Here is a 115343-nt window from a genome sequence, read left to right as displayed (position 1 = left end):
GCCGCCCGTGCGGTCGACAGCTTAAGCCGTGACCGTCTTGAAGTAGCGGTACACTTTGTCGAGCTTCTTGGCTTGCGCGCCGTCCTTGACCTCCATCCGGCCGAATTCGAAGAACTTCACCTTCTTGATGCCGACGAAACGGAACAAGGCTTTGCGCATCAGCGTCTTGTGCGCGTCGTGCAGCCAGAACAGCGGATAGAGCGACGGGCCTTTCATCGTCGAGATGCAGACGACGGATTTGTTCTTCAGCAGCCCCTCCGGCAGGAGGCCGCCTTTGTCCCGGTACGCGAAGCCGGAAGCGAACAGCCGGTCGATGTAGCCGAGGAGCATCGCCGGCGGGCGTCCCCACCAGATGGGATAGACGAAGACGATCTTGTCGGCCCACAGCAGCTGTTCCCGGTAGACCGCGAGCGCCGGATCGACGTGCATGTCGCGTCTGCGCTTCTCCCGGTTGAAGACGAGCACGGGATCGAATCCGGCCTCGTACAGATCGAGCACCTTCACGTCCTCGACGGCCGCGTTTTCACCGCTGCCCTGGACGACCTGCCGCAGAAACGCATAGCTTAAGCTCTCGTGGGAAGGATGGGTATAGACGACGAGCAATTTCATGTTTGCACCTCTTTAGTTATCATTTGATAATCAAACAATAACATCGGCGCTAAATGTTGTCAATTGATAATTATTAAATGATAATTGTTTTTTGATAAACGATTTGTTATCGTTACGGGTAAGAGGTGAGGTCGGCATGGATCGGAAAGCGTTGTTTGACCAGGCGGTCGCGTTCATCACGTCGGTGCACCAAGTGACCTACGAGATGACGAAGGATTTTGCCCTGGGAGACATTACGCCCGTTCAATACGGGATATTGGAATACATCGCGGTCGCGCAGCCGGTGACGCTCAGCCAGGTCAGCGACTGCAAGCATATCTCGATGCCCAACACGAGCCGGGAGCTGAAGAAGCTGACCGATCGCGGGCTCTGCGAGAAGTTCGACGCCCCGGACGACAAGCGCAAGCAATACATCCGGCTGTCCCCGGACGGGCAGGCGTTCATGAACGCGGCCTTCGGGCATATGGAAGGGCAGTTTCGGATGCGGCTCGCGACGGCGACGGAAGAGCAGCTGGAGCAGCTGTCGGCGGCCATGGGCGTCCTGCAGGCGAGCTTGTTCAGCGAGAAATCTTAGCTGGTTGTTAACGGAGCCGCAAGTTATCGACAAGGCGATTCTTTCCTTAGCGGACAACGCTTTCGACACGGGAACCGTGCGCGGAGAGGACGGGGCTTGCGCTTGATATAGCGGAACGCAGGTAAAGGAATGCCCGGCGTAGAATAACGGTAGAGAATGAACCGGCGGCCCTGCCGTCGGCGAAGAGGAGGCTGACCCTAGCATGAATCAAGCCCATGATCGCAATCGACCGTTCGTGACCTCGATCGCCCCGTGGTTGTCGGTCCGCGATGCGGCGGCGGCACTGGATTTCTACAAAGCGGCGTTCGGCGCGGAAGAACTGTATCGCCTGGCCGACGACGACGGCAAGCCGGCAATCGCCGAGCTCGCCATCGGCGAAGCGGGCTTCTGGCTGCAAGAGGATCCGGATTCGAGCCCCGGTCCGGAGGACAAGGGTTCGGTCCACATGATTCTGACCGTAGGCGATCCGGACGCCGTATTCCGGCAAGCCGTTGCCGCCGGCGCGACCGAGCTCGCGCCCGTCGGCGAAGGCCACGGCTGGCGCATCGGGCGCATCGCCGATCCGTTCGGCCACCACTGGGAGATCGGCCGGCGGCTTGTTTGAATGCGCAAACGAAAAAACCGGGCTTCTCCCTTATGGAGATAGCCCGGTTTTTCGAATCGGGGCGCCGCTGCATGGAGGTTCGGTTATTTCGCGTTAGCTCGCAGGAAACGGACGATCTGATCGCGATGATGATCGTCGTGATTCGCGAACTCGGGAATGAGCATGTCCAGCGAATAGTTCAGCTTCCTTGCATACCATTCCTCCGGCATTTCCAACAGCTCGGCGACCAGCCGCTCCCGCGTCCGAATCGTCTCCGCGAGCAGGGCCGACTGCGTGATGCCGGATTTCGCATAGTCCGACGCTTGCCGGTTGTACGCGTCCTCGTCCGGGAACCGTATCGCCCCGCCTTGCCGCGCGGCGGGCAGAATCGACGAGAGGATATGGCGATCCCAGTTCGCGAGATGCGCGACGATCTCGGCGGTCGACCATTTCCCCGCCGCGATCGGCTTGAGCCACAGCCCGGGATCCAGGTCGTTCAATGTCTTGACCCATGCGGTAAAATCCCGCAAGCGTCGAATCGCAGAATGATCGGCCATCGTAATCGCTCCATTCCTATTCCCTGTGGGCAGGGGTCTCATGCAAGACTATATCAGGCATAATTGGACATCAGTACGTCATATTAGAGTGCGTGCCTCAAATATAAAACAGCCTTCATCCGGATCGTTCTCCGGATCAAGGCTGTTTGACGTGCGCGCGGACGGTCGAACGGTCGGAGGCCTGGCTTGGCGTCTCCATGCAGGACGTCGCCGGACCGGCGCTTCGGCGCCTTCAGCGCGACCCGCAGAGCCGGAGGATCTCTTCCCAGGCGATGGCGAAGCGTTCGCTATCCTCTTCCAGCAATTCGGTGCCCAGCTGGATGTCGATATAGACCAGCGGCGTGATCGCCTTCACGGCGTGCTTGGCGCCGGCGGGGATGCTCAGCACGTCTCCCGCTTGAATCCGGGCATGCACGGTTTCGAGGATGAATTCCCCGGTCCCGGAGAGCACCGTCCAGGTTTCGTCCCGCTTCCGGTGCCGATGATAGCTTGTATTCTTCCCGGGCAGCATGGCGATCTTCTTCGTGAGGGCCTCGGTGCCCATGCCCGTCTTCGCATGGTCCAGCAGGCGGTAGCTTCCCCAGCGCTTCTCCCCGCTGGCGGGCTTGCCGCCGCCCGGCAGCTGCTGCTTGATTCGGTTTGCGCCGTCTTTGTCGGCGACCAATATGCCGTCCGGGCTCGCGGCCACGATAACGTTCGAGAGGCCGATGACGTGAACGGGGGAATCCAGCTCATTGACCACATGCGTATGAAGGGAATCGCCCGATATCTCTCCGCGTCCGACGATGCTGCTTCCCAGATACTCCGTCAGCACGCGCCAATCGCCCAGATCCCTCCAACCCCTGTCGTAGGGAATGACAACGCATCGCCGCGTTTTCTCCGCGATCTCCACGTCGAAGCTGGCTTCGGGAAGCCGTTCGTAGCAGGCAAGCAGGCTTTCGTATTCGGCGGGCAGCCCCTTGCGCCGCAAATGGGCAAGCATGACATGCAACGGGAACGCAAACACGCCGCAATTCCACAGCGCCTGCTGCTTCATCAGGACGAGCGCGTCCGCCTCGCCCGGCTTCTCCACGAAGCGGGCGACGGGACGATAATCCTTCGCCTCGCCGCCGCTCGCATCCGGCGGCTGCGGCACGATGTAGCCGTATTGGCTGGAGGGATGCGCGGGCGTCGTGCCGAGCAGGGCCAGCTCCGCGCCCGACCGGGCCAGGATGCCGGGGAATTCGCGCAGCAGGCGGAAAAATCCCGCTTCCACGAACAGATCGGCCGGCATCACGCATATCGTCTCGTCGGCGGCGGCCAGCCGTTCGGCATGCAGGTAGCTCGCGGCCAGCGCCGCGGCCGTGAAGGTCCCTCTGCGATAAGGCTCCGCCAGGAACGCGATGCGATCGCCGACTTGATGCTGCGTCAGCTCCGCTTGGCTCTCGTGCGCGACGATGGAGGCGAGCGGAAGCAAGCCCGCCTCATCCAATTGCCGGCAGATCCGCTGCAGCATGGATTCCTTGCCGCCGTCCTCCGAGGGCAGGAGCTTTAAAAACAGCTTCGAGCGAATCTCATTGGATAACGGCCACAGCCTCTTGCCGGAACCGCCGCTCAATAGGACAATCCGCACGTACATCCCTCCTCACTCAAGGTTGGAGCGGCCTGGCGGGCGCTTATTTTCGCGTATACCCTTTGCGTTTATGGAACGAGATCGAGCGGTATTTTTTGGCGAGCGTCTTGATCCGCTTCGGCGTGACGCGCGCGATGTCCGTCGACAAGCTCTTGTTGAGCGCCTTCCGGAGCGCGAGGCCGCCCGGATTTTGGGCGTAGAGGAAGTTGCCGTACGTTTCGAATTCGGAGAAGGCGAATTGCTTCGTGCGGTCCATTTTTTTGAGAATCGCCGCATGCCAGCTCATCCCGTGCTTCGAGGCGATGGTCCGCTTGAGCTGCCGGAGCTTCGCGTTCTCGAACAGCATGTAATGGGTGACGAAGGACGAAGGGGAGGCCGCCTTCTTGCCCAGCAGCTTCTTGTAGGTTTTGAAGTATTCGGGCTGGCTCCAGTTCCGGCAATAGAAGAGCGTACGGCCGCCGGTTCTGAACGCATGCGGGCGAATGAGCACGGTGTCGGCGTCGATCGCCAGGAAATACTTCGCGGAAGACAACGTATCGCCGCTCATCTTCAATAACTGCTGGAACAGCCAGCCGGACCGCTCCCATTTCTTCGAACGGTAACGGATGTTTTTCTTCGTGATCGGAAGAACCGTGTTTTCGTTGACGAACGAACAGCCTTTTCGCCTGCACAGCTTCCGCATCCTTGGCCGGTTCGGGGCGACGATCATGATCTTGCCGAGGGGATGCTTCACTTGCTTGCGGACGGCGTCGATGACATGGGGGAGCGTGGACAAATCCTTCTCGATCGCGGGGATCAGGACATCTATCGTGGTCTTGCTGCTGATTGTGCTCTTGATGGGGACCGGCATCGCTTCATCTCCATTTGGTCAAGTAATGGGATCATGATATGCGGCCGCGGGATAAAAGGACATCGGGGGAAAGCGGAAGGATACGGGAGAAATCGTGCCGTCCGCGCAGAAAAACGGCGGAAACCGGGAAAGCGGGGGAGGCGCCATCCGGAAAAGTTAGGCATCCGTGGCGGCCCTATTTTCCGAAATGACGAAGCGGTGTTCGCCGCAGCCAACATTTCCGATTGACGTTGATAATCATTATCAATTACAATCTTTAGAAAAGGATCGTCTCGCGCGGGATGTTCCTATTCGACACAGACTGGAGATTCAATATCGTGAAATCCATCGCGCAACACCACCCTCAGCACGATCCGGCGGAGGCTTCGCGGGAGGACCCCGCCGAGGCGCTGAACCAGATCTATTCCCGTCCGCGGACGGCCATGCTGGTCATCTTTTTCGGCCTGCTCCTGCTCGCGGCGGGCGTCGGCATCTCCGTCTCGTTCGGCGCCGCCGATATCGGCTTCCTGACGGTATGGGAGGCGGTTTTCCGCTATAACCCGGACCTGACCTCGCATCAGATCATTCAGGAGCTGCGCCTGCCGCGGGTGCTCGGCTGCGTCATGGTCGGCGCAAGCTTCGGCGTATCCGGGGCCATCATGCAGGGCATGACGCGCAATCCGCTGGCGGACTCGGGCTTGCTCGGCTTGAATGCCGGCGCCGGCTTCGCGCTCGCGATCTGCTTCGCGTTCTTCCCGGGACTGCCGTATACATACCTCATTCTGTTCTCCTTCGTCGGCGCCGCGCTAAGCGCCGTGATCGTCTTCGCGCTCGGCTCCGTCGCCAAGGGCGGGCTCACGCCCGTCCGGCTCGTGCTGGCCGGGGTCACGCTGTCCGCGCTGTTCACGGCGTTCAGCGAAGGACTGCAGCTGTATTTCCGCATCGGCCAGGACATGGCGTTCTGGTTCGCCGGCGGGGTCGCGGGCACGAGATGGATGCATCTCAAGATCATGTCTCCCTGGATCGGCCTCGCCCTGGCCGGCGCGATCGCGCTCTCGCGTTCCGTGACGCTGCTCAGCCTGGGCGAGGACATCGCCAAGGGGCTCGGGCTGCGCTCCGGTCCCGTGAAGGCCGCCTGCACCGTCATCGTCGTCGTCCTCGCGGGTTCGGCCGTCTCGGTCGTCGGCGCGGTCTCCTTCGTCGGCCTGCTGGCGCCGCACGTGGCCCGCAAGCTCGTCGGCATCGATTACCGGTGGATCATCCCGGCATCCGGCGTGCTGGGCGCGGTGCTCGTCACCTTCGCGGATCTCGCCGCGCGAACCGTCCATCCGCCGTACGAGACGCCCATCGGGGCGCTCATCGCGCTGATCGGCGTTCCGTTCTTCCTGTATCTCGCGAACAAGGAAAGGAGGGAGCTGTAGCCGATGCGCACGATCGAATTCACGCCCGCCGAGCTGCGCAGGCGCAAACGCAACGCCGTTACCGTGGCGTCGCTGCTCGCGCTCATCGTCTTGGCTTTCATTCTCAGCATGAACACCGGGTTCATCCGGTTGTCGCCGCTCGACCTGCTGCGCACGCTGTTCGGCTCCGGCACGGATCAGCAGCATCTGATCCTGTTCGACTTCCGCCTGCCGCGAATCGTCATCTCGCTCCTGATCGGCGCGGGGCTCGCCGTCTCCGGCAGCGTGCTGCAGGCGATCTCGCGCAACGCGCTCGCCGATCCCGGCATTCTCGGCATCAACGCCGGCGCGGGCTTGGCCGTGCTGGTATTCGTCGCCTTCTATTCGTCCGCGGCATCCGCGCCCGCCTACCTGCTGCCGATCCTCGCCTGGGCCGGCGCCGGCGTCGCGGCGCTGCTCGTGTTCATGATCTCGTACCGCAAGCATACGGGCCTGTCCTCGAACCGGCTGCTGATGAACGGCATCGCCATCAACTCCGGCATCTCCGCGCTGACGATCGTCATCTCGCTGCGGCTCAATCCGGACCAGTTCCAGTTCGTCTCGACCTGGATGGCCGGCAGCATCTGGGGCAAGGACTGGAGCTTCGTGACGGCGCTGCTGCCCTTCATCGTCGTGCTGCTGCCGTACGTATTCTACAAGGCGCATACGGTCAACGTGCTGAGCCTGGGCAATTCCATGGCGACGGGACTCGGCGCCTTCGTCAACCGGGAACAGGTGCTGCTGCTTGCGGCGGCGGTCGGCCTCGCGGGCTCCTGCGTCGCGGTGAGCGGAAGCATCGGCTTCGTCGGGCTCATCACGCCGCATCTCGCGCGCCGTCTGGTCGGCTCGCGCTTCCAGATTCTGCTGCCGGCGACCGCGCTCGCGGGCGCGCTGCTCGTGCTGGTGGCCGACACGCTCGGCAGGTGGGTGCTCCAGCCGTCGGAGATTCCGGCCGGCCTCGTCGTCGCCGTCATCGGCGCGCCGTATTTCCTGTACCTGCTCGTTCGCTCCAGAAGCTGAGACCTGAAGAATCCGGACATGCGGCCGCGTCCGTTTTGTCCGGATTCTGACCCGGAATCCGTCAAGGAAGTTGACGAGAGCAGCCTGTGGAGGAACCTCCCCGCCAAGGCGTACGCGGTCGACGGCGACCTGCGGTTCTCCTATGACGTCATGTCGTTCGACCCCCAGCGTGACCCACGACCGACCTGCTCGGCAAATAAAACGATTCAAAGGACCAAGTCCTTCGGCCGCGGCCGGAGGACTTCTTTCTTCATTGCGATGCCAACGAGGCGATGGAAACCGGTAATCCAGGAGCTCGCATGCATGCTGTTGTCGACGGTGCGGAACGGGCGGGCATACCGTCTCACCGACGACTGGGCGCGGGAGGATCCGCTCTCGCTGACGGCGCAGCTCGCGGGCGCGGTGGACCGGATGACGCGGCGGAACGGAGTTCGATCGTTGCAGTCGTTGAAAATCCGTTATCGTCCCTGATTCGTTCATTCCCCGTTCATATTGAAGGGGTATCTTGTTCACGAATCGCGAGAAAGGGGACGAACGAACATGACTTCCGAACGGACGGCCTTAGCGGCCTGACGGGCAGCGAACGCCATGCGCCGACGAGCGCGGGCGCGCAGGACAGGAATCGTTCGCGGCTTCCGCGGCGCAGCGGCTGAGAGCGGGCTTCGGACTTAATAATTTTGACACAATGTTTAAATTGACAGTCACTATTATTTTATATAAACTCTCACTATGGAAAAGCAAGCGAAAGAGGAGGCTGCGGTTTTGACCAGAACGAACAATAAGGCGCTTATCATCATCGGTTTGATTATCGGAATTATATTCTCGGAGCTCGACGAGACGGTCGTCAGCACGGCCATGCCCACGATCATCCGCGATCTGAACGGATTGTCGCTGTACGGATGGGTGGCCGGCATTTACATGCTGACGATGACGTCCTTCATGCCGATTCTCGGCAAGCTGGCCGATCTGTACGGCCGCAAGAAAATTTATATCCTCAGCATGAGCTTGTTCATCGCGGGCTCCATCGTGAGCGGGTTCGCGGAGAACATGCCGGTGCTGCTGCTGGGACGCGGCATCCAAGGGATCGGGGCAGGCGGGCTGATGCCGCTCGCGATGGTGATCTTCGGGGATACGTTCACCGTGGAGCAAAGGGCCAAGATGCAAGGGATTTTCGGGGCGATCATGTTCGTGCCGCAGCTGCTGGGACCGCTGATCGGCGGGTATTTGACCCAACATATCTCATGGCATTGGATCTTCTGGGTCAACATTCCGGTGGGTATCGTGGCCGCGATCGTGCTGTCCGCAGGCCTGCGGGAGTCCACGGGCAACAAAAACGCGAGCATCGACTGGGCTGGCGCGTTCCTGCTCGTCTGCTCGATCGTATCGCTGCTGCTGACGCCGGTGCTGCACGAGACGGAGGGCTACGCCTGGAGCTCGCCGACGCTGATCGGCCTGTGGGCGCTCGGCGCCGTGCTGTTGACCGTCTTCGTCTTCGTCGAGCGGAAGGCCAAGGAGCCGATCCTGCCGATGCATCTCTTCAAGAACCGGACGTTCGTCGTCCTGTCGCTCATCGTGTTCATGCTCGTGCTCGGAGTCATGGGCTCGTTCGCTTCGTTCCCGTTCTTCGCGCAGAACGTGCTCGGCCTGACGCCGATCGCGTCCGGCTACCTGACGCTGCCGCTCATGATCGGCGCGGTCTTGGCCAGCGTCGTCTCGGGACGGCTCATGACGAAGGTGCCGTACCGCAACATTTTCGCCGTCTCCATGCTGCTGCCGGCGCTGGCTTTCTTCCTGATGACCAGCATCGACATGCACACGAAGATTATCGCGCTCGTCGGGTACTTCGTTATTCTGGGGCTCGGCTTCGGGGTTTTATTCAACAATAACCTGATCGTGCAGGAATCGGTCGCCAAAGAAAACAGCGGCGTCGCACTGACGTCGGTCACGCTGTTCCAATCGTTCGGCATGACGATCGGGGTCAGCATCTTCGGCAGCCTGCTCGCCGCCAATATCACGTCGGGCATCGGCAAGCTGGCGGGCGATCTGCCGGCCGATACCGCGCAGCAGCTCGGCGGCGCCGCGCAGGGCGGCATTCCGCAAGGGCTCAACGCCGGCTTGGTGGAGCAGATCAAGGGCGTCTTCTCCAACGCGTTCCAGCATCTCTACTGGGTATCGTTCGTATTCGCGCTCGTCGTCGTCGTCATCTGCCTGTTCCTGAAGCGGGAAGTGCTGACCGTCACGTCCGACAAGGATCAGGAGAAAGACAAGGGCAGCGACGTCGACAACCACTCCGCGGGCCCCGTGCTGGATGCGCAAAGCTAAAGTTCGTACAATGGGAGCAAAGAGGTGATTCGGCCATGTCCGAGGATATTCCGGAACCGGCGAAGATGGGGCTTCGCGAGAAGAAGAAGCTGAAGACCCGCCGGACGCTCCAGCAGCAAGGCATGCGCTTGTTCCGCGAGCAGGGCTACGACGCGACGACGATCGAACAGATCGCCGAGGCGAGCGAGATCTCGCCGAGCACGTTCTTCCGTTACTTTCCGACGAAGGAAGCGCTGGTGCTGGAGGACGACGACGACGAGCTGCTGATCGAATCGTTCATGAAACAGCCGGCCGACAAGAGCCTGATTCAGGCGTTCCGGGCGGCGGTCAAGGAAGGCTTCGCGGAGATGACGCGCGAGGAGCAAGAATCGCTCGGCGAGCGGGTGGCGCTCATGATGTCCGTCCCGGAGCTGCGCGCCGCCTCGCTCATCCAAATGAACGAAACGCTGCTCATGATCGCCCGTCTGGTGGCGGACCGGTTGGATCGTCCCCGGGACGACTTCGAGGTGATGATGTTCGCCGGCTCCGTCATGGGGGCGATGATGGCGGTGCAGCTGTATTGCTCCGAGCACCCGGAAGCGGATTTCACCGCGGTCGTCGACCAGGCGCTGGCGCTGTACGAGGCGGGCTTGCCGCTCGGGGCGCTGGGAAGCCGGCAGGTTTGATAGGGAGGATGTCGTCATGGCGGTGGCGGCATCCTTTTTTGCCGTGCCGAGGATCTCAACCGAGCGCGGCGCCGCCGAAGCGGTCGCGGTATTGGGACGGCGTCAGCCCGGTCAGCTTCTTGAAGATTTGGCAGAAGTACTTCTCGTTCGCGTAGCCGACCTTGGCCGCGATCTCGTACGTTTTGTACGGGTGAGCCGAGAGGCCCTCGCAGGCCTTCCCGATACGGACCTTGTGCACGTAGTCGATGAAGTTGACGCCCATCGCCTGCTTGAACAGCAGGCAAAAATAGTTCGGGTTCACGTATACCCGGTTGGCGACGATGTCGAGCGTCAGCTCGCCCGCGTAGTTGGCCTCGATGAAGGCGACGGCCTGCTCGACCGTTTTGTGGCCGGATTTGCGGCTGTTGATCTTGCGGCAGACCTCGTCCGCCGTGCGAAGCGCGTTCTCCTTCAGCTGCCGCAGGGTGGGCGCGCCGAGCAGCGCGTCGATCGAGGCGAGTCCGCGCCCGAAGACGTCGTCGGGATTGGAGCGGGTCTCCAGGCACAAGTGATACAGCGACAGCAGGAGCGCCATGCAGCAGCGGACGGCATGGTCCTTGGAGGGGGAGCCCGGCGCCGCCAACGCCTCGAAGAAGGCGTCGACCTGACGCTCCAGGGCGGCGTGATGGCCGTTCTTCACGCTGTGCAGGATCTGCTTCTCCTCGGTAAACGGATAATTCGGCGCGGCCTGCTCCGGTTCTTCGCCGGAGAGTTCCTCGTAACGGACGAGGCAGCCGTCCCCGCGCGCGAAGCGCGCCTCCATGGCCTGCCGCGCCTCCGCGTAGGAACGGCGGAGCCGGCCGGTGCCCGGATACGCGCGGCCGATGCCGACCGAAGCCGTGAATCCGAGCTGGGCGCGCAGCGCTTCCTGCATGCGGGATAAGCCCTCCGCGAACGCGGCCTCGTCCTCTTCGGAGGCCAGATGCGCCATGAGGGCGAAATCGTCCTGGTCGTCGACGATCGCGACGGCCAAGCGGGCGTCCAAGCTCCGCTCCGCCGCGCTTCGCACGGAGAAGCGCAAGTACGCGATATCCGGATCCTTGGCACCGCCGCACAGCGCGCCGTAATCGTCGATGCGGACGATCGCGGCCGCTGCCTCCAGGGGCGGAAGCGCCATGCCGTAGAGGGCGAAGCCCTCCCGAGGGTCTTCCGCCGGCGAAAGCTCGCCGCGCAGGCACTTGAGCAGGAAGCGCTCCCGGAGAAACGGCATCTGCGAGTCGAGCATCGTCTGCAGGCCCGCGTACTTGTCCCGCTGCGCCCGCTCCTCCCGGATGAGTTCGGCGGTCTTCAGCACCGCGGCCAGAATCTCCTCGGGCATGCAGGGCTTCAGCAAATATTCCGAGACGCCGAATTTGAGCGCCTGCTGCGCGAAGGCGAAGTCGTCGTAGCCGCTCAGGAGAATCGCCTTGGACCCGTGGCCCTCCGCCCGCATCGCTTCGGCGACCTGCAGCCCGTTCAGCTCGGGCATCCGGATGTCCATGAGCAGGATGTCCGGCAGCGCCGCGCGAACGAGGGCGAGCGCCTGCAGGCCGTCCTCCGCTTCGCCGCACACCTCGATGCCGTTGCCTTCCCAATCGATCATCCCCCGAATCCCGTTCCGTACATCCTCTTCGTCGTCGACGATCAACAGCTTCATGCTCATGCCGTAATGCCTCCCTTGGTCGCCGGCGCTTCGGCCGGCACGATGATTTCCGCCCGCGTGCCTTGCCCCGGCGTGCTGGAGAACGCCACCGAATAACGGTCTCCGTAAATCAGCTTCAAGCGCTCCGCGACATTGTGCACGGCATAGCCGCCGGGCAGCTCCGGCATCGCCGCGGCGGCGGGGCGTTCCGCCGGCGGCGACAGCAGCGCCCGCAGCTGCTCCTCGTCCATGCCGACTCCGTCGTCCTCGACGACGAAGCGAAGCTCGTCGCCGTCGCGCGCGGCCGTCACGACGATATGTCCGCCGTTCTTCTTTTTCTCCAGCCCGTGCAGCAGGGCGTTCTCCACGAGCGGCTGCAGGATCAGCTTCGGGATGATGCACGGCAGCACGTCTTCCTCGAAGCGGATGTCGTAGGACAGCTTGTGCTTGTGCCGCTTCTGATGAAGCAGCAGGTAATGCTCGATGAGCTCCTTCTCCCTCGCCGCGACGGTCATGCCCTCCCCGCGGTTCAGGCTGATCCGGAAGAAACGGGACAGCGAGTAGATCATGGTGGCGATTTCCTTGTCCCCGGAGGCCTGCGCCTTCCAGAAGATGAGATCGAGCGTGTTATAGAGGAAGTGCGGGTTGATCTGCGCCTGCAGCGCACTCAGCTCGGCTTCCCGCTCGCGGATTTGCAGGACGTACATTTTATTGACCAGATCTTTAATGCTGGCGACCATCGTGTTGTAGCCTACGGCGAGCTGGCCGATCTCGTCGTTGTTCGCGATCTTCACGCGCTCGTCGAAGTGCCCGTCCTGGAAGCGGCGCATCGACCGCAGCAGCCGCTTGATGGGCAGCGTGAGCAGGGAGGACAGCAGCAGCATGACGGGCAGCAGGACGACAAGGCAGCCGGCGACGATGTAGAACGTGAATTTCTTGATGGCGTTCAATTCCTTGGTCAAGGAGACCATCGGCACCGCGTAATAAATCTTCCAGCCGACCTCGTTCAGGCTGCTGTAGGCGATCAGCATCGATTGTCCGCCGACCTTCTCCACCAGCGTGCCTTCCCGATGCCGGGCCGAATCGGCGACGAACCGGGCAGACCGCCCCTCGACCGGGTAGAAGTCCGGTCCCCCGTGCGAGATCACGGTGCCTCCGCCGTCGACGATCGCGATGCTGCCGCCGTTCGTCTGCAGATTGTCCGCGTACAGGTTCCGGATGTATTTCTCGTTCACGAACATGATGAGCAGGCCGATGTTGTGGTAATCGTTCAGGTCGCGAACCATGCGCCCCATGGCGATTTTGGGGTATTTGTTGTTCTGGATCAGCGGCTCGTCGTCCGAACGGAACCAATAGGGCTTCCCCTGCTGCGCGTCGATCTTCCGGTAGGTGTCGCTGCGGGAGAACACCGAGAACGGGTAGATGCCGTTGCTGCCGTCGTTGCTCATATGGAACGGAATGTGATCGTCCGACAGGTTGTACAGGATCGTGAGGTTGATGTAGCTCTTGGCCGCGATCAGGCTCATGGTGAACAGCAGCGATTTGTCGGCGTAGAGCGGGCTGGATGTGCCCTTCAGAAAGGATTGGACGAGATCGTGCAGCTCGAGCTGCATGGAGATGTCGTCGATCTCCCGCTGCAGGAAATTCAGGTTGGCGTCGATCTGCTTGACGGTGGCCTGATTGGCGATGCTCACCTTGTTGACGACGCTGTCCGCGGAGTATTGATAGGAGAAGTAGCCCAGCACGGACGAGATGAAGATGATCGTGCCGTAGATCGAGAGAATGAGCTTGGCGCGGATACTCAGCCCGGGAGAGGGGATCTTCATCGGCATTCGCTCCGTCGTTCGGATTTGGAAGCGGCCGTCCGCAGCCGGGACGGGCGTCTGTCCGCTTTATGTAACCAAATATAACATGATTTGGACTCGCCGTTAGGTACATGTCGTAATTTTCTGAAAATATTAAACCCAATGTGAATTTTACTGCCTTAAAAGGCGGAAAAGCATGTGCTATATTCTCTCTAGGCTAATCAAAAAGGGGGATGGAACCATGGTTTCAGTGAAAAAAGCATGCTCGGCCGCCTTGGCGGTCTCGCTGCTCGCGGTGCCGCTGTACGGCTGCGGGGCAGACGACAACGGCGTGAATTCCGGCACGGCGAACGCCCCGAACGCGGCGTCCGGTTCGGCGAACGGCGCTTCGGACGGCGCGTCGAACGCAGGGGCCGCGGAGCCGGCCGCGGACGAGAACGTCACGCTCACGGTCTCGATGATGAGCTCGGACTGGGTGGACGCCGCGCAGGAGATCGTGGATCAGTTCACGGCGAAGTACCCGAACATCAAGGTCGACTTCTCCCAGGTGCCGAACGACACGAACGCCGAGTACCTGCAGCCGAAGGCGGCGGCCAACTCGCTGCCGGATTTCATGACGATCGACGGCGGCGCGTTCGGCGCCCAGCTGGCCGATACCGGACTGATCGCCGACCTGAAGGACAGCGACGCGGGCAAGAACACGATCGACGGCCTGAAGCCGGTGTTCACCTCGGGCGCCGGCAAGCTGTTCGGCATCGCCGGCGGATTGTCCACGACCTTGATCTACTACAACAAGAAGCTGTTCGACCAAGCCGGCATCAAGGACCTGCCGCAGAACTGGGAGGACTTCCTCGCGGCATGCGAGCAGCTCAAGAGCAGCGGCATCACGCCGCTCATCGTGGCGGGGGCGGACGGCACGGTCAACAACACCGTGTGGAGCAACGGCTTCTCGAACAACGTCGTGGCGAAGGATCCCGACGCGGTCAAGAAAATCGCGGACGGGACGTTCGACTTCAACACGCCGGAGTACGCCGATATTTTCGCCAAGTTCAAGACGCTGTTCGATAAAGGCTACCTCATCAAAGGCGTCACGAGCCTGCAGTACAGCCAAGCGAACGACGAGTTCCTGCAAGGCAAGGCGGCGATGTCCTTCAGCGGCATCTGGCTGGCGGGCACGATGATGCAGGCCGGCTTCGGCACCGGCGTCATGATGCCGCCGTGGAACGTCAAAGGGCAGGACCGCGTGCCGGTCGTGGCCACCGAGACGGGCTTCGCGGTCGCGGAGGGCAAGCACAAGGACGCGGCGCTCAAGTTCCTGGACTTTATCGTCAACGGCGACGGTTATTATATCTATCAGAACAAGCGCGGCAATATTCCGATGACGAAGGCGCCCGACGCGGGCAAGCTCAAGATCGATCCCGCCGTCTCCGCTTACGTGGACGACCTCAAGACGTACGCGAAGACCGGTCCGCTCTGGTTCGAAGTGCTGCCTTCGGAGGTGCAGGCCTCGCTGGTGCAGACGTTCCAGCGGGTGCTGACGGGCGAGCTGACGCCGGAAGGCGCGGCCAAGTTCACGCAGGAGACGTACCTGCAAGCGATCAAGAAGTAATCCGATTCCGGAGACGGCGCGCGGCACGGGCGTTCGGCATGATCCTTCCCGCGCCTCCGGCTCCTTCCGTCAGAGAGGTGGCACAGCATGAGGGTTTGGTACCGCAACAACCGTTCCGCCGTCGCGGGCGCCGCGTTCGTCCTGCCGGCGCTCGCCGTCATCGGCGTCTTCTTCCTCTACCCGGCCTTGATGTCCTTCCGCTACAGCTTCACGAATTGGAACGGCATCAGCCCCGACTTCGATTACGTCGGCTGGGATAATTTTCGCTATGTCCTGCAGTCCCCGCAATTCAAGCAGCTCATCTGGAACACGCTCTTCCTGATCGGCTTGTACGTGCCCGTCCTGAATCTGATCGCGATGCTGCTCGCCGTCCTGATCTACGACGTCCGGCGGTTCGCGAGCGCGTATAAAGCGATCATCTACCTGCCGAACATCTTCTCCATGGTCGTCGTCGGGATTATCTGGAAGGTCATCTACAATCCGGTGTTCGGCCCCGTCGCCCTCGTGCTCGAGAAGCTCGGCAAGGAAAGCTGGGCGCAGGATTGGCTCGGCCAGACGTCGACCGTCATGCCGGCGCTGAGCCTCAGCATCGTCTGGTATTCCATCGGATTCTACTTGATGATCTACCTCGGCGGGCTGAGCACGATTCCGCACGATATCTACGAATCCGCGAGCATCGACGGCATTACGTGGTTCCGGCGGCTGCGCCATCTCACGTTCCCGCTGCTGTCGCACGCGATCACGATCAACGTCGTCGTCTCCGCGATCGGCATCCTGACGATCTTCGACCTGCCGTTCGTGCTGACGGGCGGAGGCCCCGGCTTCGCGTCCCAGACGATGGCGATCTCGATCTACATCTACGCGTTCAAAAGCATGCAGCAGGGCAGCGCGATGGCGCTCGCCGTGATCCTGACGCTCGTCACGACCGCGATCACGCTCGGTCTGCTGCGGCTGCTGAACCGAAGGGAAGCCGCCCATGAATAAGGCGCGCGGCGGAAGCCGCCTGCAGAAGCCCCAAGCCGCGACCCATCTCTTATTGGCGCTCGTGGCGCTGGTTTACCTGCTGCCATTATGGTATGCGCTCAATAACGCGTTTAAGTTCGCGGAAGCGATCTCGGTGCAGCCCTTCTGGCTGACGAGGCATTCCTTCACGTTCGACAATATCGCCAGGGCTTACGGGCAGCTGCACTTCAAGACGGCGTTCTTCAACAGCGCGCTGATCCTGGCGCTGTCCTTGCTGCTGCTCGTGACGCTCGGTTCGCTCGCCGCTTACGGCGTCATTCTGCCGAACAACCGCGCGGTCAGAAGGCTGTACACGTTCTTCGTCGCGCTCATCTCCGTGCCGCCCCAGATTACGATCGTGCCCCTGCTGCTGCTGCTCAAACGGCTCGATCTGATCAACAGCTTCCTCGGCGTGGCGTTCGTGTACGCGGGGATGTATCTACCCTTCGTGATTTTCCTGTACGCGGGCTTCATGCGTTCGATTCCGAAGGAGATCGTCGAGTCTGCTTCGATCGACGGCTGCGGTCCCTTCAGGACGTATGTTCATATCTACATGCCCTTGCTCAAGACGATCACCGGCATCGTGCTCGTCATCCGGGGGGTGAGCATCTGGAACGACCTGCTGGTGCCGCTGATCGTGCTGAACAAGAACGCGATGTTCACGCTGCCGCTTCAGCTGTATATTTTCAGCACCTCGAAGGTCGGGCAGTGGGATCTCGTATTCGGCGGAACGGTGCTCGTCTGCCTGCCGATCACGGTGTTCTTTCTCGCATTCCAGAAGTCGTTCGTGAAGGGCGTCATGGCGGGCAGTCTCAAAGGGTAATGCAAGCAGCACTTATTCGGGAGGGAAATCGGGATGGATGTTACGCGAAAAACGCAGTTGTCCGCGCTGTCGCTGATCGTCTTGCTCATGTCGTTCTTCTGGCTGTTCGCCCTGCCGGGCAGGGCCAGCGCGATGGACGTCAGCGTCCTCGGCTACGGCGCCGTCGGCAACGGCACGACGAACGACAGGGCGGCGATCCAGGCGGCGATCGACGCGGTGAACGCGGCGGGGGGCGGGACGGTCAATTTCCCCGGCGGCTATACGTTCCTGACGGGGGATTTGACGCTGAAGAGCAACGTGACGCTGAACCTGAACGCGAACGCGGTGCTCAAGGAAAGCCAGAACACGGCGCATTACGCGCATGCGCAGACGTTCGGCCGGCTCAAGTCCGGCTCCATTCCATGGAACGCGTGGGCCGACAACAACTATCCGCTGATCTTCGCCGGTCCGGGCACGACGAACGTCGCGATCACGGGAGCCGGCAAAATCCAGATGACGTATACCGGCAACGACGCCACCAGCATTATCATCCACGCGATCGGCTTTTACCAAGTCAACAATTTCACGATCTCGAACATTACGATCGACGGCTCGACGATGTACAACATCGCGCTCCGCCAGTCCACGAACGGCGTCGTGACCGGCGTGACGACGAGCAATCCGGCGACGCTCAACAGCGACGGCGTGAGCCTCGCGAATTGCCAGAACATCCATGTCTACAACAACAACCTGACGACGGGGGACGACGGCATCTACGTCTGGGCGTCGTACAACGATCCGCGGGGCGGCACCTGGTGGTCCACGGCGAGCCCGATTCCGACGAAGAACATCGAGGTGGACCACAACAACGTCGACGTGCAGTGCGCCGGGGGCTGCCATGGCTTCCTGTTCATCAACTGGACCGGAGGCAACCCGGACCAATCGACATCGGAGGTATCCCGGGTCAACGTGCATGACAACACGCTGAAGGCGACGTACCCGATCGGAGCGCTGCTCGACGATCCGTACACCTCGGGACCGCGGACGCCGACGGAGTCCGTGACGTTCAAGAACAATACGCTCATTCCGGTCAACGGCGGCACGAAGCTCGACGGCAACGTCGCGGGGATGCCGAAGACGGATTTCTCCGGCGATGCGGATTTCGCGGGCATCACGAGCTCGACGACGCTGCTGAACACGAATTTCGACGGCGCGGGCGCGTCAAGTTCGACGTATAAGCAGACGTCCTTCTGGACGGTCGAAGGCGGCGGCGGAGCGAGCAACGCCGCGGTCGGGCAGCCGGGCGGCTATTACGGCCTCATCCAGAATTTCAACGCGGGCTATGCCGGCATCTATCAGGGCGTTCATCTGACGCCGGGGACGTACACCTTCTCCGCCAGCGTGCAAAGCAGCGGCGCTTCGCTCCGCATGTTCGCGATCAAGGCGTCGGACGGCACGGTCCTGCAGAGCTCCGCGTTCAGCGGCACGACGTGGACGGCGAAGTCGATCTCGTTCACGGTAACGACCGCCGGCACGTACCGGCTCGGCATCGACAGCAACGGCAGCGCGAGCGCCGCGGCGTGGGGCCGGATCGATTCCGCGGCGCTGACGACGGGGGGCGGCGGCGCGAGCGGCTCGATCTTCACGACGCAGACGCCGGCGGCCTACGACAACGATACGCAATACGAGCTGGGCACGAAGTTTTATTCCACGGTGGCCGGGACGATCACGAAGGCCCGCATCTATGCCAACGCGACCGAGGGCGGCGCCCATACGGTGCGCATCTGGAAGGTCTCGACGGGCACGACAGTGGCGGGACCGTATACGTGGAACATCACGGCCGGCACGGCGGGCTGGAAGGAATTCACGCTGCCGACGGCGCTCGCCATCGCGGCCAACACGGACTATATCGTGTCGGTATCGACGAGTTCCGATCATTGGTACCCGGCGACGAGCCACGGCTTCGACGGCCCGGTCAACAACGGCAATCTCATTACCTATACGGGCAGCGGCGTCTTCACGACGACGGCCGGGGCGATGCCGACCGCGACGTTCAATAACGCGAATTACTTCAGAGACGTGTACTTCGTACCGTGAATCGTGACCAAGGAGGTTCGGGCAGATGGAAATCGGCAATGACAAGACGTTGTTCGACCGGATGCAGCGGGAGCTGTACACGGCGGTGATCTGCGACAGCCTGGATGAGCTGGGCTACCGCAACCAGGCGATGAACGAGCGCATCCGGCCGCTTGAAGAAGGGAATGCGTGCATGGCCGGGCGCGCCAAAACGATACTATCCGTGGATGTGTATCATATCCAGGAGAATCCGTACGAGAAGGAGATCGCGTCGATCGACAGCATCCTGCCGGACGAGGTCGTCGTCGCGGCGACCAATCAATCGGTCCGCAACGGCATGTGGGGCGAGCTGCTCTCGACGGCCTCCAAGATGCGGGGCGCGCGGGGGGCGATCATCGACGGCCTCGTGCGGGATACGGGGAAGATCGTCGAGCTCGGCTTTCCGCTTCACTGCGCGGGGTATAAGCCCGTGGATTCAAGGGGCAGAGGGCTCGTGATCGATTACGACTGTCCCGTCGAGGCGGGCGGCGTGCTCGTCCATCCCGGGGATGTCGTCTTCGCGGATCGCGACGGCGTCGTCGTCATCCCGCAGGCCGTGCTGGAGGAGACGATCGCCCTCGCTTCGCGGAAGGTGAACGGCGAGAATCATACGCGCCGCGAATTGCTCGAGGGCAAGCTGCTGCGCGACGTGTACGAGAAATACGGGGTGCTCTAGATGCGGGCCATCGTATGGCAGCCGGACGGCAAGCTGGAAGAAGTCGCCGACTGGCCGGCTCCGGCGCCCGCCGACGATGAAGTGCTGGTCCGCGTGCGCGCGGCGGGCATCTGCTCGACGGATCTGCATATGGTGTCCGGCCGGTTGGATTTCGCGAAGCCGCCATGGGTGCTGGGCCACGAGATCGCGGGCACGGTCGAGCGGGTCGGCACGCGGGTATCCGGCTGGCAGGCGGGAGACCGGGTCGTCGTCGACCCGGTCGTCGGCTGCGGCCGCTGCCGGAGCTGCCAGTCCGGCCGCAAATACCTGTGTCCGGCCGGCGGCGAGCTCGGCACGACGATCGGCAGCGGCGGGTATGGCGCGTACGTCGCCGCGAAGCCGGGCAATCTCTACCGGCTGCCCGAGGCGCTGACGTTCGAGGAAGGCGCGATGATGGAGCCGCTGAACTGCACGCTCGGCGCCATCGACAGGGCGAGGAACGTGGCGGGCGCGCGCGTCGCCGTGTTCGGGGCCGGGCCGGCCGGGCAGCTGTTCGCGCAGCTCGCCCGCGTATACGGCGCGGCGTCCGTCACGCTGTTCGACAAGCGCGAGGAGCCGCTGGCGCTCGGGCTTCGGCTCGGCGCCGACGAGGCGGTCGATATCCGGCAGGGATCGCCGTCGCGTTACGGCGCGGCGTCCGTCTTCGACGTGGCCGTGGAGGCATCGGGCAGCGTGGAGGCGGTCCGTTCCTGCCTGGAGCTGGTCGCCCCGGGCGGAACGATCGTGCTGTACGGGCTGAACGGCGCGGAAGCGCCTTCCATTCCGTCGGATCGGATCGTCGCGAAGGACCTTGGCGTCGTGACCTGCATCTCGGCGCCGCTGCTTTGGGACCGCGGCATCCGACTGGCGGAGAGCGGCCGGATCAACGTCGGGGCGATCGTCACGGACAGGGTGCCGTTCGGCGCAGGCGCGGCGTTTCTGAACGAGCTGGCCGGCGGGAAGCGATCGGTCATCAAGGCGATCCTGACGGAGAAGGAGGACGGCGAGCGATGAGAATACTGGCGATCGGCGCCCATCCGGACGATATCGAGCTGCAATGCGCGGGCACGCTGGCGCTGTATAAGCGGCAGGGGCACGAGGTCTTCATGGCGGTCGCGACGAACGGCGACATGGGCAATTTCGACGTGCCGCCGGCCGAGCTGGCCGCGATCCGCGAGGCGGAATTCAAGGCCGCGTGCGCCGTGATCGGGGCGGAGCCGATCTGGATGGGCTTTCCCGACGAGAAGCTGGAGAATACGCTGGCGAACCGTCTCGCCTTCGTCGACCTGATCCGGTCCGCCGACCCGGATCTCGTCATCACGCACGGGCCGGACGATTACCACCCCGACCACCGCTATACGCACCAGCTCGTCTGGGACGCGCTGCCCTTGGCGGGCGTCGGCAGCTTGGCGACGGCGCATCCGGCGACCGCCCGGCAGGTGACGCTTTACTTCATGGACAATGTCGGGGGCATCGGCTTTCAGCCGACGGAGTTCGTGGACATCACGGAGACGATCGAAGCGAAGAAAGCGGCGCTCGCCAAGCACGCGAGCCAGCTGCGGATCTTCCGGCAGCTCATGGACGTCGACCTGCTCGACGTCGTGGACACGGTCGGCAAGTTCCGCGGCTACCAGGCGGGGAGCCGTTACGCGGAAGGCTTCGCGAAGGTGGAAGCCTGGTACAGGGGCTTGTCCCGCAGGCTGCTGCCCGAGGGTTCGGGCGCTTCGCGATTCGATTACCTGAAGGGGGACGCGCAATGAAAATCACCTCCATCGAGCTGGCCATCCTGGAAAGCCCGTACGATTACGGCATGGCCGACGACGCCTCCGATTCCCGCGGGCCGAAGTACGCCTTGATCGTGAAGGTAAGCACGGACGAAGGCATCGTCGGCATCGCCGATTGCGATTCGCATCCGCATGTCATGAAGGCGCTCATCGACGCGCCCCGGTATTTGAAGTCGTTCTCGGAAGGCTTGAAGTACGCGGTCATCGGGGAAAATCCGTTCGAATACGACAAGATCTGGACGAACATGTACGCGTCCTCGTATTACCAGGGCCGGCGCGGCGCGGCCATCCATGCGATGAGCGCCATCGACATCGCGATCTGGGATATTATCGGCAAGGCGTCCGGCCAACCGGTCGGCGTCATGCTCGGCGCCCGCAACCATGAGCGCATCAAGGCTTATGCCAGCACGCTGTTCCGGCGCACGCCGGAGGCGATGAAGGAAGCCGTCCGCAAGTACCGCGCGCTCGGCTACCGGGCGATGAAGTTCGGTTGGGGCGCCGTGGCCGAGGATCCCCGCCGGGTCGTAGCGCTCGTCGCGGCGGCGCGGGAGGAAGCGGGCGACGGCATGGACATCATGGTCGACGGCATGTGGACGCCCGACGTCAAGCTGGCGATCCGGCTCGTGAAGGAGCTGGAGCAGTACGGGGTCTTCTTCGTCGAGGAGCCGCTTCACGCGGACAATCTCGAGGGCTACCGCAAGCTGGCGAACGCCGTCGACGTCCGCATCGCCTGCGGCGAGCAGCTCGGCGGCTTGTACGAATACAAGCAGCTCATCGCGGAGGGGGACATCGACATCATTCAGCCCGACGTCTCCCGCGCCGGCGGGCTGACGGAGACGCGCAGGCTGGTGGCGATGGCGGAGCAGGCGGGCAAATTGATCGTGCCGCACGCGTGGACGTCGGATATTCTGACCGCGGCGTCGCTGCATTTGAACGCGTACCAGAAGCATCCGCTGTTCCAGGAATTCTGCACGAACGATACGCCGCTCAGCCGCGATCTCGTCGCGGAGCCGCTCAAGCTTGACGGCGAAGGGTACGTCGCGGTGCCCGCCGGGCCCGGGCTCGGGGTCGAGCTGGACGACGAGGCCGTTCGCAAATACACGGTCGACGCCTTGAAGGTGACGTTATGATCTTCGACGGGCACACGCATTTGTTCGGGCCGGGTCATGTGGGCGGAAGCTTCTTGTCGGACGCGAAGAAAGCATGGGGAGACGGCTACGAGCTGCAGACGACGCCGGAGGATCACTGGAACGTCTACCGTCATGCGGACGGGGCGATCGTTCTGGCGTTCAACTGCCCGCAGACCGGCGTCGTCGTGCCGAACGAATACGTCGCGGCATACGTGGAAGGCCATCGCGGCCGGCTGTTCGGCTTCGCCAGCGTCGATCCGCATGCGCCGGACGCGCCGGCGCAGCTGGAGTTTGCGGTGAGGGAATACGGCCTCGTCGGGCTGAAGCTCGCGCCGATCTACCAGAATTTCTACCCGGGCGACCGCGCGTACTTCCCGCTTTACGCCAAGGCAGACGAACTCGGCATTCCGATCCTGTGGCATCAGGGCACGTCGTTCGTGTCCCAAGGGTTCCTGGACGCTTCGCGCCCGGAGCTGCTCGATCCGATCGCGCGGACATTCCCTTCGCTCAAGATGATCGTCGCGCATCTCGGCCATCCGTGGCATGCGGAGTGCGTGTCGCTCATCCGCAAGAATCCGAACGTCTACGCCGATCTGTCCGCGCTCGTCCCGCGGCCGTGGCAGTTCTACAACGCCATGATGAACGTGACGGAATACCGCGTGGCGCATAAAGTGCTGTTCGGCTCCGATTTTCCGTTCTTCACGCCGCAGCAGACGATCGACGGCGCGCGCGCGATCAACGGAATTCTGGAAGGAACGAAGCTGCCGCGCGTGCCGGAAGAGGAGATCGAAGCGATCCTTCGCCGGGACACGGTCGGGCTGCTGGGCTTGGCCGAGCTCGCCGCGAGACGCGGGCAGGCGTGAGACGCATCCGTAACCGCTCGAAGCCGGATACCTGCCTGTCGGGCGGGTTCCGGTTTTTTCGCGTTGCCCGGAAGAGAGAGAAGCCGCTCTGCCGCGCGAGATGCGACTGTCCGAAAAAGGCTGCGGCGGCTTCAAACGGTCGTTCTCGCAAGTTAGGGGGAGCAGAATCATGACGGAATCGCCGAGAGTCTCCTATTCGATGCCGAAAGCGAAAATTTAATTCCGACAAAATCGATAGGAAAAATATTGACAAGGCGGTGTCAGGTATTTAAGATATGGATATGTAAACCAACGACGGTTTTGTCGGATGACTTGGAACGATCTATCTACTGGACCAACCAGAGATTCAATGAGCGCTTGAACCGCAGCGCGCTCGTTGGATCTTCTTTTTTTATCCGGAACTATCCTAACGGGAGGGACGACCGAGAGTTTGACCGCAAGATGCAAGGCAACTGTCGTTACGTTGAACTGAACCATCGAACAAGCATGCCAAATCCGAACTAGAGGGGCTGTCGTACCAAATGAAAAAGCTGACCAAAACGACCTTATCTTTCGTTATCGCGAGCGCGGTCTTCCTGGCGCTGACGTTCGCCGCCGTCAACGCGAACAAAAAAACGCAAAACGATCCGTCCGGCGCGCCGACTGCGGCCGAAACGAACCAAACGACCGCTCCGCAAACCGCGGCTGCGGAATCCGAGCAGCCTGCTGCGGCCGAAACGGCCGTCGTCGCCGAATCGGCTGCCGTCACGGAAATCGCGGCGCAGGACGCGTCCTCGACCGACGCGGCGCAGCCTGCAGCGGCAGAACAAACGGCTGAGACTGCGAAGCAGCCTGCAGCGCAAGACGAGCCGTCGCAGCCGGCGGACACGAAGACAGCTGCGCAAGACGCGCCGTCGCAGCCATCCGGCAATGCAAGCTCCGCCTCGAACCAAGCCAAGGTGAAGACGGCCGTGCTGACGCAGCCTTCCGCTTCCAAGGAAGAAGCGCCGAAAACGACGGAAGCACAGCCGAAAGCGCCTGCCAAACCGGCGGCATCGAATGCGGCTCAGCCGAAAGCTTCCGCGCCGGCATCCAAACCGTCAGCATCCAAACCGGCGGCTGCGGTGTCCGCGCCTGCTTCCAATTCGGCGGAGAATACGGTACCGGTATCCGCTCCCGTAGAGAAAGCGCCGAAGAAAGTCGGCTCCATCGTAGCGGCCAAGGAAGAAAAAGCGCCGGAGACGGCGGTCGAAGCCGCGCCAACGCAATCGTCCCCTTCGCCTTCGTCGAATTCCGGCTCGTCGTCGCCTAGCGCTTCCAATCCCGATCCGGCACCCGCGCCGACAGATCCCGGTTCTTCGGACGACGAAGATTGCGGCATCGAAGATTGCGGTTAATCCGGCCATTCCATTCCCACTCAATCTAAACTAGGAGCTATAGCCATATGAGGAAACCTACTTTCGCGGCAAGGATCGTTGCCTTGCTGCTTGCCTTGCTCATCTCGGTGCCGGCGTTTTCCGCAAACGCCGACGCCGGCGATTCTTCGGCCGTCGTCTCGACGGGCAGCGGCACCGGCGCAACGAGCCATTACGATTATTTCAGCGACGTCTATCCAAGCTTGAACGACGCGAGCCATGTGTTCAAGACGGTTACCTACGAGGATCTCGCGCATATCCTCGGCAGCGAGGGCAAATATGCGATCCTGTTCGGCGGAGCATCGCTGCCGAGCACGCAGGCCGAGATCGGCTACATCGATCAGGTGGCCAAAGCCTACGGCATCTCCACGATCTACAATTTCGACACCAAGCTGGACGGACTCACCTTGGACATCGCGGACAGCGGCAACGCATTCGCCAGCGTGTACACCGATCTCGTCAACAAATATTTGACGGAGAAGAATGCGGCGGGCGCGGCGGTCGGGGCAAGCCCGGCGGCCGACGTGAAGGACAAGACGTTCCTGTTCGTCTACGACAAGGACCACAAGAACGGCGACAACAGCCAGCCGATCGTGGCTTCCTTGAAGAACGACGGCAGCGCGGCGGACTTCCTGACGGACGGCGCGGTGGACGCATCCAAAGTAGACGCGTTCAAGACGCAGGTTCAGAACGTGTTGGGCGCTGCGCCGGCGGTGGACTACGCGACCGTCGCCAACAACGATTTCTTCGAGCCGGCGTTCAACCAGAACGTGAAGCACAACTCGCCGAACGTCGGCCGTGACATCTTCGGAGCGGAGGACGGACAGCTCGTGTTCGAGCATGTGACGTACCACGAGCTGACGAGGCTGCTCGACAGCCACGGCAACTACGCGATCCTCTTCGGCGGATCCTGGTGCCCGAACACGCAGGCGGCCATCAAGTTCATCAACGAGTACGCGAAGAAATACAACATCGACAAAGTCTACATGTGGGATCCGCGGCTGGATGCGGGCGTGGACGTCACGCAGACCGATTCGCCCGATTTCGATTCCCATGACATCGATCGTCTGATGGTGCGGGGAACCGGCCATCCGTACGCGAACCTGTACGTGGATCTGGTCAACAAGTACCTGACGAACATCCAGACGCAATACGTCAAAGGCACGACGAACGTGACGTACAAGGACGCGAACGGCCAGGACGTCGTCGCGAACAAGCTGCAGGTGCCGTATCTGTACATCTACAATAAGGACAATAAAGACGCATCCGGCGTCAGCGCGCCGATTCTCGGTCACGTGGAGCTGATGTACTCGTGGACGAACATTCAGCCCGACTACCAATCGAACGGCGTATTGCCGAACACGGCGTACAAGACGGCGCTGGACGCGCTGTTCTCCCGTCTGGAATCCGTGCCGACGCAGGCAGCGGGCGTAGCGCCGACGACGTCGGCGAACAACGACGGCCGAATCACGGGCGTAACCGCGGCGCTGGAATACAAGGCTGCGGGAGCGGCGAATTACACGCCGGTCACGGGCACGAGCATCACTGGGTTGGCGGCGGGCACGTACAATGTCCGCTATGCGGCGAAGCCGGGCTATAACGGTCCGGTCAGTTCGAGATCGAACGGCGTCACCACGCTGATCGCGCCGACGCAAGTACCGTACGCGGCAGGCGAATCTGTGGACGTTATCGTTCCGGCCGGACCGACCGGCGGCGGCAATACCGGCGGCGGCACTACGGGCGGAAGCACGACTCCGGTCAAGGATGACGGCGTAACGACGACGACGTCCGGATCGACGACGACTTCTTCCATCGACGTTCCGGCCAAGACCGACGCCGACGGAAACACGACGGCCGTCGTAACCAAGGAAGCCGCGGCCGCGTTGGTCGACAGCGCCAAGAAGACGGAATCGGCCGGCAACGTCGCGGTCGCCGAGCTTAAAGTGGCGTCCGCCGCGGACACGCAGACGGCCCGAATCAGCATTCCGCGCGCCGTGATCGACGATGTGGCGGCGAACACGAAAGCGCAAGTGAAAATCAACTATGCCGCCGTCGGTACCGTTCAATTCGATACGCAAGCGTTGAAAACCATCAGCGCCGCCGGAACGGGCGACGTAACGATCGAGATCGCCAAGCGCGAATTGACCGCCGAAGGCAAAGAAGTCTTGGGTGACAGACCCGTGTACGACCTGTCGGTTAAAGCAGGCGATACGTTGGTTTCCGACTTCGGCGGAGGCAGCGTCAAGGTCAGCGTGCCTTACGCGCCGAAAACCGGCGAGGATCCGAACGCCATCATCGTGTATTACATTACGGAAGACGGGTATCTGGAGCCGGTAAGGGGCAAGTACAACCCGGCGACGGGCACGGTGGATTTCGTGACGGCGCATTTCTCGCAATACATCGTGGCGTACAACAAAGTCGCTTTCGACGACGTTTCCGACGCGGCTTGGTACGGCAAGGCCGTTACCTTCCTGGCAGCGCGGGAGATCGCGACCGGCACCGACGACACGCATTACAGCCCGCTGGCGAACGTGACTCGCGGCCAGTTCCTCGTGCTGCTGCTGAAGGCGTACGGCATCGAGCCGAACGAAGCCGAAGCGAATAATTTCGCAGATGCGGGCAATGCGTACTACACGCCATACCTCGGAGCGGCGAAACGTCTCGGCATTACGACGGGACTCGGCGACAACCTGTTCGCGCCGGATAAGGCGATTACCCGCCAAGACTTGTTCACCCTGCTCTACCGCGCGCTCGACGTGCTCGGCAAGCTGCCTTCGGGCGATGCAGGTTCGGCCGTATCGAGCTTCGCCGATGCGGGCAAGATCGCCGGCTACGCGCAGGATGCGTTCCAAGCGCTCGTGAAAGGCGGCGTCGTAACCGGGAGCGGCGGCAAGCTGAACCCCGCGGGATTGACGACGAGGGCCGAAGTGGCGCAAGTGCTGTACAAGCTGCTTTCGAACGAATAGCATCTTGAATTTTCTCAAGGAACGGGCATCCAACCGGATACCCGTTCCTTCCTTGCGTTTTAGTTTGACGAGGCTCGTTAAAGGAAGAATAGCTGGGGAATTTAATTCCGACTAAGTTTATAGGAAAAATAGTTGACAAGGTAAGTCATGGTAATTAATATAAGACTAAGCAAACCGAACGAAAGCGTTGTCGGATAATAGGGAACGATCGATTCTACTGGACCGCCAGAGATTCAATGAGCGTACGCGACTTTGTCGCGTCCTCGTTGGATCTTCTTTTTTTATCCGAAAGCTTGTCATCCTACTATTGCGCGAGGGGTTGAAGTCAGAATGAAAAAGAAACTCGTAACCAAATCCACGTTGTCTTTTATTATCGGAACTGCCGTATTCCTGGTCCTGACCTATGCGGCGGTCTATGCGAATAAGCAGCCGCAGAACGAACCGGCAGCGGCGCCGGCGACGGCCGGGAATACGCAGTCGGCCGTTACGCAAGATCAAGCCGCTTCCTTGCAAAGCGAACCGGCGGCGACCGAATCGGCGGCAGTGGACGTCGCGCCTTCCGACGCCGCGGTTTCCGCGGCGGCAGACGGCCAGCCGTCCGCGCCGGAAGCAACCAACGACGCGCAGACCGCAAGTACGCCGGCAGCGCAAGACAAACCGTCCGCCCCGGTTGTCGATGCAGGCTCTTCGGCCAGCCAAGCGAAAGTGAAGACGGCCGTCCTGACGGACACGTCCAAGCAGGCCGAGCAGAAGCCGGCGGCGTCGACGACGGAACAGCCGAAAGCCGAACAGCCGAAAACCGAACAACCGAAAACAAATAAGCCTGCTGCGGCGGCGTCCCAGCCGAAAGCATCGACGCCGTCGGCAAACAACCAGCCTTCCAAATCGTCGGCAGCGTCCGCGGCTCCCGTGACTACGGCAGCCGATACGGCTACTGTATCCGCGCCCGTCGAGAAAGGCCCGAAGAAGGTCGGATCGATCGTCGCTTCCAAAGAAGAGAAAGCGCCGGAGACCGTATCCGCGCCTTCGCAGTCTTCCTCCGGCTCGTCTTCGTCGGAGCCGTCTTCGTCCAATGACTCCTCGGACCCGGTCTCCGCGCCGTCCGACACGCAGCCGTCCTCCGGTTCGTCCGAAGAAGAAGTTTGCCCTTAAGGACCTTCCGACGACTGCAGCACATCATAAGCCATCCCACTACTAACATGACTAGGAGATTCAGCCCTTATGAGAACATCCGTATCCGCGGCAAGGCTCGTTGCCTTGCTTCTGGCCCTTATCCTTTCCATTCCGGTTCTATCCGCGAACGCCGCCGCGACTAATGCGACAGCCGTTCCGGATTCCGTAAGCCCGGTCAGCCATTTCGATTATTTCAGCGACGTTTATCCGAATCTGAAGGATGCCGGCCATGTGTTCAAGACGGCAACCTACGAGGATATCGCGCATATCTTCGAAAGCGCGGGCACCTATGCCGTCTTGTTCGGCGGCGCTTCCGTGCCGAGCACCCAAGCCGAGATCGGCTACATCGATCAAGCGGCGAAAGCCTACGGCATCTCCACGATCTACAACTTCGACACGAAGCTCGACGGCGTCAGCCTGGATTTGGCGGACAGCGCCAGTCCGTTCGCCAGCCTGTACACCGATCTCGTCGCCAAATACCTGACGGAGAAGGACGCGAGCGGCAATGCGGTCGCGACGAGCCCGGCAGCGGACGTGAAGAACCAGACGTTCCTGTTTATCTACAATAAAGACCATAAGAACGACGCCAACAGCCAGCCGATCGTCAAATTCATCAAGAACGGCAGCTCCGCCGCCGATTTCCAAACCGGCGGCACCGAAGACGCAGCCAAAGCCGGCGCCTTCAAGGCGCAAGTGAAGGACGTGTTCGGCGCCGCGCCCGCCGCGGACTACAAGACGATCGCGAGCAACGACTTTATCGAACCCGCGTTCAACAAGAACGTTAAATTCAACTCCCCGAACGTCGGCCGCGATATCTTCGACGGCACGGACGGCCAGCTCGTATTCGAGCATGTCACGTACCACGAGCTGACGAAGCTGCTCGGCAGCGAAGGCAACTACGTGATCCTCTTCGGCGGATCCTGGTGCCCGAATACGCAGGCGGCCATCAAATTCATCAACGAATACGCGCATAAATACAAGGTCGACAAGGTCTACATGTGGGATCCGCGGTTGGATGCCGGCGTCGACGTGACGAAGACGGACTTGCCGACGTTCGATTCCCATGAGAACGACCGTCTGATGGTTCGGGGTACCGGCCATCCGTACGCCAACTTGTACGTGGATCTGGTCAATACCTATTTGACGAATATCCAGACACAATACGTGAAAGATACGACGAACGTGACCTACAAGGACGCGAACGGCAAGGACGTCGTAGCCAACAAGCTGCAGGTCCCTTATCTGTATGTCTATAACAAAGACAATAAAGACGCGGCAGGCAAGAGCGCGCCGATTCTGGGCCACGTGGAGCTGATGTACTCGTGGACCAACATTCAGCCGGATTACAAATCGAACGGCGTATCGCCTAACGCGACCTACAAGACGGCGTTGGACAAATTATTTTCCCGCCTGGAGTCGGTACCTTCCGGATTGACGGGCGTCGCGCCGACGACGGGCAACAACGGCCAAATCACGGGCGCGAACGCGGCGCTGGAGTACAAAGCCGCAAGCGCGACCGACTACGCGCCGGTTACGGGAACGGCCATTACAGGCCTTGCGCCGGGCACGTACAATGTCCGTTACGCGGCCAAACCGGGCTTCAACGGCCCGATCAGCAGCAAAGCGGACGGGGTCACGACGTTGATCGCGCCGGCGCAGGTGCCATACGCGGCCGGCCAATCGGTGAACGTAACGGTACCGGAGGCGGCTCCTGCGAATGCGTCCTTCGCGGACGTTCCGTCTTCGGCTTGGTATAGCGAAGCTGTCGGCTACCTGGCCGCGAACGGCATTGCGTCCGGTACCGACGCCACGCATTACAGCCCGTCGGCCAACGTGACGCGCGGCCAATTCCTCGTGCTGCTGCTGAAGGCCTACGGCATCGAGCCGAATGAAACCGAAGCGAGCAACTTCGCCGACGCTGGCGATACGTATTACACGAACTACCTCGGAGCGGCGAAACGTCTCGGCATCACGACGGGGCTGGGCGACAATCTCTATGCGCCGTCCAAAGCAATCACGCGCCAAGATTTGTTCACGCTGCTGTACCGCGCGCTTGACGTGCTCGGCAAGCTGCCTGCGGGCGATGCCGGTCCGGCATTGTCGAGCTTCGCCGATGCGGGCCAAATTCCCGGCTATGCGGGGGATGCGTTCCGGGCGCTCGTGAAAAGCGGCGTCGTAACCGGTAGCGACGGCAAGCTGAACCCTGCGGGATTGTCGACGAGAGCGGAAGTCGCGCAAGTGCTGTACAACCTGCTTTCGAACAAATAGAGCGCCGTATTTCATCAAAATGGGCATCCACTCGGCTGCCCATTTTGCCCATTTCCGCAAAAGGCGATGCTTCGCCCGCAACGAGGAGAAGAAAGCATGGATATCCTACTCGCGTTTTCGGCCGGGCTGCTCTCGTTCTTATCGCCCTGCGTCCTGCCGCTCATCCCGGTCTATCTCAGCCATCTCGTCGGCGCGTCGCTGCCCGAGCTGCAGAGCAGCCAAGCGAAGCTGAACGTGTTGATCAAGGCCGGCTTCTTCGTGCTCGGCTTCTCGGCCGTGTTCATGCTGCTCGGCGTGTCCGTCAGCTCCGTCGGCAGGCTGCTCGCGACGAACTCGACGCTCGTGAAGCAGATCGGCGGGGGCCTGATCATCGTATTCGGGCTGCACACGACGGGGATTTTCAAAATCAAAGCATTCTACGCCGAGAAGAGACTGTTCCAAACCGGCGCCAGAAGAGAGAGGACGGCCATCGGCTCGCTGCTGCTCGGCATGGCCTTCGCGGCCGGCTGGACGCCGTGCGTCGGTCCGATTCTCTCGTCCATCCTGATCTACGCGGGCAGCATGTCCACGATCGGGAAGGGCGTCCTGCTCCTCGCGGCGTATTCGTTGGGCTTGGCGCTGCCGCTGCTGCTGGCCGCGTTCCTGGTGGGCAATTTAACGAACTATTTGAAAAAAATCACAAGGCATCTCCCGGCGATATCCGTCGCGAGCGGCATCGTCATGATCGCGATGGGGCTGCTCGTCTTTACCGATAAGCTCGCGTTCATCAGTCAAAGCGCCGGATTGTTCAATCTATGAGGAGAGTCGGAACGATGAAGAGAAAAGGGGTACTGTGGGGCGCGGCGTCGCTTGCCGCAGCCGCCGTCGTGGCAGGCGCGGTGTACGTGACCAGCCACTACGACGTGAGCGAGGCATCCAGCCTCGGGTCGGAAGCGGCTTCCGCCGCGGAACCGGCCCGCGCGCTGGATTTTACGCTGACGGATCTGGAAGGGAACCATGTATCCATGCGCGAGCTGAGAGGGCGTACGGTGTATCTCAATTTCTGGACGACCTGGTGCAAATACTGCAAGAAAGAAATGCCCGCCCTGCAGAAGGTAAGCGAGGCGTACAAGGATCGGAACGTCGTGGTCGTGACCGTGAATGTCGGCGAGGACCGGCAGACGGCCCTGGATTACATCCAATCGCACGGCTATCCGTTCCGCGTCCTGCTCGACGAGAAGAAGAAGTTGACGGAAGCGTACGGCATCACCTCGATTCCCGTCTCGATCATCGTGGATCCGCTCGGCAACGTCAAGCATAAACGCGTCGGAGCGATGACGGAGGCGCAGATGCGCGAGGCATTGGATCCGGTCGCGCAGGCGCAATGATTTTCTCCGGCGACCGCCCGCGATCCGGATGCATCGCTTGCCGTTCCGAAGAGTGCTGCCGCCGCGGCTAGGCCGCGGCGGCGCTTTTTGTCCGCCCTGCGGTCCGTTCCGCGGCAGAAAGCCCTCCGTCATCCCGGGCGGGAAACGGAGGGCTTTCATCATGCCGCCTTGCGGGCAGCGGATCAGTGCGCGGGTTGGAGCGAGATTTCCTCGTCGTCGTCCTGGTTGTTGAACGCTTCGCGGTCGAACTCGCCTTCGGAGTTGGCCACGAGCAGGGAGGTGACGGTCGTGCCCGTTGCATTGACGGCCGTGCGGCCCATGTCGATCAAGGCTTCGACGCCCGCCACGATCGCGATGCCTTCCAGCGGGAGGCCGAGCGCGGTCAGCACGACGGTGGTCGAGATGACGGCCGGACCCGGTACGCCGGCAACGCCGATGGACGAAATAATGCTGACGAACACGAGTACGATGTAGTCCGTAAACGCCAGATCGATGTTATACACATGCGCGGTGAAGACGGTCACGATGGCCGGCCAGATCCCGCCGCAGGCGTTGAAGTTGACGGAAGCGCCGAGCGGAGCCACGAAGCTCGCGATCCGCGGCGAGACGTGCAGCCGCTTGGTGATGACCTCCAGATTCACGGGAAGCGTGGCATAGCTGCTCCGGGTCGTGAACGCGACGGTGATCGTCGGATAGATCTTGCGGAAGAATTTGATCGGATTCACTTTGGCAACGAGCAGCACCAGACCGCCGAATACCAAGACGAAATGAATGATGAGCGCGATATACGACGTGATGATGACCCTGCCTAGCTCTTGCAGCGTATCCCAGCCGTAATGCGACGTAACGGCGGCGATCAGGGCGAAGACGCCGTAAGGGGTCAACCGGATGATGAATTTGACGACTTGGTGCAGCACTTGCGTGATCGAGCCGATCAGATCGCGAACGGGCTTGACGGCCTCTGCGTTGCGCGAGCCGATCTTGATGATGGCCACGGCCAGGAAAATCGCGAAGATGAGCAGCGGCACCACTTTGCCTTCGGCAGCCTCGTTAATGGGGTTGGACGGCACCATGTCCAGGATGACCTCGGAGAAGGTCGGAATCTCGCGCGCCTGAAAATCCGCCGGAGCCGCTTGCTGGATGCCGCTCCCCGGGTTCATCAGCAGGGCGACGAGCAGGCCGATGATAGAGCCGACCCCGGTCGTTCCGAGGAACCAGGCGAACGTCTTGAGACCGATCTTGCGCAGGTATTCCAGATTGGTGAGCGACGAGATGCTGTTCAAGACGAGAATGAACACGAGCGGCACGACGAGCATGCGGATCAAGCTGACGTAGATGCTGCCGAACGTCGAGATGGCCTTCGTGTCGAAGTCGAGATTTTGGAACAGAATCCCGGTGACCACTCCGATGCCGAGTCCGATCAGGACCCGTTTGCCGAAGCTGACCCGTTTGCGGGCAAGCAAAAATAAAATCCAAAAGACGAAAATCGAAGTGACGAAGCTGTACCAGTTCGATTCAATGGCGGACAGGAAATTGTTGTCTATTTGCCCCATTGTTGTTATACCCTCCTAAACCGATAAGAATAATTGGAATAATAGATTAACTGTACTCATATCCCCGTTTATTGTCAATACGCGTTGGAAATATTTATTCCATTAACCATTCGGCACGTTAAGGGTTCGAACGCGAATGCGGGCCGCTCCGGACGCGACCCGGCAGGATTTAATTCGAATCGGCGTTTCGGTTGACATTACGTAAACAGTTCGCGGTTACAATTGAAGGATGATTTCTACCGAGCCCGAGAGGTGGTGAAGAGGTGGCAGTGATGCGAAGAGTGGCGCCGCCGGTACTCAAGCTCGCGCTTGTCGGAATCATTGTCTTCTTCGTCGTGCGGAACGTGCCGCTGAAATTGGCGGATATCGAGTCCTTCCTGGTGCATGCGAACGTGCAATTTTATTCCTCCATGCTGGTTTTTGCTTTCTTCCTCATGCTTCAAGCCGCCATCTGGGTGCTGATCGTCAATGCGGCCGGGGCGGAAGCCGTCAAGCGGCAGGCCGGCGTCAAGCTGCGGCTGCTCGACGGATTGCGAATGTTCATCGACTCGCAGTTCGCCAAATATCTCCCCGGAGGGTTCTGGAATTACGCGGGCCGGGTCGTGCTCGCCACGCGCGCGGGCGTCCCGCTGGATGCGCAGCTCGCGTCCATCGTCTACGAGAACATCCTGCTTGTCTCCGCGGCGCTCAGCTATGCGCTGATTCTCCTGGTAAGCCTGAACATTGCTCCGCTGGTCTGCATTGCTGCCGTTCTCGCGGTCTTCGCGCTGGCCTACTTCTATTACGATAAAGGCACGGCCCGCATTCGCACGCTGTTCGTCCGCGCTTCGCGCTGGAAGGCGCTGCAGCGAATCGTCGGCAAGCTGATGGCTTCGATCGGAAACGGGAACGCCGCGGCCGAATCGGGACTGGACGCAGGCTTGACCCGCAATCAGTTTTTCGGGTACCTCGTTTGTTTTCTCGGCAGTCATTTCGTGATGGGGATCGCCTTTTGGATGCTGACGAACAGCTTCGGCAGGGGCGATATCGGTTTGTTATATGCCGCGGGGACGTTCGCGACCTCCTGGCTGCTCGGTTTATTCAGTCCGCTTCCGGGCGGGCTCGGGGTACGGGAAGGCTTTCTGGTTTATTTCCTGTCCTTGAAATTAGGCACGGAGACCGCGATTTATATTTCCGTGATCGCGCGTTTGTGGAATATGATGGCGGAAATCATGTTTTGGGCGATCGTGCGAGCGGTCAGCTACTCGGCGAGAAGGGTGAAGTCCTATGATGAAACGTAGAAAGATCGTTCTCGTGGCAGGCGTGTTTCCGCCTGGCATCGGCGGCATGCAAAATTATTACTACAATTTGTCCAAACATACGAAGCATGACATGACGATCGTCGCGCCGGAGTACCCGGGAAGCGACGCGTTCGACGAGCAGGAGCGGCTTCGGATCGTGCGGGGCGCCTTCATGCGGGGCGAACGGGCGGATATCTCGAGCTGGGGGAGGTTGTTCCGGCAGGTGCGGCGGACGCTGCGCGGCGAGGAGCCGGACGTTACGCTTTACGGCTACGTGCTGATCGGATTCATCGGGCTGCTGTTCCGGGTGTTCGGGGGACGCCGGTACGTGATTTCGACCCACGGGATGGATATGCTCATGTTCCGGCGGTTCATCGGGCTGAACGCGGTCGTGAAGCTGATCCTGCGCAAAGCCGACGGCGTGCTGACGAACAGCAAATTCACCAAACGGCTGGTTGAGGATTACGGGGTCGATCCGCGCCGGATCGGCATCGTCAATCCCGGCGTCGAGCGGGTGTACGACCGGAAGCCGGCCGACGAAGAGCTGCTGGAGCAGCTCGGACTGGAAGGTAAATACGTCTTGTTGTCCGTCGGACGGCTGGTCACCCGCAAAGGGCATGACCGGGTGATCGAGGCGATGCCGGCGATCTTGAAGCAAATCCCGCATGCCGTCTACGTGATCGTCGGGGACGGTCCCGCGCGCGAACGGTTGGAACAGCTCGCGCGCGCGACGGGCGTCGCGGATGCCGTGATATTCGTGGGCAGCGTGAGCGGAAGCGAACGGTTGAACGACTATTACAGCCTGTCGCAGCAATTCATCATGGTGTGCCGGGAGTTGGAGCAAGGGGACGCGGAAGGCTTCGGCATCGTGTATTTGGAGGCGGCCTCGGCCGGCGTGCCGGTGATCGCCGGACGCTCGGGCGGCGCTTCGGAAGCGGTGCTTGACGGCGTGACGGGCCTGCTCGTCGATCCGGAATCCGCGAACCAAATCGCGGACAGCGTCGTCCGCCTCGCGCGCGACGAGGTCCTGCGGGAACGGCTCGTGCGCGACGGGTATCATCGCGCGAAAACGGAGTTCCAGCATGACGTGCTCGCGGACAGGTTCGATCAGTACATCGGGCGGATCTGCGCCCTGCCGTCGGTCCGCGTCGCGCGCCGGCTGGCCCGCGAATCCGCCAGGCAGAACGCCCGCTAGGCGATTGCGCGGCCGACCGCGGAACGAAGAAAAGAGCAGCATTCCTGTGCCAAGGCGGGAAGGCTGCTCTTTTTTGCATTTTTGCTTGCGCATGCTTTCGATCTCGCAATGGTTGCGCGTATCCGCAGGGGAGTTTACCGTCGGCCTCGGACGAAGGCCTGCGCGCTGCGTTATGGATTCGTCGGACGGGCTTGCGCGCCGATACCTTCGCGGCGAAGCCTGCGGAGAGCCCAGACGATGACGCCGAACAGCACGGTCGCGCCGCCGGCCAGGCATACGCCCCGCCAGCCCCAATGCCGCCACGCGAAGCTGCCGAGCGACGAGCCGATCGCGCCGCCGAGGAACGTCGTCACCATCTGCACGGTATTCAAGCGGCTTCGCGCCGGAGGTTCGAGCGCATAGATGCGCGCCATGTTGGCGACCTGCGTGCCCTGCACGCCCAGATCGAGCAGGATGACGCCCGCGATAAGCGCCCACAGATACCCGCCCCATAAGCCGAAGAGCAGGTAGGAGAGCAGGTTGAGCAGAAGCAGGACACCGATGATCCATTCCGTGCGGAGCCGGTCCGCCATTCTTCCGACGATCGGCGCGCCCAGCGCGCCGGCCGCGCCGACCAGGCCGAACAAGCCGGCGATCTGGCTGCTGTACCGATACGGCTCGCCTTCCAGGTAGAAGGAGAGCGCCGTCCAGAAAATGCTGAACGCGGCGAAATTCGCGCCTCCGATGAGCGCCGATTCGCGCAGCGTGGCATACCGCTTGATCAGGCTGCCCATGGAACCGAGCAATTGTCCGTAACGGAGCTCGGTCGTCGGGCGGTTGGACGGCAGCTTGATGCGCAGCAGCACGAGCAGCGCCAGCATGGCGGCGGCCGCCAGCGCATACATCAGGCGCCAGCCCCAGGTTCCGCCGATCAGGCCGGACACGGTCCGCGTGAGCAGGATGCCGAGCAGCAGGCCGCTCATGACGGTGCCGACGGCCTTGCCCTGTTCGCCGGGGGCGGCGAGCGTCGCGGCCAGCGGCACGAGGATTTGCGGCACGATCGTCGTGATGCCGACCGCGAAGCTGGCCGCGTAGATCCAAGGGAGATTTTGCGCGGTCGCGACGCCGATCAGCGATACGCAGACAAGCGCCAGGAGAATCGTGATCAGGCCTTTGCGTTCCTTGATGTCGCCGAGCGGGACGAACAGGAACATGCCGAGCGCATAGCCGATCTGGGTGAACGTGGAGATGAAGCCGACGGCATCGGGGCCGACGCCGAACGTGCGTCCGATATCGGCCAGCAGCGGCTGGTTGTAGTACAAATTGGCGACGGTCATGCCGGCGGACAAAGCCATCATCAGCAGCAGACCTTTGGACAGCGGGGTCGTGGCGGCGGATGGCCGCGATGCTTGTTGGGACATGGGATGCAGGATTCCTTTCTTCTTCGCGCGTTCTTCGCCGGCGGCTCGGGAAAACGGACCGGATCCGGGCGGGCCGCCGCGGAAGAACGCGAATGCTATAGTGTCATGATACCAGATTGCGGCGATCGGGCAAGCCGGAAAGCCGATCCGGAGGGCGGGCATGCGGTTCGCTCCGTTTAACAAGGCGCTTGTTGAACGCGGGCCAATGCATTAAGATAACCAACAACAAGATCAGACGGCTTACTCATTCGGAGGGAGAGGATGACCCCCATGCTCATGCGGCTGTTCCGCCGGCTGACGCCGGGTACGTTCAAGAACCGGATCCTGTTCGCCTTCCTGCTGTTCGTGCTGCTGCCGATCGCGCTGCTCGTGGTGTACAACTTCAAGGGCACCGAACGGGTGCTCCAGGACAACGCCGCGAAGAAAAACACCGAGCAGCTCGAGGGCTTCAAGAACGGCTTCGTCGATCTGATGGCCCTCGTCATGAAGACGGGGCTGCTGCTGGAACAGGACACGTCGCTCCGGCAAGCGATGGAGGACCCGGGCTCGGCCGACGACATCACCCGGAAGAAGCTCGTGGAGAATAAATTCGCGGGCATCGAGAATACGTTCTTCATGACGGGCGCGACGGTTTACTACACGCTGATCGACCTTCATGGACACGCTTACACGTCCTTCATGCCGAAGAACGCGCTCGATTACGACGAGATCCGAGCCGAGCCGTGGGTGAAGCAGCTGCAGGAACAAGGCGGCGAACGCTACTTCTGGAACCCGAACGACGAGAGCGTCGTCATCCGCGAAAGCACGGCGAGCGACCGCATGCTGAGCCTGTACCTGCTGCTTCGCGACGACAACCTGAAGCCGTTCGCGTATGGGCGCCTGAGCATCGATTACGAGGAATGGTTCAGTCGGACGACGAAGGACGGCGGACAGGAGGGCGCTTATTTCCTGGCGGACGGCTCGGGGGCGGAATTGTTGGCATCCGTGCCCGGCGAGGGGATTTCCCCCGCGGTGGCGGCGGCGATCGCGCGCTCCGCGGAGAGCGGAGACGCCGCGGCGCCGGCGTCGTCCGTCGTCGACGGCAAGGAGGAGGCGCTTTACACGTACAGCCGGATCCAGGAGCTGAACGGGTATTTCGTGAAGAAGGTGCCGCTCGCGCTCCTGTTCAAGGAAGTGGACCGGCAAAAGCAGCGGTTTTTCATCGGGTTCGGGGCGATTCTGCTCGCGTTCGTCCTGCTCACGTATTTCATATCCTCGACGATCACCGTGCCGCTCAAGCTGTTCCAGAAGAAGATGGACTCCTCCGTCAAAGCCAACCTCAAGGTCAAGCTGCCCGAGCACGGACGCGGCGAGATTCTATCGCTGACCCACAGCTTCAACGCGATGATCGACGACATCAACGGCCTGCTGGAGCGGCTGCGGCTGGAGGAGCGGCAGAAGCAGTACGTGCGGTTTCAGGTGCTGCTGTCGCAGATGAACCCGCATTTTCTGCTGAACACGCTCAATACGATCAAGAGCATCGCGCTGGAGAAGGACGAGGACGACATCTACGACATCTGCGTGGCGCTGGGCACGATCCTCGAGACGACGCTCAATACCGAGGTCGACCTCATCCGGCTCAAGGACGAACTCGTGCTGATCGAATCGTACATGGCCATTCAGCGCCGGCGCTTCGGGCACGGCATCGAGCTGCGCTGCGACATCGGCGACGAGCTGGGGGACGCGCTCATCCCGAAGTTCTGCTTGCAGCCGCTCGTCGAGAACGCGCTGCTGCACGGCTTCGGCCAATCGCTGAAGGAGGGCCATATCGACATCAGGGCGACGGCGCGCGGGCCGCATCTGTACCTGGAGGTCGCCGACGACGGCATGGGCGTCGAGCGGGCGAAGGCGAAGAAGGTCGCGCGGAAGCGCAAGAGCATCGGCGTGCAGAACATCCGGGAGAGCCTGGAGCTGCTGTTTAAGTACCAGAGCACGGGACTGAGCATGGATTCGACGGACGAAGGCACGCGGGTCGTCATGCATATGCCCCTGCTGTTATCGAAGCCGTACTTGAGGGAGGAGGACGACCATGACGACGACAGGGACGACGGGAACGGGAGCGGCGCGCTGGCGGACGCTGCTCGTCGAGGATGAGCGGCCTGCCCGGGCGAGCATCCGCAAGCTCATGCAGAAGGCCGATCTGCCGTTCGAGATCGTGGGCGAGGCGGAGGACGGGGAAGAAGGGCTGCGGCTGATTCGCGAGCTGCGGCCGGACGTCGTGATCTCCGACATCGACATGCCCGCGATGGACGGCGTGCGCCTGCTCCAGGCGGCGCGGGAGGAGGGCTACGAGTGCCGCTTCGTCATGCTGACGGCGATGAGCGAATTCGAATACGCGCGGCAGGCGGTCGAGCACGGCGCGTCGGGGTACCTGCTGAAGCTGTCGCTGGACCTGAAGGGCATCAAGAGCGCGATGGACAAGGTGGCCGTGGAGCTCGAGCGGATGGCGAAGCTGCGCAAAGCGGACAAATGGTTCCCCGACAAAGGACGGACGGGCCCGACCGACCATCCCGAGATGAATCGGATCATCGGCTATATCGAGGAGCATTACGCCGAGGAGATCACGCTCAAGGGACTGGCGGAATTCATCCGCATGGACGCCAGCTACGTGAGCGACCTGTTCAAGAAGAAGACCGGCACGACGCTGACCCACTACATCCAGCAGCGCCGGGTCCGAGCGGCGAAGATGCTGCTGGCGGAGACGGACGGCACGGTGAGCGACATCGGGCGGCGGGTCGGCTTCGAGAACGACAACTATTTCATCAAAATCTTCAAGCGCTGGTGCGAGGTGACGCCCAATGAATATCGCAAGCAGGGATCGGAACCGTCCCCGTAACGCGGGTTCAAATACAAAAAATCGTTCTATGAATGCCCAAACGCCGTTCATCCCCCCAGGGCGCGCCCGATGATAAAGTTATAGACGTAGCGCACGGCACGATGATTCCTAAGGGGGAATGCGGAATGAAGAAAAAATGGCTGCTCGGCGCGGCAAGCGTCATGATGGTCGCAGGGCTGCTCGCCGGATGCGGAAGCGATAACGGCGGCAATAACGGCGGCAACGGCAACGCGAACGGCGGCGCGACGGAAGGCAACGGCGCGCAATCCGCCGGCGGCTCGGACGCCGGGTCGGGCACGGGCGAGAAGATCAAGCTGACGCTGTGGGGCGCGGTTCCCGAAGAAGCCGGCGCGCAGGCGGTCCTCGACGACTGGAACAAGGCGAACCCCGATATCCAGGTCGAATACGTCCGCTACGTCAACGACGACCCGGGCAACCTGAAGCTGGACACGGCGCTCTTGACCGGGCAGGACGCGGACCTCTACATGAATTACACGCTCAACCGGCTGCAGAAGCGCGTCGATGCCGGCACGGCGGTCGACCTGAGCGGCTCCGGCTACGACATCGACGGACAGATGGGACCGGATGCGGCGCAGTGGAAGATCGGCGGCAAGTATTACGGCATCCCGACGAAGAAGAACATGGGCTTCATCTGGCTGAACAAGAAGATGCTCGACGACGCCGGGCTGCCGGTTCCGCCGATCGATTGGACCTGGTCCGATCTGCGGGACTACGCGAAGAAGCTGACGAAGGACGGCGTCTACGGCCTGCTGCAGCATGACGCGATGTTCACGGCGACGATCGACGGCACGGTCGCCGGTCTCGGGCTGACGAAGCCGGACGGCTCTTCGAACTTCGACAACGACCTGTGGAAGCAGCAGTTCCAGATCCTGCACGACATGATGTTCGTCGACAAGTCCACGCCCGAATACGGCGAGCAGCTGACGAGCAAGATGCCGGTCGACACGATGTTCCTGCAGGGCGAGGCGGCGATGCTAAGCGCGGGCGAGTTTATTTTCCGCAACGCCAACAACCTGAAGGATTATCCGCATGACTTCCAGATCGCGTTCGCCACGATACCGAAGGTGACCGCGGACCAGAAGGATTACAAATACGCCGGCGGCCTCGGCGACGTCTTGTCGGTCAACGCGAAATCCAAGCACCAGGAAGCGGCGCTCAAATTCGCCGAATGGTACGCGGACGGCGGCATGCTGCCGATGGCGAGCGGCGGGCGGATCCCGTCCTCGAAGAGCGTGGACAACAAACAGGCGATGGATCTGATGCTGAAGGGCGTGGAAGACAAGTACGACGCCGACTCCATGAACAAAGTCGTCTTCGGCTCGTTCCCTTCGTTCCAGCTGGCCGTGCCGCAGCAGGTGCTGGACGCCCGCAAGGAGGAATACGAGAAGTATTTCCTGAACAAGCAGGACCTCGACACGACGCTGGCCAACATGGCGAAGGAACACGAGGAGCTCACCAAGAAGTAAAGGCATTCCATAGCAGCGCGACGCCAAAGAGAAGAAGGGACCCCCGCTTCCTTCTTCTCTTTGCTGCTGTCATCCGGCGTCCTACGTTAGCAGAAAGGCGGCGATCCCGTGAAACGGCGAGGCTGGGTTCAAAGGCAAGGCTGGGTAGGGTACGCGTTCGTCCTGCCGAACATGCTCGGCATTCTGATTTTTCTGATTCTACCGGCGCTCTTCTCGTTCGGTCTGATGTTCACCGACTATCAATTCTCCAATCCGCGCTGGTCGTTCACCGGGCTGGACAACCTGAGGCGCCTGTTCGGCGACGACAATTTCTACGATTCGCTCAAGCATACCGGGATCTTCCTGCTGTCCGTGCCGGCGGCGCTCGTGCTGGCGTTCCTCGTCGCGCTCGTGCTGAACCGCAGCGTCTATCTGAAGGGACTGCTGCGCGGGATGTTCTTCCTGCCGTACATCTCGAGCGGCGTCGCGGTCGCCTTCGTCTGGATGCTGCTTTTCCAGCCGTCGCACGGGCCGATCAACGAGGCGCTGCGCTGGCTCGGCGTCGTCTCGCCTCCGGGCTGGTTCGCCGATTCCGGTTCGGCGATGTACGCGATCGACGTCGTGCAGGTCTGGTTCATGCTCGGCTACAACATGATCATCTACCTGGCGGCCCTGCAGGAGGTGTCGGCGGAGCAGCTGGAGGCCGCCCGCATCGACGGCGCGAGCACCCGGACGATCACCTGGCGGATTCTGTGGCCGCTCGTCAGTCCGACGACGTTTCTGCTGCTCATCACCGGCCTCATCATGACGATGAAGTCGTTCGCGCTCATTCAGGCCATCACGCAGGGCGGACCGAGCGGAAGCACGACGATCCTGTCGCTGTTCGTGTACAAGACGGCGTTCAGCTATTACGAGATGGGCTATGCGTCGACGATCTCCTGGTTCCTGTTCGCCTGCATCTTCGCCATTACCCTGATCCAGTGGATCGGCCAGAAGCGCTGGGTTCACTACTAGAGAGGAGCGCGTCCCATGAATGAAGGCACGATGAAGTCCAAGCTGCCGATCACGGTCGTCATGCTCGTCGCCGGCGCGTTCATGATCGTTCCTTTCTTGTGGATGATCAGCACGTCGCTGCAAACCCCGGCCGAAGTGTTCAAGCAGTGGCTCCCGTCGAAGCTCGATTGGAGCAGCCACCGGCGGATCTGGACCGGCAATTATAATTTCCTGCCCTATTATCTGAACTCGCTCAAGATCGCCGTCATCGGCACGGCCGGCGCCTTGTTCCTGTCGGCGCTCGCGGCGTACGGCTTCGCCAGGACCGAATTCAAAGGGCGCAACGCGATGTTCCTCGTCTATCTGTCGATGATGATGATTCCGCCGCAGGTCATCTTCGTGCCGAAGTTCATCCTGTTCAACTGGCTGCACATCTACAACACGCATTGGGCGCTTATCCTGCCCGCCATGTTCTCGATCTTCGGCGTGTTCATGCTTCGCCAGTTCTTCATGGGCATTCCGAGGGAGATCACGGAATCGGCGTTCCTGGACGGGGCGGGGCATTTCACGATCTTCTTCCGGCTCGTGCTGCCGCTCGCGAAGCCGGCGCTCGCGACGTTCGCGATCATCGATTTCTCCTGGCAGTGGAACGATTACGAGAACGCGCTCGTGTTCCTGCAAAGCCCGAAGCTGTATACGATCCCGCTCGGCCTGCAAAACTTCATTCTCGAGAACAACGTCGACTACAACGGCATGATGGCGGCTTCGTCGGCGGCGATCATCCCGATGATCGTCATTTTCCTCCTCGGCCAGAAATACATCATCCAAGGCATCTCCAGCTCTGCCGTCAAGGGCTGAGTGCTGAGGGCGAGGGCCAGGCGCCGGGTTCCGGCAAGCGCGCGGAATGGTCCGAGCCATGGGGCGCGGGTTAGCGGCAGGCGGCGCATGGACGAATCGGCATCGCATATATAATGAAAAAAACGCATTGGCCCTTGCGGGGCGGATGCGTTTTGTCGTTCGTCGAGCCTGGTTGGATGGGCGGCTCTGCCGGCGCGAGGACCGTTGTCTCCGATTCGCGCAGCGCGTCGGAACGGAACGCGTCAGCAGCGCTTCCTACGCGGGCGTCATGTCGGTTCGACCTGCGTCAACAGCTCCACGAACAGCCGCCCGACGGCGGGCAGCGACATGCCGCGGCGGGTCGCCAGGCCGACGCGGCGCTCCGGGATCGCTTCCGCGGCGCGGAGCTCGAACAGCTCGCCCTCCGCCAGCTGCTGCCGGACGAACGCGCGCGTCACGAAGGCGGCGCCGTAGCCGCGCCGGGCGAATTCGACGAGCATGTCGGAGCTGTTCAGCTCGAAGGCCGCGTCGACGGCGAGTCCATGCGAGGCGAACCAACGCTCGGCGAACACGCGCGTGCTGCTGCCGGCGGACAGCAGCAACAGCGGCAGCTTGGCCAATGCCGCGGCGGCGATCGGACGATCCGCCAAATGCCGGTAGCGCGGCCCGACGACGAAGCAGTCCTGTATGGCGGCGAGCGGGCGAATGTCGAGCTCGGGGTCGTCGGCCGGCAGATGCACGATCCCGATATCGATGCGGCTATCCTTCAGCCATGCGCGGATCTGGTCGGTTCTCCCTTGGTAGAGCCGGATCTCGATGTTCGAATGCGCATCGCGGAGCCGGTCGAGCGGAGGCAGCAGCAGATGCTTGATCATCGGTCCGCTGGACCCGATCCGCAGCTCGCCGGACGCATGGTTGCGCAGCGAGGCCATCTTGCGTTCGCCGGCGTCGAGCAGCGACAGCGACTGCTCCACGAAGCTCAGCAGGTCCTTGCCCTCCGGGGTAAGCGCGACGCCTTTGGACAGCCGGTCGAACAGCTTGACGCCCAAGCCTTCCTCCAGCTGCTTGATGGCATAACTGACGGAAGGCTGCGTGATATGCAGCTCCTGGGCGGCTCGCGTCAGGTTGCCGCTTAGCGCGGTATGCAGGAAGATGCGGTACCATTCCAAATGCAGTTTTGCACTGATATCGATCACCTCTATGACAGGCTGGGGAAATCGCGATTTCATTTATCGTTATCCGTTCATTATAATCAACCTTAACGGCAATGAACAATCGCGGAGGTGTCTCATCATGGCAGGCAGCACATTTGGGGAAGCATTCAAAATCACGACGTTCGGGGAGTCGCACGGCGTATCGGTCGGCGTTATCGTCGAGGGAGTCACGCCCGGGGTCGAGCTCGACGAGGCTTATATTCAGGTTCAGATGGACCGCCGCAAGCCGGGGCAATCGGCGGTGACGTCCCCGCGCAAGGAATACGACGTCATCCGCATCGTATCCGGCATGTTCGAGGGGCGGACGACGGGCACGCCGCTGTGCATCCTGCTCGACAACAAGGACATGCGGCCGAGCGCGTACGACGGGATGGACGAGACGTTCCGTCCGGGGCACGCCGATTATACGTACCTGAAGAAATACGGAATTCGCGATCATCGCGGCAGCGGACGGGCATCGGGCCGGGAGACGGCGGCGCGGGTGGCCGCGGGCGCGGTCGCGCGCAAGCTGCTGGAGGACAGGGGCGTCCGCGTCGTCGCGTATACGAAGGAAATCGGCGGTATCGCCTGCCGGACGTACCAGCCGGACGAGATCGAGAAGAACAGCGTCCGGGCGTGCGATCCCGAGGCGGCGGGCTGGATGGAGGATTACGTCAAGACGCTCGTCGCGCGGGGCGACAGCGCGGGCGGCATCGTGGAATGCCGGATCAGCGGCGCGGCCGCGGGCCTCGGCGAGCCGGTGTTCGACAAGCTCGACGCGGATCTCGCGAAGGCCATGCTGTCGGTCGGCGCCGTGAAGGGCATCGAATTCGGCGCGGGCTTCGCGGCGGCCGGCATGCTGGGCAGCGAGCATAACGACGGCATGAACGCCGACGGATTCTTGAGCAATCATGCCGGCGGCATCCTGGGCGGCATCAGCACCGGCGCCGATATCGTGTTCCGCGTGGCGGTCAAGCCGACCTCGTCGATCTCGTCGCCGCAGCAGACGGTGACCACGCAGGGCGAGGAGCGGACGATCCGCACCGAAGGGCGCCACGATCCGTGCATTTGCCCGCGCGTCGTGCCGGTGATCGAAGCGATGGCCTGCCTCGTGCTGGAGGACCACTACAAACGGCAGGCGGCGCTGCACGGTTAACCGGCCCGGATAGGAAGGACGCGGCGGTGGCATCCTAACCGGCATCCGGCTGCAAAGGAAGGATTGCCGTGCAAAGGTTGATTTTGCCACTACTGGCCCCGCTGCTGACCCTGCTGCTTGTCCTGTCGGTCCGTTCGCCGCTCGCGGCGGCGGCGCCGGCCAAGTATGATCCCGATGACGGCTACCACCACTACGTACAATGGAGCGATTTCGCGCGCAAAGCCGCGGCCGCGCGCTACCCCGGGGCGTCCTTGACGGACATGCGCTATGTCGGATGCGAAGCCGTATCGTCCTCGTCCAAACGGTTCGTCTACCGATTCTGGCTGCGGGAAGGGGCCGCGGAATTCGGCGCGTACGTCACCGTCGAAGCCGCGAACGGGACGGGCAAAGCCCGGGTCAAGCGAATCGAGAAGTCGGAAGGGCCCGTTCCGTCCTACGGAAAATGGGAGCGTTACGCGGCCGAAGCGGTGCGAAGGAAATATCCCGGCGCCGAAATCGTCGGCGCCAAGCCCTTCGGATGCGATTGCGCGGACGGCCGTGCCGCCAGCCAAACCTTCCGGTTCTGGATCAGGCAAGAGGGCCGCAGCCGACTTATCCGCGTCACGGTCGCGTACCGCATCCGCACGGATCAAGTCGTTGCCGTACGGTTCGAGAACCTGAGCGGCTTCGAGCCGACCTGGCGCGCCGCGCCAATGCACGGATCAACCGATTAAGCGGAGCGGAGCCTCCGCTCCGGACGTTCGCACGGCCCACAAGCACGCTGCTTCTCATCGTATTCCGCATGGCGACAGGCGGACGTCGACGAGGAGGGCGTGCTTTTGTTTTTCGCGGCGTCCCCCGGCTCAGGAGTCGTGAATCGCGTTCTCCACGAACTTCATGAGGGCCGGCCGCACGGCAAGCGTTTGATAGAGGCTGACGATCTCGTTGGAGGCGACGACCGATCGGCCGGGCATCGTAATCGCCGACGCTTTGCTTTTATCCAGTACTCCCGACCTGCGGACCGACCTCAGATATCCAAGATCGGCCGTCACATGGGCGCTGTCGTAGACGACGCACCAGTCGGATTTCGTTTTGGCCAGCGCTTTGCGCAGCGCGTTAACGTCCCGGTGGTAAGAATAATAGAGCACGCGGATCCGCGGATCCGTATACGGCTCGAGCACGGCTTCGACCTCGCGCTGCGTCGTCAGGCCGACGATGATCAGCTCGAAGTTCGTTTCGTACTGGTCGACGATTTTCGCCAGCGCTTGCTGCGCCTGCTGCACTTCGCCCGGCCGGATCAGGAACAGCGCGCTGATGTCGGCCTTGATCCCCCTGCGCTGCCGGGTCTCGTAATGCGATTGATGGACCTCGTTCCAGCAGACGCGATGCTTGGCGGGATCCTCGCTGATATGCGTCGACAAGCTGAACGGCGAATTGATCCGGTAGTCCATGAGCTCGACCGCAATGTATTGGATGTCGCAGTAATCCGTCAGCCGGATCCAATAATCGTAATCCTGGATGTACTTGAACCGGTAGCCGTCGAGCATCCGGCAGTATTTCGTGCGCTGCAGGAAACTGGGGCCGATGATGCACCCTTCGAGCAGCGCTTCCTTGGGGCGGTGTTGAAATTCCCGGACCTCCCGAATCACTTCCGCCGGATGCGCCGCGAGGCCGTTCTCCAAGACATGCCGGAAAGCGCTGTAAACAATGCCGACGTTCGGATGGGAGCGGTCCATCTCGCGCACGAGCGCATCGAGGAAATTCGGATAATAGACGTTGTCCGTCGAGACCCAGGTCAAATATTCGCAGCCCTGGTCCATCACGATTTCGAAGCCGTAATTCAGCGCGAAGGCCACGCCTTGATTTTCCGGATACGCGACGATGCTGACCCGGGGATCCCCTTGCGTCAATTCGTCGAAGAGCGGCACCAGGTCAGGCGCGCCGTCCACGACGATGACGAAATTAAAATCCCGCCAGGTCTGGTTCAGCACGGATTGCACCGCCAGCCTGATCAAGGCTTCTTGCTGATAGTAAGCGGGCATGACGACACCTACTTTTGCCACGTTCCATCCACCTTCCCTTTCAAGCAGTCTATGAGTCTCGTTGGACGGGAGCGCTAGGCCGAGCGTCTATTTTTGGCCGCCCCGAAAAAGATCAGCTTCTGCATACTATATTGACAGTCGATATATCTAATGTTAATGTATCAACATACGATATATCGTTAGTCATAATAGTCGGGGAGGGCAGATCCGTCGTGGCCAATTTGAAAGGCATGCTTCCGCTTACGGAGGCGTTCTATTACATTTTGATCGCGCTGTATGCGCAGCCTTCGCATGGGTACGGCATCATGCAGGAAGTCGAGGGCATGAGCGGCGGCAGGGTGAAGCTCGGCGCGGGCACGCTGTACACCGCGTTGAACGCGTTGCTCGGCAAAGGGCTCATCGATCATTATCCGGGCCCGGAAGGTACGGATGCGAGGCGCAAGATGTACAGCATTACGCAGGACGGCAGAGATACGGTTGCGTCCGAGATGAGCCGGCTGGAGGAGCTGCTCGTTGCCGGGCGGCGAATCGTGCATTCGGAGGAGGCGTAGGGGATGGGGAATCACGCGCGGATGGAGCGCAAGTATCATCTGTGGTTCAGCTGGCAGTACGAGCAGGAGGAGCGCTGGATCAACGAAATGTCCCGGCAGGGGCTGCATTGGAAGCGCGGCGGCGTCATACGCAGCGAATTCGAGCGGGATGCATCGGTTCGGTACACGTATCGGTTGGATTATCAGCTCGGATTGGGGAAGGAGAAGCTCCAAGAATACCTGGAGCTTTATCGCGATGCCGGCTGGGAGTTTGCGGGAAACTGCACCCAAGCCTGGTATTACTTCCGCAGGGAATGGCGGCCGGACGAGGACCCGCAGCTCTATACGGACCGGGAGTCGCTCGTCGCGCATTACATGCGACTGCGGCGCATGATAACCGTCATGCTGCTGCTCAACCTGATCATCATGTGTTTGAACGGCATCGGCTTACTGCCGAGAGCGAACGGTCACTTATGGGGAATCTACGTGCCCGTCCTTGCGATCTATGCGCTCCTCTTCCTGCTGCTCGGGATCGGGATCGTGCAGATCAACCGCAAGCTCAAGACGATTTCCTCGTGACGGGCAGCCGACGCCCCGTCAGGAACCGGACGGCGAGGCCGTCCAACAAGCGGTCAGGCTCGGGGAAGGTCTCTTCGAATAAACACGGTTTGACCATGACATGACTGACGAATTCCCTTTATGCAATTCGCATCCGGGCAACGCGGCGCGACGATTCGTTAGAGCGCCGATTGCCGGGCAGCTTGCAGAAGAGCGCGGCCCGCCGCGGGCCGCGCTCTCGCAATGTTTATTCCTTCGTTGCCCGACTTGCCTTGCCCGCGGCATAGATAGCAGCCGCATTGGCCACGCGCGTGCCGAGGGTTTCTCCCAGCACGAGACCTTTCGCGAATAACGATTGGCTCAGCGTGTCGTTCGCATCTTCGACGGGAGACGTTACCCCTACGCCGTAGTAGCTGCCGTACAGCGCATTCTCCGGAATATTGGCCGGCAAGCCGACGATCATCATGCCTTGATGGAGCATCGGCGTAATCAGGTTCAGCAAGGTGGCTTCGCTCCCGCCGTGGATGGTTGCCGTGGTGCAGAATACGGCGCCGACTTTATCGACCAGTTTTCCGTTCGCCCATAAATAACCGAGTTTGTCGATCCATTCCTTCAGGCCGGAGCTGATGGTGCCGAAGTGTCCGGGACATCCCCAGATGATCGCATCCATCTCTTTGAGATCGTTTACGTTCGCCTTCTTGACGTGATTAATGAAGACCTCGGCTCCTTCTACGCGTTCGGCCCCTTTGGCGACGGACCTTGCCAGTTGTTCCGTATGGCCTGCTTCGCTATCGAAAACAATATAAATTTTCATCGTTCGATCTCCTCTCGTTGTCGGAAAACCAACCTTGCTGCCTCACTTGTTGTCTTTGACGGGTTCAGTCAGTTTCTTAAGCGTTTCCCGGTAGGCTTTATCATTCATTTCTTCCGGATGTTCCTCTTCTTTGGGGTTGCCCCTCAGCTGCAGAAGCGCCTTCCGATATTCGTTATCGTTAAAATGCTCGTTGCCTTTCGCCGGCTCAGGCTTGAGAAACCCTCGGATGGCATCGCGGAATTCGCTGTCCGCGCTTTGTCGGTTCGAGCGGTCCCGATCCTCGGCGATTTCCGCCAAGGGCGGCGCCTGCATCTCTTCTGCCACCATGACCGGCACTTCCACCGCATCCTCGCGCGGCGACACCTTGCGTATGAAGAACGCCAGCACGAGCGCGGCGACGGTCAGCCAAGTGGCGACGACGAAGGAATGGTTAATGCCGTAAATCGTGGCTTGCTGCATGATTTCGCCCATTTTCGTTTGATCGGACGGATCGACGTTGCCCGAGACCGCCAATTCTTTCGCGCGCGAAGTCGCTTTGTTCGTCATCAGCGTCACGAGAATGGCGGTGCCGAGCGCGCCGGAAACGTTCCGCAGCGTCTGGGACATGGCCGAACCGTGCGCGTTCAAGCGGCGCGGCAGCTGATTGAGTCCGGCCGTTTGGATCGGCATCAGCAGCATGGACATCCCGAACATCCGAAGCGTATAGAACAGCATCATATGATTATACGACGTATCGATCTCCAGGCGGCTGAACTCGAACGTCGTGACGGTCGTGATGATCAGGCCGACGACGGCCAGCCAGCGCGCGCCGATCTTATCGAACACCATGCCGGTGATCGGCGACATGATGCCCATCAGGATGGCGCCAGGAAGCAGCAGCAAGCCGGATTCGAGCGGCGTGAAGTGGCGAATGGTCTGCAAGAAGATCGGAAGCAGGATCATGCCGGAATACATCGCCATCGTGATAATGGCATTGATCAGAGCCGTGAGCGAGAACATCGGATATTTGAAGACGCGCATCTCGAGCAGCGGAATCTTCACGAGGATCGAGCGGACGATGAACAAGAGAAGCGCCACCGCTCCGACGGCCGAGCATACGATGACTTCGGTCGAGTCCCAACCTGCCGTTCCCGCTTCGCTGAAGCCGTAGAGCAGCCCCCCTAAACCGAGCGTGGACAGAATGACGCTGAGCACGTCGAGCTTCGGCCGCGATGTCTTGATGACGTCCTTCATCGAGAAGGCGCCGAACACGACAGCCAAGATCGCCAGCGGCAATATGATGTAGAACAAGACATGCCAATCGTAGTTTTCGACGATCCAGCCGGAAAGCGTCGGTCCGACGGCCGGCGCGAAGATCATCGCGACGCCCATCAGGCCCATCGCCTTGCCGCGTTCTTCGACGGGGAAGATGGTCATGATCACGATCATCATCAGCGGCATTAGGATGCCTGCGCCGCCCGCTTGTATGAGACGGCCGGCCAGCAGCCAAGTAAAATCGCCCGATACGGCGCAGACCGTGGTGCCGATCGCGAACGTGACGGAAGCGACCAAGAACAGCTTGCGGGTCGTAAACCTATTAATGAAGTAAGCGCTGATCGGCACGAGTACGCCGTTGACCAGCATGTAGCCGTTGGACAGCCACTGGATCGTGCTCTCGCCGACGTCGAGATCCACCATCATTTGCGGCAGCGCGACGTTAAGCACCGTTTGGGCTAGCAGCGCGACGAAAGCGGCGATGAGCAAGGAAGCCATGATCGGCCCTTTGCGCAATTGATTGGATACCATAGTAGTCATTACGTGATGCTTCCTCCCTTGATTGTCTTAACAAGCGCAGCACTTCTTGCTGTATGCGTTCCAGCTCGCGCCGGTCGTCTTCGGAGAGCTCGAGCCGCGACCGCCTCATGCTCAGCCGGTTATATTATGTCATTACGTACATATAAAAGGGCGAGGGGCTTGGCATTCGTCCGCTTCCATAGTGAGGATTAGTATCCTCAAACTTCCCTCCGTTCATCCCGGATCCCGATCGGCAGGTTCGCTTTCCGCGCAAAAAAGCCGGGAGCCTCGCATAGAGGTTCCCGGCTTTCGGTATCGGATAGGCCAGCGCCGAGACGACCGGCAAAGACGAGCTGATCGAAAGCAGCGTGGACGTGCCGCTCGGCGGCATCGCCGTCGTGAATCAAGGTCCGAAGCACGGCCAAGTGACGGTGAAGCCCGACGGCAGCTGGACGTATAAGCCGGGCAAAGGCTATACGGGCAAAGACAATTTCTCCATTATCGTGAAGGACAAGGACGGCAATGCCGAGGAAACCTTGATCACGATCACGGTCGGAGACGTGCCGCTCGGCACGATCGACCCCGGAACGGGAGCGACGCTTCCGAAGACGGGCGAAAGCAGTCATATGGGCGTAAGGCTGGCCGGCTTGGCGGTCATCCTTCTGGGCGTGTTCCTGCTCCGGAAACGCTTGTTCCGCAGCATGAGATAGGTCGTATTCGGCCAAGTAAAAGGCTCCCTTTTCCGGGGAGTCTTTTTCGGTTGCAAGCCGGCGTTGTCATGCCTTCCAATAAATGTGAAATAATGCTATCATGGCGACACGGGAGAGTGATGGAGATGCCGCCGGAGGCAAAAGCGATTTCGGTGCTGTTCACGATTTTCATCGCGCTTTGGACGACGGCAGCGCTGTTTGCCGCGATCTGGCCATATCGCACGTGGAAGATCGCGCAAGGATGGAAGGCGAGGCATGAGCCGTCCGCGGCCTATTTTGTTTTCCAGCGCATCCTGGCAAGCCTGTTCGCATTCGTTGGACTGGGGCTGCTGCTGCTTCCTTTCTTTCGCTAAGCTAAGATAACGATGAATCGGAGGGTGACGCGACATGTGCAGAAACATCAAAACCTTGTTCAACTTCGACCCGCCGGCAACGGAGGACGAGATTCAGGCGGCTTCCCTGCAATTCGTGCGGAAGCTGTCGGGCTTCAACCAGCCTTCCAAATCGAACGAGGCGGCCTTCCAATTGGCCGTTCAAGAGGTGACAGCGGCCGCGGAGAAGCTGCTGTCGACGCTCGTGACCAACAGTCCGCAGCGCAACCGCCAGATCGAGATCGAACGCGCGCGCATCCGTTCCGTGAAGCGTTTCGGGCCGAGGGAGAGCTGATTCTTGTATTGCTTCCGCTTACGATTTTCGCCGCATAGGCCTTGTTCCGGATCCGGTCGCATGTCGATGGCCGTGCGTCGGAAAGAGGCCATTTTGCCGTTACGGGGTGTTGTCGCTGCCAGCGCCTCAATCCGGGGCAGCGCCTAAGCCTGGCGATCGGCGCGAATCCGCAGCGTGCGGCCTTAGGATATGAAAAGGCTCCGTGAACGTTTGGTTACGAGCCCTTGGACCGCTTTCTTAATCGCGGTTTGGGCGGTATACTTGGATTTCAGGGTCGCTTTGACGCCGCTCAGGCGACGATCGCGGCTATTTTATCCTAACGAACGAGGTCAATCGACCGATGCCCAAATCCAAACTGACGTATGTGCTCCTGCTGTTCGCGGCTGCCGCTTTCGTCGTCTATGCGCTGTACAAAAACGTTCTCCAGGATCCCGAAGCCTCGGGCTTCCTGCGTCATAAAGGCAATGCCGCCCATCCGATCCGTTTGCCGGTTTGGTTGTCCGTCATGCGGGTGCATCTCGGCTTCGCCTGCCTCGCCACGCTGTCGGGGGCGGTGAACTTCTCGTCCCGGGTTCGGCGTCGTTATCGGCGCTTTCATCGGCGAAACGGATATGCCTACCTGATCGCCGTGCTCATCGTGTCCTTGACGTCCGGCTACATGGCGCCGTATGCGACGGGAGGCGAGGCGGTCAGCTTCGCGTTCAATATGCTGAACATCATCTGGCCGGCCTTCACGGTGCTGGCGATTCTCGACATCCGCCGAAAACGCATCGAGCGTCACCGGCAATGGATGGCGCGCAGCTACGCGTTTTGTTTCACCAATCTGGCGGTTCATTCGCTCGCTTTTGCGTTGGATCGCGCGACGGGCTTGTCGTATCCGGAGGCCTACGGAGCCGCTGTATATGGGGCTATCGTGCTGCTGCTGATCGCGGGGGAGGCCGCGATTCGGCTATTTCTGAAGCAGTCGGCCGCGTCTGCCCCGTGACGGTGAGAGCGGCCGCCCGCTCCAGAACCGCGACGTACCACTCCGCTCGACCGGAATGCCGTCCACCCGACCGACATCGCCGCGAAAAAGGCTGCGTCCGACTGCTTGCAGGCAGTCGAACGCAGCCTTTTCCATTGTCTAGGCCTCCGCGGACGAGGGCAGGTCGAGCTCCCGGCTGTACGCTTCCGGCGACTTGCCAATCATGGCTTTGAAGCTCTTGATGAAATGCGCCTGGTCGTAGAATCCGAGATCCTGCGAGAGGCGGGTCCAGTCGGGAATGCCCCGGTCCTGCTCGATCAGCTCCGCGGCCTCTTGGAGGCGGAAGCGCTGGATGACCCATTTGGGGCTGACGCCGACGTACCGGCTGAACAAGCGCTGCAGCGATCGTTTGCTCAGCCCGAACCGATCGACCAGCTCCTCGACCTTCGTTAGCGTCCGATCGTCGATGACCTGCCGCACGAGGTCGCCGATCAGCCTGATCTGGTCATCCGGTTCGGGCTGCCGCGAGCGGAGGAACGCTTCCGCCAGCCGGATGCGAGCTTCATCCGTCTCCGCCGCGAATATCCGCGCCGCCGGCTCTCCCGCTTCCTCGCCGAAAATTTCCTTCGCGTCCAGGATTCGTCCGGTCAACAGGGCCGCCGGCCGCCTCCAGAACGGATGGAACCCGCCGGGGCGGAATTTTATGCCGAGGACTTCGCCCTCGTCCTGCAGATAACGGGTGTAGGTGCTTCTCGGAACGCCGTATACGCCCGCGAAAGGGCCGTTATGGTCGCGTTCGAACGATAGATTGATGTTGGGGTAGGAGAGAATCACTTGCGAGAAGGGGGCTTGTCCGCTCAAATCCCAACGAACGGTCCAATAATGCTCGATATAGGGGGCGAGGTCGGGCGAAGGCTCGATGCGCCGCAGCGCGAACTTTCGCCGGGCCAACTCCGCTTTCAGTATGCCGCGATCGGATTGCTGGATAGGCTTGTCGCTCATCGTGTGCCTCCTTGGGCGAACGGTTGTCGCGTATTTACAATACCTGCCTTGCGGGAACCCTTATAATCGAGACTAGCACTTCGGTCCATGCAGCGCAATGGCAATCCGCAGTATCTCATCCCCAGTTCGAATGGAGGGCAACAAAATGGAAGCGCTCAAGTACGAGATTTATATCGGGGCCAAGCCAGAGGACGTGTGGAACATCTTCGTGACGCCGGAAGGAACCAAAGCGATCTTCTTCGGCAGCGTGCTGGAATCCACGTTCGAGATCGGCTCTCCCTACGAGTACGTCGGACCCGGCAACGAAGGCGAGCGTACGGTCCATGTCTACGGCAAGGTGCTGGAATACGAACCTGGCAAACGCATGAGCTACACGGAGCATCCCGGTCCGTCCTACCGGGACAACCACGCGGAGCTGGAGACGCGCGTCTCGCTGACGCTCGAGGTCGTCGGCGCCACCACGAAGCTGACGCTCGTCAACGACCGATGGCCGGACAACCATCCGTCGTACGAGAGCACGCAGCAAAGCTGGCCGATCATCGTCAGCAACATCAAGACGTACGCGGAGACGGGGAAAACGCTGGATTTCGGCTTCTGACGAAGCGGAGTCGGGCGGCTGAAAAAGCTGCGGAAGCGCTGCTAACTGGCAGCAGCCGCGGCTTTTTTGTCGTGCATGGCTGGCGTTCGCGCCGCATGCCCGGCCTTATGCGCAAGAAGACATGCCTGCACGGGTGCGAGCCACGACCGCTCCGTTGCATGGGTAAACGCCCCGCGGCAACGGGCATGCGTAACGCATGCCTCCGAGAGCCGAACGTTGCGAAAGATTTAGTTTACGCGCCTTGCTCGGACCTCGTATACTAATCTGGACATCGGGGTCGATGAAACGTGCCGGCTAACGTGCGGAAGGCCGCATGGGACCCGTAAGAGCACGAGCCGAGTTAAGGAGCGACGAAAATGGATCATTACGTATTTAATCAATTGGAATTCGTGCGTTCGCAAACGCTGAAGCTGGCGGAGGGCGTGTCGGAGGAAGCGGCCGATCTCGTCCCGGACGGTTTCCGCAACAATATTCGCTGGCATCTGGGACATATCTATGTCGTCCTGGAGCGGCTTGCTTTCAAATACGATGCCATGCCGCTCGACATGCCGTCAGGCTGGACGGAGCGGTTCGAGTCCGGCAGCTCGCCGCTCGAGGCGCCGGCGGACATCGCTTTGCCGACGTTGGATGAACTAAGGGATCGTCTCGGCAGTCAGATCGCGCGCCTCCGCCGCGCGCTCGAGGGCAATCTGCAGAAGCCCGTCGCTTCGCCGTATACCACCTCGGCGGGGATGTATCTGGAGACGCCGCAGCATTTTCTCAGCTTTAACCTGTATCACGAGGCCATGCATTTGAGCACGATCCGGGCCTTTAAAAGACTGCTGTCCCTATAGGACGGCAGTTTTTTCGTTCATAGGGCTGGACGTGAGGTTCGGCGATTGCACGGCGTCCTTGATACTGCCGCGCGAGGATACTGTCTGCGCCAAGCGCCCGTTGCGGCAATCATATGGGGAACGAGATTTTGCGCGATACGCCGGCGTGCCTGTTTAAAGTCCGTTCGACGCGGGGTAATAGAAGAGGACAGCAAGGATAGAAGGAGGGGTAACGATGAGTTTCTCTAATATTTTGGTTGCGTACGACGGAGGCATGCCTTCCGTGAAGGCGCTTGATAAAGCGATCGACATGGTTCGGCATTATCCCGAAGCCAAATTGACGGTAATCTACGTATACAGCGTGGCGGCGGTCGCCGTCGCCGACTCGGTCGTATCCGTGCCGGTCTCCATCCAGCGGGAGCAGTTTTTGGAGGCGCAGGAGCAGCTTAAGGAAGTGGAAGCGCGGCTAGCCCCGATCCCGAACGCCGCGACGGCGCTTCTCGAAGGCAGTCCGGGGGAAGCGATCGTCGATTACGCCGACCGGCATCGGTGCGATTTGATCATCGTGGGCAACCGGGGGTTCGGCGCGATCCGGGAGTTCGTCATGGGCAGCGTGAGCCATTACGTGCTGCAGCATACGGAAGTGCCGCTGCTCGTCATCAAATAAATGCCCGATGCCCGGACGCGAGACGTCCGGCTCATAAATGGCGACCCGCAAGCAGTGATGCCTTCCGGCATAGGCTTGCGGGTCGTTTGCGTCTGGAAGGCACGGCACCGTGGATATTACTGGAAATTTGAAGAGTGATATGATAATGTAATTTTGTAATTAAAAATACAAAAAATGCATGCAAACAGGAGAACGGCGATGTCACCCAAGAAGAAAAGCATGGTCCTGTCCATTCGGTTGGACGAGACGGCGCTTGCGGCCGTCGATCTGCTCGTGGAATCCGGGCTGGAATCGAACCGGTCCAGGGCGGCGACCCATCTGCTGAACGCCGGCATCGGCGCATCGGAAGAACTGCTTCGCAAGGCGCGGTCGCTTGCGAACCAGGTGACGCAGCTGCGAAGCGAGATGGTCGAAGCGGTCAAGGCGGGCCAAGCGGAGAAGGTATCCGCGCTGCTGGACCGGGATCCCGGGCTTGCGAACGCGCGCAACGACAGCGGCGAGACGGCGGTGCTGATGGCCGCTTACTTCCGCTCGACGGCCATCAAGGAAATGCTGCTCGACCATGGCGCGGAGCTCAGCGTCTACGAGGCCGCCGCCGTCGGCAGCACGGCGCGCGTCGCGGAATGGCTGGCGCGATCTCCCGAATTGCTCGGGAGCCTCAGCGGCGACGGCTATACGCTGCTTGGGTTGGCCGCGCATTTCGGCAGCGAAGAGACGGCGCGGTATCTGCTCGATCAGGGCGCGGACGTGAACGCGCGGAGCCGCGACGGAAAGTTGGACAACCTGGCGATCCATGCGGCGATCGCGGGGAACTACGAGCCTATCGTCAAGCTGCTTCTCGCGCGGGGAGCGGACGTGAGCGCGGCGTGCGAAGGAACGTGGCGGCGGGGCTTCACGGCGCTGCATGTCGCGGCGTACTTCGGCCGGAGCGGGATGATCCCGCTCCTGCTGGAAGCGGGAGCGGACCGCGCCGCGCGCACCGACGCCGGGCAGACCGCCGCCGAGCTGGCCGTCACGCGGGAACATCCGGAGACGGCCGCGTTATTGCAAGCTTAATCCATCGTTAAGGGAGAAGATGCACATGGAACCGAAACAAAGCATCGCGCCGGAGCTGGTCAAGGAGTTCGTCGGCAATGCGCACGGGGATTTGAACCGCGTGCGTGAGCTGTTGGAGCAGGAGCCGGGTTTGTTGAACGCGGCATGGGATTGGGGCGGCGGCGATTGGGAGACCGCGCTTGGCGCCGCGGCGCATATGGGCCGGCGGGATATTGCGCTGTTCCTGCTCGAGCGGGGAGCGCGCCTCGATCTGTTCGCGGCCGCCATGCTCGGCAAGCTGGAGGTCGTGAAGGCGATGATCGCGGATAACTCGTCGCTCAAGGACGCGCCCGGTCCGCACGGCATCCCGCTCGTCGCGCACGCGCAGGCAGGCGGCGAAGAGGCTTCGGCCGTGATCGCGTTCCTGCAGTGAGCAAGCGCAGACATCGTATCGGCGATGATCGTGTTCCTGCGGTAGCAGCGCATGGCGCGGACAAGTTCGGCGTATCGTGGCAGCTGAGTTTGCCCGAGCAATAAACCGGTCCCCTCAGTAGTAGCCCGGAATGGCCGGAATGCCGGCCACGCGCAAACCGGGAGACCCCGTCAAGAGGGTCTCCCGGTTTATTTGCACAGGTATTCAATGGCTCGCGCGGCGTTCGTCCCGAATCGGTCGGAACCGCGTGTCGCCGCGATCAGTCTTCCCCGCCCGCGGGCTCGCCGACCAGCCGGGCGACGTTCGTCTTCTGCAGCGCTTCGTCCAGCACGCTGCGGTACATCGGAACCTCGGGCTGCTGCTGGGTCATCTGTTCGTAGAACTGGGCGACTTTGCCGAAGTAGTACGGATACGCGTCGACCGCCGGCACCAAGCCGTTCGCGTCCGCTTCCCAGCGATAGGCCTCGATCCGGTACGACTGCTCCGAATCCTGCAGCCACAACGCCAGCTCGCACTTGCCGTCCGGTCCGTCGATGCCCGGCATATCCTCGATCTCCAGCCAGTCGTACGCGATGCCGTCCGGCACGATGCGCGTCAGACCCGCTCCCGTCCATTGCAGGATGTCGAGTTCGACCCGGCCGTCCTCGTGCTGCCAGCCGACCAGCAGGCTGTTCTGGCCGGCCCGGGCAACGGGCGCCGCCGACAAATCCGCCACGTACACGCCTTTGCCGCTGGCATGCGCGAACATGTGCCAGGCGCCGTCGTTGTTCTTGAGCACGATCAGGTTCTGCTCGCCCTGGTAGCGGTAAAGCGCGACCAGCTCCACGTTGAAGTCGTAATCGAGATCGGCGAAGAGCACCGCCGGCATGCTTCCGTGCCGCGTCAGCACGGCAAGCTCCGCGCCGTACGGAATGAAGTGCCGGACAACCGATACCGCATAGTTCACATTCTGGTTCATCCTCATCCCCCGTTTTCAGAATCATTCAAGAAAGCATATGCCGGCCGAAAGGGGTACATGTCACCGGAAACGCCGATAAGGCTCCGGACCGCGCCGCCTGCGTCGCCCGGGTGATTGATTGCGGTACCCGCCTCGGTGTTATAATAGATGAAGTCTAAATTGGGCAAAGGGGTCATGCAGCATGGGGTTGGAGATCGAACGGAAGTTTCTGCCGGCGGAATATCCGGATCGGCAAATCAAGGAAGGCCTGCTCAAGGTGGTGTCCGAGCAACGCATCCAGCAGACGTACCTGGCGATCGACGAGACGCAGGAGCTGCGCGTACGCCGGATCACGGACGCCTCGTCGGGAGAAGTTTTTTACACGCAGACGTTCAAAGCCGGAAACGGGTTATCCCGCGAAGAGATCGAATACGGGATTACGCAAGGCATTTACGAGCAGCTCACCGACGGCCGCGGACTCGTGCCGCTGACGAAGGATCGCGTCACGGCGCAGTGGAACGGCCGGAAGGTGGAGATCGATCGCTACGATCAGATCCGATTGACCGTGCTGGAAGTGGAATTCGACTCCGTCGAGGAGGCCGAAGGCTTCATGCCGCCGGATTGGTTCGGGCGGGATATCAGCTCCGAGCGGCAGTACAGCAATAAGAGAGTGTGGCGGGAGCTCCAGAGCGGCAGCTTATAACGGGCCTTCATCGATAAGCAAACGGCGGACAACCGCCGGGATAAAAGCGCAAGTCGCTTGGATCGGCGACGAAAGCAGACAGGAAGTGACCAGGATGACAACGACCGCAAACGACCGCGTGCTCGCGGCGGCGGAGGCATTTGCCCGGGAGGAGCTTGGCGGGGACGTCACCGGGCATGATTGGTGGCATATTCACCGCGTCGTCCGCATGGCGCGGCATTTGGCGGAGCGGGAGGGGGCGGACGTCTTCATCTGCTCGCTCGCGGCGCTGCTCCATGACGTGGCCGACGAGAAATTGAACGATTCCAAGGAGAGCGGGCTGCGCAAGGTGGAGGACTGGCTCGCGAACCAGCCCGTCGCCGAAGCCGATCGGGCGCATGTCGTCGAGATTATCGCGAACATGTCCTATAACGGCGGCGCCAACCCGCCGATGCGGACGCCGGAGGGCCGGGTCGTGCAGGATGCCGACCGCCTCGACGCCATCGGCGCGATCGCGATCGCGCGGGCGTTCCTGTACGCCGGCTGGAAGGGCGATCCCATCTACGATCCGGCGCTGCGGCCGCGCGATGCGATGACGGCCGCGGAATACCGCACGGGCAAGAGCACGGCGATCAATCATTTTCATGAGAAGCTGCTGAGGCTGAAGGATCGCATCAACACGCCGAGCGCCAAGGCGATCGCCGAGGAGCGGCATGCATATATGAAGGCTTACGTGGAGCGATTCATGGACGAGTGGGACGGGATCGGGGACTAAGGCGCGATGCGGCCGGCGATCGTTGCCGTGTATTGCACGGGAAGCGGGCTTGCTCATGGCAACGGCGCACGCACGCGCAGTCGCAGGAAATAATGCCGGAGACGTGCGGTCGGTGGCCGCGCCGCGAGTCGAAGGCCCCTACTGAGGCACGCTGTTCGATGTCGCCTTCCGTAACGCAAAACAGGCTTGCCCGGGCCGCGAACGTACCGTTCGCGGCAGGCAAGCCTTTTCATATCGCGGACTCTATTCTGCTTGTCCGGCAGGTTCCCCCGGCTCCAGCGCCAACGCCACCGGGCAGTGATCGCTGCCCATCACCTCGCAGTGGATCTCGGCGTCGACGAGCGAAGGCGCGAGCCGCGCGGACACGAGGAAATAGTCGATCCGCCACCCCACGTTCCGTTCCCGGACCTTCGGCATGTAGGACCACCAGGAGTAGACGTCGCCGCGGTCGGGGTAGAAATGCCGGAACGAATCGACGAAGCCGGCTTCGAGGAGCGAGGTCATTTTGCCGCGTTCCTCCAGCGTGAAGCCGGAGTTGCCCATGTTGGGCTTCGGATGCTTGAGATCGATCTCCTCGTGCGCGACGTTCAAGTCGCCGCAGACGATCACGGGCTTCTTCGCGTCCAGCTCCAGCAAGTAGTTCCGGAAGCGGTCTTCCCATTCCAGCCGGTAGTCCAGCCGCGCCAGATCGCGCTTGGCGTTCGGCGTGTAGACGTTCACGAGGTAGAACGACTCGAATTCCAGCGTCAGCATCCGGCCCTCCGGCTCGTAATCCTCTTCGATGCCGTAGCGCACGGAGAGCGGCTCGACCTTCGTGAAGACCGCCGTGCCGGAGTAGCCTTTCTTCTCCGCGTAGTTCCAGTACGACCGATAAGCATCCCCGAGCTCCAGCTGGATTTGCCCCTCCTGCAGCTTCGTCTCCTGCACGCAGAAGATATCCGCGTCCACCGCTTCGAAATAATCCATGAACCCTTTGGTCACGCAGGCCCGCAACCCGTTGACGTTCCATGATACCAGCTTCATTGCCGTACAGCTCCTCTATCCCATGTTGGGTTTACTGTACCCGGGAATCGCCGGAGGTGTCAACCTGTCCGGCCCGTCGGCCCGTTCAGGCAAGCACGATGACGGCGGCCGCTCGCGCCCGGGCGTTTTGACTTCTCCGATCCGGCTCAACTATACTGATTTGGAGTAAACATTCCATGGTAGACGGGGGATTGGACGGTATGTCAGCCAAACGGGGAAAGAAGTACGAAAATCTGGTGCCGACGTCCATGGGCGTCAACCTGCGGTCGCTTGCCGGCATGCTTCGCGATCAGTTTCGCGGCGACCCGCGGCGCAAGCCGGCGAAGCCGATTCCGGTCGTTCCGTTGTCGCTGTCCGCGAAAGCGAGGCCCGACGGAATTCGGGTGACCTGGTTCGGGCATTCCGCGTTCCTGCTGGAGCTGGAAGGCCGGCGCCTGCTGTTCGATCCGATGTTCTCGGCCTCGCCGTCGCCCGTGCCGATCTTCGGAGGCAAACGCTACAGCGGAATACTGCCGCTCGCGCCGGAGGACTTTCCGAAGCTGGATGCCGTCATTCTCTCGCATAATCACTTCGACCATCTGGACAAGCCGTCCATCCGCAAGCTGCGGGACAAAGCGGAACGTTTCGTCGTGCCGCTCGGCGTGCGGCGCCTCCTGATCAAATGGGGCGTGCCGCCGGAACGGGTCACGGAGCACGGCTGGTGGGACGAGCTGGAGCTGGCGGGTCTGAAGCTGGCCTGCACGCCCGCGCGCCATTTCTCGGGAAGGGGGCTGAGCGACCGCAACGGATCGCTGTGGTGCTCGTGGGTCATGCACGGACCGAACAGCCGGGTATTCTTCAGCGGGGACAGCGGCTACGCGCCGCATTTCAAGGACATCGGGAACAAATACGGCCCGTTCGACTTGACGATGATGGAGTGCGGGCAGTACGACGAACGCTGGGCGAACATCCACATGATGCCGGAGCAGACGGTGCAGGCGCATCGCGACGTGCGCGGCGGGCTGCTCGTGCCGATTCACTGGGCGGCGTTCACGCTCGGCTTCCATGCGTGGGACGAGCCCGTCGAGCGCGCGGTCAAGGCCGCCCGCGCCCAGGGCGTCCGCATCGCCACGCCGCGGATCGGAGAGACCGTCGAGGTGTCGGAGGAGGGTTACCCGCAGTCGGCTTGGTGGCGGGAATAGCATGCGAAGCACGACCGGATTCTCCTGCGGAGGATGCGGTTTTTTTGCGTTGCCCGAGGATGCGCGGCCCTGCATACAAGCCGCGCGATTATACGATACTACTGTGAAGGAACATTATGGGAAGGGCGGAGAACGGTTGCTTCGAGCGCTGAGTGCGAGGAGACGGAGCATGCAAAAAGGCCCCGCCGAACGCGGGATACGCGCCCGAGGGGACCTGCCGGCATAGACGCGGAGCCGGCACGGGTAATCATAAGAAATCGCAGGGAACACGCGCATGCCGGCTGATTGGCGCAGCCTGTCGGTGCAGGTCCTGCCGGAGCCGGAGCCGGAGCTTACCCTGCTGCCGCATGCATCTCAACTATGCCGCCGAAGTGCTTGGCAGGCTGTGCTTCTTGACGCGCGGCTAAGCGGCCGGGCTGCCGCTTACGCCTGCACGACCGGCCGGGCTGCCTCTTTCACCCAATCCCGGACATGGGCCCAACTTGCCCATACGGAGCGGACCCAATCCTGAATCGCGGCATCGCGCTTCGGGCCGGCCTCGGCTTGGAGGACATCCTGTACGGTCATGGCCGCGGGCGACAGAGGCGGCGTCAGCTCCGGCCAGTCGGATTTTCGCCTGCCCAGCTCCATGTGGGCCAGCTGCACCTGCCTGCCCGTAAAGCCGTGCTCCACGACCAGGTAGAGGCCGATCAGCGAGAAAGCCGTCGTGATCGGGCGCGTCCCGCCGCCGGAATGCTGCGCGCCGTAAGCGTCGAGCGCCAGCTGGTGAATGAATTGTTCGTGTCCGCGGGACGCGGTATAGAGAGACAGCTCGTTATACAGCTCCATGCATTCGCCGGACGCGTGAAACCGCGGCGGCTCGGCGTACGATTGGTTCGGCAGCATCAATCCGCAGCCGGGGCATTTCACGATGGATGATTTCATGGCAGGCACCTCCAGGTCGTTTTAGTGCATCAGGGGCAGGTCATCGGCGAAAGCAATGTGGTGCTGCTCGGCGTCGGCTGCGGCGAATGCGAGCAGCTCCCCGCCTTCGGCGAGGAGCGCCGCGCGATCGGGTTCTTGCAGCGGCGCAAACGGCGTCAGGATCAGCCGGGCGGTATTCTTCGCGCGCTCGATCCGCCATAGGCCGGCGACGAACCCGTCCACGAGGAACGCGGACCGAATCAAGCCGTTCTCGGTGAAGACGAGCGGCCGGAGCTCTTCCGCGAGGATGCGCGAGCGGTCGGCATGCGACAGCAGGATGTTATCGAATTCCGCGAGGAAGCGTACCGGCGCGGCCGCATGCTCATCGGGAAGCGGGGCGCCCGGCGCATCGAATAATTCCGTGCCGCCCTCGTCGCGGAAGACGCGGAGCCGCGGGCGGAGCGCCTCCACGACGCCGCGCAGCCCCGTCAAGCCCGACCAGGCGGCCATGTCCTTGACCGAAGCGGGACCAAAGGCCGCGAGATAACGCAGCAGCAGTTCGGCGGCCGTGGATTCGGCCTCGGACGGCAGGTCCGCGAGCCAGGCTTCGGCCGACGTATGGGCGGCTTGGGCGCTCGCGCCCCACATGCCGCGGGGCGTCACCTGCACGAGCGGGACATACGTGCGCACCGCGTTCGCGAGCGCCGGCGCCTCGCGGTCCGGCCAATGCCGTTCGCGGAGCAGGGCGCCGAGCTCCGCGAACGTGAGCGGGCGCTCCTCGACGAGCGCCCGCCCGGCCGCGGCAAGCTCCGCCGGGTCGAGCCCGGCGAGCTTGCGGCCGAAATTGCCCTTCAGCGCCCGTTCGTGCACGGGCTGCAGGAGCGGGCGCAGCCGCTGGCAGTCCCGGGCGGAGACGAGGTGTATGGTGGAACGCATCAGCGCGATGCGAACCGTCTCGCGCTCGGCCATCAGACGGGAGAGTTCGTCCGTCCGGAACCGCGCAAGCCGCGACCAGAGCCCGGCATAAGGCGCGGTCGGCGCCTGCGACTGCATGCCGACCAGATGCTCGAGGGCCGCGATCGGCGATATGGCCGCCCGCTCCAGCAGCAGCTGCCGGGCGAGCAGCGCCCGGTTGAGCGCTCTGCGGCCGAGCACGGGCGCCTCGTTCGGAGCGGCCGGCGGCCGGCGTTTCGGAGGAGCGTCGGATGGTTTGGTCACGGCGCGGTCACTTCCTCTCTGGATGGTATTTTCATGCGCCCAAGCGGAGGGCCGCCGCGTTCATGACCCGCTCGCGGGCGAGTATCATGCTTCGGACAGCGAACGAAAGCCGGGCGGCGGCGCGGCGGGAAAGGAGGGACTCTTCATGAAAATCAAGCAAGCCTACAGGCTGGATCACGCCGTCTCCGCGGACGGCACGATGATCGGGTATCGCCGGATCGGCAGCGGCCCCGGATTGATCCTCGTTCACGGCGCGTTCGTCTCCGGCCACGAATACGAGAAGCTGGCCGCGGAGCTGGCGGATGCGTTCACCGTATACAACATCGACCGCCGCGGACGGCGCTACAGCGGGCCGCAGGGCGAGCGGTACAGCATCGCCAAGGAATGCGAGGATCTGATGGCGGTGCGGCTCGCCACGGGCGCGACCCGTCTCTTCGGCCACAGCTACGGCGGGCTGATCGCGCTGGAGCTGGCCAGGACGCGTCCGGACGCCTTCGCGGCCATCGCCGTTTACGAGCCGGCGATCTCCGTCGGCGGCGCTTTTCCGTCCGACTGGCTGCCGGCCTACAAGCGCGCCATGGAGCAAGGCCGGGAGCTGTCGGCGTTCGTGCATTTTCTGAAAGGCGTCGCCGTCTCGCGGCGGGTCTCGCGCGTGCCGGCCTGGCTGCTGAAGCTGCTCCTGCTCCCGTCCCTGTTGTTCTGGGAGGGCCGAAAGCTAAAGGATAAGCTTCCGACGCTGATCAAGGAGATGGAGGAGGTGTTCCGGCTCGATTCCACGGTCTCCGCTTACGCCGCGATCACGGCGAGCACGCTCGTCATGGCCGGCGGCGACAGCCCGGCATTCCTGCGGCAGGGCGCCCGCGCGGCGGCCGAAGCCATCCCGGCGGCAAGGCTGATGCTGCTGAAAGGCCTGGGGCATAACGCGCCGGACCTGTTCAACCAACGCGTGATCGCGGAGCGGCTGAAGGCGTTTTGCGGGCCGTGAGGCGCGGCAAGGTCCTCTCAAGCGACAAAGAACCTCGGGAAATCTGCTGCGCGCGCAGCGGAGGCCGGAGGTTCTTCTGGTTGTCTGGAACTTGAATACTTTTCATTATAGCTCATCGGACAAGAGCGTCCATCGCTATTTTTGGCGGAAATTAGCGAAACCGCGCGCAAAGGAAAAGAATCCGTTCCCGGTGCTGCGCTTCGCTGACCTCGTGGCCGCCGAACGGATAATCGACGATCGTCTTGTCCGCCGCGATCCGGTTGTATACCGCATAGATCGTTTCCGGCATGCAGACGGGATCCTTCCAGCCGACAGACAGCAGGACAGGGACCGCGATCCGCGGGGCAAGGTTCAACAGGTCGTAATGGGCGATCGCGTGCAGCACGGCTTCCAGCCGGTCCGGGTAGCGCTTCGCGTACTGGGCGAGCTCCGTCAAGGAGCTGCTGGAGTGGAGCACGCCGAAGTCCATATGGCATAAATTCGGAATGTCCGCGACGACCGCGGTTACTTTGGGGCACAGCGCCGCGGCGATGAGCGCCAGACCGCCGCCTTGGCTGGCGCCGACGGTCGCAAGCCTCGACGGATCCGTCTCCGGCTGCGCCGCCGCGGCCTCGACCGCGCGGACCGCATCCATCGTAATGGCATGGTAGTACGAATCCATGGGCTCGAGCACGTTGCCGGATACCCAGCCCTTGACGGCGCCGGACCGCAGCGCCATCGCATTGCCGGTCTCGCCGCCCTGGCCCCGCACGTCGACGGCCAGCACCGCATATCCCAGCAGCAGCCAGCTGGCGTACCGTTCGGGATAGCCGCGATCATCCGTATAGCCGGGGAACGTGACGACGCAAGGGTACCGGCCGGCATCGGCGCGGGCGCCATCCGCGTTCCGGCGAGTGTCCGGCACCATGAACCAACCGTGAATCGGCGTATCGTCGAAGCCTGTATAGGTAAGGCGGTCGACCGTGACGCCCTGAAAGGGCGACTCCGCCCGCTCGCGCCGCACTTCCGGCGGTTTGTCGGCAAAAGCCTTCAAGGCGGCATGCCAATACGCGTCCAGTTCGGCCGGATCGATCGTGGGCGGAGCGGAATAGGTTTCGAGCTCGCGTTTGCGCCTTGCGATGGCGTGATTCATGAAAGGATTCCTCCTAAGCCGAGTGGGATTGTTCTACAGCGACGACCCGGCCGATGCGCCCGGTCCGGCGCGCGGCCGCGGCCGCCCAAGCCATGACGGCCAGCAGCGCGATTGCGGTCGCCGCAAACAGCCAGCGCGTGGCGCTCGGGCCATGGACGTCCAGAAACCAGCCGGCGCCCTCGGGCAGCAGCGCGCCGCCGATGCCGCCGCAGGCCATCAGCAGGCTCGTCGTGCGCTCGGTCGCGCCGGGAAAGGCGCGGTTGGCGAAGACGATGGCGATGGCGAACATGCCGGACATCATCAAGCCGACGATGAACGTCAGGACGAAGGCGGGCGCCGTGCCCGTGAAGAACGTCATGAGCACGAACAGAACGGCCGCCGCGGCGCAGGTCGCGAGCAGATACGCGGCTCCGCCGATCCGGTCGGCCAATTGGCCGGACACGAGCCGACCGATGACCATGGCGCCCCAGAAGAGGCTGAGGACCAGCGTGGCGGAAGCTTCCGTCATGCCGTTGCTGGCGACGAGCAGGGAGGGCAGGTAATGGATGAAGCTCATTTCCAGCCCGACATAGACGACGAAGAACAAGGCGCAGGCCGTCAAAATCAAGCCGCCCTGCCTGCGGGTGCGGGGCATGGTCGCGTCGGCGCTCCGGCCGTGCGGGGCGTGGGGCTCGCCGGCATGGTCGCCCGCCCGGGCGGGCCGATCCAGCACGGACGGCCACCAAACGAGCCAGAGCACGAAGGTCGCGGCGGACATCGCGCCGACGATGCCGAACGAGAGCTTCCACTGTCCGGCTTCGATCAGGCCCGCGCCAGCGAACGGAATGATGAGCGCCCCGACGCCGAAGAACGTCTCCACGCGGCTCATATAGATATTGGCCTTCTCGCCGGAAGCGCCGATGACGAAGGAACCGACGACCGCCTCCGTCATGCCGAGCCCGACGCCGGCGAAAGGCGCGATCGTCAGCATGACGCTCCAAGGCGGGAGCAGCGTATAGAGAAGCTCGGCTGCGGCCATGACGCCGATCGCCGCCATGAGCACGGGCTTTTTGCCGAATTTGTTCATCAGCCACGGCGCGCACAAAATGCCGGCCATGCCGCCAAGGAACTGATGCATGACGAGCTGGCCGCCGTCTCCGTACAGAATGCCGTACGCATGGACCATCGGTTCCATGACGGCGCCGATGGCGAGCTGACCCAAGCCGACGACGAGATACGCGATGCAGCCTAATACAATGAGCCTGGACATGAAAATACCTCCGCTAATGAACTTTCTCCACCTTAACACAATCCGTAAGCCGGCAGTAGGGTAAAAAATGTCCATTAAAGGAGGAAGAACGGACTGAGCGGGCGCCGGGCGGCGGACGCCGGCGGGGGATTTCCGGCAATTGAAGCCGATGGCGGAACCCGGCTATTTCAGGTCGCTCGGCCAGATCACGAGCGAGCGGTTATCGCGCTCCGCGCCCAGTTCCCGCAGCGCTTCGGCCGCGGGGGATTCCAGGACCGGGATGCCGTTCCACCGGTCGATCTTGATCTTGCTAAACTTCTGCTGGCGCAGCAGCGTACGGAAGATTTCCGCAAGCATGGCGGGAAGCTCCTCGTCCGGCACGGCCGCGGCTGGCTCCGCCGCCGTCGTCAGATCGACGATATGGCGGCCGTTGTTCTCCAGCCAGAAGCGCCATTTGCCGTGCCGGAGCACGAGGAAGCTGCCGCTCTTGCGCGAGAAGCCGGATCCGCGCGCGGCGGGCCAGTCGGCCGCGAGGCCGAACGGGTTGGCCGGGTCCGTCGCGGCCAGCACCGTGACGGCGTCGCCGCCGGGCATGGGCCGGCGCACCGCTTCGAGGCCCTCGCGCCGGGCGAACTGCAGCGTGCCGACGCCCTCCACGAGCAGGCCGCGCGTCACGGCGCCCCATTGCTCCAGCTGCTTCAGCACGGGGAACAGCTCGTCCCACCCGAACGGCGACAGCTGCTGCGCGAGCTCCCGGGACACGATGCCGAAGCTGTCCAGCAGATGCTGCGTCCAATGCAGCGCCGACTCCGACAGGTCGGAGCTCACGGCGCGAAGCGCCTCCGCGCCGAGTTCGCGGTCGGCCGCGCCGTCATGGTCCGCGTCACGGTCCCGGTTGGCGGAAGCGCCTTGGCCCATGGTCGCTTCCTCCATTTCCGAGCGGATCGGGGCAGCTCGATTTCCCGGCCCGCGGGCCGGCGGCGCGGCGTTCTCGGCTTCGGCCAGCGAGCCCGTCCAATACCAGCGCCCGAGACCGGAGCCCGTGCGGGCGAGCTGCTTGCCCCTGGTCGCGAGCTGCAGGCGCAGCGGCGCGAACTGATCGTTGGAGACGGCGCCCTCCCATACGAGATCGAGCAGGTCGGCGAGCAGATCGGACGGCACCTTGCCGTACTCGCGGCTCAGCTTGGTGAGGAAGCTCGCGCCGCCCGCCCGCAGCAGGCCCAGCAGCTCCGGATGTTTGGACGGCGCCGCGGCCCCGGCCTGGGCGGCCGCCCGCAAGACCGGCGCATAGAGCGGCTTCGCGTCCGCGAGGAAGAAGGCGACCCGTCCTTCCTTCTCGGTCTCGCCCTTGCGCCCGAGCCAGATCACCTCGCCGGAGGCGCAGAGCAGGTCGAGGTCTTCCTTGCGATAGCCCGTCACGCGCGCCGGGAAGATCAGCGATTCCCAATGCGAGGCGGGCAGGAAGAAGCCCTGCAGCCGTTCGATGATCAGGCGCAGCCCGTCGATGCCGCTCAGCTGCGTGCCCGAGAGGACATGCTGGAGCCGCGACATATGCGCCAGCCAGTCCACGGGATCGATGGCCTCCGCCTGCTTGCGCGCCTGCTCCAGCGTGAGCCGGACGAGCCGTCTCGCGACGCCGCGGCTCGTCCAGATCCGCTCCGCGTCGTCCGCGAACGGAGCATGCTCCGTTCGGTCGAGCGCGAGCAGCACGTCCGCGATATGCGCGGCATCGGCAGCGGTCAACCGCGGGTAGCGCTCCCGCAGCTCGTCCTCGGTGAAGGACAGCCGGTTGTCCGCGAAACGGCCGGCCACGAACGCGATGGCGGCTTCACCGCCCGGGAATGCCGCGTACAGCTCGCGTTCCTCCGCGCAAATCCAGCGCGTCCGCCCATGGCCGAAGTCGAGCTCCGTTATCCGTCCGGTCACGGCGAGCGCCGTCAGCCAGGCGTCCGCGTCCTTGCCGGCCGCGGCGGCGAGCTCCGCGCCGGACGAATCCCCGCGGCGCTTCAGCAGCGCGAAGAGCTCCTCCGCGCTCGCGGGCACGAGCGGGCCCGCTTCCAGCCGCGCTTCTTCCTCGCGGGCGATGGCCGGATCGACGGCCCGCCGCACGGCTTCTTCGCCGAACAATTGCCCGGCCAGCGTCTTGCTGACGCCGAGCAGCTGCAGCTGCGTCGCTTCGCTCAGCCCGTCGCCCTCGTACAGCATCGCATTGGCATAATCCGCGATGAACTGCACGGCGAACGGCGAAGGCGCCTGCGTCTCCTTGACCTGCACGTCGATATCGCCGGCGGCAATCGCCGCGAGCAGCGTTTTGAGCCCGTCCGCGTCCAGGTACTCGTGCAGGCACTCCCGCATCGCCTCCCGCAGATACGGAAAATCCTCCGCGTACGGCAGCGCCTGCTTCAGCAGCTCCTCGCTGCGCAGCCGCTTCTGCCACATCGGCGTGCGCGTGAAGCTGCGCGAGAGCAGCAGGGACGTCTCCGCGATCCGGCGGAACGAGACGGCAAGCAGGGGCGACCCCGCGATCGCCTCCGTCAGCAGCGATTCCGCGCTTGAAGCCGTGATCTGCCACAGCGTTTGCAGCCACGACGCATCCCAATCCGGCACGACGAGCTCGATGCCGTTGTCCTTGGCGTTGCCGTACATCGAATAGGGAAGCGTGCGCTGAAACTGGCGCTGGATCGCGAGCAGCCACGTGCGGTTGACGCGCCGCCCGAACGGGTTATGGATGATAATGCGCGTCTGGTTCATCAGGTCGCGGTAATGCTCGACGATGATCCGACGATCGGTCGGCAGCCCGAGCGCCCGGTGCTGCGCCCGCACGAGGTCGATCAGCTCCGAAGCGGAATAATGGTCAAGCCCGTATTCGTCGTCCAGCCAGGCGATCGCCGAATCCTCGAGCGTCTTGTCCGGCGTTTCGTCGCCCGCGGCAGGAGCGTCCAGATGAAGCCGGCCGGCCAGCTGCGTTAGAAACCCGCCCAGCCGCACGCCCACCTCCACGCTGCGGCTGCCCGTCTCCGCGCGCCAGAACGGAATCTCGCTGAAGCGGTTGGGCGCTTCCTGCACGTACACGCGGTCGTTCTCGATCCGGCTGATCATCCACGAGCTCGTGCCCAGCTGGAAGACGTCGCCGACGCGGCTTTCCGCGATGTATTCCTCATCCAGCTCGCCCAGATGGACGCGGCTGTCGGCGTGATGGACGGGGTAGGCGGAGCTGGACGGAATCGTGCCCGCGCCGGTCACGGACGCCATTGCCGTGTTCGCGCGCTTGCGCAGCGTATCCGTCTCCCGGTCCCAGTCGATCAGCGGCCGGGCGAACGGATAGAAGCCGGACAGCACTTTCAGCGTCGCTTCCAACCGTTCGCGCGGAAAGCCCCGGTAGCACTCGCTCCGCGCGATAAGCCCGTGCAGCGCGCTCACGGTCATGTCCGCGGCGGCCGTCATGGACACCACATGCTGCGACAGCACGTCGAGCGGCTCGAGCGGCAGCGCGATCGCTTCGATCTCCCGCCGCGCGATGCTGCGGCACAGCACGGCCGCCTCCGGCAGCTCGCCGCGCTGGCGCGCCACGATATAGCCGCGGCTGACGTCGCCCACGGCATGCCCGGCGCGGCCGATGCGCTGGATGCCCGCGGCGGCGGCCTTGGGCGAGTCGACCTGAATGACGAGGTCGACGTGGCCGACGTCGATGCCGAGCTCGAGCGACGAGGTCGCGACGAGGCAGCGCAGCTCGCCCGCTTTCAGCATGCGCTCGACCTCGAGCCGCCGCTCCCGCGCCAAGCTGCCGTGGTGGGCGCGCGCCAGCTCGTGCCCCGCCTGCTCGTTGAGCCGCAGCACGAGCCGCTCGCACAGCCGGCGGCTGTTCACGAAGAGCAGCACGGAGCGCGCGCCTGCCATGAGCGCCATGAGCCGCTCGACGATCGGCTGCCAGACGCCTTCGCGCGTGCGCGCGGGCCGGCTCAGGTCCGGCATCGTCACGCGGACCTGGATCGACTTGCTCATGGCGCTTTCCACGATGACGACCGGCCGCGCGCGATAGCCGAGCGGATGGTCGAGCGGATGGTCGTCACCGTCCGCGTTCCGCCCCGCGCCCGTTTCCAAATAGGCGTCCGCGCCGGAACCCGATCCTGAGCCGCTTCCTGGCCTCAAGTCAGCTCCCGTCAACGAGCCCGGAACGGGAGTCGAAGCTTTGCCGCCGTCGTTAGTCCGGACCGCGTCCTTGCCGCCCGCATCCGCGGCCGGCGCCCAGCCGCCCAGAAACCGGGCGACCCGGGAGAGCGGCTTCTGCGTCGCCGATACGCCGATGCGCTGCACGGGCTGCGCCGAGAGCGCCGCCAGCCGTTCCAGCGAGAGCGACAGATGCGCCCCGCGCTTGTCGCCGGCGAGGCTGTGGATCTCGTCCACGATGACCGCCTCCGCGGTTCGCAGCATATGGCGGCCCTTGTCCGACGTCAGCAGCAGGTACAGCGATTCCGGCGTCGTGACCAGCACGTCGGGCGGCCGGCTCGCCATGCGCGCGCGCTCGCCCGGCGGCGTGTCCCCGGTGCGCACCGCGGTGCGGAGGCCCGGCCAAGCTTCGTTCGCGGCTTCGCGGCCGTAGGCCTCGATCTTTTCGAGAAAGCCGACCAAATGATGCTGAATGTCGTTATTAAGCGCCTTGAGCGGGGTAATGTAGACTATGCGCACGCCGGGGGTCCAGCCCGTTCCCTGCGCCATGGCCAGCGCTTTGGCCAGCGCGAGGCGGCTGAGGCAGGGCAGCAGCGCCGCGAGCGTCTTGCCGGATCCGGTCGGCGCGGCGATGAGCGTATGGTTGCCGGCGGCGATGGACGCCCAGGCGTCATGCTGCACGGGCGTGGGTTCGCCGAACGCGCGGCTGAACCACCCGGCCAGCGTCGGATGGAATTCCGCGAGCGCGGAGGGAGTCGAGGACATGCGGCAGCAGCTCCTTCATCTCATTAGAAGATCGTTTGCGTACAGTCTATCATTCTAGTATTCATCATGCGTCAAACCATTCCTTTTCAGACGTCGGACAAGCCCGGCGGAGCCGAAAAGGCGGTTCAACAGGCAAGCTTGCGCGCATACACATAGTTCTACGACGACAGCGTCGGCGCACGGGCAGCGGGAGGTATCGGGAAGATGGCGAGATGGCGGGACAGCTTGGAGAAGCGCTTCGCGGAATGGAGGCGGCTCGAATACGAGGTCGAAGACACGCTGGCCGGCAGGCGCGTGCTTCGCGTCGCGGGGCCGCGCACGCCGCGGCTGACGACGCCGGTGTCGGTGGCGGTCAAGCAGGCCGAGCTGAACGCGGTGGAGGAGAAGTTCCAGGCGGGCTTGGCCTGCTTCTGCCTCGGCGAGCTCTCGGGGGAGGAGCGTCGGGCGTTTCTGCGGCTCTGGCATGAGCGGCTCGAATCGGGCGCGACCGTCGTGCTGGCCGACCGCCGCGGCGAAGGCTGCGAGACGCCTGCGCAGCTGCGCGACCTGTTCACGCCGCATGCCAAGGCGCTGAACGTGCAGGTCGGACCGACCTTCTGGTGGGTCCGGTACGAGCGCGCCTGAGCCGGCAGGCGGCAGGCCGCCCGCCTGACATAAACAAACAAAGCCGCGGCTGCTTGTCCCGAAGGAGAAGCAGCGACGGCTTTGTCCGCAATCCCGAAGGGCAGGGTCGCACCCCTGACCGGACCGGCATTATTCATGCATGTTGCCCGAGTTATTCGTCGGAATCGTTGTCGCCTGGTTCGTCGGACGGATCGTCGGCATATTTCTCGAACGTCTGCGGGCTCATTACGCGGCGAGCCGTTACATAGCGCTTCGCGTAATAGGACTCGCTAAGTCCGCTGATCGTGACGCCTTTGCTGGAAGAAGCGTGCGCAAACTTCCCGTCGCCAACATAGATGCCTACATGCGAGATGCCATTTCCCGTCGTATTGAAGAATACGAGATCCCCAGGGATCAGATCGCCCTTGGCGATTTTCTTGCCCAGCCCGGCCTGCGAACGGGATGCGTGCGGAATGTCGACGCCGAGTTTCTTGAACACGTACATCGTGAATCCGGAGCAGTCGAACCCTTTCGTGGTCGTGCCGGTGTAAACATAAGGTGTTCCGATCAGATCCTTGATGACGCCGTCCATTTTCGAGTCGGCGAATACGCTGCCGGCCTGAAAGATGAAGAGCATCGCAAGTCCGATCACCAGAGCAGAGAACTTCTTCAAAACGGGAAACTCCTTCCAGTGCCTACGAGGTTAGCTGTGGGGTTCGGTTGAAGGTCCCCTATGATCGCCTCTGGCAGCCGCATACGCGCACGATCGGCTGTCGGGATCAATTCACCCAGAATGGTTCCCCCGTTTCCCAAGATGGGAATTCGGCAAAATTTTCATTTCTCAGGGAAAGTTATTCGATCATTTTGTCGCTTCTCCTTCCGAGTTCACGTTTTGTTCACAAATTAAAATTATTAGAGTGAAACTTTTTGCCTCTCATTTTCGTATAGCGGCGCCGTTTTCCGGGTGAAAACGGTGTTTTTCGGCTGTTGTCGGAAAATCGGATGCAGCCCGCAAAGCTTGTCTGCTCCGCGGCCGCCCGCATACGGCAAAAAGCCCCATCGCAGGTCGAAGGGGCGTAACGGAAGTCCTATTCTGATTGAAATCGAATGATGGGTCTTTCGTCTCTATTTCATGGGCAGGCAAGGGCGCGATGACATGTCGCTAGGATTGCTTCGACTGCCAGGCGTCGTACTGGGCGGCGACCGTCCACACCTTCATGATCGTCCGCAGCAGCTGGTAGCCTTGGTGCAGGACGAGCGCGAGCAGGCCGGCCCAGAGCATCGACACGGAGGCGATCGTCATGCTGAGGAGGGCGCCGATGCCCCACATCGCGAGCGACACGCCGGCGAACGGGAGGAAGTTGGCGATGCCGCTCCAGAGCGCCCGCATGGAGCCGCTGCCGGTCACGGCGCCGAACTGCATCGCGAGGAAGAGCAGGTGCAGCAGGACCGCCCACAGGAGCCAGCCGCCCGCCCACGGCCCGGCCTGCTTCGCGAATTCCGTCAAGGTGCCGCTGGAGAGCAGCAGCTTGAGCGCCTTCGGCAGGAGCCAGCAGGCGGGCGCGAGCGTGAGCGCCGTCTCCAGCAGGTAGAGCAGGGCGACCGGTTTCCAGGCTTTGCGGATGCCGCTTAGGAATTTCGTGCCTTTCTCGTCGGACATGTGATGCAGGGAGTGGAACAGGCCGGCGTTCAAGAACGGCGTGACGAGCATCCGGCCGGCCAGCAGTCCGCAGAACAGCAGGGCGTAAGGCCGAATCAAGTCGGTCTTCATGAGCTGGAACTGCGATTCCGTCAAGAAGAGCGAGATCGCGCCGCTGCTGGCCGCATAGGAGTCGGGGAACCGCTTGAGCAGCGGGACCGCGATGTTCTCGATGGTCCGGTAGAGGAAGAAGCCCCAGATCAGTTCGTACAGAAACAGCAGGATGATGATGTAGAAATGCTTCGACGTCAGCCGCCAGCCTTGCTTGATATGCGTTCTCATCCGCAAATCGCCTCCTTTATTCATACGGCGGGCGTTACCAGGCGAGCGAGGAGAAGATCGTCTCGGCCAGCTTCGTCAGGCCGACGCTCCAGCGCGTGCGGGTTTTCTCGGCCAGGTCGGCTTTCAGGAAATTGTTGATGTGCTTGTTGTCGAGCACGTTGTCGTTCTGCGGATCGACCGCGGCCCAGAGCAGCTTGGAGCCGTGAACGATCTTGTATTGCACGTGGCTGTCCTGCGCGTCCCATACCTTCGGCATGACCGTTCCGTCGGCGAAATGGAGGATGACCGTGACCGGTCCGACGCTGCCGCCGGTTTTCTTGACGAGCACGACGTTCTCGTACTCCGTCTTGCCGCCTTGCTTCACGGGCGTCACGTGGATGGAAGCGACGGAGTAGTCCGCCATCTCGTCCCCGTACACGAAGTGGCTGAAATAATCGTTCCATTTCGTCTTCGTGACCGTCTCCACGACCCGCTGGAAGTCCGCCGTCGACGGGTGCTTGAACTTGTACTTCTGGAAATACGTCCGCATGATCTTGCGCATCGTCGCCTCGCCCACCTGCTTCTCGATGCCGACGAGCACCAGCTTGGCGCGGATGTAGACGTTCTCGGCGTAGTGGCTGTTGTCGTGATACGACCAGGACAGCTGCTTGAGCGGCGCGGGGTCCGTCATGTAGCTCGCCTCCACGGGCAGGTTCGGCGCGACGCCGTACTCGCTTTCCATCACTTTGTCTTCCGCGTAGGAGGTGAAGCCCTCGTCGAGCCACGCTTCCTCGAATTCGTTCGAGGCGACCATGCCGTACCAGTATTGATGGCCGATCTCGTGCACGACCGTGCGTTCCAGGTCGTACCCGGGGTTGTCGTTCTCCGCCGAGAACGCGGTGACGAGCGTCGGGTACTCCATGCCGCCCGCGCCGTTGCCGCCTTTGGGCGGGACGACGACGGAGAGCGTCGTGTACGGATAGGCGCCGTACCACTGCGCGTACTTGGCGAGCGCGGACTTGGCGGCGTGCAGGTAGCGGTCCTTGTACTTGGCGTGCAGCGGATCGAGATACAGCTTGATGCGGACGCCCGGCACGCCCTCGGTGGAGAAGGGCTCCTCGGAGTAGACGAAGTCGGGCGAGGCCGACCAGCCGAAATCATGCACGTCGTCGGCGTAGAACTGGTACGTCCTGCGGCCCGCATCCACGATGGACGCCTTCGCCTGGAAGCCGGTGGCGGCTACTTTATAGGTGGAAGGCACGTTGATCTTCACGCTGTAGATGCCGAAGTCGCTGTAAAACTCGGAGTTGCCGTGATACTGGTGCGCGTTCCAGCCTTCCGTGGCCCGGCCCCTCGTGCCCGCGGTCTCGTAGGCGGCCAGCTTCGGAAACCACTGCCCCGCCATGACGAAGTCGCCGGAGTAGCCCATGCGGGCGAACACCTCGGGCAGCTTGACCTCGAACTTCATCCGCAGCGTGACGCTCTTGCCGGGCGCCACGGGGGTCGGCAGCTTGAGCTTGGCCAGCGTGAGGTCGCTCGGATTGCCGTCGTCGGGCTGCACGTAATGCAGGCGCGGCAGGAGGCTGTAGCCCTCCGTCGTCTCCAGCGTGAGCAGGTTCATGTAGCCGGTGCTGTCCGAGGTGGCCTTGTCCTCCCGCAGCTGCCCGCCGGATTCGCGCATGAACGTCGTGTTCTTGGAGCGGAAGGCGTTGGGATAGAGGTGGAAATACATCTCGGACACCGGCTGCTTGCCGGGGTTTGTCCACGTGACGGACTGCTCCCCCTGCAGCATGTGCGCGTTCTCCTGCAGGCTCACGTCGATGTGATACTCCGTGACGCGTTTGCTGAGCGAGACGGGCTTCGGCTGCATGACGCTGTCCGGCTGCTGCGCGGCGGGCGGCGCGGCCTGTTTGGGGGCGGCGTCTTTCTTCGCAGGAGCGGAAGCGAACGTATATTGCGAAACCCAGGCATCTCCGAACCCTTCCTTGGCCGTGACGCCGATCAGCGCGGCGGCGAGGACGAAGAGCAGAATACGTTTGGCGCGGCGTGGATTCATTCCATGATTCCCTCCCGTTGACAAGCTTCTAAGGCATGTATATGTTTGCTTTTCCGAGATTATTAGCTAAAATGGAATTAAAGTGCGGACAGGTTGGAAGAATCGCCGGCGGCCCTTTTTGCAGCGGCGCGGCGCGCGTTTTTTCTGACGGAATAAGCGAGGCTTCATGGCGGGGAAACCGCGCCGGGAGCGGAATTCAAGGCTTTTTATGAAGGCTTGGGACGGGAGTTGATCGGTACGTGAGCGAACAGGATAACGGACAGCAGCCGCCGGAGAAGAAAGAGAAGCGGTCGCTTTCTCTCAACGTGGTGAGCAATAAGGAACATAGAGGCTTCGGCGCGGGGACGATCGATCTGAGCGACGTGGCCTGCGTCATGATCGATAAAGGCGAGGCGTACATCGACGTAGGCGCGATGCACGCCAAGAGCAAGATCGAGAAGGGCATCAAGTTCAGCCCGAACAAGGAGGACGTGCCGAACGGGCGTCCGTGCTGGATCGTGTGGGTCGCGGTCGACCGCAACGAGGAAGGCTCGTATTACGCGGGAGCGACGGCTTGCCCGATGCTCATCGATACGGAGGCGCGGCGCGGATGGAAGATTCTCGCGCAGCACGTGAACAACCTCGACTACGCCATCAAGCGCCGTTTCGTGCTGGATGAGCTCGGGGAAGAAGAGAAGCGGGCGCTCAAGAGCCTGCTCGTGACCAACAATCCGGACTGGTGGGAACGCTCGCCGGATAAGTTGAAGGAAGCATTGAACGTATAAGCATTCGGCGCTCCGATCGTCGCAATCGCGGAGCCCGCGTGCAGGAAGAGGCTTGCGGCGGCGCGGAGAGCGCCGATCGGAAGGGAAACGCGTTTGCCGGCAGGCGGACGCGTTCTTTTGATGGCTGCTTACGAATTGTGATTGACAATCATTCTCAATATAATGATAATGATTATCAGTATCAATTAATTAAAGGCAGCCATTGCCTGTGGGAGTGATCGAATTGGATCAGAAGGCATTACTCATTTATGCCAGTATGACCGGCAATACGCGCGACATGGCGGACAGCGTCGTGGAAGGCTTGCTGGAGCACTTCGTCGCCGTGGAGGTCAAAGAAGTGACGGATGCATCCGCGGCCGATCTGGACGTATACGATAATCTCTTGTTCGGGGTCTATACCTGGGGAGACGGCGACCTGCCGGATGAGTTCCTTGATTTCTACGATGATCTGCAGGCCAAGGATCTATCCGGCAAACGGGCGGCGGTATTCGGCTGCGGCGATACGGCGTACCGCTATTTCGCCGTTGCCGGCGACATTTTGCAGGAATGCCTGGAGAATCGGGGCGCGCTCGTCCTGCAGCGGACGGTGAAGGTCGATGGTTGCCCGGGCAGGCAGGAGTTAGAGGCCTGCAAACGGCTCGGCGCCGAATTTGCCGCTTTCATCAAGCAGGGGGCGGGCGCGTAGCGAGCGCGGCCGCCGAACGGCAAAAAAGCTGCGCCCGTAGGTTCCTTCCTTATAATGGAGGGCACGGGCGCAGCTTTTTTTCATGGTCGGTCGACCGGCTTCTTGCCGGCTAATAGATCCTCCGCGCGCCCGCGTACCGAGGTCCCCAATACGGATTCTCCAGCTGCTGGACGTAGATGCCTTTGGAGCTGATCGCGGAGATGAAGGAGCCGTTCCCGATATAAATGCCGACATGGTCGACATTCTCTCCGCCCGCGATGCGGAAGAAGACCAGGTCGCCCCGGCGCAGCATCGGTTGGTCCACGGCGACGCCCTGCGCGTACAAATTGACGGTGTTGGTGCGGACCTGCTGAATGCCGAATTTGTGGTACATATAATAAACGAAGCCCGAACAGTCGAAGCCGGACGGCGTGGAGCCGCCCCAGACGTACGGAATTCCGATATAGGAGTAGGCATCCTGCACGAGGGTTTCTTTCAAGACGGCGTGCTTGGCTTCTTCCGCGGCAACGGATTCGGCTTGCCCGGTTCCGGGCGGCCGGACGTCCGGGGCGGTGCCGGTCAGCTGGAGGATGGTTAGGGACATGGCGACGAATTGCTTGATCATCCGGATGAACTCCTTCGCTTTGGGGGATTGAAATCTTCGTCACCCTTAGTATAGGATGTTTTAAATTTCCCAAACCGAGAAAATAATAGGTGCATTCGATTCCGGGCGAGTCCGGAGGAACGAAGCTTCGGGCGCATGCGCGCTTAACCCGTCCCGCCGTTGCCGCCAGTGCGGAAACAGGCTCCCGCCCGGCAACGCAAATTAAGCCGTGAACCCCTGTTCGAGCGCCCGGTATCTATGGTATATTCGTTGGACAGGAACGCATGTTCTAAAATCAGGAGGATATGGAATGAACCGGCAAACGAAAGGCCGTTCGCAATACGCCGACCTGCTCCGGCGTTATTTGCTGCCTCAAAAACGTACGTTATGGGTGCTCGCGGCGCTGCTCGTCCTCACGATCGGCCTCCAGCTCGTCAATCCGCAAATTATCCGCTATTTCATCGACTCGGCGCAGTCCGGAAGCACCCTCGAACCGCTGCTGATCGCCGCGCTTCTCTTCATCGGCTTCTCGGTGCTGCAGGGCGGCGTTACCGTGCTGGCCACGTATTTCAGCGAGAATCTCGGCTGGAAGACGACCAACGCGCTGCGAAGCGACTTGGCCGCGCATTGCCTGTCGCTGGATATGCCGTTCCACAAATCGCAGACGTCCGGCGCCATCATCGAACGCGTCGACGGCGACGTGAACGCGCTGGCGAATTTCTTCTCCAGCATGATCATTCATCTGCTCGGCAATTTCCTGCTCATGGTCGGCATCATCGCGCTGCTGTTCCGGGAGAGCTGGATGATCGGAGCCGGCATGACCGTCTTCGTGATCGTGGCGGTGTTCGTCATCCAGCAGATCCGCAAGTTCAACGGGCCGTTCTGGAAGGATTGGCGGCAGGCGAGCGCGGAGCTCTACGGCTTCATCGGCGAGCAGCTGGAAGGGACCGAGGATATCCGGGCCAACGGCGCTTCGGGCTTCGTCATGGGCCGCTTCTACGGCATGCTGAAGCGGATGCTGCGGGTGCGGCTGCGGGCGTTCATCGGCTTCGCCTCCATGTGGAACACGACGATTATCGTCTTCACGCTCGGCAATGCGATGGCGTTCGGCATCAGCGCCTATCTATGGAAGACGGACGCGATCTCGCTCGGCACGGTCTATCTCATATTCTTCTATACGGAGCTGCTCGCCAAGCCGATCGAGAAGATCCGCACGCAGATGGAGGATTTGCAAAAGGCGGACGCCAGCATCTCGCGGATCCGCGCGCTGTTCGAGACGCGCTCCTCCATCCAGGACGGTCCCGGCGCGCCGCTTCCGGACGGACCGCTCGCGGTCGCCTTCGACGACGTGACGTTCTCGTACGACGACAACGGCGGGGAACCGACGCTGAGCGGGCTCAAGCTGCAGCTGGAACCCGGCGAGGTCTTGGGGTTGCTCGGCCGGACCGGCAGCGGCAAATCGACGATCGCGCGCTTGCTGCTGCGCTTCTACGACCCGCAGGAAGGCGCCATCCGTCTCGGCGGCACCGACATTCGGGACTGCAGGCTGAGCGGGCTGCGCAACCGGGTCGCGATGGTCACGCAGAACATCGAGATCATGGAAGGCACGATCCGCGATAATTTGACGTTCTACGACGAGTCCGTGCCCGATGCGCGCATCGTCGAAGTGTTGGAGCAGCTCGGACTCGGAAGCTGGTATGCTTCCATGCCGGAGGGACTGGACACGATGCTGGCATCCGGAGGCGGCAGCCTGTCCGCCGGGGAAGCCCAGCTGCTGGCTTTCGCCCGCGTGTTCCTGACCGACCCTGGCCTCATTATCATGGACGAAGCTTCGTCGCGCCTCGATCCGCTGACCGAGCAGCGGATCGAAGAAGCGATCGGCCGGCTGCTGTCGGATCGCTCCTGCATCATCATCGCGCATCGGCTGGCGACGGTGCAGCGCGCGGACCGGATCGCCATTCTCGAGAACGGCCTCGTCATCGAATCCGGGCGCCGCGCCGAGCTCGCGGCCGATCCGAAGTCGCGGTTCAGCGCCATGCTGGCCACGGGTCTCGAGGAGGTGCTCGCATGACGACGTTTCAATTCCTGGTCCGGCTGATCACGTTCCGGCCGCTGCTGTATACGGCGAACGCGCTGGCCTGGACCATCATCTATCTGATTCCGATCGTGCCCGGATTGATCACCCAGCAATTCTTCGATTCGCTGACCGGCGAGGACACCTTGAAGATCGGCACATGGGGCATCATCGCCCTGCTGCTTGCCGCCGCGCTCGCGCGCGTCGTCATGATCTACGTCGGCTGCATTACCGACGTGCAGTTCCGTTTCCGGGTGGCCATGATCCTGCGCCGCAATCTGCTGGGCCATGTGCTGAAGCAGCCCGGCGCACGGGCGATTCCGGTCTCGCCGGGCGAGGCGATCAGCTATTTCCGCGACGACGTGGACCAGACCGAGGAAGCCGTGAGCTGGTCGGTGGACGTGTTCGGCTTGACCTGCTTCGCGGTGGTATCGAGCTACATCCTGCTCAAGATCGATGTCCAAATGACGCTGCTCGTCTTCGTTCCGCTCGTGCTCGTCGTGACGATCGCGCAGCTCGCCACGTCGCGGCTGCAGAAATACCGGGCGGCCAGCCGGGAATCGACGGCGCGCGTGACCGGCGCGATCAGCGAGATGTTCAGCAACGTGCAGGCGATCCAGGTCGCCGGCGCGGAAGACCGCGTCATCGATCGCTTCCGGCGCTTCAATGACGACCGCCGCAAGACGATGCTGAAGGATAAGCTGCTCGGCGAAGCGCTGGATGCCGTCTTCACGAACTCAGTGAACCTGGGGATCGGACTGATCCTGCTGCTCGCGGGGACGAAGATGCGCGGCGGCAGCTTCACGGTCGGGGATTTCTCGCTGTTCGTCTACTATTTGACGTTCGTCACGCAGGTCATCTCGAACGTCGGCAAATTCATGACGTATTTCAAGCAGATGAGCGTCGCGCTGGAACGCATGCTGGAGCTGCTCCAGGGCGCCTCGGCGCGGATCCTGACGATGAAGGGAACGCTGCTGCTCCGCAAGGGCAGCCGTGCCGCGGCGGAGTCTTCGAATTCCGCCCCATACCGCGAACCGCTGCAAAGTTTGGAGGTGTCGGGCTTAACCTACCGGTTTCCCGACACCGGACGGGGCATCGAGGACGTGCGGCTGCGGCTTGCGGGCGGCTCCTTCACGGTCGTGACGGGCGCCATCGGCTCCGGCAAGACGACGCTGGTCCGGACGCTGCTCGGCTTGCTGCCGAAGGAAGAAGGGACGATCACGTGGAACGGCAAGCCGGTCGAGGATCCCGGCACGTTCTTCACGCCGGTCAACAGCGCGTATTCGGCGCAGATTCCCCGCCTGTACAGCGACACGCTGCGCAACAACATCTTGCTCGGCCACCGGGACGACGAGGGCGCGCTCGAGCGGGCGGTGCATGATTCGGTCATGGAATACGACATCGCCCATCTGCAGCAGGGGCTCGAGACGGTGGTCGGTCCCCGCGGCGTCAAGCTGTCGGGCGGCCAAATGCAGCGGGCGGCCGCGGCGCGGATGCTCGTGCGCGAGGCGGAATTGTACGTGTTCGACGACGTATCGAGCGCGCTTGACGTCGAGACGGAGTCGAAGCTGTGGGAGCGGCTTTTCGAGAGCAGGGGGAGCGCTACCTGCCTCGTCGTCTCCCATCGCCGCGCCGCGCTCGCGCATGCCGATCATATCATCGTCATGAAGGATGGCCGGATCGAGACCGAGGGCACCGTCGATCAGCTGCTGGCCAAGAGCGAGACGTTCCAGGAGCTGTGGTACGGGGACGAGCGAACGAAAGACGGATCGCCGAGAGAGGCATAAAGGATGGGCCCCCGGCGGATATACACAGAAATGCCCTGCCATATCCAACGATATGGCAGGGCATTTTTCGCATTTAAGCCGCTTCGGATGATCCGTTCTGCGCCTCGGATTCGCAATTCGGTCCGTCTTGAATCGCTTCAAACCTATGCGCGGCGCCGATTAATTCGACCACCAGCGCTTGAGCTGTTTCCACCAGCCCTTCGTCTGCTCGGCCTTCGCGTCGTTGTCGCCGCCGGCGGATGCGGCCGTATCGCCGTGCGCGCCGCATACTTCGACCGGCTGCGTGCCGCTGACGAACGTTTCCAGCCGCCGCGTCTTGCAGGTTTTGCCGGCCAGCTTGCCGGTCTCGGGATCGACGTAGACGGAGACGACCCCGTCCGGGAGCGGGAAGATCTTCGGCGGCACCGCCGAGAGCGCCTTTTCCGTATAGGCGGCGAAGATCGGCGCCGCGCGGTGCGCCTCCGCGGGCGTCAGCTTGCGCCCTTTGTCGTAGCCGACCCAGACGGCCGTCGCCAGCTCCGGCGTATAGCCGACGAGCCAGGCGTCGGTCGCGGTCGTGCCGGTCTTGCCGGCGACGGGGCGCTTGATCGCGGCGGATACCCGGTTGCCGGTGCCGCCCGCGTCGAACACGCTCTCCATCAGGCTCGTCAGCACGTAGGCATGCGCCGCGTCGACGACGGGGGTAGAAGCCGGCTTGGCTTCGTACAGCACCTCGCCTTTGCTGTCCTCGATGCGCAGGATCGCCGTGGGCTCGACCCGGACGCCGCCGTTCGCGAACGTGCCGAAGGCCGAGGCCATCTCGAACGGACTGACGGGGAACGTGCCGAGCGCCAGCGACGGGACCGGCTGCATCGGGCTGTCGATGCCGAGCTTGCGCGCCATGTCGATGACGTTCGCGGGTCCGACTTTCATGATGGAATTGACCGCATAGATGTTGTCGGAGGTGGCGATCGCCGTCCGCATGTCGATGGGCCCGTTCACGTATTTGTCGTTGTAATTGCTCGGCGCATACGTCTTGCGGCCGTCGTCGTACGTGAAGACCGTCGGCGCGCTCGTGAACTGGGAGACCGGCGTCAGCGAGCCTTGCTGCAGCGCCGTCAGGTACAGGATCGGCTTGAACGACGACCCCGGCTGGCGCGTCGTGGCGAACGCGCGGTTGTATTGGTTGGTCTTGTAATTGCGTCCGCCGACCATCGCCTTGATATAGCCCGTGCGCGGGTCGATGGACACCAGTGCCGCTTGCTGCTCGGAGGTAGCCGGAAAGCCGGCGGCGACGGCTTCTTCGGCCGCGCGCTGCGCCTCGGGATCGAGCGTCGTATAGATGCGGATGCCGCCCTCGCTCAGCAGCCGCTCGTCAATGCCGAGCTTATCGACCGCGAGATAGCGGACGTAATCGCGGAAATACGGCGCGATGCCGGCCTGCTTGCTCGTGCCGAGCGGAACGAATTTCAGCAGCTCCGCGCCTGCCGCCTTGGCGTCGACCTGCTGGATGATGCCTTGGTCCGCCATCGTCTGCAGGATGGTCCGCTGCCGGTCCTTCGCGTTCTTCATGTCCATGTAGGGCGAATAGTATTTGGGCCCTTTCGGTACGCCCGCCAGCATGGCGCTTTCCGCGAGCGTCAATTCGGAGGCGTGCTTGCCGAAGTAAAGCTCGGAAGCGGCTTCCGCCCCGTAGGCGCCGTGGCCGTAATAGATTTGGTTCAGGTACATGGAGAGGATGTCGTCCTTGGAGTAATGCATCTCCAGCTGGATGGTGTACATCGCTTCCTTGAGCTTCCGCGACCAGGTCCGTTCATGCGTCAGATACAGGTTCCGCGCGAGCTGCTGCGTCAGCGTGCTTGCGCCCTGCTCCCGGGAGAGATGCTCGATGTTCACGAGGGCCGCCCGCGCCATGCCCTTCACGTCGAAGCCGAGGTGGTCGTAGAAGCGCTGATCCTCGATCGCGAGCGTCGCCTCGACGAGATACGGCGAGATGTCCTTCAGCGGCACGGACTGCCGGTTCTCCCCGGCATGAAAAGTGTCCATGACATGCCCCTGCAGATCCAGCATTTGCGAAGTCTGGCTGACGGACGTAGCCGGAAGCGCCTGCATCCGCAAATAATATAAGAAGCCGAACGCGGCCATGAACAATACGAGCAGCGTTCCGCCCGCATAGAGCATTCCCTTGCGCAGCCGGCGCAGCAGCGGCATCCACCGCTCGATCCGAACGGCAATCGGCAAACGGCGCTTCCCGCCGCCTTGCTTGATACGATACCAGCTCATTCTTGATGCCTCCTAACGTTAACCATCGCTATCCCACTAGTATGGAAAACATTGGGTCGCGCTATTCAGGCGGGGCGGGAGGGGGTATGAAATTTTTGTGTAGGATTCGCAGAAGGTTGCATTTTCCCCCGGTTAACTTATAATACAGATTGGAACATTGGACCTCATGAATCAATGATTGACCATACATACACGAAAGCAGGGATCGACCGATGGAATTGTGGTACACGGAGAAGCAAACCCCGACTTACGGCATCACGGCCAAAATCAAAGAAACGTACGTAAGCGAGCAGACGGAATTCCAGAAGCTCGACATGATCGAAACCGAGGAATTCGGCACGATGCTCGTCTTGGACGGCATGGTCATGACGACCGACAAGGATGAGTTCGTCTATCATGAAATGGTAGCGCATCCCGTCCTGTACACGCACCCGAACGCGAAGAAAGTGCTCGTGGTGGGCGGCGGCGACGGCGGCGTCATCCGCGAGATCCTGAAGCACCCGAGCGTGGAAAAAGCGGTCCTCGTCGACATCGACGGCAAGGTCATCGAATACTCCAAGAAATACCTGCCGAACATCGCCTGCGGCCTGGACGACCCGCGCGTCGAAGTCATCGTGAACGACGGCTTCATGCACATCCACGACCACAAGAACGAATACGACGTGGTCATGGTCGATTCCACCGAGCCGGTCGGCCCTGCGGTCAATTTGTTCACGCGCGGCTTCTACCAAGGGATCTACGATTCGCTGAAGGAAGACGGCATCTTCGTGGCGCAGACGGACAACCCGTGGTTCACGCCGGACCTGATCTCGAGCGTCAACCGGGACGTGAAGGAAGTATTCCCGATCGTGCGCGTGTTCTGGGCGAACGTGCCGACGTACCCGAGCGGCCTGTGGACCTTCACGATGGGCAGCAAGAAATACGATCCGCTTGAAGTCGACGAATCCAGCATTCCGGAGATCGACACGAAGTACTATTCTCCGCGCCTGCACAAAGCGGCGTTCGTGCTGCCGAAATTCGTCGAAGATCTCGTGAAGTAAGATAAGACGTGGAAACAAGTCTCGTTCAATAAGATAAGACTTGGACAACAAGTCTCGTTGAATAACCAAGACTTGGAAACAAGTCTGTTCGAATAAGAAAGGAACCGCGACCATGAAACTCGATCAGAAATATTCCGGCAACGTGTTCATTCTAAGCTCGGAAGACTATAACGCGTCCAAGGCGGTCATTTACGGCATGCCGATGGACTTCACCGTCTCGTTCCGCCCGGGCTCGCGCTTCGGCCCACCGCGCATCCGCGAGGTGTCGATCGGCCTGGAAGAGTACAGCCCGTATCTCGACCGCAGTCTCGAGGATATCGCGTATTTCGACGCCGGCGACCTGCTTCTGCCGTTCGGCAACGCGGCGCGCTCGCTCGACATCATCGGCGAATTCGTGGCCGGCGTGCTGGAAGACGGCAAGATGCCGGTCGGCCTCGGCGGCGAGCATCTGTGCTCGTGGCCGATTTTCCAAGAGGTCTACAAGAAATACCCGGACATGGCGATCATTCATTTCGACGCCCACGCCGACCTGCGCGAGTCGTACGAAGGCGAGCCGCTCTCGCATTCCACGCCGCTGCGCAAAGCGGCCAACCTCATCGGCGGCAAGAACGTCTACCAATTCGGCATTCGTTCCGGCTCGCGCGAAGAGTGGCAGTTTGCCCGCGAGAACATCAATTTCCATCCGTTCGAGGTGCTCGAGCCGCTGAAGCAAGTGCTGCCCGAGCTGGCGGGTCGTCCGGTCTACCTGACGATCGACATCGACGTGCTGGATCCGTCGGCGGCGCCGGGCACGGGAACGGCGGAAGCCGGCGGCATCACGTCGAAGGAATTGATCGACGCGGTTCATGCCATCGCCCGCTCCGGCGTGAACGTGATCGGCTGCGACCTCGTCGAGGTCGCGCCGGCGTACGACCCGACCGAGCAAACGCAGATCGTCGCGGCGAAAGTCATCCGCGAAATGCTGCTCGGCTTTATCGAGTAAAACGAAGAACCTCCGCAATCGTGCGATCCTGCACGGCTGCGGAGGTTCTTTTTTTTTGCTTCATCGTAATGCCGGGTTCCGACCCGAAGCTTAGGAACGCGCGTTATTGGCCGGCGTGTTCCGCTTCGTTCGGCGCTTGATCCCGCAGCCCGCGCATCACGTCCGGGATGTTGGTGTCCATGGCGTCGACGCCCATGGCCCGCAGCCTGGCGAACACGCCGGGATCGTCGGACATGCTGCCGTAGACGTAGAAGCCGTGCTCGTGCAGCCGGTCAACCCGTTCCTTGGACAGGTGCTGCACGGGGGTATTGATAATCTGGGCCTGCAAGCCCTGCAGCAGCTCGATCGGATCTTCCACCCATTGCGCGCAGATCGGCGCCGTCAGCACGTTCGGATTCACGTCGCGCACCGCCTTCACGAGCCGGTGCTGGAACGACATCAGCTGTACGTGGCCGTTCATGCCATGCTCGGCCACGAGCCGGGCCGTTCGATGAGCCAGCTCGACCTCCTCAAGGTCCTTCGGCTGCTTCATCTCGATGCTGAGCCAGATTCGGTCCCGGGCCCAAGCGAGCGTCTCCGCCAGCGTCGGGATGCGCGCGCCGGCATAGGCCTCCGAGAACCACGAGCCGGCATCCAGCTCCCGCAGCTCCGCCAGCGTATAGTCGCTTAACGGACCATGCCCGTTCGTCGTTTTATCGATCTTCAGATCGTGGAAGACCGCGATCTCCCCGTCCTTCGTCAACTGCACGTCGAGCTCGATCAGCTCGGCCCCGCAAGCCGCGGCCCGCTCGAAGGCGGCCATCGTATTCTCCGGCGCATAAGCCGAAGCGCCGCGGTGCGCGCCGACGGCAATGCCGTTCATGCCGCTGAATATCGTTCCTATCATCTTCATGCGCATCCTTTCCGAGACAAGATGGGTTCCATTGTAACATCATGAATATAATTTGAAAGATAAGGTTTTGTTAAAGCGGTTTAATGCTACTTTATTCCTAATTAGTGGTAAATCATGCCTAAATACCAACTGAAATTCACGATTTTCAAAGAAAACATCGAATTTTACAATAACTAAGTATGGAATTGAAACGGAATTTACAAAACCGGTTTAAGCTTAGAAACGAATCCGGTACCGTTCCCACATCGGATCACCAGGGGAGAAAGCGAGGTTCAACGAGTCTTGGCTACCATCGACGACGTCGCGAAGGCATCCGGCGTATCCAAGGGTACCGTTTCGAGCGTGTTCAGCAAAAAACGACCCATCAGCAAAGAAGTGACCGAGCGCGTACTCGCCGCTGCCAAGTCGCTGCACTACAAACCGAATTATTGGGCGCGAAGTCTCGTAAGCCGCTCCACCCGCATACTCGGACTGAATATCCGCGGCGAGTCGCTCGAATTCGGTCAGTTTCATCACTCCCTGCTTAACGGAGTGCTGCGCGTCTGTTACGAGAACGGCTACCGCCTTCTGGTCAATGCGCTGTCGCCCGCCTACCTCAGTCAAGTCGAGAACATCTCGTCGGATCCGGTGGATGGCGAGATCTTATTGGATCCCATCGCATCGGACGGCAGGATCGAGGATCGGCTTCAGAGCGGCATGCCCATCGTCATTATCGGCCGCCCGCCGGCGCCTTACGAGGCGCAGGTCAGCTACGTCGATAACGACAACGTCGGCATGGCCGCCCAGGTTACCCGTTACCTGATCGGACTGGGGCATACGGAAATCCTGTTTCTGAACGCGCCGGTCTCGAGAACCGTTTCGGCGGACCGCGGCGAAGGATACAGGAGCGCGTTCAAGCAAGCCGGCCTGCAGCCGAAGCCCGATCTGATCCTGCACAAGCCGCTGAAAGGCGAATCGGCTCATGCCTTCGGCTACGAGTCGGCGCTCGCCATGCTGACGGCCTCGCCGGACATTACGGCGGTCATCGCCGATACGGACATGATGGCGCTCGGCGTCTACAAGGCGGCGGAACGGCTTGGCCTGCGCATTCCGGAACAGCTGTCGGTCTTCGCGTTCAGCGACGACACCGTGCTTTCGCCGGAATTCTCGCCGCCGCTCACCGGCGTCCGGCTCCATGCCGACCGGCTCGGCGTCGAAGCGCTGAAGCTGCTGCTCGAGCAGCTGAACGCGGCTCAGAAAAGCGCCAAGCGCGTGCTTGTCCCGACGGAGCTCGTCATTCGCGGCTCTTGCGCGGCTCCGGGCGCGCGAGGCCGGTAAGGCGGCCAAGAAGCCGGTCCTTTTCATAGTTGTTTCATCGTTGTTATAAGCTTGCGCGCTTGTTGACAGTCGATTTGTCGCTCCGATCAAGATTACTAATCGCGATTATATTTCAGGAGGTTTCAAACGAATGAAAAAAGTATGGTTGACAATGTCGACGGTTGCCGTCGCGAGTACGATGCTGTTGTCCGGCTGCGGTTCGGATAGCGGAACAAACGACGCGGCCAATTCGAACGCGGCGGCAGGCAATAACGCCAACGCCCCTGCCAACGCTCCTGCCGATGCGCCGGCTAACGCGCCGGCCGGCGACATGAAGCTGCGCATCCTCGACGCCAACGTCGGCGGCAAGACGCCGGAAGAGAACGCGAAGTTCGAAGCGGAGATCAAGCGCCTGACCGGCATCGACGCTTCCATCGAGAAGCCGGCGAGCGATTACGACCAGAAGGTGCTGACCGCGCTCGGCTCCGGCGAGAAGTACGATCTGATCGAGCTCAGCGACCTCGGCAAGCTGGCTACCTTCGTGGACCAAGGCGTCGTTACGGATCTGACCGATTTCGTTACCAAATCGACGGTGCTGTCCGATCCATCCGTCGTTCCGACGGCCGAATGGGATCAACTGAAGGACAAGGACGGCAAGATCGTCGCCGTGTTCAGCAAATTCCAAGGCGGCACGATGCCGATCGTCCGCAAGGACTGGCTCGACAAGCTCGGCTTGAAAGAACCGAAGACGCTCGACGAGTACTACAACGTGCTGAAAGCGTTCAAGGAAAAGGATCCCGACGGCAACGGCAAGAACGATACGTACGGTCTATGCACGTCCGACCTCTACGATATTCAAGGCTTCATGAGCGCGGCCGGCGTGAAGGCGCACTACGTGATGAAGGACGGCAAACGCACGATTCCGTACGCGACCGAAGCGGCCGTTCCGATGTACGAATGGTTCGCGAAGCTCGTGAAGGAAGGCATCATGGATCCGAACTTCGTGACGAACGACACGGGCAAAATGCGCAACCTGTTCCTCTCCGACCGCGTCGGCATGGTCACGTACTGGGATGCATGGGTCGGCATGTTCAACAATACGCGCAAACAAGCGGATCCGAACACGACCTTCCAAGCGGAAGCGCTCGAAGGCATTCCGGGCGCGGACGGCACCATCCTCATGCGCCGCGGAGACCCGGATTTCTGGATCATTCCGGCCAACGCCGAGCATCCGGACGCCGCGAAGAAATTCCTGGAGTTCTGGCATACGGAACCGGGCATCACGCTCGGAAGCCTGGGCATCGAGAACGAAGATTTCACCAAGGAAGGCGACGCGTACAAGCTGACGCCGACCGGCACGGAGCACAACATGGACCACGGGGTGCCGTTCTGGTACAACCAGAACGTGAAATATCCGTTCGGCAAACTGCCCGGCGTTCAGGAAGCGCAGGATCTCGTGACGAAGGACGCGACGCTCGAACTATCGCTCCCTGGCTGGCCCGACGCCGAGAAGATCGTCAAGAATTACGCGCTCAAAGCGATGTCCGGCCAAATGGACGCCTCGGAAGCCGTGAAGAAGATGCACGAAGAGCTGCTTGGCAAGAAACTGATCGACGAGTAAGCCGTTCGGACGCATTCGAACGACAAGCGGGCAGGGGAGCACGGATCCCCTGCTTGCCTTCATTTCAGCCCGATAATGGTACCGTTTACCAGATAAGGACGTGGATAAAAGCATGAGATTGTTGAAGAAATACGGCGCGCTTTACGTCATGATGGTGCCGGTGATCGCCTATTTTCTCGTATTCGCTTATTACCCGCTCGTGAAAGGGCTGCAGACCAGCTTACAGGATTACAAGTTGATGGGCGATCGCCCATACGTCGGGTTCGCGAACTACGACGCGGTGCTGCATGATTCGCTGTTCTGGGAAGCGATGGTCAACACGCTCGTCATCGGGGGAGGCATTCTCCTCTTCAGCTTCGTCGCGCCGCTGGTCATCGCGCTGTCGTTGAACGAAGTGCTGCGGACCTGGTTCAAGAAGATGGCGCAAATGATCCTCTACGTGCCGCATCTGCTCTCTTGGGTCGTGGTCGGCGGAATCTGGATTTTCATGCTGTCGCCGGACAGCGGGATCGTGAACATGATCCTGGTCCACGTGTTTCACCGGGCGCCGATCAATTTTCTGGCGGATTCCGGCTATGCGCGTTGGATCATGATTCTCCTCTCGACGTGGAAGGAGATGGGCTACACGTGCATCTTGTTCCTGGCGGGGATCGTGTCGATCAATCCGTCGCTCTACGAGGCGGCGCGCATGGACGGCGCGACGCGCTGGCAGCAGTTGACGTACGTGACGCTGCCGCAGCTCAGCAACACGATGAAAGTCGTCTTCCTGCTGAATACGCTCGGCATCCTGCGGATATTCGACCAAGTGTTCATCCTGCGCAATCCCACGATTGCCTCGAAGGTGGACGTGCTCATGATGTATACGTTCCAGAAGGGGATTCTCGAGATTCAGCTCGGTCCCGCGGCGGCGGCCAGCTTCTTCGTCCTGGTATTGACGCTCGCGCTGACGCTCGTCGTGCGGCGAATGACACGATTTGATGAGGTGTAACGACAATGTCCGATCGATTCGAACGGCTTGGCTGGAAGAATAAAGCATTCGACATGCTGAACGCCTTGTTTCTGCTGGCGCTCATGCTGACCATGATCATTCCGTTTATTAACGTGCTCGCGCTATCCTTTTCCTCGGGCATCGCATCCATGCGGCCGGAAATCGTGCTGTGGCCGAAGCAGTTCAGCGCGGAAGGCTACCAGATCGTATGGAAGAGCCTCGATATTTGGCGGCCGCTGCTCAACAGCGTCATCGTGACCGTCATCGGCACGACGCTGCACGTGCTGCTGTCCAGCTTGGCCGGCTATGTATTCATCTATCCCCGCCTGCCGGGGAAGAAGGTGATGCTGACATTCATCCTGATTACGATGATGGTGCCGCAGGAAGCGATCATGATCCCGCTTTACGTGGTCAATAAAGACCTGCATCTCATTAATACGCTGAGCTCTCTCGTGCTGTCGGGCCTCGTATCCGGCTTCTCGATCCTGCTCATGCGCAGCTTCTTCCTGAACGTGCCGTACGAGATGTCGGAATCGGCCAAGATCGACGGCGCCGGCGAATTCCGCATCTTCCTGACGATGTATCTGCGATTGGCGGCCGCGGGCCTCGCGACCGTGACGCTGTTCGAATTCGTCGGACGGTGGAACATGTTCACGGCGCCGGTCATGTTCATTAACGATTCCATGAAATACACGCTGCAGGTGGCGCTGAAAGCGATGATTATCGACACGAGCAGCAATTCCGGCACTTACATGGTGACCACGAACGTGCGGATGGCGGGTATCGTCATCAGCATCCTGCCGCTGATCGCGGTGTATCCGTTCGTGCAGAAGTATTTCATGAAAGGCATCCTGCTCGGCGCCAGCAAAGAATAGGAGGACGCATGATGGAGACGAAGAAAGAACGGCTCGTGCTGCGCCGGCCGATCGGCAAGCACGAGGAACGGTCTTACTTGGAGGTTGCTTTCGCGGTGGAGGGACCGGTGGAGCGCATCGATATCGCGTACCGTTACGAACGCGGAGGCGCGTCGGGGCCGGTCGTCGATATCGGGCTCCGTTCGCCGGAGCGGATCGTCGGCTGGAGCGGAGGCGCCCGCGAAGCGTTCTTCGTCGGCACGGAGAAGGCGACCCCGGGCTATCTGGCGGGACCGATCGCCGAGGGCGAATGGGCCGTGCTGCTCGGAGCGTACAAGATTCCCGAAGGCGGCGCGGAAGTGATCGTCGAGGTGGAATTCGCCAGGCCGCACGGACGCTGGATGAAAGGCGACCTTCATATGCACAGCGTGCACAGCGACGGAAGCTACACGATGGAACAGGCGAAGGATTCCTGCAAGTCCCGCGGGCTCGAATTCATGGCGCTGACGGATCATAATACGGCCTCGCAAAATTTCGCGGCGCTTGCTCCGGACGAGCAGCTGCTGCTGATTCCGGGCGTGGAGCTGACGAGCTATTTCGGCCATGCCAACGTGCTCGGCGTTCCGGATGCGCTGCGCGATTTTCGCGTGACGACCCCGGAGCAAGCCGAAGAGGCGCTCGGGGAAGCGCGGGAGCGTGGAGGCTTCGTGTCGCTGAATCATCCGTTCTGTCCGTCCTGCCCGTGGGAGCTCGGCTTTGACGTGCCGTTCGACGCGATCGAGGTATGGAACGGACCGTGGCGCACGCTCAACGAACGCGCGCTGGCCTGGTGGCAGGAGCAGCTTGCGCAGGGCCGCCGGATAATCGCCTTGGGCGGCAGCGACGCGCACCGGGAGGACCGGTTCGTGAAGCACGGCCGTCCGACGGCTTCCGTTTGGACGGAAGCCGATACGGTGCAGGGCGTGCTGGCGGGCATCCGCCAAGGCCGCGTCGTGCTGCAGTTCGACCCCGACGAAACCTGCATGGCGCTCGCCTCCGGCAAGTACGGCATCGGCGATACGATTCCGCGTCATGCCGTCGAGGAGCAGGGAGGCGTGCCGCTGACCATCGATATCTGCAGCGCCAAGGGAGACCGCGTCGCGTTATGGTCCGACCGCGGCATTGAAGCCGTATGGGACATCGTCGTCCCGGCCGACAACTCGGATGCGGGCGGCTGGGAGGCGGAAGCCGCGGAAGCCGGCTGGACCGTGCAGCGGGAGATCGCCGCGATCTTGGCCTTCGATGCGCAGGAGGACAAGGGCTGCGTGCCGGCGATTCCGGCCGGGGCTTCCGCCGAATCCGGCGTCGCGCCTCAACGAATCGAAGCGGAGAACGCTCACGTTCGCCTGCGCTTCCAAGGCTCAGCGGACCGGCTGTTCTACCGGCTGGAGGCGCGCCGCGACGTGGAAGGACTGAAGCGGTCCGTCATGACCTGCATGACGAATCCCGTGTATGTCGAACAGGCGTAGGACGAGGGTTTTAGAGCGCAAACAAGCCGGACAAGCGGTCGATCGGCTCGAGAATCGGGCAGCTGCCTCGATCGTTCCGGCTGCGATCGTCCCGCCTTACGTCGGCTTGCATACAGGCTGTCTCTCCCGCCATCGGACGAGGGACGGCCTTTTTGCGCGTCTCCGTTTCCCCGCTCGGTTCTATTTTCGCGGTCAAGGTACCGAGTGCGCGCCGACGCTGTAAACTAGTAGCAGAACGATCGATTTCGGCGCGGGGATTTCCGCGCTTGTTCGGAAAATCGCTTGACCTCCGCTTGGAAGCTTTCTTTTTTGGTCATACTGGCTAGTAGTGTGAGACGATTGAGGGAGGCGCGAAGCATGACCATTTTGCCGATACATGAACGGCTTGCGGAGCTGTGGACCATTCGCGGGGGCCGGCATCTGACCGGGGAAGAGCAAGCGGATTTCGAACACTGCTTGGCGGTCAATGCCATGCATGTCAGACAACTCGCCAATCTGCACAATCTATCGTTGGCCGCTTCCATGGCCGGGGACGTCGAGTGGCAGCACGAGATTTGCCGCAGGCTGGAGAAGCTGAGCGGACTGCCGCCGGGCTCGCCTCAAATATAGCCCTAACCTACGGGCCCTGTATAGATAAGCCCGACTGGAATCGCAATTCGCGCACGGCCGCTTTTCGGCCGGGACAAGCCCGCCGCGGGAGGCTTTTCGGCGCACCGCTTGCAAACGTTCCCCCTCTCCGGGTAAGCTCGGAGGATAAAGGAGGCGATTCGCCATGCGCGTGCATTCTTTTCCGCCGATGATCCGCGAGGGCGCGAAGGTGCTTGTGCTGGGCAGCATGCCCGGCGCGGCTTCCCTCGCGGCGAACCAATACTACGGCAATCCCCGCAACCATATGTGGCGGGTGCTCTACGGCTTGTTCGGACGGGAGCCGGACGAGGCTTACGAGGACCGGCTCGCCTTTGCCTCCTCGCACGGGATCGCCATGTGGGACGTCATTGCCTCCTGCGAACGCGAAGGCAGCCTGGATGCCAACATCCGCGACGAGGTTCCGAATGATTTGCCGGGTCTGCTCGCGGATTATCCCGGCGTGCACGGATTGATTTTCAACGGCGCGAAGTCGCATGACACGTTCATGAAATATTTCAAGGACCATCCCGGCCTGGCGGATCTGGCCAAGCTGAAGCTGCCGTCGACCAGTCCCATCCCCACGAGGACGATGCGGACGACCGCGGACCGCATCGAGGCCTGGCGCGCGCTGATGCCGTACTTGAATTGAACGATTGCCGCTTGCAATTTTCGCATGGTCGCATATAATAGGGGAAATAACAGCCACATACGATGAACGGGACAGTAGCTTGCAAGACGCTGACAGCAGCGAGCCGGGGAGGTGGAAGCCGGCGCAGCGGTGCAAGGGAAGCGCACCCGGGAGTTGATCGACTGAATATGGCAGGCATACGCTTCGCGAGCCGCCGCAATAGGTCAATCCGGTCACCCCGTTATCGTGTTCGAGAGGCGCTCGCAGCGTTCGCGTTTCCTTCGTGAGAGGGAGCCGGCCGGCTGCGGAGCCAGAAGAGTGGTACCGCGGAAATCAACCTCCGTCTCTTTATAGAGACGGGGGTTTTCTTGTTGTCCGGGCCGAAGCCGATTATAGTGGGAACAGGAGAACGAACAAGACGGGAGACCGCGACATGAACGATAAGGCGAAAGTGAATATCATGCTCGAGAGCAACATCGACGGCGAGTTGCAGCAAAACAGACTCGGCGGCGAATGGTACCGCAAAGGAAGCACGTTTTTCCTGCGATACGAAGAGACCGAGGAAGGCAGCGAGGTGCGCACCGTGGTGCGTTGGCGCGACGGCGAGCTGAGCGTCACCCGGCGGGGGGACGTGGAATCGCAGCAAACGTTCGTCGCCGGCGCGCGGCGAAGCGGGCAGTATGCGTCCCGGCACGCGTCGTTCGCGCTGGAGACGGAAACGAGCTTCCTGTGGGTGCAGTTCGGCGACCTGTTAAAGCCCGATCCGAGCGAGGATCGGTTGCTGCCGAATTTGCCGCTGCTGCTGGAGTGGCATTACAAGCTGCTGGTCGACGACGAGCAGATCGGCGATTTCGTCATTCGCCTCCGCGCGGAAGCGGACGACGGCCAGTAGAAACCCGGGTACGCGATCAAGCCGGATCGCCGGCTTCGAGGCTACGCCTCGCAAAACATGGCTTATGCTTACGAAGCAGTTTTGCTAATCTCGCCGGATCGCCGGCTTCGAGGCTACGCCTCGCAAAACTTTCAGGAGGTCAATATTCATGAAACCTAATGTCATCGAACTGCTTCATCAGCAAGTAAAAGACGCGATCGCCGACGCGGTCGTAGCCGCGGGACTCGCCGCGCGCGAAGAATTGCCGGTCTTCGTGCTCGAAGTGCCGAAGGAGAAGACGCACGGCGATCTCGCCACGAATGCCGCCATGCAGCTGACGAAGCTGGCCAAGAAGAACCCGCGCCAAATCGCGGAAGCGATCATCGCGCATCTGGACGCGGCCAAAGCCTCGATTCAGAGCGCCGAAATCGCCGGCCCCGGCTTCATTAATTTCCGCATGGACCGCAGCTACCTGTACCCGGTCATCGCGCAAACGATCGAACAAGGCGCCGATTACGGCCGTATCGGCATCGGGGAAGGCCAGCGCGTGCAGGTCGAGTTCGTCAGCGCCAATCCGACCGGCAGCCTCCACCTCGGGCATGCCCGCGGCGCGGCCGTCGGCGACGCGCTCTGCAACCTGCTCGATTTCGCGGGCTACGGCGTGACGCGCGAGTACTACATCAACGACGCCGGCAATCAAGTGGCGAACCTGGCGCTCTCGATCGAGGCGCGTTATAAGCAGGCGCTCGGCCTCGATGCCGCCATGCCGGAGGACGGCTACCACGGCGAGGATATCGTCGGCTTCGCGAAGGCGCTGGCCGAGACCGAGGGCGATCGTCTGCTGTCGCTGCCCGAGCAAGAACGCTTTACCTTCTTCCGCGATTACGGCCTGGAGCGCGAGCTGGCCAAGATCCAACGCGACCTTGCCGAATTCCGCGTCAACTTCGACGTCTGGTTCAGCGAGACCTCGCTCTATAAGACGGGCCAGGTCGAGCAAGCGCTCGAGGCGCTTCGCGCCCGCGGCCAGATCTACGAAGAAGAAGGCGCGACCTGGCTGAACACCATGCCCTACGGCGACGACAAGAACCGCGTGCTCGTGAAGAATGACGGATCGTACACGTATTTGACGCCGGACATCGCGTACCACCGCGACAAATACGGGCGCGGCTTCGACAAAATGATCAACATTTGGGGTGCCGACCACCACGGCTACATCCCGCGCGTGAAGGCGGCGATGGAGGCGCTCGGCAACGATCCGCAGAAGCTCGTCGTGCTGATCGCGCAGATGGTCAGCCTGTTCCAGAACGGCGAGAAGGTCAAGATGTCCAAACGTACCGGCAAAGCGGTCACGATGGAAGACTTGACGGAAGAGGTCGGCACGGACGCGATCCGCTACTTCTTCACGATGCGCAGCATGGATTCCCACCTCGACTTCGATATGGACTTGGCCATCTCGACCTCGAACGAGAATCCGGTATTTTACGTGCAGTACGCCCACGCGCGCATCTGCAGCATCTTCCGCCAGGCGGAAGAACAAGGCATCGCCGTGCTGCCGCTGGGCGAAGTGGACCTCGGCAAATTGACGACGGAGCATGAATTCGACCTGCTCCGCAAGATCGGCGAGCTGCCGCTCGAGATCGCGGAAGCCGCGTCGCAGTACGCGCCGCATCGCCTGATCCGCTATGTATACGAGCTCGCGTCGCTGTTCCACAGCTACTACCGCGCGGATCGCGTCATCACCGAGGATCCGGCGCAGACCCAAGCCCGCTTCGCGCTGCTCGGCGCCGCCCGCGTCGCGATCGCGAACGTGCTCAAGCTCGTCGGCGTTTCCGCGCCGGAGCGCATGTAGGCAGCTTTGCCCGCGGCCGCGCCGGCAGCGCCCGAAAGCGGGGCTGCCCCGCTCCCGCCCGCTCCCGCCCGCTCCCGCTTCGCCGGCGGCCCGCGAGCCGGCCGTGGCGGACGCTAACGCAAAAAGGGCCGGGAACCTACCGTTCCACGGCCTGCAGCATGCGCATGACATCCAGCTCCCCGGTCAATCGGGGGGCTTTCGTGCCTCTTAAGGGCAGCATGGATCGCTTGACGACGGCCTTGATATCCGTCGGCGTCAAGCCGGGACGGTACGCCAGCAGCAGCGCGATGGCGCCGCTGACATGCGAGGTGGCCATCGACGTGCCGCTCATTTCGTTGTATTTGCCGCGCAGCCAGGAGGACAAGATTTTGTCGCCCGGCGCGTAGACGTCGATGTACATGCCGCGGTTGCTGAACGGCGCGATGCGGCGCAGCCTGTTCGTCGCGCCGACCGCGATTGTCTGCGGATATCGCGCGGGATAGTCGATCGATTTGCGCTTGCCGTCGTTGCCGGAGGACGCCACGATAATCACGCCGGCGTTGAAGGCGTTATTGACGGCGGTCAGCAGCGATTTGCTGCGCGTTTTCATGCCGAAGCTCATGTTGACGATGTTCATGCCGCTGCGCACGCACCAGTCGATGCCGAGCACGATGTCGGAGACGAAGGCGCTGCCGTTGTGGTCGAACGCTTTGACCGGATAGACCATGGCGCGGGGGGCGACGCCGATCATGCCGTGCACCTGGTTCGCGGCCGCGATCGTGCCGGCGATGTGCGTGCCGTGGCCGTTATCGTCATGTGGCAGCGTGCCGCGGTTGAGTAGATTGATGCCCCGGCCGAGCGATTGCTTCAGGTCGGGATGGCTGAAATCGACGCCGGTGTCGATGACGCCGACCTTGACGCGGTGGCCGGTCGTCGAGCTCCAGGCGAGCGGGGCTTTGATTTCCTGCACGCCCCAGGGAATGCCTTTGTCGCGGGCGGACGGTTTGGTCACGGTGGCGTGCACCGTCACCTGGGGGTCGTTTTCGATCCATAATCCGCTGGCGGGGGCGGCGGCCAGCAATTCGCTCGATACGGGGAGAGAGAAGGCCTTTATGATGGGCAAATGCCGAACGGCTGCCGATGCGCCCCCGTCCGGCATGTCGAAGTTCGACCATTCGAGCAGGAAGCGCTCATAGTCGCCCTGCTGCCGGAAGCGGACGATTCGCCGCTTTGCGGCGGGTGCGGGAAGTGACGACGCGCTGTGCAACAGGCGGAGAATTGCGGATCTGTCCAAATTTGGCTTCCCCTCCATGGCGAATCATGCTGAACTATTGTATGAAGGGGAGCAACAAGCTGTATGAGCAACTTGCCTTTTTTCGCATAATTAGGCTGCAAACCGTGTCATTCGCCGCACGGGGACATAGTATAGACCAAGAGCCCTTAGCAGGCTCTTGTTACCGGCAAAGGCGCCCGTCGCCCGATCCGGAAGGATACAGTCGAAGCGGAGGGCCACCTTCGCTTTTTCTTTTTGAAAACGCGAGACATACATAGTTTTCGCTTTCTCCGGACCCGCGGGCAGGGCATGCTTGCTTTTTGATAAAAAATAGGTTTTACTATAGTTTGATAATGGATTGCTTGCGATCGGCAGGCAATTTGACATGAGAGGAAGTGTCCGAATTTGAGCAGCGAGATCGTCTTGAAGATCGATCCGGAACGCATCAAGGAAATGCCGATGGTCGACTTGGCATTTGAATTGCTTAAAGCGGCCAATACGCCGTTTTACTATCGCGACATCATGAATGAAATTGCCAAAATCCGGGGCCTGTCCCAAGATCAAATCAACCAAGTGATTGCGCAAGTATATACGGAAATCAACATCGACGGGCGCTTCGCGTGCGTCGGCAGCAACATGTGGGGATTGAAGCGCTGGTATCCCGTCGAGCGCAACGAAGATCCGGTCGGCAACGCCAAGCGTTCGCGGATCATCAACGACGAGGACGACGACGATGACGCGTACACGGACGAGGAAGAGGATACGTACGCGGCCGAGGACGACGATTTCGATTCCTACGACGAGGATCAAGAGATCTTCGACGAAGCGGAGGAAGAAGCGGAAGTCGATGAAGAAGTGCTGATCGACGACGAGGAAATCGAAGAAGAAGACATCGCGGAGGACGTCGAGGGCGAGGATGCCGACGCCGACGAAGACGGCGAAGACGATGACGCGGAAGACGACGAAGACGACGAAGACGGGAAGTAAAACGGACCGCGATCGCCTGTCCGTAGTCCCTTGACAGGCGAAGCCGCGGCAGAGTAAACTATTGTTTGGGCTTCAAGTTCGGACATAAGGTATAAGCCAAAATTAGAAAGTGCCCCGTGGTTACGGGTGTCACTTTTTTCTTTTTTATGGACCGTTTTTCTTAGGGAATTGGGAGAACCTATATCATAACCATACAGGCGTGGAGGGTATCATCAGTGACTAAGTACATTTTCGTAACAGGCGGTGTCGTTTCATCGCTTGGCAAGGGCATTACGGCAGCATCGCTCGGGCGCTTGCTCAAGAACCGCGGTCTTAAGGTGACCATTCAGAAATTCGATCCGTACATCAACGTCGACCCGGGAACGATGAGCCCTTACCAGCACGGCGAAGTCTTCGTAACGGACGACGGCGCGGAAACGGATTTGGATTTGGGTCACTACGAGCGGTTCATCGATATCAACCTGTCGAAGAACAGCAACGTCACGACGGGCAAGATCTATTCGACCGTCATCACGAAGGAACGCCGCGGCGAATACCTGGGCGGAACCGTGCAAGTCATTCCCCATATCACCAACGAAATCAAGGAACGCGTCTTCCGCGCGGGCAAAGAGACCGGTTCGGACGTCGTCATCACCGAGATCGGCGGCACCGTCGGCGACATCGAGAGCCTTCCGTTCCTCGAGGCGATCCGCCAGATCAAGAGCGACATCGGCCGCGAGAACGTCATGTACATTCACGTCACGCTGATTCCGTATATCAAGGCGGCGGGAGAAGTGAAGACGAAGCCGACGCAGCACAGCGTGAAAGAGCTGAGAAGCATCGGCATCCAGCCGAACGTCATCGTATGCCGCACGGAATATCCGCTCGCCGAGGACCTGAAGCGCAAGATCGCCCTGTTCTGCGACATCGACGAGAATGCGGTCGTGGAATGCCGCGATGCGTCCACGCTCTATGAGGTTCCTCTCAACCTGCGAGACGAGGGATTGGACGAGATCGTCGTCAATCATCTGAAGCTGACGACGAATCCGCCGGACATGACGGCTTGGGAAGACCTCGTTCGCCGCGTGAAGCAGCTCAGCCGGACGACGGAGATCGCCATTGTCGGCAAATACGTCGCGCTTCACGACGCGTACCTCAGCATCGTGGAATCGCTCAGCCATGCCGGCTTCGATGCCGATGCGGACGTGAAGGTGCGCTGGGTGAACGCGGAGGAGTTGACGCCGCAGAACGTCGCGGACAAACTCCAAGGCGTTCACGGCATCCTCGTGCCGGGCGGCTTCGGCGACCGCGGCATCGAAGGCAAGATCGTGGCGATTCGCCATGCGCGCGAGCACAACGTGCCGTTCTTCGGCATTTGCCTCGGCATGCAGGTGGCGGTCATCGAGTATGCGCGCCACGTGACCGGGCTCAAGGACGCGAACAGCTCCGAGATCAATCCGCTTACGCCCTATCCGGTCATCGATTTGCTGCCGGAGCAGAAGGATATCGAAGACATGGGCGGCACGATGCGCCTGGGTCTCTATCCGTGCAAATTAACGCCGGGCTCCCTGGCCGAACGCGAATACAACGACGAGCTCGTGTACGAGCGTCATCGTCACCGCTACGAATTCAACAACGAATTCCGCGAAACGATCGAATCCGCCGGTCTGCGCATCACCGGAACCTCGCCGGACGGCCGTCTGGTCGAGATGGTGGAGCTGCCGGAGCATCCGTGGTTCCTCGCGGTGCAATTCCATCCGGAATTCACGTCGCGTCCGAACCGGCCGCAGCCGTTGTTCCGCGGATTCGTCCGCGCCGCGCTGCAATTGGCGGAGAGCTAACACGCACTGTCAGGACTAAAGTTTTTTTCCAGCTCAAGCAGGAAAATGGATGTTTCGACGCGAAATCATTACCCATAATGGGATTCTAATCCAAATCGCGGATCATCGTGCATTCCTGGGAGGGTTTCAAGTTGGAGAACAAGAAAGTCTTGATCGTCGATGACCAGAACGGCATTCGTATTTTGTTGATGGAAGTATTCAGCAGCGAAGGCTACATGACGTTTCAGGCGCCGAACGGCAAGCTGGCGCTGGAGATCGTTCGGAACGAGTCTCCGGACCTGGTGCTGCTCGACATGAAGATTCCGGGCATGGACGGGCTTGAGATCTTGAAGCATGTCAAAGCGATCAACAAAGACATTAAAGTCATCATGATGACGGCGTACGGCGAGCTGGACATGATCAAAGAAGCGACCGATCACGGCGCGCTGATGCACTTTACGAAACCGTTCGACATCGACGAGATGCGGATGGCGGTCAACTTGCAGCTTCGCGGCGGCGAATCGGGCGGCTGGTACGCGGTGGGATCCTAGCATAGGGGATCCCGCTTTTTTTTGTTTCGGGGCCGCGATCCGAGGGATGGCAACACTTGTACCAAACCCCGGATGGATGTGATATAATGACCGGGTGCGATATTCAGAGGCGTGATGCAAGATCAGTCAGGCGCATGTCTTCCAAACCAGCCGTCTGCCGCCAGGCAGAGGTGGTGGGCGAAGCGTCGCATATCACAGACATCGTATGGGGCCGTTCGTCGACGCCATACCACCTTAGGAGGAGTAGAGAACCATGCCACTCGTTTCAATGAATGAATTCCTGCCGAAAGCCAAAGCAGGCAAATTCGCGGTCGGTCAATTCAACATGAACAACCTGGAGTTCGCGCAAGCGATCACCGACGCTGCCATTGCAGAGAAATCGCCGTTTATTTTCGGCGTATCCGAAGGCGCCCTGAAATATATGGGTATCGAATACACGGTCGCGATCGCGGAAGCGGCAGCCAAGAAATCCGGCTTGCCGATCGCGCTTCACCTGGACCACGGCAGCAGCTTCGAAGTTGCCATGAAGTGCATCCGCGCGGGCTTCTCGTCCGTTATGTTCGACGGTTCCCACTACTCGCTGGAAGAGAACATCGCGATTACGAAAGAAGTCGTAAAAGCGGCTCACGCGATGGGCGTATCCGTTGAAGGCGAGCTCGGCACGATCGGCGGCGTCGAAGACGACCTGAGCGTTGACGAGGAGCATGCTTCCCTGGCGAACCCGGAAGAAGCGATCCGTTTCTTCGAAGAAACGGGCGTGGACTGCCTGGCAATCGCGGTAGGCACGGCGCACGGCATGTACAAAGGCGAGCCTAAAATCCATTACGATATCATTCAAAAAGTCACCGACGCGATTCCGGTTCCTGTCGTCCTGCACGGCGGTTCGGGCGTTCCGGACGAAGCCATCCGTTTGTCCGTAGCGGCAGGCGTCGGCAAGATCAACGTCAACACGGAGAACCAAGTCGCTTGCACGAACGCGATCCGCGAAGTGCTCGCAGCCAACGATTCCGTATACGATCCTCGTAAATACCTGGTACCTGCGCGTGCCGCGATGCAAGCCGTAGTGCAAGAGAAAATCCGTTTGTTCGGCAGCAGCAACCAAGCTTAACTTCCGATAGTCAAAGGAATCGAACAGCCGCGCAGCGCGTAAGGGAAGCAGGCGCCCCGTCCTTCAAGATCGCTTTGAGAGATGGAGCGCTTGTTTTCTGGCATTCAGGGCTTGCCGCGGCTGTTTGTTCCCTTGCTCTCACCGGATGGGAGGATAACGAATTCCGATGGAAAAATTGATGATTCGCGGCGGTCGCCCGCTGCGCGGCACCGTGCAAATCAGCGGTGCGAAGAACAGCGCCGTTGCGCTTCTGCCCGCTTCGATCTTGGCGGAATCGACGGTGACGCTGGATAACCTGCCTCATCTGAGCGACGTGGCGGTCTATAGCGAGATACTGGAAGAGCTAGGCGGCATCGTGGAATGGAGCGGCGACTCGATCGTCATCGATCCGTCCGCCATGGCATCCAAGCCGATGCCGAACGGCAAAGTAAAGCTGCTTCGCGCGTCCTACTACTTGATGGGGGCCATGCTCGGGCGCTTCGGCGAAGCGACGATCGGCATGCCGGGCGGCTGCAATTTCGAACCGCGTCCCATCGACCAGCATATCAAAGGCTTTGAAGCGCTTGGCGCAACGGTCACGAACGACCACGGTTCCATCCGCATCGTTGCGAAGGAACTCCGCGGCGCCAAGATTTATCTCGACGTCGTCAGCGTCGGGGCGACGATTAATATCATGCTTGCGGCCTCGCGGGCCAAGGGCTTCACGATTATCGAAAATGCGGCGAAAGAGCCTGAAATCATAGATGTAGCTACGCTTCTTAACGCCATGGGCGCGAAAATCAAAGGAGCCGGGACGGAAACCATCCGGATCGAGGGCGTCGAGCGGATGCACGGCTGCCGTCACTCCATCATTCCCGACCGGATTCAGGCGGGCACCTACATGATCGCGGCAGCGGCGACGCGCGGCGACATGCTGATCGACAACGTTATCCCGAAGCATATGGAAGCGATCACGGCCAAGCTGCAGGAGATGGGCGTCCATGTCTACGAAATGGATGAGTCCATTCGCATCGTCGGCCAGCCTTCCTACGAAGCCATTGACGTCAAAGCCCTCGTGTACCCCGGTTTCGCCACGGATCTGCAATCTCCCATGACCAGCCTGCTGACGCAAACGTCGGGCGTCAGCATTTTGAGCGACTACGTTTACAGCAGCCGCTTCAAGCATGTTCCGGAATTGACGCGGATGGGCGCCAATATTCGGGTCGAGGGCCGATCGGCCATCATCGAAGGCGGCAAGCTGAACGCCGCGAAAGTCCGCGCCTCCGACCTGCGCGCAGGCGCCGCGCTCGTCGTGGCCGCGCTCACCGTCGACGAAGGCGTAACGGAGATCACGGGCGTCGAGTACATCGACCGCGGGTACGACAACCTGGTCGAGAACCTGCGCATGCTCGGCGCGGACGTGTGGCGCGAGTAGTTCTAGCTCTCTATTAAATTTGGAATCGGTCTTCGAATAGAGCGGACCGATTCCGGCAATGATGGAAGAAGCTCCGCATTTTACGGAATTTGAGAACCAATCGGATTTATCGGCATTCATTGCTTGTAATTCCATGGGAAGAGGCGCGCTCCGCCGCAGGACGGCGACGGCCGGTTCTTCTTGAACCTTGACAAGAAGTGGTGATACTATGTCTGAACTTCAGATCACGGATCTTGAAGTGATGAAGCTCACGGAGCTTTACAAGCTGGCCAAACAGCACCAGATTCAGGGCTATGGCCAACTGAAGAAGAGGGAATTGATTTTTGCGATTTTGCGCGCGCAAGCGGAACAAAGCGGCCTCATGTTCATGCAAGGCGTATTGGAAATTTTACCGGAAGGCTTCGGCTTCCTCAGACCGATCAACTATTTGCCGAGCGCCGAGGATATCTACATTTCAGCCTCGCAGATTCGCAAGTTCGATCTTCGCACCGGCGATCTGGTATCCGGCAAGTGCCGGGCTCCCAAAGAAAACGAACGCTATTTTGGACTCCTTCAGGTCAATGCCGTCAACGGAGAAAGCCCCGAACATGCTGCAGAACGTCTTCATTTTCCAGCCTTGACCCCTCTCTACCCCGAGAAGAAACTCGTTCTCGAAACCGCCCAGTCCAAACTCTCAACGCGTATTATGGATGTGCTCGCGCCCGTCGGCCTCGGCCAGCGCGGATTGATCGTCGCGCCGCCGAAAGCAGGCAAGACGCTGCTGCTCAAAGAAATCGCCAACAGCATTTCCACCAACAATCCGGAGATTGAGCTGTTCGTGCTGCTGATCGACGAGCGTCCCGAGGAAGTAACGGACATGTCGCGCTCGGTCAAGGGCGAAGTCGTGGCGTCCACGTTCGACGAGCTGCCCGAAAACCATATCAAAGTGGCGGAATTGGTGCTGGAGCGCGCGCTGCGCCTGGTCGAGCACAAGAAGGACGTCGTCATCCTGCTGGACAGCATCACGCGGCTTGCCCGCGCGTACAATCTGGTCGTCCCGGCATCCGGACGGACGCTGAGCGGCGGTATCGATCCGGCCGCGTTCCATCGTCCGAAGCGTTTCTTCGGCTCCGCGCGCAACGTGGAGGAAGGCGGAAGCCTGACGATTCTGGCCACGGCGCTCATCGAGACGGGTTCCCGTATGGACGACATCATTTATGAAGAGTTTAAAGGTACCGGCAACATGGAGCTTCACCTCGACCGGAAGCTCGCGGAACGCCGTATTTTCCCGGCACTCGACATCCGTCGCTCGGGCACGCGGCGCGAAGAGATGCTGCTGACCAAGGAACAGCTGGACAAAGTATGGGCGATCCGCAAGAACATGAACGATTCCATGGAATTCGTCGACGGCTTCCTGAAGAAGCTGGCGAATACGAAGGACAACGAGGAATTCCTGGCATCCCTCGATACGTCGGAGGTTGCGACACCCGCGCCGCGGAGGCAGAACGCAAGCTCCGGCAGCGGATCGGGCAGCGGAAGCGCAACGGGGGCATCCAGACGTCCGACGACGCGTTCCACGCCGGTCACTTAATTTTCTAGAATAGGCAGTTTGGCTTTAAGGAGGGACATCATGAATCTCGTATATGCAGACGAACAAGGCAACCTGTTCGATCACCCCGATTGGATCGGGCTCGGCCGCAGCGGCGACATGGTCGTGGAGCTTATGGAAGACGAGCTTATTCCGCTGCCGGACGGCGCCACGATGGTGGGCTTGCCCCACACGCGGCCGATCGGCATTCATGCCGCATCGGGCGAGATGCGTCCGCTGCCCGGCAACTATCAAGCCGTCGGCGCACTGCTGCCGCAAGGCTTCACCCGCTTGTGCATTCCGGGCTATATGAAGACGGACAAGGCGCAGAAGCTTCCGCTGTTCGGCTATTCCGCGGTCGTTTGGAAAGACGGCGCCTTCTACGTCGCCGCGCAGAAAAGCGATGACCCGGAACGCTGGAATCCGCTTAATTGCGATCCGAACGAGCTGAACGTGGGCGTCGAGCGACTGCTGGCAAAGTATCCGGAGAATCGGCTTTATCAACACTTATCGAATTGCGCGCTCGGGTATGAATGCCTGACCGCGTCCAATACCTTTTTGCAGCGTTGGGAAGGCGCCGTTCCGGTCTCCTTCTCCTGCAATGCCGGCTGTTACGGCTGCATCTCCGAACAACCGGACGATAGCGGGTTTCCGGCGCCGCAGACGCGCATGAATTTCAAGCCGACGGTGCAAGAGCTCGTCGACATCATGCTCGAGCATCTGAACGCGCCGGATTCCATCATCAGCTTCGGCCAAGGCTGCGAGGGCGAGCCGTCCACGCAAGCCAGAATCATCATCGACGCGATGCGCGAGGTGCGCAGCCGCACGCAGCTTGGCTACATCAACATCAATACCAACGCCGGCCTGACCGATCATATCCGCGGCATCGTGGACGCCGGTCTCAATCTGATGCGCGTGAGCACGATCAGCGCGTTGGACGATCACTACAACGCGTATTACAAACCGCGCGGCTATACGCTGGCCAATGTCGAGAAATCGCTTCGCTACGCGGCGGACAAGGGCGTATACACGTCGATTAACTACTTGATCTTCCCGGGCGTGACCGATCGCGAAGAGGAGATCGAAGCGATGCTCGGGTTCGTGAAGCGGACAGGGCTCAAGCTGATCCAGATGCGCAACCTGAATATCGACCCCGAGAGCTATTTGGAGCTTATTCCGAAAGCGCAGGGCGAGATTTACGGCATGAAGCAAATGCTGGAGATTTTCGCGGACGAGCTTCCGGATGTCGTCATCGGATCCTACACCCACGTGCCGCCGGCGCCGATGAAGCAGCCTTTTTGACGGTTGGGGAACCAGCCATTCCCGAATCGGAAAAGCATTGCGTCCCGGGTATAGGCGTGCTATAATCGAATTTGTCTGTTATAGAACTCTGGGTCCGCCTGTTGATCCAGGGCAGAAAGAGGTGAACGAGATGAAACAAGGTATTCATCCGACATACCACGTCACGACGGTAACTTGCGCTTGCGGCAATAGCTTCGAGTCCGGTTCGATCAAACAGAACCTGCGCGTTGAGATTTGCTCCAACTGCCACCCATTCTTCACGGGTAAGCAAAAGTTCCTGGATGCCGGCGGCCGCGTCGACAAATTCAAAAAGAAATACGGTATCTAAGCCTATACGTCCGCTTTTGCCGGAAATTAGCAGAATACAAGAACCTCCCTCAGCCATCCTAATGGCTAAAGGGAGGTTTTTTTATGTTAAGCCAACGCATGATGCTCGGCACCCTCGTGCTTGGGGCCGTCATTTCGCTTGCCGGCTGCGCAGGGAACAAGGACGCGACCAATAATTATAATGCCAAGTCGTACGGTCACGATGGCTATATGGGGTTATCCAACAGCAATCCGCATTTGCCGAACCGCAACGGCCAATTTCTGAATCAAGATTCGGACGGCGATTTCGCGCAGCAGAAGCTGAAGCAGGTCCCGGGCGTGGATAAGGCGAGAATCGTTTTTCAGGCGCCGGATATGTTCGTCACGGTAACCCCCAAGAAAGGCTATGACAGCGCGCAGGTCAAAGCAAAAGCGCTTGCCGCGCTGCGTTCGAACATGCCGCGCTACAACGTTCATGTCAATATGTCTCGTTGAAATACCGGCTTTTGGGAGATCGGCTTGCACTTTTGGATCGAACGAGCTATACTTATCTCTGCCGTGCTAGACGGGGAGGTAGCGGTGCCCTGTAACTCGCAATCCGCTGTAGCGGGGTTGAATTCCTTTCGTAGGTTTTTGCAGTGTGGGGCTGGTGTTCATGAACAGTGTTGACGGCCGGGTCCTCCGCAATGGACGCTTGTGAACGGGTCAGGTCCGGAAGGAAGCAGCCATAAGTAAGTTAGTTCATGTGCCGGAGGAGTGCTTGACCAGAGCTGGGAGTGAGCTTTCCGCTCATGTCGCTTAAATCGAGGATAGGTGCACGGTCCTGATTTATAAGATGATAACATCCGAATTGACTTCCTAAGTCATGCAGGGTGTTTTTTCGTTTTCGCTAGAATATCGGCGAGCGGCGCGACATGCGGAATCCGCCGCCCAAAACGTTGCCGAACTCGTGCAACCAACGGTTTTTTTGGTTGACGGCATCGTGTATAATAAAGAGACAGACTGGCGCAAGCCGCCGACAAGTACGTCATACAGCCGAAAGGAACGGACTTGACGATGTCACATATAGCCTTATACCGTGCTTGGCGTCCGCAGACGTTCCAGGATATGGTCGGCCAACAGCATATTATTCAGACGCTGCAGAACGCGATCCGCGAGGATCGGGTCTCCCATGCGTATTTATTCAACGGACCCCGGGGGACGGGCAAGACGACGACGGCCAAAGTGCTGGCGAAAGCGATCAACTGCGAACGCGGTCCGTCGCCGGAGCCGTGCAATGTCTGCGACGCGTGCCGCGGAATCACGGCGGGTACCGTCATGGACGTCGTGGAGATCGACGCCGCTTCGAACCGCGGCATCGACGAGATCAGGGATATTCGCGACAAAGTCCGTTACGCCCCGTCGGAAGTCCGCTATAAAGTGTATATTATAGATGAGGTCCACATGCTCACGTCCGAGGCGTTCAACGCGCTGTTGAAGACGTTGGAGGAGCCGCCCGCGCACGTCATCTTCATCTTGGCGACGACGGAGCCGCATAAGCTGCCGGCGACGATCATTTCGCGCTGCCAGCGCTTCGATTTCAGGCAGGTGTCGCTGCCGGAGCAGACCGAGCGGCTCCGGCAGATTTGCGCCGAAGAAGGCATCTCGGCGGACGAGGACGCGCTGGCTTACATCGCGAGGCTCTCGGACGGCGGGATGCGCGATGCCATCAGCCTGCTGGAACAAGTCTCGGCATACGGCGGCGAGCATATCACGCTGAACGACGCCGTGGACGTCACGGGCGGTTTGGCCGCGGAGCAGTTCGAGCAATTGGCCGAAGCGGTGCGCGACAGGGATGCCGGCGCCATCCTGCCGCTGGTCGAAGGGCTGATGCAGGCCGGCAAGAGTGCGGACAAGTGCCTCGAGAACCTCGTGTACTATTTCAGGGATTTGCTCGTGTTGAAGCTTGCGCCCCAGGGCAAAGCGGCTGCGACGGAGCGAATCGTCGACCAGGACAAATACAGGAGCATGGCTTCGTCCTTTAGCGCGGAATTGTTGTTCCGCATGATCGACGTGCTGAATCAATACCAGCTCGAGATTCGCCATGCCTCGCTGCCGCAAACGATTTTCGAGGTCGCGCTGATGAAGATTTGCACGCTGCAGGAATCGGGAGCGTCGCCGAGCGTCGCCGAAGCTTCTGCTTCGCCCAGGCCAACGGACGCCGCTGCCTCCGGCGGCGAAGTCCAGCGGCTGCAGCAGCGCATCGACGCGCTGGAACGCAAGATCGAACAATTGCTCCAATCCGGCGTTCGTCCGGAAGGCGGAGCCGCGGCTTCTCCGGATCAGGGTGCGGCGCGCGCCGGCGCGAATCGAGGCGCGAACAACTTCGGAAGAAGCGGGACGGGCGGGACGGGAAGCTCGATAGCCCGCGTGAAGCTCGATCCGTTCCTGGCGGCGGCGGAGAGTCAGGCGACAACCCAAGTGCGCATGAAATGGGCCGACATCTTGCAACGGGTGAAGGGGAACAACATTTCGACGCACGCTTGGTTCGTCAACGGCGAACCCGTGGCTGCGGCGGACAATACCATTTTGGTGGCGTTCAAGAACTCCATCCACCGCGAGACGACCGAGAAGCCGGCGAACCGCGACGTGATCGAACGGGTGCTGAACGAAGCGTACAATCGCCCGGTACGGCTCGCGACGGTGATGCTCAAGGAATGGCAGGCGGCCGCCGAGAACGGGCCGGCGCCGGCCGCGGAGCTGACGCTCCTTCAAGAAGACGAGGGAGGCGGACCGCCGCCGGAGCCCGAATGGGTCGAAGAAGCCGTGAAGCTCTTCGGCGAAGATTTGGTCGTCATCGAGGATAACTAAGCTTACTATGCATGACATTAACTAATTCAAGGAGTGATCAGGACAATGAATAACATGAATCAAATGATGAAGCAAGTGAAGAAGATGCAGGAGCAAATGCTGAAAGCGCAAGAAGAGCTCGGCACCAAAACGATCGAAGGCACGGCAGGCGGCGGCGTCGTGACGGTCATCATTAACGGCCATAAGAACGTGCAAAGCATCGTCATCAAGCCGGAAGCGGTAGATCCCGACGACATCGAGATGCTGCAGGATCTCGTGATGACGGCCGTCAACGACGCGCTGAACAAAGCCGACGAGCTGGCAAACAAAGACATGGGCAAATTTACGGGCGGCATGAAAATCCCTGGCCTGTTTTAAATTTGTTCCGAGAGTAGAGGAGCTGCGCTTTGTATTATCCCGAACCGATAGCCAAACTTATAGATGCCTTCAGCCGATTGCCTGGCATCGGTCCGAAGACGGCGGCCAGGTTGGCCTTCCATACCCTCAAGATGAAGGAAGACGACGTCATCGATTTCGCGAAGGCGCTCGTCAGCGTCAAGCGCAATCTTCATTATTGCTCGGTATGCTGCAATATCACCGACACCGATCCGTGCCGGATCTGCCAAGATAAGAGCAGGGACCAGTCCGTCATCTGCGTCGTTCAGGAATCTAGGGATTTGGTGGCGATGGAGCGGACGAAAGAATTCGAAGGCCAATATCATGTGCTTCAAGGGGCGATATCTCCCATGGAGGGCGTAGGTCCTGACGAGATCAGGATTGCCGAGCTCCTTCGCCGTCTAAGCGACGAGACCGTTCAGGAACTGATTCTGGCGACCAATCCGAACATCGAAGGCGAAGCGACCGCGATGTATTTATCGCGGCTCGTGAAGCCGTTCGGCATCAAGGTGACGCGGATCGCCCATGGATTGCCGGTGGGCGGCGATTTGGAGTACGCGGACGAGGTCACGTTGTCCAAAGCGCTGGAAGGCCGCAGAGAACTAGGCTAGCGTATACAGTATCGATACAAGCCCCGAGGGAGTTGCTCCCGCGGGGCTGCTTGTTTTTTATCACGCGGCGATGCCCGGAGGCTTGTTCTATTTCCCGCCGATCCTCATACATTCAACTATATGCGCTTCGATGGTCAAGATAGAGGCGGACAGGCGGGAGGATGAGGATCATGTGGAAATGGTTGAGAAGAAAGCAGCAGACGGCCGATCTCGCGAAGAAGAGCGGGCAGCAAGAGCAGTTGGAGCTGATTGAAGAAATCAACACGGCCAAACGGGAATGGGAGAACGCGCAGCGCTTTTTCGAGTACGCGGTCGACGGCGATCAGATCGACTATGCGATCTTTGCGATCGCATCCGCCGAGAAGAGGTACAGCATGCTGATTCGAAAAGCGAAGCGGATGCCGGTGCAATGGTCATTATTGAAAGGCGGTGCCGTTCAATGAAAACGATTTGGTTGGTTAGCTTGATCGCTTCTTCCCTGTTGTTGATCATGGTGGTCGTGCGCAATCGCATGTCGTTTAGGTGGTTAAGAAGATTTGCGCTCCATTTGGTCGCGGCTGCACTGGCCTTATACCTGCTTAATTATTCCGGCGTTATATCGGGATTCGAGGTTCCGCTCAATCCGGCAACGATCGGCACGGTAGTTCTGCTCGGATTACCCGGCATTGCGCTTGTATTGGGGCTGCAGATGACGCTTTTTTGACTTGGACAGAGCAGTTAAGAAATTAGCCGCATGGTACACTTGACCAGACCTATGCGGATATGTTAAATTAATTTTCGCGTCACAAGAGCAAACATTAATTTCGACAAAAAGAAATAAAAATGCTTGCAATTGAATGACCGGCTGTGATATATTAATCAAGTCGCCGCTGAGACATGGGCGATACGAGAAAAGAACTTGTTCCTTGAAAACTGAACAATG

The 115343-nt window shown here is 61.3% G+C and carries 103 protein-coding genes, 1 other RNA gene and 1 riboswitch; of the genes, 77 read left to right on the top strand and 27 right to left on the bottom strand.

The window, feature by feature from the left end:
• Positions 1-21: 21 nt before the first annotated feature.
• Positions 22-609, bottom strand: a complete 588-nt coding sequence (locus GT019_RS24930) for an NAD(P)H-dependent oxidoreductase (protein WP_161746146.1) — start codon at positions 607-609, stop codon at positions 22-24.
• 136 nt (positions 610-745) lie between these two features.
• On the opposite strand from GT019_RS24930, the gene GT019_RS24925 reads away from it, so the two are divergent.
• Positions 746-1183, top strand: a complete 438-nt coding sequence (locus GT019_RS24925; protein WP_161746145.1) for a MarR family winged helix-turn-helix transcriptional regulator — start codon at positions 746-748, stop codon at positions 1181-1183.
• 202 nt (positions 1184-1385) lie between these two features.
• The gene (locus GT019_RS24920) at positions 1386-1787 is read left to right on the top strand and encodes a VOC family protein (RefSeq protein WP_161746144.1); all 402 of its coding nucleotides are present in this window, start codon (positions 1386-1388) and stop codon (positions 1785-1787) included.
• A gap of 83 nt (positions 1788-1870) precedes the next feature.
• Here GT019_RS24920 and GT019_RS24915 read toward each other — a convergent pair whose 3' ends face one another.
• From GT019_RS24915 to GT019_RS24905, 3 genes are all read right to left on the bottom strand, one after another.
• A complete protein-coding gene (locus GT019_RS24915) occupies positions 1871-2323 on the bottom strand; it encodes a DinB family protein (protein ID WP_161746143.1) in 453 nt (150 codons plus the stop codon).
• 232 nt (positions 2324-2555) lie between these two features.
• Complete coding sequence (locus GT019_RS24910; protein ID WP_161746142.1) at positions 2556-3935, bottom strand: sugar phosphate nucleotidyltransferase; 1380 nt, start codon at positions 3933-3935, stop codon at positions 2556-2558.
• A 43-nt stretch (positions 3936-3978) separates the two neighbouring features.
• Positions 3979-4785 (bottom strand): DUF6492 family protein, encoded by an 807-nt coding sequence (locus GT019_RS24905; RefSeq protein ID WP_161746141.1) that lies wholly within the window; start codon positions 4783-4785, stop codon positions 3979-3981.
• 317 nt (positions 4786-5102) lie between these two features.
• Between GT019_RS24905 and GT019_RS24900 the strand changes: the two genes are divergently transcribed.
• The 5 genes from GT019_RS24900 (at position 5103) to GT019_RS24880 (ending at position 10210) form a co-directional block, all read left to right on the top strand.
• Positions 5103-6185 carry a FecCD family ABC transporter permease gene (locus GT019_RS24900; RefSeq protein ID WP_407945103.1) on the top strand — a complete coding sequence of 361 codons (1083 nt, stop codon included), beginning with the start codon at positions 5103-5105 and terminating at the stop codon, positions 6183-6185.
• A 3-nt stretch (positions 6186-6188) separates the two neighbouring features.
• On the top strand, positions 6189-7223 hold the full coding sequence (locus GT019_RS24895; protein ID WP_161746139.1) for a FecCD family ABC transporter permease: 1035 nt from the start codon (positions 6189-6191) through the stop codon (positions 7221-7223).
• 303 nt (positions 7224-7526) lie between these two features.
• Positions 7527-7694, top strand: coding sequence for a hypothetical protein (locus GT019_RS24890; protein ID WP_161746138.1), 168 nt, complete (start codon positions 7527-7529; stop codon positions 7692-7694).
• Positions 7695-7985: 291 nt separating this feature from the next.
• Positions 7986-9545: an MDR family MFS transporter gene (locus tag GT019_RS24885; protein WP_235949244.1), complete on the top strand. Its 1560-nt coding sequence runs from the start codon at positions 7986-7988 to the stop codon at positions 9543-9545.
• Between the two features lie 35 nt (positions 9546-9580).
• Positions 9581-10210 (top strand): acyl-CoA-like ligand-binding transcription factor, encoded by a 630-nt coding sequence (locus GT019_RS24880; RefSeq protein ID WP_235949241.1) that lies wholly within the window; start codon positions 9581-9583, stop codon positions 10208-10210.
• A gap of 55 nt (positions 10211-10265) precedes the next feature.
• Here GT019_RS24880 and GT019_RS24875 read toward each other — a convergent pair whose 3' ends face one another.
• Positions 10266-11891, bottom strand: a complete 1626-nt coding sequence (locus GT019_RS24875) for a response regulator (protein WP_161746136.1) — start codon at positions 11889-11891, stop codon at positions 10266-10268.
• Positions 11888-13696: a sensor histidine kinase gene (locus tag GT019_RS24870; protein ID WP_161746135.1), complete on the bottom strand. Its 1809-nt coding sequence runs from the start codon at positions 13694-13696 to the stop codon at positions 11888-11890. The genes GT019_RS24875 and GT019_RS24870 overlap by 4 nt, the downstream gene beginning before the upstream one ends.
• Before the next feature lie 220 nt (positions 13697-13916).
• On the opposite strand from GT019_RS24870, the gene GT019_RS24865 reads away from it, so the two are divergent.
• From GT019_RS24865 to GT019_RS24795, 15 genes are all read left to right on the top strand, one after another.
• On the top strand, positions 13917-15284 hold the full coding sequence (locus GT019_RS24865) for an ABC transporter substrate-binding protein (protein WP_161746134.1): 1368 nt from the start codon (positions 13917-13919) through the stop codon (positions 15282-15284).
• A gap of 87 nt (positions 15285-15371) precedes the next feature.
• Positions 15372-16268 carry a carbohydrate ABC transporter permease gene (locus tag GT019_RS24860; RefSeq protein WP_161746133.1) on the top strand — a complete coding sequence of 299 codons (897 nt, stop codon included), beginning with the start codon at positions 15372-15374 and terminating at the stop codon, positions 16266-16268.
• Positions 16261-17109 carry a carbohydrate ABC transporter permease gene (locus GT019_RS24855; protein ID WP_161746132.1) on the top strand — a complete coding sequence of 283 codons (849 nt, stop codon included), beginning with the start codon at positions 16261-16263 and terminating at the stop codon, positions 17107-17109. Before GT019_RS24860 ends, GT019_RS24855 begins: the two co-directional genes overlap by 8 nt.
• 33 nt (positions 17110-17142) lie before the next feature.
• Positions 17143-19185 carry a DUF4082 domain-containing protein gene (locus tag GT019_RS24850; RefSeq protein ID WP_161746131.1) on the top strand — a complete coding sequence of 681 codons (2043 nt, stop codon included), beginning with the start codon at positions 17143-17145 and terminating at the stop codon, positions 19183-19185.
• Between the two features lie 25 nt (positions 19186-19210).
• The gene (locus GT019_RS24845; RefSeq protein ID WP_201755578.1) at positions 19211-19879 is read left to right on the top strand and encodes an RraA family protein; all 669 of its coding nucleotides are present in this window, start codon (positions 19211-19213) and stop codon (positions 19877-19879) included.
• On the top strand, positions 19880-20911 hold the full coding sequence (locus GT019_RS24840; RefSeq protein ID WP_161746130.1) for a zinc-dependent alcohol dehydrogenase: 1032 nt from the start codon (positions 19880-19882) through the stop codon (positions 20909-20911).
• Positions 20908-21657 (top strand): PIG-L deacetylase family protein, encoded by a 750-nt coding sequence (locus tag GT019_RS24835; protein WP_161746129.1) that lies wholly within the window; start codon positions 20908-20910, stop codon positions 21655-21657. The genes GT019_RS24840 and GT019_RS24835 overlap by 4 nt, the downstream gene beginning before the upstream one ends.
• The gene (locus GT019_RS24830) at positions 21654-22811 is read left to right on the top strand and encodes a mandelate racemase/muconate lactonizing enzyme family protein (RefSeq protein ID WP_161746128.1); all 1158 of its coding nucleotides are present in this window, start codon (positions 21654-21656) and stop codon (positions 22809-22811) included. The genes GT019_RS24835 and GT019_RS24830 overlap by 4 nt, the downstream gene beginning before the upstream one ends.
• Positions 22808-23674, top strand: a complete 867-nt coding sequence (locus GT019_RS24825) for an amidohydrolase family protein (protein WP_161746127.1) — start codon at positions 22808-22810, stop codon at positions 23672-23674. The genes GT019_RS24830 and GT019_RS24825 overlap by 4 nt, the downstream gene beginning before the upstream one ends.
• Before the next feature lie 521 nt (positions 23675-24195).
• Positions 24196-25050, top strand: a complete 855-nt coding sequence (locus GT019_RS24820; protein WP_161746126.1) for a hypothetical protein — start codon at positions 24196-24198, stop codon at positions 25048-25050.
• A 47-nt stretch (positions 25051-25097) separates the two neighbouring features.
• The gene (locus GT019_RS24815; RefSeq protein WP_161746125.1) at positions 25098-28034 is read left to right on the top strand and encodes an S-layer homology domain-containing protein; all 2937 of its coding nucleotides are present in this window, start codon (positions 25098-25100) and stop codon (positions 28032-28034) included.
• Between the two features lie 330 nt (positions 28035-28364).
• Positions 28365-29186, top strand: coding sequence for a prolipoprotein diacylglyceryl transferase (locus tag GT019_RS24810; RefSeq protein WP_161746124.1), 822 nt, complete (start codon positions 28365-28367; stop codon positions 29184-29186).
• A 69-nt stretch (positions 29187-29255) separates the two neighbouring features.
• The gene (locus GT019_RS24805; RefSeq protein ID WP_161746123.1) at positions 29256-31475 is read left to right on the top strand and encodes an S-layer homology domain-containing protein; all 2220 of its coding nucleotides are present in this window, start codon (positions 29256-29258) and stop codon (positions 31473-31475) included.
• A gap of 96 nt (positions 31476-31571) precedes the next feature.
• Positions 31572-32273: a cytochrome c biogenesis protein CcdA gene (locus GT019_RS24800; RefSeq protein ID WP_161746122.1), complete on the top strand. Its 702-nt coding sequence runs from the start codon at positions 31572-31574 to the stop codon at positions 32271-32273.
• 14 nt (positions 32274-32287) lie between these two features.
• Positions 32288-32842: a TlpA family protein disulfide reductase gene (locus GT019_RS24795; protein WP_161746121.1), complete on the top strand. Its 555-nt coding sequence runs from the start codon at positions 32288-32290 to the stop codon at positions 32840-32842.
• A 182-nt stretch (positions 32843-33024) separates the two neighbouring features.
• On the opposite strand, the gene GT019_RS24790 is transcribed toward GT019_RS24795, so the two are convergent.
• Complete coding sequence (locus tag GT019_RS24790; protein ID WP_201755577.1) at positions 33025-34395, bottom strand: dicarboxylate/amino acid:cation symporter; 1371 nt, start codon at positions 34393-34395, stop codon at positions 33025-33027.
• Positions 34396-34667: 272 nt separating this feature from the next.
• Here GT019_RS24790 and GT019_RS24785 point away from each other — a divergent pair, with 272 nt between their 5' ends.
• Complete coding sequence (locus GT019_RS24785) at positions 34668-35675, top strand: lysylphosphatidylglycerol synthase domain-containing protein (RefSeq protein WP_201755590.1); 1008 nt, start codon at positions 34668-34670, stop codon at positions 35673-35675.
• Positions 35662-36870: a glycosyltransferase family 4 protein gene (locus GT019_RS24780; RefSeq protein WP_235949237.1), complete on the top strand. Its 1209-nt coding sequence runs from the start codon at positions 35662-35664 to the stop codon at positions 36868-36870. Before GT019_RS24785 ends, GT019_RS24780 begins: the two co-directional genes overlap by 14 nt.
• A 170-nt stretch (positions 36871-37040) precedes the next feature.
• Here GT019_RS24780 and GT019_RS24775 read toward each other — a convergent pair whose 3' ends face one another.
• Complete coding sequence (locus GT019_RS24775) at positions 37041-38270, bottom strand: MFS transporter (RefSeq protein ID WP_161746119.1); 1230 nt, start codon at positions 38268-38270, stop codon at positions 37041-37043.
• Between the two features lie 261 nt (positions 38271-38531).
• Between GT019_RS24775 and GT019_RS24770 the strand changes: the two genes are divergently transcribed.
• The 5 genes from GT019_RS24770 (at position 38532) to GT019_RS24750 (ending at position 44462) form a co-directional block, all read left to right on the top strand.
• Complete coding sequence (locus GT019_RS24770; protein ID WP_235949235.1) at positions 38532-40403, top strand: sensor histidine kinase; 1872 nt, start codon at positions 38532-38534, stop codon at positions 40401-40403.
• Positions 40339-41145 (top strand): response regulator transcription factor, encoded by an 807-nt coding sequence (locus GT019_RS24765; protein ID WP_161746118.1) that lies wholly within the window; start codon positions 40339-40341, stop codon positions 41143-41145. Before GT019_RS24770 ends, GT019_RS24765 begins: the two co-directional genes overlap by 65 nt.
• A gap of 125 nt (positions 41146-41270) precedes the next feature.
• Complete coding sequence (locus GT019_RS24760) at positions 41271-42632, top strand: ABC transporter substrate-binding protein (RefSeq protein ID WP_161746117.1); 1362 nt, start codon at positions 41271-41273, stop codon at positions 42630-42632.
• 108 nt (positions 42633-42740) lie between these two features.
• Positions 42741-43625 carry a carbohydrate ABC transporter permease gene (locus GT019_RS24755; protein ID WP_161746116.1) on the top strand — a complete coding sequence of 295 codons (885 nt, stop codon included), beginning with the start codon at positions 42741-42743 and terminating at the stop codon, positions 43623-43625.
• A 30-nt stretch (positions 43626-43655) separates the two neighbouring features.
• On the top strand, positions 43656-44462 hold the full coding sequence (locus GT019_RS24750) for a carbohydrate ABC transporter permease (protein ID WP_407945105.1): 807 nt from the start codon (positions 43656-43658) through the stop codon (positions 44460-44462).
• Between the two features lie 266 nt (positions 44463-44728).
• Here the strand turns inward: GT019_RS24750 and GT019_RS24745 are convergent, their stop codons facing one another.
• On the bottom strand, positions 44729-45670 hold the full coding sequence (locus tag GT019_RS24745) for a LysR family transcriptional regulator (RefSeq protein ID WP_161746114.1): 942 nt from the start codon (positions 45668-45670) through the stop codon (positions 44729-44731).
• Positions 45671-45734: 64 nt separating this feature from the next.
• On the opposite strand from GT019_RS24745, the gene aroC reads away from it, so the two are divergent.
• The gene (gene aroC, locus GT019_RS24740) at positions 45735-46790 is read left to right on the top strand and encodes a chorismate synthase (RefSeq protein WP_161746113.1); all 1056 of its coding nucleotides are present in this window, start codon (positions 45735-45737) and stop codon (positions 46788-46790) included.
• A 68-nt stretch (positions 46791-46858) separates the two neighbouring features.
• A complete protein-coding gene (locus GT019_RS24735; RefSeq protein ID WP_161746112.1) occupies positions 46859-47503 on the top strand; it encodes a DUF3889 domain-containing protein in 645 nt (214 codons plus the stop codon).
• A 129-nt stretch (positions 47504-47632) separates the two neighbouring features.
• Here GT019_RS24735 and GT019_RS24730 read toward each other — a convergent pair whose 3' ends face one another.
• Complete coding sequence (locus GT019_RS24730; RefSeq protein ID WP_161746111.1) at positions 47633-48832, bottom strand: glycosyltransferase family 2 protein; 1200 nt, start codon at positions 48830-48832, stop codon at positions 47633-47635.
• 191 nt (positions 48833-49023) lie between these two features.
• Between GT019_RS24730 and GT019_RS24725 the strand changes: the two genes are divergently transcribed.
• Both GT019_RS24725 and GT019_RS24720 read left to right on the top strand, forming a co-directional pair.
• Positions 49024-49362 carry a PadR family transcriptional regulator gene (locus GT019_RS24725; protein WP_407945102.1) on the top strand — a complete coding sequence of 113 codons (339 nt, stop codon included), beginning with the start codon at positions 49024-49026 and terminating at the stop codon, positions 49360-49362.
• A 3-nt stretch (positions 49363-49365) separates the two neighbouring features.
• Positions 49366-49920 carry a DUF2812 domain-containing protein gene (locus GT019_RS24720; protein ID WP_161746110.1) on the top strand — a complete coding sequence of 185 codons (555 nt, stop codon included), beginning with the start codon at positions 49366-49368 and terminating at the stop codon, positions 49918-49920.
• A 226-nt stretch (positions 49921-50146) separates the two neighbouring features.
• Here GT019_RS24720 and GT019_RS24715 read toward each other — a convergent pair whose 3' ends face one another.
• Together GT019_RS24715 and GT019_RS24710 are read right to left on the bottom strand one after the other, a co-directional pair.
• Positions 50147-50713, bottom strand: a complete 567-nt coding sequence (locus GT019_RS24715) for an NAD(P)H-dependent oxidoreductase (RefSeq protein ID WP_161746109.1) — start codon at positions 50711-50713, stop codon at positions 50147-50149.
• A gap of 42 nt (positions 50714-50755) precedes the next feature.
• The gene (locus GT019_RS24710; protein WP_161746108.1) at positions 50756-52507 is read right to left on the bottom strand and encodes an MDR family MFS transporter; all 1752 of its coding nucleotides are present in this window, start codon (positions 52505-52507) and stop codon (positions 50756-50758) included.
• Positions 52508-52839: 332 nt separating this feature from the next.
• Between GT019_RS24710 and GT019_RS24705 the strand changes: the two genes are divergently transcribed.
• The 4 genes from GT019_RS24705 to GT019_RS24690 all read left to right on the top strand — a co-directional run bounded on the left by GT019_RS24705 (position 52840) and on the right by GT019_RS24690 (position 54847).
• Positions 52840-53196, top strand: coding sequence for an Ig-like domain-containing protein (locus tag GT019_RS24705; RefSeq protein WP_235949279.1), 357 nt, complete (start codon positions 52840-52842; stop codon positions 53194-53196).
• Positions 53197-53321: 125 nt separating this feature from the next.
• Complete coding sequence (locus GT019_RS24700; protein WP_161746106.1) at positions 53322-53549, top strand: hypothetical protein; 228 nt, start codon at positions 53322-53324, stop codon at positions 53547-53549.
• A gap of 34 nt (positions 53550-53583) precedes the next feature.
• Positions 53584-53862, top strand: a complete 279-nt coding sequence (locus GT019_RS24695; RefSeq protein WP_161746105.1) for a DUF2277 domain-containing protein — start codon at positions 53584-53586, stop codon at positions 53860-53862.
• Between the two features lie 340 nt (positions 53863-54202).
• Positions 54203-54847, top strand: a complete 645-nt coding sequence (locus GT019_RS24690; RefSeq protein WP_161746104.1) for a DUF2306 domain-containing protein — start codon at positions 54203-54205, stop codon at positions 54845-54847.
• Between the two features lie 138 nt (positions 54848-54985).
• Here the strand turns inward: GT019_RS24690 and GT019_RS24685 are convergent, their stop codons facing one another.
• Positions 54986-55828 (bottom strand): helix-turn-helix domain-containing protein, encoded by an 843-nt coding sequence (locus tag GT019_RS24685; protein ID WP_161746103.1) that lies wholly within the window; start codon positions 55826-55828, stop codon positions 54986-54988.
• A 145-nt stretch (positions 55829-55973) separates the two neighbouring features.
• Between GT019_RS24685 and GT019_RS24680 the strand changes: the two genes are divergently transcribed.
• The 5 genes from GT019_RS24680 (at position 55974) to GT019_RS24660 (ending at position 59373) form a co-directional block, all read left to right on the top strand.
• Positions 55974-56426 carry an SRPBCC family protein gene (locus GT019_RS24680; protein ID WP_161746102.1) on the top strand — a complete coding sequence of 151 codons (453 nt, stop codon included), beginning with the start codon at positions 55974-55976 and terminating at the stop codon, positions 56424-56426.
• 356 nt (positions 56427-56782) lie between these two features.
• Complete coding sequence (locus tag GT019_RS24675; protein ID WP_161746101.1) at positions 56783-57259, top strand: DinB family protein; 477 nt, start codon at positions 56783-56785, stop codon at positions 57257-57259.
• A gap of 214 nt (positions 57260-57473) precedes the next feature.
• A complete protein-coding gene (locus GT019_RS24670; RefSeq protein ID WP_161746100.1) occupies positions 57474-57905 on the top strand; it encodes a universal stress protein in 432 nt (143 codons plus the stop codon).
• Positions 57906-58103: 198 nt separating this feature from the next.
• Positions 58104-58961: an ankyrin repeat domain-containing protein gene (locus GT019_RS24665; RefSeq protein ID WP_161746099.1), complete on the top strand. Its 858-nt coding sequence runs from the start codon at positions 58104-58106 to the stop codon at positions 58959-58961.
• Positions 58962-58986: 25 nt separating this feature from the next.
• A complete protein-coding gene (locus GT019_RS24660) occupies positions 58987-59373 on the top strand; it encodes an ankyrin repeat domain-containing protein (RefSeq protein WP_161746098.1) in 387 nt (128 codons plus the stop codon).
• Positions 59374-59632: 259 nt separating this feature from the next.
• On the opposite strand, the gene GT019_RS24655 is transcribed toward GT019_RS24660, so the two are convergent.
• Entirely contained in the window at positions 59633-60331 is a 699-nt protein-coding gene (locus GT019_RS24655) for a hypothetical protein (protein WP_161746097.1), read from the bottom strand.
• A 181-nt stretch (positions 60332-60512) separates the two neighbouring features.
• Here GT019_RS24655 and GT019_RS24650 point away from each other — a divergent pair, with 181 nt between their 5' ends.
• Together GT019_RS24650 and GT019_RS24645 are read left to right on the top strand one after the other, a co-directional pair.
• Complete coding sequence (locus GT019_RS24650; RefSeq protein WP_161746096.1) at positions 60513-61013, top strand: CYTH domain-containing protein; 501 nt, start codon at positions 60513-60515, stop codon at positions 61011-61013.
• 94 nt (positions 61014-61107) lie between these two features.
• Positions 61108-61767, top strand: a complete 660-nt coding sequence (locus GT019_RS24645) for an HD domain-containing protein (RefSeq protein ID WP_161746095.1) — start codon at positions 61108-61110, stop codon at positions 61765-61767.
• 243 nt (positions 61768-62010) lie between these two features.
• Here the strand turns inward: GT019_RS24645 and GT019_RS24640 are convergent, their stop codons facing one another.
• Positions 62011-62790, bottom strand: coding sequence for an exodeoxyribonuclease III (locus GT019_RS24640; RefSeq protein ID WP_161746094.1), 780 nt, complete (start codon positions 62788-62790; stop codon positions 62011-62013).
• 200 nt (positions 62791-62990) lie between these two features.
• On the opposite strand from GT019_RS24640, the gene GT019_RS24635 reads away from it, so the two are divergent.
• On the top strand, positions 62991-63971 hold the full coding sequence (locus GT019_RS24635) for an MBL fold metallo-hydrolase (RefSeq protein WP_161746093.1): 981 nt from the start codon (positions 62991-62993) through the stop codon (positions 63969-63971).
• A gap of 423 nt (positions 63972-64394) precedes the next feature.
• On the opposite strand, the gene GT019_RS24630 is transcribed toward GT019_RS24635, so the two are convergent.
• Together GT019_RS24630 and GT019_RS24625 are read right to left on the bottom strand one after the other, a co-directional pair.
• Positions 64395-64895: a DUF5946 family protein gene (locus GT019_RS24630; RefSeq protein WP_161746092.1), complete on the bottom strand. Its 501-nt coding sequence runs from the start codon at positions 64893-64895 to the stop codon at positions 64395-64397.
• Between the two features lie 21 nt (positions 64896-64916).
• On the bottom strand, positions 64917-66092 hold the full coding sequence (locus GT019_RS24625) for a winged helix DNA-binding domain-containing protein (protein ID WP_328804030.1): 1176 nt from the start codon (positions 66090-66092) through the stop codon (positions 64917-64919).
• Between the two features lie 145 nt (positions 66093-66237).
• Between GT019_RS24625 and GT019_RS24620 the strand changes: the two genes are divergently transcribed.
• Entirely contained in the window at positions 66238-67077 is an 840-nt protein-coding gene (locus GT019_RS24620; protein ID WP_161746091.1) for an alpha/beta fold hydrolase, read from the top strand.
• Positions 67078-67228: 151 nt separating this feature from the next.
• Here the strand turns inward: GT019_RS24620 and GT019_RS24615 are convergent, their stop codons facing one another.
• From GT019_RS24615 to GT019_RS24605, 3 genes are all read right to left on the bottom strand, one after another.
• Complete coding sequence (locus tag GT019_RS24615) at positions 67229-68209, bottom strand: acetylxylan esterase (protein ID WP_161746090.1); 981 nt, start codon at positions 68207-68209, stop codon at positions 67229-67231.
• 13 nt (positions 68210-68222) lie between these two features.
• Positions 68223-69458: an MFS transporter gene (locus GT019_RS24610; protein WP_161746089.1), complete on the bottom strand. Its 1236-nt coding sequence runs from the start codon at positions 69456-69458 to the stop codon at positions 68223-68225.
• Between the two features lie 162 nt (positions 69459-69620).
• Entirely contained in the window at positions 69621-74369 is a 4749-nt protein-coding gene (locus GT019_RS24605; protein WP_161746088.1) for a DEAD/DEAH box helicase, read from the bottom strand.
• Between the two features lie 204 nt (positions 74370-74573).
• On the opposite strand from GT019_RS24605, the gene GT019_RS24600 reads away from it, so the two are divergent.
• On the top strand, positions 74574-74993 hold the full coding sequence (locus GT019_RS24600) for a hypothetical protein (RefSeq protein ID WP_161746087.1): 420 nt from the start codon (positions 74574-74576) through the stop codon (positions 74991-74993).
• Positions 74994-75144: 151 nt separating this feature from the next.
• Here the strand turns inward: GT019_RS24600 and GT019_RS24595 are convergent, their stop codons facing one another.
• The 3 genes from GT019_RS24595 to GT019_RS24585 all read right to left on the bottom strand — a co-directional run bounded on the left by GT019_RS24595 (position 75145) and on the right by GT019_RS24585 (position 78988).
• The gene (locus GT019_RS24595) at positions 75145-75645 is read right to left on the bottom strand and encodes a C40 family peptidase (protein ID WP_161746086.1); all 501 of its coding nucleotides are present in this window, start codon (positions 75643-75645) and stop codon (positions 75145-75147) included.
• Between the two features lie 4 nt (positions 75646-75649).
• A riboswitch (cyclic di-AMP (ydaO/yuaA leader) is annotated at positions 75650-75810 on the bottom strand.
• Positions 75811-76134: 324 nt separating this feature from the next.
• Positions 76135-76953 (bottom strand): hypothetical protein, encoded by an 819-nt coding sequence (locus tag GT019_RS24590; RefSeq protein ID WP_161746085.1) that lies wholly within the window; start codon positions 76951-76953, stop codon positions 76135-76137.
• Between the two features lie 34 nt (positions 76954-76987).
• The gene (locus tag GT019_RS24585; RefSeq protein ID WP_161746084.1) at positions 76988-78988 is read right to left on the bottom strand and encodes a M1 family metallopeptidase; all 2001 of its coding nucleotides are present in this window, start codon (positions 78986-78988) and stop codon (positions 76988-76990) included.
• 239 nt (positions 78989-79227) lie between these two features.
• Here GT019_RS24585 and GT019_RS24580 point away from each other — a divergent pair, with 239 nt between their 5' ends.
• Positions 79228-79752: a YwhD family protein gene (locus GT019_RS24580; protein ID WP_161746083.1), complete on the top strand. Its 525-nt coding sequence runs from the start codon at positions 79228-79230 to the stop codon at positions 79750-79752.
• Between the two features lie 223 nt (positions 79753-79975).
• Positions 79976-80437: a flavodoxin gene (locus GT019_RS24575; RefSeq protein ID WP_268896086.1), complete on the top strand. Its 462-nt coding sequence runs from the start codon at positions 79976-79978 to the stop codon at positions 80435-80437.
• Between the two features lie 109 nt (positions 80438-80546).
• Here the strand turns inward: GT019_RS24575 and GT019_RS24570 are convergent, their stop codons facing one another.
• Complete coding sequence (locus GT019_RS24570) at positions 80547-81041, bottom strand: C40 family peptidase (RefSeq protein ID WP_161746082.1); 495 nt, start codon at positions 81039-81041, stop codon at positions 80547-80549.
• Between the two features lie 289 nt (positions 81042-81330).
• On the opposite strand from GT019_RS24570, the gene GT019_RS24565 reads away from it, so the two are divergent.
• Positions 81331-83091, top strand: coding sequence for an ABC transporter ATP-binding protein (locus GT019_RS24565; RefSeq protein WP_161746081.1), 1761 nt, complete (start codon positions 81331-81333; stop codon positions 83089-83091).
• Positions 83088-84881 (top strand): ABC transporter transmembrane domain-containing protein, encoded by a 1794-nt coding sequence (locus GT019_RS24560; protein ID WP_161746080.1) that lies wholly within the window; start codon positions 83088-83090, stop codon positions 84879-84881. Before GT019_RS24565 ends, GT019_RS24560 begins: the two co-directional genes overlap by 4 nt.
• 159 nt (positions 84882-85040) lie before the next feature.
• Here the strand turns inward: GT019_RS24560 and GT019_RS24555 are convergent, their stop codons facing one another.
• Positions 85041-87143: a transglycosylase domain-containing protein gene (locus GT019_RS24555; RefSeq protein WP_161746079.1), complete on the bottom strand. Its 2103-nt coding sequence runs from the start codon at positions 87141-87143 to the stop codon at positions 85041-85043.
• 212 nt (positions 87144-87355) lie between these two features.
• Here GT019_RS24555 and speE point away from each other — a divergent pair, with 212 nt between their 5' ends.
• Complete coding sequence (gene speE, locus GT019_RS24550; RefSeq protein WP_161746078.1) at positions 87356-88183, top strand: polyamine aminopropyltransferase; 828 nt, start codon at positions 87356-87358, stop codon at positions 88181-88183.
• 112 nt (positions 88184-88295) lie between these two features.
• Positions 88296-89165 carry an agmatinase gene (gene speB, locus GT019_RS24545; RefSeq protein ID WP_161746077.1) on the top strand — a complete coding sequence of 290 codons (870 nt, stop codon included), beginning with the start codon at positions 88296-88298 and terminating at the stop codon, positions 89163-89165.
• Between the two features lie 103 nt (positions 89166-89268).
• On the opposite strand, the gene GT019_RS24540 is transcribed toward speB, so the two are convergent.
• Positions 89269-90051: a glycerophosphodiester phosphodiesterase gene (locus GT019_RS24540; RefSeq protein ID WP_161746076.1), complete on the bottom strand. Its 783-nt coding sequence runs from the start codon at positions 90049-90051 to the stop codon at positions 89269-89271.
• Positions 90052-90339: 288 nt separating this feature from the next.
• On the opposite strand from GT019_RS24540, the gene GT019_RS24535 reads away from it, so the two are divergent.
• The 9 genes from GT019_RS24535 to argS all read left to right on the top strand — a co-directional run bounded on the left by GT019_RS24535 (position 90340) and on the right by argS (position 100299).
• Positions 90340-91374 carry a LacI family DNA-binding transcriptional regulator gene (locus tag GT019_RS24535; protein ID WP_161746075.1) on the top strand — a complete coding sequence of 345 codons (1035 nt, stop codon included), beginning with the start codon at positions 90340-90342 and terminating at the stop codon, positions 91372-91374.
• A gap of 130 nt (positions 91375-91504) precedes the next feature.
• Positions 91505-92974: an extracellular solute-binding protein gene (locus tag GT019_RS24530; RefSeq protein ID WP_161746074.1), complete on the top strand. Its 1470-nt coding sequence runs from the start codon at positions 91505-91507 to the stop codon at positions 92972-92974.
• 112 nt (positions 92975-93086) lie between these two features.
• Positions 93087-93962 carry an ABC transporter permease subunit gene (locus GT019_RS24525; protein WP_161746073.1) on the top strand — a complete coding sequence of 292 codons (876 nt, stop codon included), beginning with the start codon at positions 93087-93089 and terminating at the stop codon, positions 93960-93962.
• Positions 93963-93967: 5 nt separating this feature from the next.
• Entirely contained in the window at positions 93968-94837 is an 870-nt protein-coding gene (locus tag GT019_RS24520) for a carbohydrate ABC transporter permease (RefSeq protein WP_161746072.1), read from the top strand.
• Between the two features lie 11 nt (positions 94838-94848).
• Positions 94849-96324, top strand: coding sequence for a CehA/McbA family metallohydrolase (locus GT019_RS24515; RefSeq protein ID WP_161746071.1), 1476 nt, complete (start codon positions 94849-94851; stop codon positions 96322-96324).
• A 357-nt stretch (positions 96325-96681) separates the two neighbouring features.
• Positions 96682-96933 carry a DUF7667 family protein gene (locus GT019_RS24510; RefSeq protein ID WP_201755576.1) on the top strand — a complete coding sequence of 84 codons (252 nt, stop codon included), beginning with the start codon at positions 96682-96684 and terminating at the stop codon, positions 96931-96933.
• Between the two features lie 163 nt (positions 96934-97096).
• Entirely contained in the window at positions 97097-97600 is a 504-nt protein-coding gene (locus tag GT019_RS24505) for a DNA-deoxyinosine glycosylase (protein WP_161746070.1), read from the top strand.
• 412 nt (positions 97601-98012) lie between these two features.
• Positions 98013-98471 carry a DUF1934 domain-containing protein gene (locus tag GT019_RS24500; protein ID WP_161746069.1) on the top strand — a complete coding sequence of 153 codons (459 nt, stop codon included), beginning with the start codon at positions 98013-98015 and terminating at the stop codon, positions 98469-98471.
• 148 nt (positions 98472-98619) lie between these two features.
• A complete protein-coding gene (gene argS, locus GT019_RS24495) occupies positions 98620-100299 on the top strand; it encodes an arginine--tRNA ligase (RefSeq protein ID WP_161746068.1) in 1680 nt (559 codons plus the stop codon).
• A 136-nt stretch (positions 100300-100435) separates the two neighbouring features.
• Here the strand turns inward: argS and GT019_RS24490 are convergent, their stop codons facing one another.
• Entirely contained in the window at positions 100436-101572 is a 1137-nt protein-coding gene (locus GT019_RS24490; RefSeq protein ID WP_235949233.1) for a S8 family peptidase, read from the bottom strand.
• Positions 101573-101956: 384 nt separating this feature from the next.
• Here GT019_RS24490 and rpoE point away from each other — a divergent pair, with 384 nt between their 5' ends.
• The 15 genes from rpoE to GT019_RS24415 all read left to right on the top strand — a co-directional run bounded on the left by rpoE (position 101957) and on the right by GT019_RS24415 (position 115124).
• Positions 101957-102538: a DNA-directed RNA polymerase subunit delta gene (gene rpoE / locus GT019_RS24485; RefSeq protein ID WP_161746066.1), complete on the top strand. Its 582-nt coding sequence runs from the start codon at positions 101957-101959 to the stop codon at positions 102536-102538.
• 215 nt (positions 102539-102753) lie between these two features.
• Positions 102754-104358, top strand: a complete 1605-nt coding sequence (locus GT019_RS24480) for a CTP synthase (RefSeq protein WP_161746065.1) — start codon at positions 102754-102756, stop codon at positions 104356-104358.
• A 131-nt stretch (positions 104359-104489) separates the two neighbouring features.
• Positions 104490-104888 carry a response regulator gene (locus tag GT019_RS24475; protein ID WP_161746064.1) on the top strand — a complete coding sequence of 133 codons (399 nt, stop codon included), beginning with the start codon at positions 104490-104492 and terminating at the stop codon, positions 104886-104888.
• Between the two features lie 253 nt (positions 104889-105141).
• On the top strand, positions 105142-105996 hold the full coding sequence (gene fba, locus GT019_RS24470) for a class II fructose-1,6-bisphosphate aldolase (protein WP_161746063.1): 855 nt from the start codon (positions 105142-105144) through the stop codon (positions 105994-105996).
• 166 nt (positions 105997-106162) lie between these two features.
• On the top strand, positions 106163-107410 hold the full coding sequence (locus GT019_RS24465; protein ID WP_161746062.1) for a UDP-N-acetylglucosamine 1-carboxyvinyltransferase: 1248 nt from the start codon (positions 106163-106165) through the stop codon (positions 107408-107410).
• 208 nt (positions 107411-107618) lie between these two features.
• The gene (gene rho / locus GT019_RS24460) at positions 107619-108980 is read left to right on the top strand and encodes a transcription termination factor Rho (protein ID WP_161746061.1); all 1362 of its coding nucleotides are present in this window, start codon (positions 107619-107621) and stop codon (positions 108978-108980) included.
• A gap of 39 nt (positions 108981-109019) precedes the next feature.
• On the top strand, positions 109020-110279 hold the full coding sequence (locus tag GT019_RS24455) for a radical SAM protein (protein WP_161746060.1): 1260 nt from the start codon (positions 109020-109022) through the stop codon (positions 110277-110279).
• Between the two features lie 130 nt (positions 110280-110409).
• The gene (gene rpmE / locus GT019_RS24450) at positions 110410-110607 is read left to right on the top strand and encodes a 50S ribosomal protein L31 (protein ID WP_161746059.1); all 198 of its coding nucleotides are present in this window, start codon (positions 110410-110412) and stop codon (positions 110605-110607) included.
• 83 nt (positions 110608-110690) lie between these two features.
• Positions 110691-111080, top strand: a complete 390-nt coding sequence (locus GT019_RS24445; RefSeq protein ID WP_161746058.1) for a YhcN/YlaJ family sporulation lipoprotein — start codon at positions 110691-110693, stop codon at positions 111078-111080.
• Between the two features lie 61 nt (positions 111081-111141).
• An RNA gene (gene ffs, locus GT019_RS24440) (signal recognition particle sRNA large type) lies at positions 111142-111406 on the top strand.
• 235 nt (positions 111407-111641) lie between these two features.
• Positions 111642-113435: a DNA polymerase III subunit gamma/tau gene (dnaX, locus tag GT019_RS24435; RefSeq protein WP_161746057.1), complete on the top strand. Its 1794-nt coding sequence runs from the start codon at positions 111642-111644 to the stop codon at positions 113433-113435.
• A 45-nt stretch (positions 113436-113480) separates the two neighbouring features.
• Entirely contained in the window at positions 113481-113792 is a 312-nt protein-coding gene (locus GT019_RS24430; RefSeq protein WP_161746056.1) for a YbaB/EbfC family nucleoid-associated protein, read from the top strand.
• 29 nt (positions 113793-113821) lie between these two features.
• Positions 113822-114421: a recombination mediator RecR gene (gene recR, locus GT019_RS24425; RefSeq protein ID WP_161746055.1), complete on the top strand. Its 600-nt coding sequence runs from the start codon at positions 113822-113824 to the stop codon at positions 114419-114421.
• Between the two features lie 170 nt (positions 114422-114591).
• Complete coding sequence (locus tag GT019_RS24420) at positions 114592-114864, top strand: YaaL family protein (protein ID WP_161746054.1); 273 nt, start codon at positions 114592-114594, stop codon at positions 114862-114864.
• On the top strand, positions 114861-115124 hold the full coding sequence (locus GT019_RS24415) for a pro-sigmaK processing inhibitor BofA family protein (RefSeq protein ID WP_161746053.1): 264 nt from the start codon (positions 114861-114863) through the stop codon (positions 115122-115124). Before GT019_RS24420 ends, GT019_RS24415 begins: the two co-directional genes overlap by 4 nt.
• The last annotated feature ends 219 nt before the right edge of the window (positions 115125-115343 follow it).

Origin of the sequence: Paenibacillus glycinis (assembly GCF_009909185.1) — a bacterium.
GTDB lineage: Bacteria > Bacillota > Bacilli > Paenibacillales > Paenibacillaceae > Paenibacillus_Z > Paenibacillus_Z glycinis.
This window is presented reverse-complemented; position numbering and strand designations above follow the sequence as displayed.

Bases quoted from the DNA above. Each gene is read 5' to 3' on its own strand.
- GT019_RS24930 (WP_161746146.1), bottom strand. From the start codon at position 609: ATGAAATTGCTCGTCGTCTATACCCATCCTTCCCACGAGAGCTTAAGC.
- GT019_RS24925 (WP_161746145.1), top strand. From the start codon at position 746: ATGGATCGGAAAGCGTTGTTTGACCAGGCGGTCGCGTTCATCACGTCG.
- GT019_RS24920 (WP_161746144.1), top strand. From the start codon at position 1,386: ATGAATCAAGCCCATGATCGCAATCGACCGTTCGTGACCTCGATCGCC.
- GT019_RS24915 (WP_161746143.1), bottom strand. From the start codon at position 2,323: ATGGCCGATCATTCTGCGATTCGACGCTTGCGGGATTTTACCGCATGG.
- GT019_RS24905 (WP_161746141.1), bottom strand. From the start codon at position 4,785: ATGCCGGTCCCCATCAAGAGCACAATCAGCAGCAAGACCACGATAGAT.
- GT019_RS24895 (WP_161746139.1), top strand. From the start codon at position 6,189: ATGCGCACGATCGAATTCACGCCCGCCGAGCTGCGCAGGCGCAAACGC.
- GT019_RS24890 (WP_161746138.1), top strand. From the start codon at position 7,527: ATGCTGTTGTCGACGGTGCGGAACGGGCGGGCATACCGTCTCACCGAC.
- GT019_RS24880 (WP_235949241.1), top strand. From the start codon at position 9,581: ATGTCCGAGGATATTCCGGAACCGGCGAAGATGGGGCTTCGCGAGAAG.
- GT019_RS24875 (WP_161746136.1), bottom strand. From the start codon at position 11,891: ATGAGCATGAAGCTGTTGATCGTCGACGACGAAGAGGATGTACGGAAC.
- GT019_RS24870 (WP_161746135.1), bottom strand. From the start codon at position 13,696: ATGAAGATCCCCTCTCCCGGGCTGAGTATCCGCGCCAAGCTCATTCTC.
- GT019_RS24865 (WP_161746134.1), top strand. From the start codon at position 13,917: ATGGTTTCAGTGAAAAAAGCATGCTCGGCCGCCTTGGCGGTCTCGCTG.
- GT019_RS24860 (WP_161746133.1), top strand. From the start codon at position 15,372: ATGAGGGTTTGGTACCGCAACAACCGTTCCGCCGTCGCGGGCGCCGCG.
- GT019_RS24855 (WP_161746132.1), top strand. From the start codon at position 16,261: ATGAATAAGGCGCGCGGCGGAAGCCGCCTGCAGAAGCCCCAAGCCGCG.
- GT019_RS24850 (WP_161746131.1), top strand. From the start codon at position 17,143: ATGGATGTTACGCGAAAAACGCAGTTGTCCGCGCTGTCGCTGATCGTC.
- GT019_RS24845 (WP_201755578.1), top strand. From the start codon at position 19,211: ATGGAAATCGGCAATGACAAGACGTTGTTCGACCGGATGCAGCGGGAG.
- GT019_RS24840 (WP_161746130.1), top strand. From the start codon at position 19,880: ATGCGGGCCATCGTATGGCAGCCGGACGGCAAGCTGGAAGAAGTCGCC.
- GT019_RS24835 (WP_161746129.1), top strand. From the start codon at position 20,908: ATGAGAATACTGGCGATCGGCGCCCATCCGGACGATATCGAGCTGCAA.
- GT019_RS24830 (WP_161746128.1), top strand. From the start codon at position 21,654: ATGAAAATCACCTCCATCGAGCTGGCCATCCTGGAAAGCCCGTACGAT.
- GT019_RS24825 (WP_161746127.1), top strand. From the start codon at position 22,808: ATGATCTTCGACGGGCACACGCATTTGTTCGGGCCGGGTCATGTGGGC.
- GT019_RS24820 (WP_161746126.1), top strand. From the start codon at position 24,196: ATGAAAAAGCTGACCAAAACGACCTTATCTTTCGTTATCGCGAGCGCG.
- GT019_RS24815 (WP_161746125.1), top strand. From the start codon at position 25,098: ATGAGGAAACCTACTTTCGCGGCAAGGATCGTTGCCTTGCTGCTTGCC.
- GT019_RS24810 (WP_161746124.1), top strand. From the start codon at position 28,365: ATGAAAAAGAAACTCGTAACCAAATCCACGTTGTCTTTTATTATCGGA.
- GT019_RS24805 (WP_161746123.1), top strand. From the start codon at position 29,256: ATGAGAACATCCGTATCCGCGGCAAGGCTCGTTGCCTTGCTTCTGGCC.
- GT019_RS24800 (WP_161746122.1), top strand. From the start codon at position 31,572: ATGGATATCCTACTCGCGTTTTCGGCCGGGCTGCTCTCGTTCTTATCG.
- GT019_RS24795 (WP_161746121.1), top strand. From the start codon at position 32,288: ATGAAGAGAAAAGGGGTACTGTGGGGCGCGGCGTCGCTTGCCGCAGCC.
- GT019_RS24790 (WP_201755577.1), bottom strand. From the start codon at position 34,395: ATGGGGCAAATAGACAACAATTTCCTGTCCGCCATTGAATCGAACTGG.
- GT019_RS24785 (WP_201755590.1), top strand. From the start codon at position 34,668: ATGCGAAGAGTGGCGCCGCCGGTACTCAAGCTCGCGCTTGTCGGAATC.
- GT019_RS24780 (WP_235949237.1), top strand. From the start codon at position 35,662: ATGATGAAACGTAGAAAGATCGTTCTCGTGGCAGGCGTGTTTCCGCCT.
- GT019_RS24775 (WP_161746119.1), bottom strand. From the start codon at position 38,270: ATGTCCCAACAAGCATCGCGGCCATCCGCCGCCACGACCCCGCTGTCC.
- GT019_RS24770 (WP_235949235.1), top strand. From the start codon at position 38,532: ATGACCCCCATGCTCATGCGGCTGTTCCGCCGGCTGACGCCGGGTACG.
- GT019_RS24765 (WP_161746118.1), top strand. From the start codon at position 40,339: ATGACGACGACAGGGACGACGGGAACGGGAGCGGCGCGCTGGCGGACG.
- GT019_RS24760 (WP_161746117.1), top strand. From the start codon at position 41,271: ATGAAGAAAAAATGGCTGCTCGGCGCGGCAAGCGTCATGATGGTCGCA.
- GT019_RS24750 (WP_407945105.1), top strand. From the start codon at position 43,656: ATGAAGTCCAAGCTGCCGATCACGGTCGTCATGCTCGTCGCCGGCGCG.
- GT019_RS24745 (WP_161746114.1), bottom strand. From the start codon at position 45,670: ATGAAATCGCGATTTCCCCAGCCTGTCATAGAGGTGATCGATATCAGT.
- aroC (WP_161746113.1), top strand. From the start codon at position 45,735: ATGGCAGGCAGCACATTTGGGGAAGCATTCAAAATCACGACGTTCGGG.
- GT019_RS24720 (WP_161746110.1), top strand. From the start codon at position 49,366: ATGGGGAATCACGCGCGGATGGAGCGCAAGTATCATCTGTGGTTCAGC.
- GT019_RS24715 (WP_161746109.1), bottom strand. From the start codon at position 50,713: ATGAAAATTTATATTGTTTTCGATAGCGAAGCAGGCCATACGGAACAA.
- GT019_RS24710 (WP_161746108.1), bottom strand. From the start codon at position 52,507: ATGACTACTATGGTATCCAATCAATTGCGCAAAGGGCCGATCATGGCT.
- GT019_RS24700 (WP_161746106.1), top strand. From the start codon at position 53,322: ATGCCGCCGGAGGCAAAAGCGATTTCGGTGCTGTTCACGATTTTCATC.
- GT019_RS24695 (WP_161746105.1), top strand. From the start codon at position 53,584: ATGTGCAGAAACATCAAAACCTTGTTCAACTTCGACCCGCCGGCAACG.
- GT019_RS24690 (WP_161746104.1), top strand. From the start codon at position 54,203: ATGCCCAAATCCAAACTGACGTATGTGCTCCTGCTGTTCGCGGCTGCC.
- GT019_RS24685 (WP_161746103.1), bottom strand. From the start codon at position 55,828: ATGAGCGACAAGCCTATCCAGCAATCCGATCGCGGCATACTGAAAGCG.
- GT019_RS24680 (WP_161746102.1), top strand. From the start codon at position 55,974: ATGGAAGCGCTCAAGTACGAGATTTATATCGGGGCCAAGCCAGAGGAC.
- GT019_RS24675 (WP_161746101.1), top strand. From the start codon at position 56,783: ATGGATCATTACGTATTTAATCAATTGGAATTCGTGCGTTCGCAAACG.
- GT019_RS24670 (WP_161746100.1), top strand. From the start codon at position 57,474: ATGAGTTTCTCTAATATTTTGGTTGCGTACGACGGAGGCATGCCTTCC.
- GT019_RS24665 (WP_161746099.1), top strand. From the start codon at position 58,104: ATGTCACCCAAGAAGAAAAGCATGGTCCTGTCCATTCGGTTGGACGAG.
- GT019_RS24660 (WP_161746098.1), top strand. From the start codon at position 58,987: ATGGAACCGAAACAAAGCATCGCGCCGGAGCTGGTCAAGGAGTTCGTC.
- GT019_RS24655 (WP_161746097.1), bottom strand. From the start codon at position 60,331: ATGAACCAGAATGTGAACTATGCGGTATCGGTTGTCCGGCACTTCATT.
- GT019_RS24650 (WP_161746096.1), top strand. From the start codon at position 60,513: ATGGGGTTGGAGATCGAACGGAAGTTTCTGCCGGCGGAATATCCGGAT.
- GT019_RS24645 (WP_161746095.1), top strand. From the start codon at position 61,108: ATGACAACGACCGCAAACGACCGCGTGCTCGCGGCGGCGGAGGCATTT.
- GT019_RS24640 (WP_161746094.1), bottom strand. From the start codon at position 62,790: ATGAAGCTGGTATCATGGAACGTCAACGGGTTGCGGGCCTGCGTGACC.
- GT019_RS24635 (WP_161746093.1), top strand. From the start codon at position 62,991: ATGTCAGCCAAACGGGGAAAGAAGTACGAAAATCTGGTGCCGACGTCC.
- GT019_RS24630 (WP_161746092.1), bottom strand. From the start codon at position 64,895: ATGAAATCATCCATCGTGAAATGCCCCGGCTGCGGATTGATGCTGCCG.
- GT019_RS24620 (WP_161746091.1), top strand. From the start codon at position 66,238: ATGAAAATCAAGCAAGCCTACAGGCTGGATCACGCCGTCTCCGCGGAC.
- GT019_RS24615 (WP_161746090.1), bottom strand. From the start codon at position 68,209: ATGAATCACGCCATCGCAAGGCGCAAACGCGAGCTCGAAACCTATTCC.
- GT019_RS24610 (WP_161746089.1), bottom strand. From the start codon at position 69,458: ATGTCCAGGCTCATTGTATTAGGCTGCATCGCGTATCTCGTCGTCGGC.
- GT019_RS24605 (WP_161746088.1), bottom strand. From the start codon at position 74,369: ATGTCCTCGACTCCCTCCGCGCTCGCGGAATTCCATCCGACGCTGGCC.
- GT019_RS24600 (WP_161746087.1), top strand. From the start codon at position 74,574: ATGGCGAGATGGCGGGACAGCTTGGAGAAGCGCTTCGCGGAATGGAGG.
- GT019_RS24590 (WP_161746085.1), bottom strand. From the start codon at position 76,953: ATGAGAACGCATATCAAGCAAGGCTGGCGGCTGACGTCGAAGCATTTC.
- GT019_RS24585 (WP_161746084.1), bottom strand. From the start codon at position 78,988: ATGAATCCACGCCGCGCCAAACGTATTCTGCTCTTCGTCCTCGCCGCC.
- GT019_RS24570 (WP_161746082.1), bottom strand. From the start codon at position 81,041: ATGATCAAGCAATTCGTCGCCATGTCCCTAACCATCCTCCAGCTGACC.
- GT019_RS24565 (WP_161746081.1), top strand. From the start codon at position 81,331: ATGAACCGGCAAACGAAAGGCCGTTCGCAATACGCCGACCTGCTCCGG.
- GT019_RS24560 (WP_161746080.1), top strand. From the start codon at position 83,088: ATGACGACGTTTCAATTCCTGGTCCGGCTGATCACGTTCCGGCCGCTG.
- GT019_RS24555 (WP_161746079.1), bottom strand. From the start codon at position 87,143: ATGAGCTGGTATCGTATCAAGCAAGGCGGCGGGAAGCGCCGTTTGCCG.
- speE (WP_161746078.1), top strand. From the start codon at position 87,356: ATGGAATTGTGGTACACGGAGAAGCAAACCCCGACTTACGGCATCACG.
- speB (WP_161746077.1), top strand. From the start codon at position 88,296: ATGAAACTCGATCAGAAATATTCCGGCAACGTGTTCATTCTAAGCTCG.
- GT019_RS24540 (WP_161746076.1), bottom strand. From the start codon at position 90,051: ATGATAGGAACGATATTCAGCGGCATGAACGGCATTGCCGTCGGCGCG.
- GT019_RS24530 (WP_161746074.1), top strand. From the start codon at position 91,505: ATGAAAAAAGTATGGTTGACAATGTCGACGGTTGCCGTCGCGAGTACG.
- GT019_RS24525 (WP_161746073.1), top strand. From the start codon at position 93,087: ATGAGATTGTTGAAGAAATACGGCGCGCTTTACGTCATGATGGTGCCG.
- GT019_RS24520 (WP_161746072.1), top strand. From the start codon at position 93,968: ATGTCCGATCGATTCGAACGGCTTGGCTGGAAGAATAAAGCATTCGAC.
- GT019_RS24515 (WP_161746071.1), top strand. From the start codon at position 94,849: ATGGAGACGAAGAAAGAACGGCTCGTGCTGCGCCGGCCGATCGGCAAG.
- GT019_RS24510 (WP_201755576.1), top strand. From the start codon at position 96,682: ATGACCATTTTGCCGATACATGAACGGCTTGCGGAGCTGTGGACCATT.
- GT019_RS24505 (WP_161746070.1), top strand. From the start codon at position 97,097: ATGCGCGTGCATTCTTTTCCGCCGATGATCCGCGAGGGCGCGAAGGTG.
- GT019_RS24500 (WP_161746069.1), top strand. From the start codon at position 98,013: ATGAACGATAAGGCGAAAGTGAATATCATGCTCGAGAGCAACATCGAC.
- argS (WP_161746068.1), top strand. From the start codon at position 98,620: ATGAAACCTAATGTCATCGAACTGCTTCATCAGCAAGTAAAAGACGCG.
- fba (WP_161746063.1), top strand. From the start codon at position 105,142: ATGCCACTCGTTTCAATGAATGAATTCCTGCCGAAAGCCAAAGCAGGC.
- GT019_RS24465 (WP_161746062.1), top strand. From the start codon at position 106,163: ATGGAAAAATTGATGATTCGCGGCGGTCGCCCGCTGCGCGGCACCGTG.
- rho (WP_161746061.1), top strand. From the start codon at position 107,619: ATGTCTGAACTTCAGATCACGGATCTTGAAGTGATGAAGCTCACGGAG.
- GT019_RS24455 (WP_161746060.1), top strand. From the start codon at position 109,020: ATGAATCTCGTATATGCAGACGAACAAGGCAACCTGTTCGATCACCCC.
- rpmE (WP_161746059.1), top strand. From the start codon at position 110,410: ATGAAACAAGGTATTCATCCGACATACCACGTCACGACGGTAACTTGC.
- GT019_RS24445 (WP_161746058.1), top strand. From the start codon at position 110,691: ATGTTAAGCCAACGCATGATGCTCGGCACCCTCGTGCTTGGGGCCGTC.
- dnaX (WP_161746057.1), top strand. From the start codon at position 111,642: ATGTCACATATAGCCTTATACCGTGCTTGGCGTCCGCAGACGTTCCAG.
- GT019_RS24430 (WP_161746056.1), top strand. From the start codon at position 113,481: ATGAATAACATGAATCAAATGATGAAGCAAGTGAAGAAGATGCAGGAG.
- GT019_RS24420 (WP_161746054.1), top strand. From the start codon at position 114,592: ATGTGGAAATGGTTGAGAAGAAAGCAGCAGACGGCCGATCTCGCGAAG.
- GT019_RS24415 (WP_161746053.1), top strand. From the start codon at position 114,861: ATGAAAACGATTTGGTTGGTTAGCTTGATCGCTTCTTCCCTGTTGTTG.